The sequence below is a fragment of the Stenotrophomonas sp. PS02300 genome (assembly GCF_029959395.1).
GTDB lineage: Bacteria > Pseudomonadota > Gammaproteobacteria > Xanthomonadales > Xanthomonadaceae > Stenotrophomonas > Stenotrophomonas maltophilia_AD.
This window is the reverse complement of record NZ_JASCOP010000001.1, coordinates 1-115343: the sequence shown is the minus strand read 5'-3', so window position 1 is coordinate 115343 and position 115343 is coordinate 1. Positions and strand designations below refer to the sequence as shown.

Annotated in this window: 95 protein-coding genes, 1 tRNA gene and 2 pseudogenes; 53 read left to right on the top strand and 45 right to left on the bottom strand. The window is 64.3% G+C overall.

The features are described from left to right. Positions 1 to 103: 103 nt before the first annotated feature. Positions 104 to 2029 carry an XVIPCD domain-containing protein gene (locus QMX79_RS00490; protein WP_282243267.1) on the bottom strand — a complete coding sequence of 642 codons (1926 nt, stop codon included), beginning with the start codon at positions 2027 to 2029 and terminating at the stop codon, positions 104 to 106. A 572-nt stretch (positions 2030 to 2601) separates the two neighbouring features. Between QMX79_RS00490 and QMX79_RS00485 the strand changes: the two genes are divergently transcribed. Continuing rightward, complete coding sequence (locus QMX79_RS00485; protein ID WP_282243265.1) at positions 2602 to 3468, top strand: ankyrin repeat domain-containing protein; 867 nt, start codon at positions 2602 to 2604, stop codon at positions 3466 to 3468. 41 nt (positions 3469 to 3509) lie between these two features. Here the strand turns inward: QMX79_RS00485 and yegS are convergent, their stop codons facing one another. From yegS to QMX79_RS00465, 4 genes are all read right to left on the bottom strand, one after another. Next, on the bottom strand, positions 3510 to 4436 hold the full coding sequence (yegS, locus tag QMX79_RS00480) for a lipid kinase YegS (protein WP_282243263.1): 927 nt from the start codon (positions 4434 to 4436) through the stop codon (positions 3510 to 3512). Positions 4437 to 4655: 219 nt separating this feature from the next. Beyond that, positions 4656 to 5147, bottom strand: coding sequence for a GNAT family N-acetyltransferase (locus QMX79_RS00475; protein WP_282243261.1), 492 nt, complete (start codon positions 5145 to 5147; stop codon positions 4656 to 4658). A gap of 2 nt (positions 5148 to 5149) precedes the next feature. Beyond that, on the bottom strand, positions 5150 to 5827 hold the full coding sequence (gene rpe / locus QMX79_RS00470) for a ribulose-phosphate 3-epimerase (RefSeq protein WP_068854293.1): 678 nt from the start codon (positions 5825 to 5827) through the stop codon (positions 5150 to 5152). A 40-nt stretch (positions 5828 to 5867) separates the two neighbouring features. Beyond that, entirely contained in the window at positions 5868 to 6197 is a 330-nt protein-coding gene (locus QMX79_RS00465) for a DnaJ domain-containing protein (protein WP_282243259.1), read from the bottom strand. A gap of 143 nt (positions 6198 to 6340) precedes the next feature. Here QMX79_RS00465 and QMX79_RS00460 point away from each other — a divergent pair, with 143 nt between their 5' ends. The 8 genes from QMX79_RS00460 to QMX79_RS00425 all read left to right on the top strand — a co-directional run bounded on the left by QMX79_RS00460 (position 6341) and on the right by QMX79_RS00425 (position 14140). Continuing rightward, the gene (locus QMX79_RS00460) at positions 6341 to 7267 is read left to right on the top strand and encodes a phosphoribosylaminoimidazolesuccinocarboxamide synthase (protein WP_282243258.1); all 927 of its coding nucleotides are present in this window, start codon (positions 6341 to 6343) and stop codon (positions 7265 to 7267) included. An 83-nt stretch (positions 7268 to 7350) separates the two neighbouring features. Then, positions 7351 to 7836: an Mpo1-like protein gene (locus QMX79_RS00455; protein WP_093532758.1), complete on the top strand. Its 486-nt coding sequence runs from the start codon at positions 7351 to 7353 to the stop codon at positions 7834 to 7836. A gap of 345 nt (positions 7837 to 8181) precedes the next feature. Then, positions 8182 to 11010, top strand: coding sequence for a monovalent cation/H+ antiporter subunit A (locus tag QMX79_RS00450; protein ID WP_282243252.1), 2829 nt, complete (start codon positions 8182 to 8184; stop codon positions 11008 to 11010). Next, the gene (locus QMX79_RS00445) at positions 11010 to 11396 is read left to right on the top strand and encodes a Na+/H+ antiporter subunit C (RefSeq protein WP_282243251.1); all 387 of its coding nucleotides are present in this window, start codon (positions 11010 to 11012) and stop codon (positions 11394 to 11396) included. The genes QMX79_RS00450 and QMX79_RS00445 overlap by 1 nt, the downstream gene beginning before the upstream one ends. Beyond that, on the top strand, positions 11393 to 12928 hold the full coding sequence (locus QMX79_RS00440; protein WP_282243250.1) for a monovalent cation/H+ antiporter subunit D: 1536 nt from the start codon (positions 11393 to 11395) through the stop codon (positions 12926 to 12928). Before QMX79_RS00445 ends, QMX79_RS00440 begins: the two co-directional genes overlap by 4 nt. After that, on the top strand, positions 12925 to 13428 hold the full coding sequence (locus QMX79_RS00435) for a Na+/H+ antiporter subunit E (protein ID WP_282243249.1): 504 nt from the start codon (positions 12925 to 12927) through the stop codon (positions 13426 to 13428). The genes QMX79_RS00440 and QMX79_RS00435 overlap by 4 nt, the downstream gene beginning before the upstream one ends. Then, positions 13425 to 13709, top strand: coding sequence for a K+/H+ antiporter subunit F (locus QMX79_RS00430; protein WP_068854300.1), 285 nt, complete (start codon positions 13425 to 13427; stop codon positions 13707 to 13709). The genes QMX79_RS00435 and QMX79_RS00430 overlap by 4 nt, the downstream gene beginning before the upstream one ends. Then, positions 13706 to 14140: a Na+/H+ antiporter subunit G gene (locus tag QMX79_RS00425; protein ID WP_282243246.1), complete on the top strand. Its 435-nt coding sequence runs from the start codon at positions 13706 to 13708 to the stop codon at positions 14138 to 14140. The genes QMX79_RS00430 and QMX79_RS00425 overlap by 4 nt, the downstream gene beginning before the upstream one ends. A gap of 81 nt (positions 14141 to 14221) precedes the next feature. On the opposite strand, the gene QMX79_RS00420 is transcribed toward QMX79_RS00425, so the two are convergent. Then, the gene (locus tag QMX79_RS00420) at positions 14222 to 15172 is read right to left on the bottom strand and encodes a sodium:calcium antiporter (protein WP_282243244.1); all 951 of its coding nucleotides are present in this window, start codon (positions 15170 to 15172) and stop codon (positions 14222 to 14224) included. Positions 15173 to 15272: 100 nt separating this feature from the next. Further along, positions 15273 to 15875: a hypothetical protein gene (locus QMX79_RS00415; protein WP_282243242.1), complete on the bottom strand. Its 603-nt coding sequence runs from the start codon at positions 15873 to 15875 to the stop codon at positions 15273 to 15275. A gap of 132 nt (positions 15876 to 16007) precedes the next feature. Between QMX79_RS00415 and QMX79_RS00410 the strand changes: the two genes are divergently transcribed. After that, positions 16008 to 16550, top strand: a complete 543-nt coding sequence (locus tag QMX79_RS00410) for a hypothetical protein (protein WP_282243343.1) — start codon at positions 16008 to 16010, stop codon at positions 16548 to 16550. A gap of 20 nt (positions 16551 to 16570) precedes the next feature. Here the strand turns inward: QMX79_RS00410 and hmgA are convergent, their stop codons facing one another. Together hmgA and hppD are read right to left on the bottom strand one after the other, a co-directional pair. Further along, positions 16571 to 17872 (bottom strand): homogentisate 1,2-dioxygenase, encoded by a 1302-nt coding sequence (gene hmgA, locus QMX79_RS00405; RefSeq protein ID WP_282243240.1) that lies wholly within the window; start codon positions 17870 to 17872, stop codon positions 16571 to 16573. Positions 17873 to 17895: 23 nt separating this feature from the next. After that, positions 17896 to 19011 carry a 4-hydroxyphenylpyruvate dioxygenase gene (hppD, locus tag QMX79_RS00400; RefSeq protein ID WP_282243238.1) on the bottom strand — a complete coding sequence of 372 codons (1116 nt, stop codon included), beginning with the start codon at positions 19009 to 19011 and terminating at the stop codon, positions 17896 to 17898. Positions 19012 to 19140: 129 nt separating this feature from the next. Here hppD and QMX79_RS00395 point away from each other — a divergent pair, with 129 nt between their 5' ends. Further along, the gene (locus QMX79_RS00395; RefSeq protein ID WP_282243236.1) at positions 19141 to 19632 is read left to right on the top strand and encodes a MarR family winged helix-turn-helix transcriptional regulator; all 492 of its coding nucleotides are present in this window, start codon (positions 19141 to 19143) and stop codon (positions 19630 to 19632) included. Between the two features lie 65 nt (positions 19633 to 19697). Here the strand turns inward: QMX79_RS00395 and QMX79_RS00390 are convergent, their stop codons facing one another. The 4 genes from QMX79_RS00390 to QMX79_RS00375 all read right to left on the bottom strand — a co-directional run bounded on the left by QMX79_RS00390 (position 19698) and on the right by QMX79_RS00375 (position 24176). Continuing rightward, on the bottom strand, positions 19698 to 20837 hold the full coding sequence (locus tag QMX79_RS00390) for a hypothetical protein (protein ID WP_282243234.1): 1140 nt from the start codon (positions 20835 to 20837) through the stop codon (positions 19698 to 19700). 100 nt (positions 20838 to 20937) lie between these two features. Further along, entirely contained in the window at positions 20938 to 21516 is a 579-nt protein-coding gene (locus tag QMX79_RS00385) for a thioredoxin family protein (RefSeq protein WP_282243341.1), read from the bottom strand. A 35-nt stretch (positions 21517 to 21551) separates the two neighbouring features. Further along, positions 21552 to 23054, bottom strand: coding sequence for an oligopeptide:H+ symporter (locus tag QMX79_RS00380; RefSeq protein ID WP_282243232.1), 1503 nt, complete (start codon positions 23052 to 23054; stop codon positions 21552 to 21554). A 243-nt stretch (positions 23055 to 23297) separates the two neighbouring features. Further along, positions 23298 to 24176, bottom strand: coding sequence for a tryptophan 2,3-dioxygenase family protein (locus QMX79_RS00375; protein ID WP_282243230.1), 879 nt, complete (start codon positions 24174 to 24176; stop codon positions 23298 to 23300). Between the two features lie 337 nt (positions 24177 to 24513). Here QMX79_RS00375 and pdhA point away from each other — a divergent pair, with 337 nt between their 5' ends. From pdhA to QMX79_RS00355, 4 genes are read left to right on the top strand one after another with little or no spacing between them, the layout of a single operon-like run. Continuing rightward, on the top strand, positions 24514 to 25596 hold the full coding sequence (pdhA, locus tag QMX79_RS00370; protein WP_282243228.1) for a pyruvate dehydrogenase (acetyl-transferring) E1 component subunit alpha: 1083 nt from the start codon (positions 24514 to 24516) through the stop codon (positions 25594 to 25596). Beyond that, on the top strand, positions 25589 to 26656 hold the full coding sequence (locus QMX79_RS00365) for an alpha-ketoacid dehydrogenase subunit beta (RefSeq protein WP_068854312.1): 1068 nt from the start codon (positions 25589 to 25591) through the stop codon (positions 26654 to 26656). The genes pdhA and QMX79_RS00365 overlap by 8 nt, the downstream gene beginning before the upstream one ends. Before the next feature lies 1 nt (position 26657). Further along, positions 26658 to 27011, top strand: coding sequence for an SH3 domain-containing protein (locus QMX79_RS00360; protein ID WP_282243224.1), 354 nt, complete (start codon positions 26658 to 26660; stop codon positions 27009 to 27011). After that, a complete protein-coding gene (locus QMX79_RS00355) occupies positions 27008 to 28399 on the top strand; it encodes a dihydrolipoamide acetyltransferase family protein (protein WP_282243222.1) in 1392 nt (463 codons plus the stop codon). Before QMX79_RS00360 ends, QMX79_RS00355 begins: the two co-directional genes overlap by 4 nt. 68 nt (positions 28400 to 28467) lie before the next feature. Here QMX79_RS00355 and QMX79_RS00350 read toward each other — a convergent pair whose 3' ends face one another. Continuing rightward, on the bottom strand, positions 28468 to 29100 hold the full coding sequence (locus tag QMX79_RS00350; protein ID WP_282243221.1) for an NAD-dependent dehydratase: 633 nt from the start codon (positions 29098 to 29100) through the stop codon (positions 28468 to 28470). Positions 29101 to 29203: 103 nt separating this feature from the next. Here QMX79_RS00350 and QMX79_RS00345 point away from each other — a divergent pair, with 103 nt between their 5' ends. After that, positions 29204 to 30751: a GGDEF domain-containing protein gene (locus QMX79_RS00345; RefSeq protein ID WP_282243220.1), complete on the top strand. Its 1548-nt coding sequence runs from the start codon at positions 29204 to 29206 to the stop codon at positions 30749 to 30751. A 2-nt stretch (positions 30752 to 30753) separates the two neighbouring features. Here QMX79_RS00345 and QMX79_RS00340 read toward each other — a convergent pair whose 3' ends face one another. Then, positions 30754 to 31695 carry a DUF808 domain-containing protein gene (locus QMX79_RS00340; RefSeq protein ID WP_282243218.1) on the bottom strand — a complete coding sequence of 314 codons (942 nt, stop codon included), beginning with the start codon at positions 31693 to 31695 and terminating at the stop codon, positions 30754 to 30756. Between the two features lie 179 nt (positions 31696 to 31874). On the opposite strand from QMX79_RS00340, the gene QMX79_RS00335 reads away from it, so the two are divergent. The 4 genes from QMX79_RS00335 to QMX79_RS00320 all read left to right on the top strand — a co-directional run bounded on the left by QMX79_RS00335 (position 31875) and on the right by QMX79_RS00320 (position 41872). After that, positions 31875 to 33515, top strand: coding sequence for an AarF/UbiB family protein (locus QMX79_RS00335; RefSeq protein ID WP_282243339.1), 1641 nt, complete (start codon positions 31875 to 31877; stop codon positions 33513 to 33515). A gap of 219 nt (positions 33516 to 33734) precedes the next feature. After that, on the top strand, positions 33735 to 35837 hold the full coding sequence (locus QMX79_RS00330; protein ID WP_282243216.1) for a phosphoglycerol transferase I: 2103 nt from the start codon (positions 33735 to 33737) through the stop codon (positions 35835 to 35837). A gap of 300 nt (positions 35838 to 36137) precedes the next feature. Next, on the top strand, positions 36138 to 38600 hold the full coding sequence (locus tag QMX79_RS00325; RefSeq protein WP_282243214.1) for a hypothetical protein: 2463 nt from the start codon (positions 36138 to 36140) through the stop codon (positions 38598 to 38600). Further along, a complete protein-coding gene (locus QMX79_RS00320) occupies positions 38597 to 41872 on the top strand; it encodes a hypothetical protein (protein ID WP_282243212.1) in 3276 nt (1091 codons plus the stop codon). Before QMX79_RS00325 ends, QMX79_RS00320 begins: the two co-directional genes overlap by 4 nt. A 16-nt stretch (positions 41873 to 41888) precedes the next feature. Here QMX79_RS00320 and QMX79_RS00315 read toward each other — a convergent pair whose 3' ends face one another. After that, entirely contained in the window at positions 41889 to 44261 is a 2373-nt protein-coding gene (locus tag QMX79_RS00315; protein ID WP_282243337.1) for a DUF3772 domain-containing protein, read from the bottom strand. 140 nt (positions 44262 to 44401) lie between these two features. Next, positions 44402 to 44650, bottom strand: coding sequence for a hypothetical protein (locus QMX79_RS00310; protein WP_282243210.1), 249 nt, complete (start codon positions 44648 to 44650; stop codon positions 44402 to 44404). Positions 44651 to 44808: 158 nt separating this feature from the next. Here QMX79_RS00310 and QMX79_RS00305 point away from each other — a divergent pair, with 158 nt between their 5' ends. The 3 genes from QMX79_RS00305 to QMX79_RS00295 all read left to right on the top strand — a co-directional run bounded on the left by QMX79_RS00305 (position 44809) and on the right by QMX79_RS00295 (position 47149). Then, the gene (locus QMX79_RS00305) at positions 44809 to 45306 is read left to right on the top strand and encodes a lipocalin family protein (RefSeq protein ID WP_282243208.1); all 498 of its coding nucleotides are present in this window, start codon (positions 44809 to 44811) and stop codon (positions 45304 to 45306) included. A gap of 6 nt (positions 45307 to 45312) precedes the next feature. Then, on the top strand, positions 45313 to 46524 hold the full coding sequence (locus QMX79_RS00300) for an FAD-dependent oxidoreductase (RefSeq protein WP_282243206.1): 1212 nt from the start codon (positions 45313 to 45315) through the stop codon (positions 46522 to 46524). A gap of 121 nt (positions 46525 to 46645) precedes the next feature. Continuing rightward, entirely contained in the window at positions 46646 to 47149 is a 504-nt protein-coding gene (locus QMX79_RS00295; protein WP_282243204.1) for a hypothetical protein, read from the top strand. 10 nt (positions 47150 to 47159) lie between these two features. Here QMX79_RS00295 and QMX79_RS00290 read toward each other — a convergent pair whose 3' ends face one another. After that, positions 47160 to 47594, bottom strand: a complete 435-nt coding sequence (locus tag QMX79_RS00290) for a PepSY domain-containing protein (protein ID WP_282243202.1) — start codon at positions 47592 to 47594, stop codon at positions 47160 to 47162. A 177-nt stretch (positions 47595 to 47771) separates the two neighbouring features. Between QMX79_RS00290 and QMX79_RS00285 the strand changes: the two genes are divergently transcribed. The 3 genes from QMX79_RS00285 to QMX79_RS00275 are packed head-to-tail and all read left to right on the top strand — an operon-like array spanning position 47772 to position 49998. Next, positions 47772 to 48014, top strand: coding sequence for a PepSY domain-containing protein (locus QMX79_RS00285; RefSeq protein WP_313955405.1), 243 nt, complete (start codon positions 47772 to 47774; stop codon positions 48012 to 48014). Further along, positions 48014 to 48676, top strand: coding sequence for a response regulator transcription factor (locus QMX79_RS00280; RefSeq protein ID WP_282243195.1), 663 nt, complete (start codon positions 48014 to 48016; stop codon positions 48674 to 48676). The genes QMX79_RS00285 and QMX79_RS00280 overlap by 1 nt, the downstream gene beginning before the upstream one ends. Further along, positions 48673 to 49998, top strand: coding sequence for a HAMP domain-containing sensor histidine kinase (locus QMX79_RS00275; RefSeq protein WP_282243194.1), 1326 nt, complete (start codon positions 48673 to 48675; stop codon positions 49996 to 49998). Before QMX79_RS00280 ends, QMX79_RS00275 begins: the two co-directional genes overlap by 4 nt. 95 nt (positions 49999 to 50093) lie before the next feature. Here the strand turns inward: QMX79_RS00275 and QMX79_RS00270 are convergent, their stop codons facing one another. Beyond that, positions 50094 to 50411: a DUF6122 family protein gene (locus QMX79_RS00270; RefSeq protein ID WP_282243192.1), complete on the bottom strand. Its 318-nt coding sequence runs from the start codon at positions 50409 to 50411 to the stop codon at positions 50094 to 50096. A gap of 40 nt (positions 50412 to 50451) precedes the next feature. Next, positions 50452 to 52341 carry an arginine decarboxylase gene (speA, locus tag QMX79_RS00265; RefSeq protein ID WP_282243189.1) on the bottom strand — a complete coding sequence of 630 codons (1890 nt, stop codon included), beginning with the start codon at positions 52339 to 52341 and terminating at the stop codon, positions 50452 to 50454. A gap of 150 nt (positions 52342 to 52491) precedes the next feature. Between speA and speE the strand changes: the two genes are divergently transcribed. Further along, positions 52492 to 53346 carry a polyamine aminopropyltransferase gene (speE, locus tag QMX79_RS00260; protein ID WP_282243187.1) on the top strand — a complete coding sequence of 285 codons (855 nt, stop codon included), beginning with the start codon at positions 52492 to 52494 and terminating at the stop codon, positions 53344 to 53346. 143 nt (positions 53347 to 53489) lie between these two features. On the opposite strand, the gene QMX79_RS00255 is transcribed toward speE, so the two are convergent. Further along, on the bottom strand, positions 53490 to 54395 hold the full coding sequence (locus tag QMX79_RS00255; protein WP_282243185.1) for an aspartyl/asparaginyl beta-hydroxylase domain-containing protein: 906 nt from the start codon (positions 54393 to 54395) through the stop codon (positions 53490 to 53492). 457 nt (positions 54396 to 54852) lie between these two features. Between QMX79_RS00255 and QMX79_RS00250 the strand changes: the two genes are divergently transcribed. After that, positions 54853 to 55500, top strand: coding sequence for an RIO1 family regulatory kinase/ATPase (locus QMX79_RS00250; protein ID WP_282243183.1), 648 nt, complete (start codon positions 54853 to 54855; stop codon positions 55498 to 55500). On the opposite strand, the gene QMX79_RS00245 is transcribed toward QMX79_RS00250, so the two are convergent. Then, the gene (locus QMX79_RS00245) at positions 55497 to 55835 is read right to left on the bottom strand and encodes a P-II family nitrogen regulator (RefSeq protein WP_068854331.1); all 339 of its coding nucleotides are present in this window, start codon (positions 55833 to 55835) and stop codon (positions 55497 to 55499) included. The genes QMX79_RS00250 and QMX79_RS00245 overlap by 4 nt on opposite strands. A gap of 171 nt (positions 55836 to 56006) precedes the next feature. On the opposite strand from QMX79_RS00245, the gene QMX79_RS00240 reads away from it, so the two are divergent. The 8 genes and pseudogenes from QMX79_RS00240 (at position 56007) to QMX79_RS00205 (ending at position 66524) form a co-directional block, all read left to right on the top strand. After that, a complete protein-coding gene (locus QMX79_RS00240; protein ID WP_068854332.1) occupies positions 56007 to 56276 on the top strand; it encodes an accessory factor UbiK family protein in 270 nt (89 codons plus the stop codon). An 11-nt stretch (positions 56277 to 56287) separates the two neighbouring features. Next, positions 56288 to 57313 (top strand): annotated as a pseudogene (locus QMX79_RS00235) (YifB family Mg chelatase-like AAA ATPase); the annotation flags it as partial. 1970 nt (positions 57314 to 59283) lie between these two features. Further along, the gene (locus tag QMX79_RS00230; RefSeq protein WP_146033471.1) at positions 59284 to 61563 is read left to right on the top strand and encodes a hypothetical protein; all 2280 of its coding nucleotides are present in this window, start codon (positions 59284 to 59286) and stop codon (positions 61561 to 61563) included. Then, positions 61560 to 62195 (top strand): hypothetical protein, encoded by a 636-nt coding sequence (locus tag QMX79_RS00225; RefSeq protein WP_101099260.1) that lies wholly within the window; start codon positions 61560 to 61562, stop codon positions 62193 to 62195. Before QMX79_RS00230 ends, QMX79_RS00225 begins: the two co-directional genes overlap by 4 nt. Positions 62196 to 62498: 303 nt before the next feature. Next, positions 62499 to 64400 (top strand): helix-hairpin-helix domain-containing protein, encoded by a 1902-nt coding sequence (locus tag QMX79_RS00220; protein WP_172448145.1) that lies wholly within the window; start codon positions 62499 to 62501, stop codon positions 64398 to 64400. A gap of 98 nt (positions 64401 to 64498) precedes the next feature. Then, positions 64499 to 65662, top strand: a complete 1164-nt coding sequence (locus QMX79_RS00215) for a tyrosine-type recombinase/integrase (protein ID WP_101116217.1) — start codon at positions 64499 to 64501, stop codon at positions 65660 to 65662. Then, positions 65649 to 65885: a hypothetical protein gene (locus tag QMX79_RS00210; protein WP_146033470.1), complete on the top strand. Its 237-nt coding sequence runs from the start codon at positions 65649 to 65651 to the stop codon at positions 65883 to 65885. The genes QMX79_RS00215 and QMX79_RS00210 overlap by 14 nt, the downstream gene beginning before the upstream one ends. 159 nt (positions 65886 to 66044) lie before the next feature. After that, positions 66045 to 66524: an NIF family HAD-type phosphatase gene (locus QMX79_RS00205; RefSeq protein WP_232767659.1), complete on the top strand. Its 480-nt coding sequence runs from the start codon at positions 66045 to 66047 to the stop codon at positions 66522 to 66524. A gap of 347 nt (positions 66525 to 66871) precedes the next feature. On the opposite strand, the gene QMX79_RS00200 is transcribed toward QMX79_RS00205, so the two are convergent. From QMX79_RS00200 to QMX79_RS00190, 3 genes are all read right to left on the bottom strand, one after another. After that, positions 66872 to 67270 carry a hypothetical protein gene (locus tag QMX79_RS00200; protein WP_101099348.1) on the bottom strand — a complete coding sequence of 133 codons (399 nt, stop codon included), beginning with the start codon at positions 67268 to 67270 and terminating at the stop codon, positions 66872 to 66874. A gap of 728 nt (positions 67271 to 67998) precedes the next feature. Continuing rightward, on the bottom strand, positions 67999 to 68412 hold the full coding sequence (locus QMX79_RS00195; protein WP_101099255.1) for a hypothetical protein: 414 nt from the start codon (positions 68410 to 68412) through the stop codon (positions 67999 to 68001). A gap of 570 nt (positions 68413 to 68982) precedes the next feature. Next, complete coding sequence (locus tag QMX79_RS00190) at positions 68983 to 69531, bottom strand: hypothetical protein (protein WP_282243162.1); 549 nt, start codon at positions 69529 to 69531, stop codon at positions 68983 to 68985. 718 nt (positions 69532 to 70249) lie between these two features. Between QMX79_RS00190 and QMX79_RS00185 the strand changes: the two genes are divergently transcribed. Next, complete coding sequence (locus tag QMX79_RS00185) at positions 70250 to 71269, top strand: hypothetical protein (RefSeq protein ID WP_157825119.1); 1020 nt, start codon at positions 70250 to 70252, stop codon at positions 71267 to 71269. Here QMX79_RS00185 and QMX79_RS00180 read toward each other — a convergent pair. Next, a complete protein-coding gene (locus QMX79_RS00180; RefSeq protein ID WP_101099251.1) occupies positions 71266 to 71826 on the bottom strand; it encodes a sce7726 family protein in 561 nt (186 codons plus the stop codon). The genes QMX79_RS00185 and QMX79_RS00180 overlap by 4 nt on opposite strands. Before the next feature lie 76 nt (positions 71827 to 71902). Here QMX79_RS00180 and QMX79_RS00175 point away from each other — a divergent pair, with 76 nt between their 5' ends. The 4 genes from QMX79_RS00175 to QMX79_RS00160 all read left to right on the top strand — a co-directional run bounded on the left by QMX79_RS00175 (position 71903) and on the right by QMX79_RS00160 (position 75178). Continuing rightward, positions 71903 to 72232: a hypothetical protein gene (locus QMX79_RS00175; RefSeq protein WP_102946302.1), complete on the top strand. Its 330-nt coding sequence runs from the start codon at positions 71903 to 71905 to the stop codon at positions 72230 to 72232. 30 nt (positions 72233 to 72262) lie between these two features. After that, positions 72263 to 73294: an ImmA/IrrE family metallo-endopeptidase gene (locus tag QMX79_RS00170; protein WP_101099249.1), complete on the top strand. Its 1032-nt coding sequence runs from the start codon at positions 72263 to 72265 to the stop codon at positions 73292 to 73294. Beyond that, entirely contained in the window at positions 73294 to 73950 is a 657-nt protein-coding gene (locus tag QMX79_RS00165) for a hypothetical protein (RefSeq protein WP_101099248.1), read from the top strand. The genes QMX79_RS00170 and QMX79_RS00165 overlap by 1 nt, the downstream gene beginning before the upstream one ends. A 451-nt stretch (positions 73951 to 74401) precedes the next feature. Then, a complete protein-coding gene (locus tag QMX79_RS00160; RefSeq protein ID WP_101099247.1) occupies positions 74402 to 75178 on the top strand; it encodes a hypothetical protein in 777 nt (258 codons plus the stop codon). Between the two features lie 161 nt (positions 75179 to 75339). Here QMX79_RS00160 and QMX79_RS00155 read toward each other — a convergent pair whose 3' ends face one another. The 10 genes from QMX79_RS00155 to QMX79_RS00110 form a co-directional block, all read right to left on the bottom strand. Further along, positions 75340 to 76056, bottom strand: a complete 717-nt coding sequence (locus QMX79_RS00155; RefSeq protein WP_101116303.1) for a hypothetical protein — start codon at positions 76054 to 76056, stop codon at positions 75340 to 75342. Between the two features lie 63 nt (positions 76057 to 76119). Next, positions 76120 to 76839 (bottom strand): response regulator transcription factor, encoded by a 720-nt coding sequence (locus QMX79_RS00150; protein ID WP_054663593.1) that lies wholly within the window; start codon positions 76837 to 76839, stop codon positions 76120 to 76122. 1 nt (position 76840) lies between these two features. Then, positions 76841 to 79294 carry a heavy metal translocating P-type ATPase gene (locus QMX79_RS00145; RefSeq protein ID WP_232767661.1) on the bottom strand — a complete coding sequence of 818 codons (2454 nt, stop codon included), beginning with the start codon at positions 79292 to 79294 and terminating at the stop codon, positions 76841 to 76843. An 84-nt stretch (positions 79295 to 79378) separates the two neighbouring features. Continuing rightward, positions 79379 to 82615 (bottom strand): CusA/CzcA family heavy metal efflux RND transporter, encoded by a 3237-nt coding sequence (locus tag QMX79_RS00140; protein ID WP_101099244.1) that lies wholly within the window; start codon positions 82613 to 82615, stop codon positions 79379 to 79381. A 15-nt stretch (positions 82616 to 82630) separates the two neighbouring features. Further along, positions 82631 to 83884, bottom strand: coding sequence for an efflux RND transporter periplasmic adaptor subunit (locus tag QMX79_RS00135; RefSeq protein ID WP_054663599.1), 1254 nt, complete (start codon positions 83882 to 83884; stop codon positions 82631 to 82633). Further along, positions 83881 to 85134, bottom strand: coding sequence for a TolC family protein (locus QMX79_RS00130; RefSeq protein WP_101099243.1), 1254 nt, complete (start codon positions 85132 to 85134; stop codon positions 83881 to 83883). The genes QMX79_RS00135 and QMX79_RS00130 overlap by 4 nt, the downstream gene beginning before the upstream one ends. Positions 85135 to 85652: 518 nt before the next feature. Further along, the gene (locus QMX79_RS00125) at positions 85653 to 86024 is read right to left on the bottom strand and encodes a diacylglycerol kinase (RefSeq protein ID WP_101099241.1); all 372 of its coding nucleotides are present in this window, start codon (positions 86022 to 86024) and stop codon (positions 85653 to 85655) included. 72 nt (positions 86025 to 86096) lie between these two features. Then, entirely contained in the window at positions 86097 to 87812 is a 1716-nt protein-coding gene (locus tag QMX79_RS00120) for a phosphoethanolamine--lipid A transferase (RefSeq protein ID WP_282243132.1), read from the bottom strand. A 1605-nt stretch (positions 87813 to 89417) separates the two neighbouring features. After that, positions 89418 to 90059 (bottom strand): thioredoxin domain-containing protein, encoded by a 642-nt coding sequence (locus QMX79_RS00115; RefSeq protein ID WP_157825118.1) that lies wholly within the window; start codon positions 90057 to 90059, stop codon positions 89418 to 89420. A 77-nt stretch (positions 90060 to 90136) separates the two neighbouring features. Then, the gene (locus QMX79_RS00110; RefSeq protein WP_101099238.1) at positions 90137 to 90769 is read right to left on the bottom strand and encodes a cation transporter; all 633 of its coding nucleotides are present in this window, start codon (positions 90767 to 90769) and stop codon (positions 90137 to 90139) included. 82 nt (positions 90770 to 90851) lie between these two features. On the opposite strand from QMX79_RS00110, the gene QMX79_RS00105 reads away from it, so the two are divergent. The 5 genes and pseudogenes from QMX79_RS00105 to QMX79_RS00085 all read left to right on the top strand — a co-directional run. Continuing rightward, positions 90852 to 91295, top strand: coding sequence for a helix-turn-helix domain-containing protein (locus QMX79_RS00105; RefSeq protein ID WP_101099237.1), 444 nt, complete (start codon positions 90852 to 90854; stop codon positions 91293 to 91295). Between the two features lie 472 nt (positions 91296 to 91767). After that, complete coding sequence (locus QMX79_RS00100; protein WP_101099235.1) at positions 91768 to 92088, top strand: hypothetical protein; 321 nt, start codon at positions 91768 to 91770, stop codon at positions 92086 to 92088. 88 nt (positions 92089 to 92176) lie between these two features. Continuing rightward, positions 92177 to 92740, top strand: coding sequence for a cyclin-dependent kinase inhibitor 3 family protein (locus tag QMX79_RS00095; protein WP_101099234.1), 564 nt, complete (start codon positions 92177 to 92179; stop codon positions 92738 to 92740). Between the two features lie 283 nt (positions 92741 to 93023). Next, a complete protein-coding gene (locus QMX79_RS00090) occupies positions 93024 to 93605 on the top strand; it encodes an HAD family hydrolase (RefSeq protein WP_282243107.1) in 582 nt (193 codons plus the stop codon). A gap of 415 nt (positions 93606 to 94020) precedes the next feature. Further along, positions 94021 to 94503: pseudogene (locus QMX79_RS00085) on the top strand (ATP-binding protein); the annotation flags it as partial. A gap of 104 nt (positions 94504 to 94607) precedes the next feature. On the opposite strand, the gene QMX79_RS00080 reads toward QMX79_RS00085, so the two are convergent. After that, positions 94608 to 96314, bottom strand: a complete 1707-nt coding sequence (locus tag QMX79_RS00080) for an asparagine synthase C-terminal domain-containing protein (protein WP_282243104.1) — start codon at positions 96312 to 96314, stop codon at positions 94608 to 94610. Between the two features lie 419 nt (positions 96315 to 96733). Continuing rightward, positions 96734 to 99481: a TonB-dependent receptor gene (locus QMX79_RS00075; protein ID WP_282243102.1), complete on the bottom strand. Its 2748-nt coding sequence runs from the start codon at positions 99479 to 99481 to the stop codon at positions 96734 to 96736. A gap of 235 nt (positions 99482 to 99716) precedes the next feature. Here QMX79_RS00075 and QMX79_RS00070 point away from each other — a divergent pair, with 235 nt between their 5' ends. Beyond that, positions 99717 to 100427 carry a basic secretory protein-like protein gene (locus QMX79_RS00070; protein ID WP_282243100.1) on the top strand — a complete coding sequence of 237 codons (711 nt, stop codon included), beginning with the start codon at positions 99717 to 99719 and terminating at the stop codon, positions 100425 to 100427. Between the two features lie 125 nt (positions 100428 to 100552). Here the strand turns inward: QMX79_RS00070 and yidA are convergent, their stop codons facing one another. The 4 genes from yidA to QMX79_RS00050 form a co-directional block, all read right to left on the bottom strand. Next, positions 100553 to 101401, bottom strand: a complete 849-nt coding sequence (gene yidA, locus QMX79_RS00065; protein WP_282243098.1) for a sugar-phosphatase — start codon at positions 101399 to 101401, stop codon at positions 100553 to 100555. Positions 101402 to 101549: 148 nt separating this feature from the next. Next, complete coding sequence (locus tag QMX79_RS00060) at positions 101550 to 103283, bottom strand: peptidoglycan-binding protein (RefSeq protein ID WP_282243096.1); 1734 nt, start codon at positions 103281 to 103283, stop codon at positions 101550 to 101552. A 172-nt stretch (positions 103284 to 103455) separates the two neighbouring features. After that, the gene (locus tag QMX79_RS00055; RefSeq protein ID WP_282243094.1) at positions 103456 to 104016 is read right to left on the bottom strand and encodes a hypothetical protein; all 561 of its coding nucleotides are present in this window, start codon (positions 104014 to 104016) and stop codon (positions 103456 to 103458) included. A gap of 15 nt (positions 104017 to 104031) precedes the next feature. Then, positions 104032 to 104556 (bottom strand): hypothetical protein, encoded by a 525-nt coding sequence (locus QMX79_RS00050; protein WP_282243093.1) that lies wholly within the window; start codon positions 104554 to 104556, stop codon positions 104032 to 104034. A 255-nt stretch (positions 104557 to 104811) separates the two neighbouring features. Here QMX79_RS00050 and QMX79_RS00045 point away from each other — a divergent pair, with 255 nt between their 5' ends. Further along, complete coding sequence (locus tag QMX79_RS00045) at positions 104812 to 105489, top strand: VOC family protein (RefSeq protein ID WP_282243092.1); 678 nt, start codon at positions 104812 to 104814, stop codon at positions 105487 to 105489. 117 nt (positions 105490 to 105606) lie between these two features. Continuing rightward, positions 105607 to 106941 carry a flavohemoglobin expression-modulating QEGLA motif protein gene (locus QMX79_RS00040; RefSeq protein ID WP_282243090.1) on the top strand — a complete coding sequence of 445 codons (1335 nt, stop codon included), beginning with the start codon at positions 105607 to 105609 and terminating at the stop codon, positions 106939 to 106941. A 50-nt stretch (positions 106942 to 106991) separates the two neighbouring features. Here QMX79_RS00040 and QMX79_RS00035 read toward each other — a convergent pair whose 3' ends face one another. Then, on the bottom strand, positions 106992 to 107132 hold the full coding sequence (locus QMX79_RS00035; protein ID WP_282243088.1) for a hypothetical protein: 141 nt from the start codon (positions 107130 to 107132) through the stop codon (positions 106992 to 106994). A gap of 385 nt (positions 107133 to 107517) precedes the next feature. On the opposite strand from QMX79_RS00035, the gene QMX79_RS00030 reads away from it, so the two are divergent. From QMX79_RS00030 to QMX79_RS00020, 3 genes are all read left to right on the top strand, one after another. Then, positions 107518 to 108117 carry a restriction endonuclease subunit S gene (locus tag QMX79_RS00030; RefSeq protein ID WP_282243086.1) on the top strand — a complete coding sequence of 200 codons (600 nt, stop codon included), beginning with the start codon at positions 107518 to 107520 and terminating at the stop codon, positions 108115 to 108117. A 2-nt stretch (positions 108118 to 108119) separates the two neighbouring features. Further along, positions 108120 to 109586: an N-6 DNA methylase gene (locus tag QMX79_RS00025; RefSeq protein WP_282243083.1), complete on the top strand. Its 1467-nt coding sequence runs from the start codon at positions 108120 to 108122 to the stop codon at positions 109584 to 109586. Positions 109587 to 109804: 218 nt separating this feature from the next. Beyond that, positions 109805 to 112645, top strand: coding sequence for a type I restriction endonuclease (locus QMX79_RS00020; protein ID WP_282243081.1), 2841 nt, complete (start codon positions 109805 to 109807; stop codon positions 112643 to 112645). Here QMX79_RS00020 and QMX79_RS00015 read toward each other — a convergent pair. After that, a complete protein-coding gene (locus QMX79_RS00015; protein ID WP_282243079.1) occupies positions 112621 to 114051 on the bottom strand; it encodes a TIGR00366 family protein in 1431 nt (476 codons plus the stop codon). The genes QMX79_RS00020 and QMX79_RS00015 overlap by 25 nt on opposite strands. 17 nt (positions 114052 to 114068) lie before the next feature. Beyond that, positions 114069 to 114962 (bottom strand): 4-hydroxybenzoate octaprenyltransferase, encoded by an 894-nt coding sequence (ubiA, locus tag QMX79_RS00010; protein ID WP_282243077.1) that lies wholly within the window; start codon positions 114960 to 114962, stop codon positions 114069 to 114071. A gap of 154 nt (positions 114963 to 115116) precedes the next feature. Between ubiA and QMX79_RS00005 the strand changes: the two genes are divergently transcribed. Continuing rightward, positions 115117 to 115193: transfer RNA gene (locus tag QMX79_RS00005), tRNA-Arg, on the top strand. Positions 115194 to 115343: the final 150 nt, after the last annotated feature.

Genomic DNA, 115343 nt, shown 5'->3' with positions numbered 1-115343 from the left:
CACCCGGGGACTGTACCGCATTGGCGGCACCGGATGGAACCCGCCCGTGCCCGGTCCACACCCGGCCCTGCCGGCGATTCAGCCGCCAACAGGGCCGGAGGCGTCAGCCCATGCGGCGCGCGGCCTGCTGCTCCTGTTCGCGCTGTTCGGCACCCAGGTCGGCCACCAGCGCCGGGGCGGCGGCGGCGCGCTCCTGCTGGCGGTTGACCTCGGCCACCTGCTCGGTGCTCACGCTGAGCGGCTGCTGCCGCCCGGCCACCACGTCCACCTGCGCCAGGTGGCGGTGCACGGAGGTGAGGTCCTGGGTATCGACCGCGAACACGCGGGTGCGGTCCTCGCTCAGTACCACCCGCTCGATGCGCTCCAGGCCTTCCTGCGTGGCCTTGGCTGCCAGCGCACCGGCCAGCTGGTCGCTCTGCAGGTCGGGCACACGGTTGTGGGCGGCATCGATGCCGTGAACGCCGGACTGGGCCCCCTGGAACATGTGGTATTGCCTGTGGCCGGGATCGTTGATGCCAACCACCAGCGTGGAGGGCTCGGCGACGACGGCGGCGTGCTTCTCCGCCGGGTGCTGGATGCGTTCGTGCTGTTCCAGCAGCGCGCGGGCCTGCGCCTCCTGTTTGATGAGCTCGGCGTCCAGGCTGGGAATGACGGTTTCCTTCATCCCGTGGCGCTGCACGGCCTCACCAAACGCCGGGCCGATGTTCTCGACCAAGCGCTTGGTCTCGATGATGTTGCCGATGTTCTGCGGCGTCAGCGCCGTGGGTACGTAGGTGGCGGCGGCGCCGCGAAGACCCGCCACTGCCCCGCCGACCGAGGCAAACACCGCCGGCGCCTGTGCCGTGGTGTTCTTGATGTGGTGCGCCGCAAAGTCATAGCCCTGGTCGACATAAGCGCCGGCCGTGGCATACCCATTCTGCAGCTTACCGGCCACCCATTGGCCGTTACGGTCGATGCTGTCGGCGGTGCGCTGGCCAGCGGCGCGGGCCGCATCGGCGTCCTCCCGGGCATCGCGAGTTGCCGCGGTGGCGCGCGCCTGGCCGGCGGCGTGTACGGAATCGGCGCGGCTGTCGAGATCCTTGGCGACGTTGTCGAACCCCAGCTTGCCCGCGCCCCATGAGGCCACCGACAGAATTCCGGACTGCGCGTGCGATTCCACGCGATGTGCCGTGGACTCGATCATCCCGGTCAATTCGCGGCCCTGGGCATACACGGTGGTGGTGGCCTTGGCGCTCACCTGCAGCGTGGTCGAGCCCATGTCGACCACCTTGCCAACCACCATGCCCTGCACGCGGGCGACCTGCTCCACGGCGTCGCCGGTGCGGTCAAGGACATGGGCTGCCGTTGCCCCGCCCTTCTCCACCACTTCGCCCACTACCCGCCCGTTGTGCATGCCGTGCGCGGCCGCGTGCAGCACCTTGGACAACGGTCCGGCCAGCGCGGCTACCTGGCTGGGGGCGTCCGTACGCGCGCGATCCACCAGCCGCTCCTGCGCATCGCGGGTCTTGGGATCGAGCACCAACTCCATGCGCCCCGCCGCGACCGGAATATCGCGAAGGGCCTCGTAGCCCGGCTTGGTGGCCAGCTGTTCGATAAACTGCGCGGCTGCGGTCTGCGCACCGGGCGGCAGCATCTCGCGCATCTTCTCCGCCACCTTGGCCTGCATCAGCGGTTCGCGCATCAGCATGCTGGCTTCGTTGGCCAGCAGCCCATAGGCGTGTCGCTGCTGTTCGTTGAGGCGCTGCATCCCGTTCTGCACATCGTTGAGCACCTCACCGCTGGTCTGGTAGGTGTGTACGGTCAACTGCGGATTGAAGGTGGGCAGGCCGTTGTCTTTGGCATAGCGCGCCGGCGTAGCCGGGTGAAGGCCGGCGGCGTTGAAGGTAGTGGCACGGGCACCCGTGACGGCGGAGGCGGCGGAGGCCATGCCGCCGCCGAGGGAGTGGCCGGCGATTTCGAAACCGCCGCCTGTTTCCGCTTTCAAACGGGTTGCCAGGAGCATGGCGCGGTCGTAGTAATCACTACGCATCCCGATGCCCTGCTGCCCATTGTTGAGGAAATCTTCGCCGCCCGATTCGCGTCTCCCGTCCGGAGCAAGCGGATCAACGATCGGGCCAGTTGATCCCTTGTAGACAACCACGGGCTTTGCGTCCTCACCAAATACACGCTTGTCAGGAAGATATATTTCTGCCCGGAAACCAGACTGCGGTGGCTGAAGGAGATCCCGCAACTCTTCGTCAGACATGTTGATGCCAGCGGCACGCATGGCTTCAGGATCCGTACTTGCACGCTTCCAACCGACCGGCGGCTCACCGTCGTGATTCGCAGATTGATACACATCCGCAGCAAGACCAGACATCTCGCGCGCGTGATAGGTTTCCTGGAGACGATTCGCTTCGTTGTCATTGCCGCTTTCACGCAGCTGTTGGACAAGAAGGTTCTGTTCCTGGATGGCGCGGACACGCGCCTCGATATCGGGACCACTCATGGCAAGCTCCATTGCACAGTGAAGGAGCGCGATCCCCCCGAGCCGCGCTGCTTATCGAATAACAGAACAGTTTGCTAATGTCACCCCTTCAGGGGCTCAACATCAGGATGATCATGCGCATCAGTCTTCACAACGCGATGACAAAAGCCCTCTTAAGTGCGGCATGGCTCACACTTTTTCTCGTCAACGGGTGTGCGGCATCGTCTTCACATGGCGCCGGTGACTATTTCGACGGAAATGCGTTGCAATTGGCTATCGCGGCGGAGAACGGTGACGCGGCAGCCATTCGCCACTGGATCAAGGATGAAGGTGTCGATCCCGACAAAACCTTTGCCCGTCGCGACGGCATTCCTCTGATTGCATGGCCGCTGCGGGCGCAAAACCTCGATGGGTTGCGCGCGTTGCTGGAGAATGGCGCCGATCCCAATGCGCGGGAGTTCAAGGAGGTTGACGGGCGCAGGCTTGGCTTCAACAACGCCATGGTCTACGCAGCCAAGATGGAGGACCCACGATTTCTCGAGCTTCTGCTCAAACACGGCGGCGATCCCAATACCCGCAGCTCCGCAAGGGAGACATTGATGTATGTGGCGTTCCTGAGCGGAAATCAGTGGAAGAACGTGCAGCTTCTTGTGGAAAACGGCGCGAACGTCAATGAACCGAACCTTGGCTCTGCAGACACCATACTGAGCCTGTACACCAGCCGAGGCGGCTTCAACTACGTCTATTGGCTCTTGGAGCACGGCGCAGACCCGACAATCAAGACCAAAATACTTACCGGCTCGGGCGAGGCACCACCGATGCGGATGGTCGACGATATCTATTGGGAGGTCACCACGCCCGACCTGCTTCCATGGCAGAAAAAGAGCCAGCAGTGGCTGGTCGCACGAAACATCCCGCGTCCGCCGATGCCTGATCACATCCGCAAGAAGCGGGAGGCGTTCGGATTCCCCACGAAGGAAGAGGATATTCCGCTGCTCTGAGCAGCCGGGCAGGGCCCGGCTCTACGGCGGCGCGCCAACGGCTACTGCAGGAGCGCGCTGTCGAGTGGGAGGTGCATGCGCACGCGTGCTGCCACGCAGTCGATGCGGAAGCGGCGCGCGCGTACTGGTTCGCCATCCAGGTTGAGCGTCATCGGCTCGTCGGCTTCGATCTCCACCCACGGCGCGCGGGTGCGTTCGGCGACCTGCTCCAATGCGCCCTGCTTGCCGCCCCGGATCAGCGCCCCGAGCGTCGAGGCGACTTCGCCACTCAGCTCCGGGATCACGGTGATGTCGAGCAGGCCGTCATTGACCAGGGCATCGGGGCACAACACCTGGCCGCCACCGGCTTGTCGGCCATTGCCGATGCCGAGCGCGATGAAGCCCCCTTCCCAGTTGAAGTCCGGCGCGCGCAGTCGGGCCTGGATCGGATCGATCCGCCCCAGCCGGGAAATGCCGGTGACCAGGTAGGCCAACCCGCCCAGCACCTTCTTCAGGCCTTCGTCGGTTTCCACCGTCACTTCGGTACCGAAGCCACCACTGGCCACGTTTGCGCACCACCACAGCTCGCCATCGGCATCGATGCGCAGCAGGTCCACCGGGCGCGCCGCCTGCGCCTGGATCAGCTTCAGCGCCTGCAGCGGCTCGTCCGGAATGCGGGCGGCCGTGGCGAAGTCATTGGCGGTGCCCAGCGGCACCAGTCCCAGGGTAGGCAGCGCGTCGGCGCCCTCATCACGATGGGCCAGGGTTTCCGCCACTTCGCTCAGGGTGCCGTCGCCCCCGGCGGCAATGATGGTATCCACCCCATGCTCGATCGCCTCGGCCACGTAGCGCTCGGCGTCGCCGTCTTCCCAGGTGACGCGCGCTTCCAGGGTGACCCCCTCGTCACGCAGCGCGTGCACGGCCGTGCGCAGGTCGTCGTTGCCGGTGGACTTGCCGTTGAGGATCAGACGCCAGCGGGGACCACGCATGCTGCACTTCCACGGTAGGGGGAGGCGCAGGCTAGCAGTGCGATGTGTCAGGGGCGGTGAACGTCATCAAACGGTCACCGATCGCCCGGAGAATGGAAGGCCATAGCAGGGACGATGGATGGAGGCAGGATCAGCCTCCCGCTATTCCCAGGGCCGCATTCGCAGGAGTGCGGTCTTTTTTATCCCCGCGCAGACGCCGTATCGACCAACGGTCGATACCTACCGGTTTTGGGCGAACGCTTTCAGCGCATCGCCTTCCAACCGGTACACCGTCCACTCGCTCTGCGGCTTGGCGCCGGCGGCTTCGTAGAACTTGATGGCCGGCTCATTCCAGTCCAGCACCGACCACTCGAAGCGGCCGCAGCCTTCGGCCACGGCGATGCGGGCGATGTGCTTGAGCAGCGCCTTGCCGGCGCCGCTGCCGCGCTGGGCGGGGCTGACGTAGAGGTCTTCCAGGTAGATGCCGTTGCGGCCCAGCCAGGTGGAATAGTTGTAGAAGTACACCGCGTACCCGATGGCCTGGCCATCGGCTTCGCATACCAGCGCGCGCGCCTTGGCGTCGGCGCCGAACAGGCTGGCGACAATGCCGGCCTCGTCGGTCTGCACCGACGATTCGGCCTTCTCATAGATCGCCAGTTCGCGGATGAAGCGCAGGATCAGCGCGGCATCGGCAGCCGTGGCGTCGCGGATCTGCAGGCCGGCCGCGCCCATGCTCAGCCCCGCGCCTTGGCCACGTTGTGGCGCATCTGGTCGATCACGTCCTTGTAGCTGATCGGCGCGTTGAAGATCGCCGAACCGGCCACGAAGGCGTCGGCACCGGCGGCGGCAATCGCGCCGATGTTGTCGGCCTTGACCCCGCCGTCGATCTCCAGGCGCACGTCGCGGCCGCTGGCATCGATCTTCTGGCGGACCACGCGCAGCTTGTCCAGCGCCGAGGGAATGAAGGCCTGGCCACCGAAGCCCGGGTTGACCGACATCAGCAGCACCAGGTCCAGGTCATCCAGCACCCAGTCCAGGATGTCCACCGGGGTGCCCGGGTTGAGCACCAGGCCCGGCTTGCAGCCCAGCGAGCGGATCAGCTGGATGGTGCGGTGCACGTGGCGGCTGGCTTCGGGGTGGAAGCTGATATAGGTCGCGCCGGCCTCGGCGAAGTCCGGAATGATGCGGTCCACCGGCTCCACCATCAGGTGCACGTCGATGGGGGCGGTCACGCCGTGCTTGCGCAGGGCCTGGCAGACCATCGGGCCGATGGTCAGGTTGGGCACGTAATGGTTGTCCATCACATCGAAGTGCACCCAGTCGGCGCCGGCGGCGAGCACGTTGTCCACTTCCTCGCCGAGGCGGGCGAAGTTGGCGGACAGGATGGAGGGGGCGATGATGCAGTTGGACATGGCCGGTGCCTTGGGGACGTAGAGAGGGGGCCGCGCGCGCTCAGCGCTTGCGCAGGGTCTTGATGCGGTCGTAGGCGGCGTTGAGCTGGCGCGACTTGCGCTCGGCCTGTTGGCGCAGCTCCGGGGCGGCGCCCACGACCTTGTCGGGGTGGTACTGGGACATCAGCCGGCGGTAGGCCAGGTCGACCTCGGCGTCGGTGGCCTCGGAGGTCAGCCCCAGCTCCCGGTATGGGTTCTCCCTGTTCAGGCGGAACCAGTCGGCGTCGAAGGCATGCCCGAGCAGCAGGCCGATGACGGCCCCGAACAGCGGGTTGGGCCTGAAAAGCAGGGCGCCGGCGATGAATCCAAGCAGTTTTCCGTACCAGCGCATGGTCGTCGGGGCGGCCGGGGCAACGAAGGAACCTCATTTTACGTCACAGCGGGCCCAACCCGCTTTACACTAGGCCGCCCGCTGTCCCTGCGGGCCCTCCGGGTGCCCTGGACAGCTGTCTCGACGAAGCCCCAGGAGTGCCCGTGCCGACCACGTTGTTGCAATCCGATCTCCCCGGCCTGCCCTTGCGCCATCGCGGCAAGGTGCGTGATGTTTTCGACATTCCGCGCGAACGGCTGCCCGCCGGCACTCCGCCGGGGGACTACCTGCTGATGGTCGCTACCGACCGTCTGTCGGCCTTCGACGTGGTGCTTCCCGATCCGATCCCCGGCAAGGGTGAAATGCTCTGCCAGGTCTCGAACTTCTGGTTCGCCAAGACCGCGCACCTGATGCCCAACCACCTCACCGGCATCGACGTGGCCAGCGTGCTGCCCGACGGCGTGGACCCCGCGCTGTACGCCAAGCGCGCCGTGGTGACCCGCAAGCTCAAGCCGGTACCAGTGGAAGCCATCGCCCGCGGCTACCTCATCGGCAGCGGCTGGAAGGATTACCAGCGCACCGGCAAGGTCAGCGGCATTGAACTGCCCGACGGCCTGCGCCAGGCCGAGCAGCTGCCCGAGCCGATCTTCACCCCCTCGACCAAGGCCGCCGTGGGCGACCATGACGAGAACATCGATTTCGATGCGATGGTGAAGGCGGTTGGCGCGGACCTGGCCGAGCGCGTGCGCGATGCCACCCTGCGCATCTACAAGTTCGCCGCCGATTACGCGCGCGAGCACGGCATCATCCTGGCCGACACCAAGTTCGAGTTCGGTACCGATGCCGATGGTCGCCTGTACATCATGGACGAGATGCTGACGCCGGATTCCTCGCGCTACTGGCCAGCCGACGAGTACGAAGTGGGCACCAGCCCGCCAAGCTACGACAAGCAGTTCGTCCGCGATTACCTGGAGACGCTGGACTGGGGCAAGACCGCCCCGGGCCCGACCATCCCGGCGGACATCATCGAGCGCACCCGCGCCAAGTACGCCGAGGCGCTGCAGCGCCTGGCCGGGATCTCGGTGGACTGAAGCACGCGCATCGGAGCCGGCGGATGGCCGGCTCCGTCGCAGCGGGGTTTCCGGGAGTATCCTGTGCCCAATCCGGAGGCTCAATGTCCACGACGACCCAGCTTGTGCGGCCCATCGACCGCTATTTCGCCAGCTATTCCGACGACCACCGCAATACGCTGAACCAGCGCATCCATGTGGTGGCGGTGCCGGCGATCCTGTGGTCGGTCATTGCCCTGCTGTGGTGCCTGCCGCCGCTGATCACCTGGTTCCAGTACGGGGTCTGGGCGGGCCTGGCGATGTTCACTGCGTGGTGCTTCTACAACCGGCTGTCGCGCCGGTTGGGCCTGGGCATGCTCGCCTTCTTCTTTGTGTGCGGCTGCACCTGCCGGTTGCTGGAAGCCGAAATCGGGCTGGCCAACCTGGCCTGGCTGGGGCTGGGCGTGTTCGTGGTGGCCTGGATCGCGCAGTTCATCGGCCACAAGTTCGAGGGGCGCAAGCCCAGCTTCCTGACTGACCTGACCTATCTGTTGATCGGGCCCGCCTGGGTGATGGCCAAGGCGTACCGGAAGTTTGACCTGGCCTATTGACCGGCCCAACCTGAACGAAATGGATGCTCACCCCTGCTCCACGGCAGCGGGTCCAGCATGGCCGTGGGCGAGATCCGGGGAGCGCGTTTCGTTCAGCTGCGAGGTAGCCGACGGGTGGGCGCAGGCCCTGCCGTTGCTGGGCTGAACGGCGGCGAGATCACTCGGATCGCAAAGTGCCGGCAACGTTTCCATACGGCGTTGAACAACCCCGGATGGACGCCGACACTGGCAGAAAAAAGATGAATCACGCACGTTGCATGCAGTTGGTGGCGTAATCGGGTATATCGGCGACAAATCCCTGCCTGTTAGACTGAAAGGCCTGCTCGTGAATCCCGCATTCCCTGCATGAATCCCAGCCTTCTCCTGCTGCTCGCCCTGCCCTTCCTGCTGGCGGTGGCGGTCATTGTGTTCCGCCACAGTTCCCGTGCCACCGCCGCCTGGCTGGCCGCGGCCGCGCCCGTGGGCGGTCTGGCGCTGCTCGCGACGATGACCCCCGCGATCCTCGAGGGTGGGGTCGTGCGCAGTTTCGGGGAGTGGCTGCCGCAGATCGGGCTGGCGTTCTCGGTGCGGCTGGATGGGCTTGCCTGGATGTTCGCCGGCATGGTGCTGGCCATCGGCGCGCTGGTGGTGATGTATGCGCACTACTACCTGAGCGCGAAGGACAACGCCCACCGCTTCTACTGCTACCTGCTGCTGTTCATGGGCGCCATGCTGGGCATGGTGCTGTCGGGCAACCTGTTGCTGCTGATGGTGTTCTGGGAAATGACCAGCATCAGCTCGTTCCTGCTGATCGGCTTCTGGTCGCACCGCCAGGACGCCCGCGAGGGCGCGCGGATGGCGCTGGTGGTCACCGGCGGCGGCGGCCTGGCCCTGCTCGGCGGCGTGCTGCTGATCGGCCGCATCGTCGGCAGCTTCGAGCTGGATGCGGTGCTGGCCGCCGGCGATGTGATCCGTGCCAGCCCGCTGTACCCGTGGGCCCTGTTCCTGGTGCTGGCCGGCATCTTCACCAAGAGCGCGCAGTTCCCGTTCCATTTCTGGCTGCCGCATGCCATGGCCGCGCCGACCCCGGTGTCGGCCTACCTGCATTCGGCCACCATGGTGAAGGCCGGCGTGTTCCTGCTGGCGCGGCTGCACCCGGCGCTGGCCGGTACCGACCTGTTCTTCTATACGGTCAGCGGCATCGGTGCGCTGACCCTGCTGATCGGCGCCTGGAACGCGATCTTCCAGCACGACCTGAAAGGCCTGCTGGCCTATTCGACGATCTCGCACCTGGGCCTGATCACCCTGCTGTTCGGGCTGTCCACACCGATGGCGGTGGTGGCCGGCGTGTTCCACATCCTCAACCACGCCACCTTCAAGGCCTCGTTGTTCATGGCCGCCGGCATCATCGACCATGAAACCGGCACCCGCGACATGCGCAAGCTCGGCGGCCTGCGCCGGTTGATGCCCTTCACCAGCGCGCTGGCGATCATCGCCTCGCTGGCCATGGCCGGCATTCCGCTGCTCAACGGCTTCCTGTCCAAGGAAATGCTGTTCGCCGAGGCGGTCACCGCGCAGGGCCCGGAGCCGATGCGCATCGCCGTGTCGATCGCCGCGCTGCTGGCCGGCGTGCTGGGCGTGGCCTACAGCCTGCGCTTCGTGCACGACACCTTCTTCGGCAAAGGCCCGCACGACCTGGACCGTGTGCCGCATGAGCCGCCGCGCTTCATGAAGGTGCCGGTGGAGATCCTGGTGGTGCTGTGCGTGGCCGTGGGCGTGGCCCCGGCGATCACCGTGGCGCCGGTGCTGCATGCGGCGGCCTCCTCGATCCTGGGTCCGGCCATGCCGGCCTACAGCCTGTCGATCTGGCATGGCGTCAACATGCCGCTGATGATGAGCATCGCCGCCACTATTGGCGGCATCGCGCTGTACTTCGGGCTGCGCAGACTGATCAACCTGCATGCGGTGATCACCCGCAGCACCGGGCGCAACCTGTTCCACAAACAGCTGGACCTGGTGTTCGGCTTCGCCCACCGGCTCACCCAGGGGCTGGCCAACGGCAGCCTGCAGCGCATGCTGATGGCGCTGGTGGTGGTGGCGATCATCGTCGCTGCCGCCCCGTTCGTGGCCAACCCGGTTTCGCCCAACTGGCCTGCGCCGCAGCCCATCCCGCTGCTTGGCTGGGCGTTGTGGGCGGTGATGATGGCCTGCGCGCTGGGCGCGCTGTTCGTATACCGGCAGCGCCTGCTGGCGGTGCTGGTGGCCGGTGGCGTGGGCCTGATGGTATCGCTGACCTTCGTGTTCCTGTCCGCGCCGGACCTGGCATTGACCCAGCTGCTGGTGGAGATGGTGACGCTGGTGCTGATGCTGCTGGGCATGAACTACCTGCCGGCGCAGTCGCCGCCGGAGAAGTCGCGCTGGCGCAAGCGCCGCGACGCGCTGATCGCGGTGATCGGTGGCGGCGGCCTGGCCGCCATGGCCTACAGCGCGATGACCCTACCGCCCAACACCATGGCCGGCGAACTGCTCGCGCGCGCACTGCCCGAAGCCTACGGCGAGAACGTGGTCAACGTGATCCTGGTGGACTTCCGTGGCTTCGATACCTTCGGTGAGATCACCGTGTTCGGCATCGCCGCGCTGGTGGTGCACGCCATGCTGCGGCGTTCGCGGATGGCGCCGGAGCAGATCATGCCGGGCCCGCCGATCAAGCTGCCGGTACCGGCCGACCTGGCCCAGGTGATGTTCCCGCTGACGCTGACCGTCTCGATCTTCCTGTTCCTGCGCGGCCACAACGCACCCGGCGGCGGCTTCATCGCCGGCCTGGTGCTGGCGGTGCCGCTGCTGATCCAGTACGTCATCCAGGGCACCACCTCGGTGGAATCGCGCTTCGGCTTCGATTACATCCGCTGCATCGGCGCGGGCCTGCTCATCGCCATCGTCAGCGGCTGCGCGTCGATGTTGTTCGGCGTGCCCTTCCTCACCAGCGGGCACCTGGACCTGGAGCTGCCGCTGATCGGCACGGTGCCGCTGGCCAGCGCGGTGGGCTTCGATACCGGCGTGTACCTGGTGGTGTTCGGCGGGGCAATGCTGATCCTGTCGATGATGGGCACGGTGAAGCCGTCGCGCACCCGCAACTCGCGCAAGGGCGAGATCGATCCCAACAACCGTTCGGCACGCACCGGGGAGACCCACTGATGGAACTGGCCCTGGCAAGCGCGATCGGCGTACTCAGTGCGATCGGCATCTACCTGCTGCTGCGCGCGCGCAGCTTCGACGTCATCCTCGGCATGACCTTCCTGTCCTACGCAACCAACCTGCTGATCTTCTCCGGCGGCCGCCTGGTCACCGGCAAGGCCCCCGTGCTGAAGGAAGGCGTGGACAGCACGCTGGGCAACTACACCGATCCGCTGCCGCAGGCCCTGGTGCTGACCGCGATCGTCATCGCCTTTGCGATGACCGCCGTGAGCATCGTGCTGGCCATGCGCAGCCGCAGCGACAACCACAGCGACCACGTCGACGCGCACGAGGACGAGGCCGCGGAGCTGGCCGATACCGCGCCCGGCCGGGAGGGTGGCCCGTGAACCATGCGGTGATCCTGCCCATCCTGATTCCGCTGTTCGGTGCGGCCTGTTCGCTGTTCGTCGAGCATCGTCGCTACGGGCCGAAGGTGCAGCGCACCGTCGCCTGGACCACGCTTACCGCGTTGGCGGCGGCGGTGGCCCTGCTGTTCGCACAGACCGCCGATGGGACCATCGCGGTGTACCTGCTGGGCGACTGGCCCTCGCGGCTGGGCATCGCGCTGGTGGCCGACCGCCTGTCCAGCTGGATGCTGCTGACCACGCTGCTGCTGGCCATTCCGTGCCTGCTGCACGCCTGCTCGGGCTGGGACCGGCGCGCGCCGCACTTCCATGCGCTGTTCCAGTTCCAGCTGGTAGGCCTCAACGGCGCCTTCCTCACCGGCGACATCTTCAACCTGTTCGTGTTCTTCGAGGTGATGCTGATCGCCTCCTACGGCCTGCTGCTCAGCGGCGGACGCGGGCTGCGCATGCGCATCGGCCTGCATTACGTGGTGTTCAACGTCACCGCCTCCACGTTGTTCCTGATCGCATTGGGGCTGCTGTACGCCTCGCTGGGCTCGCTCAACATGGCCGAGCTGTCCCAGCGCATCGCCGAGGTGCCGCCCACGCATCTGACCCTGGTGAAGGCCACGCTGGGCCTGCTGCTGCTGGTGTTCTGCAGCAAGGCCGCGCTGATGCCGCTGTACCTGTGGCTGCCGGAAGCCTACGCGCGCGCCCCGGCGGCGGTGGCGGCGCTGTTTGCGATCATGACCAAGGTCGGGCTGTACGCGGTGCTGCGGGTGAGCTCGCTGTGGTTCGGCGAAGATGCCGGCGCCATGGCCGGCTACGGCAGCCAGTGGCTGTTCTGGGCCGGCGTGGCCACCTTGCTGCTGGGCGGCCTGGGCGTGCTCGCCGCCGCGCGCCTGCGCGTGTTGATCTCCTACCTGGTGGTGGTCTCGGCCGCTACGCTGTTCATCGCCTTCTCGATCCGCACCCCGCAGGTGCTGTCGGCGGGCCTGTATTACCTGCCGCACAGTACGTTCGTGGCGGCGGCGTTGTTCCTGATCGCCGACCTGATCCGCCGCCGCCGTGGTGGCGCCAGTGACCGCAAGGAAATCATCGCGCCGATGCCGGGCAAGGAAACGCCTGCGGTGCTGTTCCTGATCGCCGCGGTGTCGGTGGCCGGACTGCCGCCGCTGTCCGGCTTCCTGGCCAAGGCCGCGCTGCTGGCCGGCATGCCGGCGGCGTACACCGGCGTGGTCTGGACGGCGGTGCTGGGCAGCAGCCTGATGGTGATCGTCGGCATCACCCGCGGCGGCATCCGCCTGTTCTGGCGGGTGCCGGTGCTGGAGGAAGGCGTGCCACCGCCGCGCAAGGCGCCTACCCGCACCGTGGAACTGTTCGCCGCCGCGCTGCTGCTCTGCTATGGCATCGGCATGAGCCTGTTCGCCAACCCGTTGATGCAGTACACCGACGCCATGGCCACGCAGCTGCTCACCCCGCAGGACTACGTGGGTGAGCTGCGCGCGACCACGCCGGAGATCCGCCAGCCATGAGCCGCCGCCCGTTCCTTCGCCGCCTGTTCCCCTCGACCTCGCTGAGCGTGATGGTCACCGGGTTCTGGGTGCTGATGTCCGACAGTTTCACCCTCGGCCAGATCCTGCTCGGCATGCTGCTGGGCGTGGTGGTGCCGCTGTTCGCCGCGCGGCTGGACCGCGAGTTCGCGCGCATTGGTTCGCTGCGGCCGCTGCCCAAGCTGATCTGCGTGACGCTGTGGGACATCCTGGTCTCCAACATCCGCGTGGCGGTGCAGGTGCTCGGCCCGGAACGCCGCATCCACCCCGGCTTCATCTGGCTGCCGCTGGATATCGCCAACATCCACGGCATCGCCGCGCTCACCAGCATGATCACCCTGACCCCGGGCACGGTCTCGGCCGCGCTGTCCGACGACCGTCGCCATCTTCTGGTGCACGTGCTGCACCTGGACGATCCGGACGAGCTGATCCGACAGATCAAGAGCCGTTACGAAGCCCCGCTGATGGAGATTTTCCCATGACCGGTTTCACCTTCATCCAGACCACCATGGCGGTGTGCATGCACGTGGTCGGGCTGGCCATGCTGCTGGCCACCTGGCGCCTGCTGCGCGGGCCGACCGTGCCCGACCGGATCCTGGCGCTGGACACGCTGTCGGTGACGGCCATCGCCGAGCTGATGCTGTTCGGCATGTACCTCAATTCGGCGGTGTACTTCGAAGCCGCGCTGGTGATCGCGATGCTGGGCTTCGGCAGCACCGTGGTGCTGAGCAAGTTCGTGCTGCGCCGGGACATCGTCGAATGATCACCTTCATCCAGGTCGCGCTGTCGCTGCTGCTGCTGTTTGGCTGCTTCTTCATCCTGGTCGGCGCGCTGGGGCTGGTGAAGCTGTCCACGTTCTTCAAGCGCCTGCATGCACCGACCAAGGCCAGCACGCTGGGCGTGGGCTGCGTGCTGGCCGGCTCGGTGCTGTACCACATCTTCCTGGGCGAAGACCCGCAGCCGCGCGAGCTGCTGATCACCGTATTCCTGTTCATTACCGCACCGATCAGCGCGCACATGATGGCCAAGGCGGCGCTGTCGCTGATGATGGAGAAGCGGCCGAGCCTGCCGGGGCATGAGACGGCGAAGGAAGAGCAGTTGCCGCCACCGCGCCCCCAGACCGATGAGCGCCATTCCGACGAACGCGTCGCCACGCGCCCGGATCCCACCGCGCCCCCGGAACAAACGCTCTAATAATTGGCGAAACCGCATGTAGAGCCACGCCCTGCGTGGCTTCACGGTGCCAATCGAAGCGCAGCCACGCAGGGCGTGGCTCTACGAGATCAAGGCAAGCTCCAGCGCGATCCACGCCAGGAACGCCACCAGCAGGATCCCGCCCTCACGCCGGCTGATGGTCAGGTCGCCCTTGAGCATCGGGTACAGCACCAGCACGAAGGCGATCGCCGCCGGCAGTTCCAGCTTCACGAACGACTCGGGCAGCGCCAGCGGGCGCAGCGCGGCCATGCCGCCGACCACGACCAGCAGGTTGAACAGGCTCGAACCAATCACGTGGCCCAGCACCATGTCGCCCTGGCCACGGCGCGCCGCCACGATCGCGGCGGCCACTTCCGGCAGCGCCGTACCGATGGCCACCGGCAGCAGGCCCACCAGCAAGGGCGACCAGCCCAGGCTGGCCCCCATCACCGGCGCGGCCCCCACCACCCAGCGCGCGCCGTAGTACAGGCACACGGCGGCGAACACCACCCGCAGCACATTGAGGAACAGCCCGGTGCGGGTCATCGCATAACCGGCAATCGCCTCGCGTACCGGCTCGGATTCGCGTCGCGCCTGGCGCAGCACGAAGGCAAGCAGCGCCACGAAGCCCAGCAGCAGTACGCCGCCTTCCCAGCGCGCGATCACCCCATCAAGGCCGAATACGATCAGGGCCAGGCTGGCCACCGCCAGCAGCACCAGCATGGGCGAGAGCAGGCGTGCCCGCACCAGCAGCGGCGCGGCGAGCGCGGCCAGCGCCAGGGTCAACCCCACATTGACGATGTTGCTGCCCACCGCGTTGCCCAGCGCCAGCTCCTCGGCGCCGACCACGAACGCACGGGCGTTGACCACCAGTTCGGGCAGGGACGTACCGAAGGTCACCAGCAGCAACCCGGCCACGAACGGAGAGGCACCGAAGCGCTGGGCCAGCCCGGAGGCGGCCTTGACGATGGAGTCGCCCCCGAGTGCAAGCAGCAGCAGGCCCAACAGGAACCAGGCAGTGGCAGCGATCATCGGTGGATCCCCAGGTGGCGTGGCCCGATTCTAGGGCCAGTTCAGGCCCGGCGCACAGGCGGTGCGCACGGGGCCGGGTCACCCGGCCCCGTGCCGTGGCTCAGGAACAGCCTTCCACGTAATCGACCTGCGGGGTCTTGCCGACCCGCCAGGCGGTGACGGTACCGTCGCCGTTGATCTCGAAGTTGACGATCGCCGCACCCTCGGCGGCCGGACGCACGCGCAGGTTGTGGCCCTTCTCGTCGTACTTGTGCGGGGTCAGGTCGCCACGATCGGGGTACAGCGTCTGCAGCTGGCCCAGTGACATGCCGACCTTGCCGCCACCCGGCGCCACGATGCGGTCGTTGCGGACGTCGTAACGCACCAGCCGCTTGCCCTCGATCATCAGGATCACGTCATCGGCCTGGCTGCCCTGCGGGCGCAGTGCGTGGCAATAGTCATCGGGGACTTCGCCCTGCAGGGGCTCTTTCCAGGCGGTGCGGACCTCATCGAGGGTCGCGCCCAAGGTCAACGGGCCGTACCCATCCAGGCGTGCAGGACCCTGCGTGGCAGGATCGGCCGCGGGTGCTGCAGGTACCGCCGCGTCCGCAGCCGGTTCCACCACCGCAGCCTCGGCATCGGCCGACGGGGGCTCTGGGTGGCGGTCGCAGCCCGCCAATGCGATTGCGATACCGAATGCCAACACGCTCGCCAGCTGCTTCATATGCACGCCCTCCTGTCAGTGGCTCGCAGGCTAGCGTGGGGGACGTGCAGCGCGTGCATACATAGCGTGCTTGTCATCACAGTTACACCTGTGGCGTTCAGGCTCGGCCTGCACCGCTTCGACCCCACGCCCATGCAACCGCGCAAGACCGACCTCGCCCGTGACGCCCTGCAGGCCCACCGCGCGCCCCTGGACATGCGCCAGCGGCGCCTGCTGATCCTGTGCGATGGCCAGCGCGACCTGTCCCAGCTTGCCGCGATGATCGGCCCGGAAGCGTCGGCCATGGTGATCCAGCTGATCCAGAGCGGCTATCTGGTGTCCACTGCGCCGCCCGAACCGGTGCCAGCGGCCGAGCCCGTTGCGGCAACTGCTGCCGGCCCGGCGCCGGGAAGTGCCGCTCCCGTCACCGAACGCCGGCGTTCGCTGGTGGCCGCACGCATCTACCTGCTCGGCATTCTCGAACTTCAACGGCACCCGCAGGCCGCCGCGCTGCTGTACGCCCTGCAGCAGGCGCGCAGCGACGAGCAGGTGGTGGCCGCGCTGCGCAGTGCCCTGGACGCGCTGCCCGGTCTGACCTCAGCCGGCTACTGCGAGCGCGTCCGCCAGCGCCTCTTCGAAGTGCTGCCGGAGACGCATCTGGCACAGCTGGAGCAGGCCGGCGCGGACGCCGGCTGATGGCCGCGGCCCGTGTGTGATTACGCCTGGAAGTTCTTCTTCAGGCCTTGCCAGCAGTGCTGGTAGCCGCGCTGGCGGTGCGCCGCGTCCATCGCCTGTGCGGTGGGGCGAATCACGCCACGCGTTTCGAACATGAAGGCCATGGTGTCCTTGATCACGTCCGGCCGGCTCAGGTCGGCAGCGGACGCTTTCTCGAACGTGGCAGCATCCGGCCCGTGGCCGCTCATGCTGTTGTGCAGGGACGCGCCACCGGGCACGAAACCTTCGGCCTTGGCGTCATAGGCGCCGTGGATCAGCCCCATGAACTCGCTGGCGATGTTGCGGTGGAACCACGGCGGCCGGAAGGTGTCCTGGGCCACCAGCCAGCGCGGCGGGAAGATTGCGAAATCCATGTTGCTGGTGCCCGGGGTGTCGCTGGGCGAATGCAGCACCAGGAAGATCGACGGATCCGGGTGGTCGTGGCTGATCGAGCCGATGGTGTTGAAGCGGCGCAGGTCATAGCGGTACGGCGCATAGTTGCCGTGCCAGGCCACCACGTCCAGCGGTGAGTGATCGATGTCCGCACGCCACAGCTGGCCCTGGAATTTGGCGATCAACTCGAAGGCGCCGTCGACGTCCTCGTAAGCCGCATGCGGCGTTTCGAAATCGCGCGGGTTGGCCAGGCCGTTGGATCCGATCGGGCCCAGGTCCGGCAATCTGAGCAGCGCACCGAAGTTTTCGCAGATGTAGCCGCGCGCCTGCCCATCGGGCAGTTCAACGCGGAAGCGCACGCCACGCGGGATCACCGCGATCTGCTGCGGTTCGATCTCGATCACGCCCAGCTCGGTCAGCAGGCGCAGCCGGCCCAGCTCCGGCACGATCAGCAGTTCGCCATCGGCGTCGTAGAAGTAACGCCCCTGCATGTCCGCCGTGGCGGCGTACAGGTGGATGCCGACGCCGCCGTGCGCGTCGGGCGAACCATTGCCACCCATGGTGTACAGGCCGTCGACGAAATCGGTCGGCGTGGTGGGCAACGGCAGCGGATCCCAACGCAGCTGGTTGGGCGACACCGCCCCCTGCGCGAAATCGCTGTGCAGGCGCGGCTGCGCATAGGGCTGGAATTCCCCATGCGTCACCGCCGGACGGATACGGTACAGCCAGCTGCGCCGGTTGCTGCCGCGCGGCGCGGTGAACGCCGTGCCCGACAGCTGTTCGGCGTACAGGCCATGCGCCACCCGTTGCGGCGAGTTGCGGCCCACCGGCAGCGCGCCGGGCACGGCTTCACTGGCCAATTCGTTGCCGAAACCGGTCTGGTAGCCGCGCGATTCGAGGGAGGTGGGCATGGTCGGGGGTCCGTTTTTGTGGATTACAGCACGCCGCGCTTGATCTGGTCGCGCTCGATGCTTTCAAACAGCGCGGTGAAGTTGCCTTCGCCAAACCCTTCATTGCCCTTGCGCTGGATGATCTCGAAGAAGATCGGGCCGATGCAGTTGGTGGTGAAGATCTGCAGCAGCTTGCGCTGCTTTGTCTCCGGATCTGCATCGATCAGGATCTTGTTCTTCGCCAGGCGCGCCACGTCTTCACCATGGCCGGGCACGCGCATGTCGATCACGTCGAAGTAGGTGTCCGGTGTATCCAGGAACTCCACGCCCTGCGCACGCATCGCCTCCACGGTGTCGTAGATGTTCTCGGTGAAGCAGGCGATGTGCTGGATGCCCTCGCCCTTGTAGGCGTCCAGGTATTCGTTGATCTGGCTTTTCGGGTCGGACGATTCATTGAGCGGAATGCGCACGATGCCGTCCGGTGCGGTCATCGCCTTGGACACCAGGCCGGTCTTGAGGCCCTTGATGTCGAAGTAGCGGATTTCGCGGAAGTTGAACAGGCGCTCGTAGTAGTCCGACCACTGCTGCATGTTGCCGAAGTACAGGTTGTGGGTCAGGTGGTCGATGAAGGTCAGGCCGAACCCGACCGGGTTCTGGTCCACGCCTTCGATCGGTGCGTAGTCGGTATCGAACATGCTGCCAGCGGCGCCATAACGGTCCACCAGGTACAGCATGCAGTCGCCGATGCCCTTGATGATCGGGGCCGGCACGGCCTTGGTTTCCGGCTTGAAGTCGATCGCTTCGGCACCGTTGCCGAGCGCCATCTGGAACACCTCATCGCCCGGCTTCTGGAAGCGGATGGCGAAACCACACGCACACGGGCCGTGCTTCTCCGCGAAGTCCGACGCGAACGAATCGGGTTCTTCGTTGACCAGGAAGTTCACCCCGCCCTGGCGGTACACGGTGATGGCGCGCTGCTTGTGGCGCAGCACCGCGGTGAAGCCCATCTTGCGGAAATAGTCGTGGAGTTCGGCGCCACGTCCGGCCGGCGCGGCGAATTCAACGAATTCGAACCCGTCGATGCCCATCGGGTTCTCGAAGGTGGTGACCTGCATGCCCGGGTTGGGGGCGTGCGACGCGGTTGCGGGCTGGCTGCTCATGACGTGGCTCCAAAGCGGCCCATCCCCGGAAAAAAACCAGGTGCGGGCGGAAGGCAGACCCGCGAGAATGCGGAGTCCGGAAAGAAGGTTATAGTTTCACATGAAACCACCATCAAGGTGCACCGCAGCATGAGCCCACCCGATCCCAGCAGCCAGACCATCCGCGCCACGCATGCCCTGCTCGACCTGGAGCAGTTCCTGCCGTACCGGCTGAGCGTTTTGTCCAACCGGGTCAGCGGCAACATCGCCAAGCTGTATGGGGACCGTTATGGTCTGGCGATTCCCGAATGGCGGGTGATCACCATCCTGGCGCTGTACCCGGGCTCATCGGCGAGCGAGGTCTCCGACCGCACCGCGATGGACAAGGTGGCGGTCAGCCGGGCCGTGGCCAGACTGCTCGAACGCGGCTTCATCAAGCGTGAAACCCACGGCGATGACCGCCGGCGCTCGGTGCTGGCGCTGTCGGCGGCCGGGTTCGAGGTCTACGAGACCATCGCCCCGCTGGTGATCGAGATCACCCGCAAGCTGATGTCGGTGCTCAGCGAGGAGGAGGAGCAGATGCTGGAGAAGCTGATCCTGCGCCTGGCCGGCGAAGGCCTGCAGCGGATGGACCAGGGCTGATCGGAGCCAGTACCGGCCAACGGCGGGCCAAAAGCCGGTAGGTAACGACCGTTGGTCGTTACGCCTCAGCTGAGGTGTTTCCGCCGCGCATGCACCCAAGGCGCGGCCAACGCGCCGATGGCGCCGGCGGCCAGGCCCAGTGATGCCGCCACCGCGGCCGCTTCCAGCGCACCCGGCAGGGCCAGCGCGGCGATCACCAGCAGCGCGGCCGGCAGCGCGATGAAGGTGGCCAGGAAGTAGCGCCAGCGCGGCGCCCAGGTGCCCACCTGGAGCAGGCTGACCGGCATCCAGGTTTCGCCCGAGGCGTCTTCGGCGATCTTGGCGGCCACCTTGGGCAGGTCCACTTCGACCGGGCCCTTGCCGGTGCGGGCGGTGGCCAGCGCGCGCGCCACCTCGTCGATTGACGGATACGAGGTCGGCCACGTCACGGGCGCAGTGACCCCATAGGCCGTCAGCACCGGCACGCTCAGCCACGGCGCCAGCAGCGGCCGCAGCTTGCGCCGGTCCAGCACGCACCAGACCTGGGCCACGCCGTTGGCCACCACGCTGTACAGCGCCAGCTGGCCCGGCTCCGGGTACGGCAGCACGTGCACCCGCGCGGCCATGCTGGTGTAGCCCATGTCGCGCAGGAAGCCGGGCCGGGTGCGGCCCTCGTGCGCCCAGGCCAGGCCCAGCGGCGCAACCAGGTAGGCCTCCGCCGGGTCCTTCACGCCTGCCGTGGCGCGGTCATCGCTGGCCAGGAAGAACGCCAGCGACTTCGGCTCGGCCACATCGGCCTGGTCCCAACGGCCGCTGTCGCCCAGCACGTGCTTGAGCGGCAGCCGCGCAGGCGCGGTTTCGGCCTTGGTGGCGTTGTGCAGGTAGGGCAGCACCGAGAGCACGAAGCCCTGCAGATCCACCCCGCGCGTGCCGGTGCCCTGCCATTCGCTGGGCAGCAGGCCCACCAGTGCCGGGTTGCGGGCCAGCTGGTCGAGTTGGGCCTTCTGTTCGACCAGCTTCTGCACCGCCGCCTTGAGCAGCACGTTGTCGGGCACCGACACCTGCGGCAGGCGATAGAGCGTGGCCCCGGGTGCCGGGGTGTCCGCTTCGCTCCCTGCGTCGTGCGCCGAATGGTCGTCCAGCAGGACATCCGCGGGGGGCAGGCTCACGCCGACGGCGGCGTCCAGGGAGATATCCGATGTGCTGTCGCTGGCGCCGGGCTGCATGCGTTCAATCCATGAGGTCCTTGGACATAGCGGCAGCGAAACGGGCATCTGTAGGGAGGACAAAAAAATGCCGCGATGATCGCGGCATTTTCTGTTCCGGTCAGGGCGCCTTCGGCGGCGCCCATTCCTTCATGAAGGCAAAGAAGCGTTCGCGGTTGTAGCCTTTGGGCTGGCCCTTGTCGGCCTCCAGCTCGCCGGTGAACTGCGAATGCAGCAGCGTGCCCTGCGCATCCAGCACGAACAGGTGCGGGTAGCCCTTGATCTGCGGGAACTGCGACAGGAAGGCGGCGTTTTCGTTGTCTTCGCTGTAGTTGACCTTCATCCAGACGTAGTTGGCATCGCGGAAGCTGCGGATCTCCGCATCGCCCTCGATGAACGCGTCCAGCAGGTGGCACCACGAGCACCACTCCCCACCCACGTCCAGCACGATCCGCTTGCCACCGCGCTGGGCCTCGACCTTGGCGGTGGCCAGGTCGGCGACCGGGTCGCGGGCCGGATCGAACTGCGCGTTGAGCCCGGCGACCGCGGCGACATCCGCCGCGGCCGGGGTGTTGCCCGAGGCCACCGGTTGGCCGGGATCGGCCACCGGTGGCTTCTGTTCGGTGGTGTCCAGCGGATGCGCAGGTGCGGCAGTGGGCGCCGATGGCGAACAGGCGGCCAGCAGGCCGGCCAGGAGCATCGGGGACCATCGCGTTTTCATGCGCATCGCAGACCTCACTTGACGCCGTGCATCAGCTTGTTGATCAGCGGGGCGATCAGGAACAGCAGCACGCCCGAGCCCATCAACGCCCAGAAGCCGAAGGTGTAACCGGTCAGCGCCGATTCGACGGTCATGCCGCTTTCGCCGCTGACGATGCCGGCGAAGATGCCCGACAGGTTGTTGCCGATGCCGGTGGAAAGGAACCAGCCGCCCATGCCGAAGCCGACCAGGCGCACCGGGGCCAGCTTGGTCACCATCGACAGGCCGATCGGCGACAGGCACAGCTCACCGACGGACTGGATCACGTAGACCATGAACAGCGTCCAGAACGGGATCTTGCCGTCCACCACCATGCTCGACAGCGCCAGCATCAGCAGCGCGAACGCGGCGCCGTTGAACAGCAGGCCCAGGCCGAACTTGCGCGGAATGGACGGGTTGGCACGGCCCAGCTTGATCCAGATCCAGGCAATGATCGGCGCCAGCGCGATGATGGCCACCGAGTTCACCGACTGGAACCACGCGGTCGGGAAGGTCCAGTTGCCCAGCTTGCGGTTGACGATCTCATCGGCCAGGAAGGTGAAGGAGCTGCCGGCCTGTTCGAAGAACATCCAGAACATCACGTTGAAGGTGAAGATGATCAGCATGGCGATCACGCGGTCGCGCTGGACCTTGCCTTCGCGGATGCCTTCGACCAGCAGCAGCACGCCCAGCGCAATGAACATCACGCCCAGGATCCAGGCCAGCGCGGTCGCGCCGGTGGACAGCAGGAAGTAGGCCACCGGAATGGCCACCAGCGAGCCAACGAACACCATCACCACGCGGCCGAGGCCTTCACCACCCACCGGCGGTGCACCGATGCCCTTCAGGCCGGCGCGACCGATGTAGAACCACACCAGGCTCAGCAGCATGCCGACGCCCGAGGCGATGAACACCATCTTGTAGGCCGGCATGGCTTCGGTACCGAAGACCTTTTCGGCCAGGTACTGGGTGAACACCGGGGCGATCATCGCGCCGATGTTGATGCCCATGTAGAAGATGGTGAAGCCCGAATCGCGGCGCTCATCCTTCAGGCCGTACAGCTTGCCGACCATGGTGGAGATGTTCGGCTTGAACAGGCCGTTGCCGATGATGATCGTGGCCAGGCCGAACTCGAACACTTCCTTGTTCGGCATGGCGACCATGAACAGGCCGGCGGCCATGATCACCGCGCCGGTCAGGATCGAGCGCTGGTACCCCAGCACGCGGTCGGCCACGTAGCCACCAAAGATGGCCGCGGCATACACCAGCGCCAGGTAGGCACCGTAGGTGCGGCTGGCCGCAGCCTGCCCGGCCGAGTCGCCGTCGAAGAACTGGGCCACGATGTACAGCACCAGCGCCCAGCGGATCCCGTAGAACGCGAAGCGCTCCCAGAACTCGGTCATGAACAGCATCCACAGCGGGCGCGGGTGGCCCAGCGTGGTCTTGAACTCCGGCAGCGCCGGTTCGGGAACGGATTTCGCGGCGGCGTCTACGCTCATGCGGGATTCCTGGGTTCGGTGGAAGACATGCACGTCCGATGTGCGAAACAACGCGGGAGAATCCCAGAACAACGGCGTTCACGTCAAATACACACCAATCTGTGCAGCTGGCCGCATGGTCGCTGAACTTGCATCTGCAACTACCGCCCCGCAGCCGCCAGCGCAGCAACGGCGGGGCCTGCCGCACCGTAAGGGGGATGCGGCGGGAAAACATGAATGGGCCAGCCGCGCCCCCCCGCCGGCTCAGGCGTCCGGCGGCATCGGGTCGTCGTTGCGGATCGTGGTGCGCACCTGGAACAGTTCCGGGAAGAAGGTCAGCTCCAGCGCCTGGCGCAGGAACCCCACCCCGCTGGAGCCGCCGGTGCCACGCTTGAAGCCGATCACCCGCATCACGGTGCGCATGTGGCGGAAGCGCCAGAGCTGGAAGGCGGTTTCCAGGTCCACCAGGTCCTCGCACAGCGCGTACTCGCGCCAGTAGCGGTCGGTGTTCTGGTAGATCCGCTCGAACACCGGGTGCAGCGCATCGTCGGCCACGTGCGGCTGCCGCCAGTCGCGGTCGATGTAGCCCGCCGGGATGGCATGCCCGAAGCGGGCCAGGTAACGCAGGAATTCCTCGTACAGGCTGGGCGCGTCCAGCACCTGCTGCAGCTGCGCCTGGCCGGCCGGGTCGTGCGAGAACACCTGCAGCATCTGCGCGTTCTTGTTGCCCAGCAGGAATTCGATGTAGCGGTACTGCAGCGACTGGAAACCCGACGACGGGCCGAGCACATCGCGGAAACCCATGTACTCCGAAGGGGTCAGCGTTTCCAGCACCGACCACTGCTCGGTCAGCTGGCGCAGCACCTGCTTGCTGCGCGCCAGCACCTTCTGGCACTGCCAGACCTGGTCGCGCTGCAGGAACCCGATCGCCGCGCGCAGCTCGTGGGCCAGCAGCTTGAGCCACAGCTCCGAGGTCTGGTGCTGGATGATGAAGAGCATCTCGTCGTGGTGCGGCGGGTTGGACAGCGGCTGCTGCGCCGAGAGCAGCTGGTCCAGCCGCAGGTAGCCGCCGTAGGTCAGGCGTCCCTCCAGGTCGGTGTGGATACCGGCTTCAAGGTCGCGTTGGTTCTTGTCGACAGACATGGCGGGGGCCGCTGGAGGGGGCCAAAAGGGTAGCGCACCGCCTGCACCGGCGGGTGGGAGATTCCATGCGCAGGCGTGTGGTGGCCGGCCGGCGACCCGAATCTGCGCGGCGGGCGGGGTTGCCCGCCTTCCGGGCAGGTGCCTGCCACGGTCCGCTCATGCCCCGTTGATACAACTGAATACGTTGACGCCATTGGCGTTGCGGGCCCCTGATGGGGTATACCGGGCCGATGTCCCCCGGGACAGTATGCTGCGCCGCAGGACGCCTTTTTCATACGCCGTCCTTAACATGGCAATTCATATCATTTGTAACTTCCTGTCGAAGGTGCAGTACGCAATGACGGTTGCCGCTGAGTTCAAGATCGAATACCTGCAGTACCTGGACACGGACGGCACGCTCGTCCGCGATGACCTGCCCGAAGCCCTGCGCGACCCGCGCGCGCTGCTGCCGATGTTCAAGCAGATGCTGTTCGTGCGCGTGTTCGACGGCAAGTCGATCGCGTTGCAGCGTACCGGCAAGCTGGGTACCTATGCCGCCTGCCTGGGCCACGAAGCCGCCCATGTCGGCATCGGCGCTTCCATGCAGAAGGACGACGTGTTCGCGCCGTCCTACCGCGAGTACGGCGCGATGTTCATGCGTGGCGTACGCCCGCGCGACGTCCTGATGTACTGGGGCGGCGACGAGCGTGGCAACGACTACGGCGGCAACGCGGCCAAGGACTTCCCGTTCTGCGTGCCGATTTCCACCCAGTGCCTGCACGCCGCCGGCGCTGCGCTGAAGTTCAAGCTCAATCAGGAAAAGCAGATCGCCGTGGCCGTCTGCGGTGATGGTGGCAGCTCCAAGACCGACTTCTACGCTGCGCTGAATTCGGCCGGTGCCTACAAGCTCCCGCTGATCCTGTGCATCGTCAACAACGGCTGGGCCATCTCGGTCCCGCGTTCGGCCCAGACCGGTGCCGAAACGCTGGCGCAGAAGGGCCTGGCCGGTGGCCTGCACTGCCTGCAGGTGGACGGCAACGACCTGATCGCGGTGATGGCCGCCATGCTGCAGGCACGCGAACGCGCGCTGGCCGGCGACGGCGGCACCGTGCTGGAACTGATGACCTACCGCCTGTCCGACCACACCACCGCCGATGACGCGCGCCGCTACCGCGACGATGCCGAGGTCAAGGATGCCTGGCAGCGCGAGCCGATGCTGCGCCTGCGCAAGTACCTGATCGGTGCCGGCGTGTGGAGCGAGGAAGAGGAACAGGCCTGGACCGTGGAATGCGGCAAGCGCGTGGATGAAGAGGTGAACCTGTACCTCAACACCCCGGTGCAGCCGGTCGAGGCGATGTTCGACTTCCTGTATGCCGATCCGCCGCAGGACCTGCTGGTCCAGCGCGCACAGGCGATCGCCCTGGAGCAGCGCCATGGATGAGATCAAGAACGGCGCGCCCGGCGCGCAGACCAACGCCGCCGACAGCGCCGCCATCGCGCGCGGAGAAGAGAGCATGACCACCACCCCCATCACCCTCATCGAAGCCATCACCCAGGCCTTGGCGTGGGAGCTGGAACACGACAAATCGGTGCTGGTGCTGGGCGAGGATGTCGGCGTCAACGGCGGCGTGTTCCGCGCCACCGCCGGGCTGCAGCAGCGCTTCGGCGCCGACCGCATCCTGGACACCCCGCTGGATGAAACCACCATCGCCGGCCTGACCATCGGCCTGGCCGCGCAGGGCATGAAGCCGGTGGCCGAAGCCCAGTTCGATGGCTTCATGTACCCGATGGTGGACCACATCATCTGCCACGCCGCACGCCTGCGTTACCGCACGCGTGGCCGCCTGCACTGCCCGATGGTGCTGCGCGTGCCGTGGGGCGGCGGCATCCGTGCGCCGGAACACCACAGCGAAGCCAACGAGGCGATCTTCACCAACGTGCCGGGCCTTCGCGTGGTGCTGCCGTCCTCGCCGCAGCGTGCCTACGGCCTGCTGCTGGCCGCGATCCGCGAACCGGATCCGGTGATCTACATGGAACCCAAGCGCATCTACCGCCAGTACAAGGAAGTGGTGGTCAACGATGGCGAAGCGCTGCCGCTGGACGTCTGCTTCGTGCTGCGCGACGGCACCGACGTGACCCTGGTGACCTGGGGCGCGCAGGTGAAGGAAGCGCTGGAAGCGGCCGACAAGCTGGCCGGCGAAGGCATCAGTGCCGAAGTGATCGACGTGGCCACGCTGCGCCCGCTGGACTTCGCCACCATCGCCGAATCGGTGGCCAAGACCGGCCGCTGCGTGATCGTGCAGGAAGCCCCGAAGACCGCGGGCTTCGGCGCTGAAATCGCCGCGCGCCTGGCCGAGGAATCGCTGTACGACCTGCTGGCACCGGTCGAACGTGTCACCGGCTACGACACCCACATTCCGCTGTTCCGCCTGGAAATGAAGTACCTGCCCAGCGTGGACCGGATCGTGAGCGCGGCCAAACGCGCGGTGGCGGCGGGCTGACATGCGGGCCAGACTTCTGGGCCCGTACCGCAGCCAGTACCCCAACCCGCTCCGGTTCCGCACCGGCCAGATCGTCGAACTGGGTGTTCGTGACGAGGAATGGCCGGCGTTTGCCTGGGTACGCACCGATGACGGGCGTGCCGGCTGGGCACCGGTGGCGTGGTTGCAGTTGCTGGACGATGGACGCGCAGAGGCCCTGCGCGACTATGACGCCCGCGAACTGGACGTGGACAGCGGTGAAATGGTCAAGCTGCATCATGAACACGGCGGCTGGTGGTGGTCTGAACGCGCGAACGGCGCGACGGGCTGGCTGCCGGCCCGCGATCTCGAACTGCTGGAAGAGAAATGCACATGAGTGAGAACAAGAATTTCCACCTGCCCGACCTCGGCGAAGGCCTGCCCGACGCCACCATCGTCGAGTGGTTCGTCAAGGAAGGCGACGTGATCACGCTGGACGAGCCGCTGGTCTCCATGGAGACCGCCAAGGCCGTGGTTGAAGTGCCCTCGCCGTTCTCCGGCAAGGTGCTGAAGCTGGCCGGCGGTGCCGGCGACATCATTCCCACCGGCAGCGTGCTGGCCCAGTTCGAACTGGACCCGAACCTGCCGCAGCGCGCCGATGGCCAGGACACCGGCCACAGCCACGGCCATGCCGCACCGGCGCCCACGCCGAGCACCGGCCAGGCTGCCCCGGCCCAGCCGGACAAGGTGGTGGCGTCCGATGACGGTGGCGAGATCGCCAAGCCGGGCGCCGAGCGCGATGACGCCGGCACCGTGGTCGGCGCGATGCAGAGCTCCAATGCGGTGCACGCCGAACAGGCGGTGGCGGTCGGCGGGGTCAAGGCCGTGCCGGCCGTGCGTGCCACCGCGCGCAAGCTGGGCGTGGACCTGGCCCGCGTGCGTGCCACCGGCGCCGATGGCGCGGTGACCATGGCCGACGTCAAGCAGGCCGCCGCCGATGGCAGCGCCAAGGTCGGCGCCGCGCCGGCACCGGTGGCTGCTGCCCCGGTCGCCGCTGCCGCACCGGTGGCCCGTGCCGCCGACACCCGCGCGCCGTTGTCCGCCGCGGGCAAGCCGATGCGCACCCAGCCCCCGGGCGTGGTCGCCAAGGGCCAGCCGGAACCGCTCAAGGGCGTGCGCCGCAACATGGCGCGGGTGATGGCCGATGCGCACAGCAAGGTCGTGCCGACCACGCTGAACGACGATGCCGACATCCACGCCTGGGTGCCGGGCAACGACGTCACCGCCCGCCTGGTGCGCGCGATCGTGGTGGGCTGCCAGAAGGTGCCGGCGCTCAATGCCTGGTTCGATGGCGATGCGCTCACCCGCACCCTGCACGCGCACGTGGACGTTGGCATCGCGGTGGACACCGACGATGGCCTGTTCGTGCCCGCCCTGCGCAATGCCGACGTGCTGGATGCACGTGGCATCCGCGAAGGCGTGAACCGCCTGCGCGAGCAGGTCGAAGCGCGGTCGATCGCCGCGTCCGAGCTGAGCGGTTACACCATCTCGCTGTCCAACTTCGGCATGTTCGCCGGCCGTTACGCGACCCCGGTCGTGGTGCCGCCGTGCGTGGCCATCGTCGGTGCCGGCCGTGCCCGCCACCAGATGACCCCGGTGATGGGCGGCGTGGAAGCGCACAAGGTGATCCCGTTGTCGGTCACGTTCGACCACCGCGCCGCCACCGGCGGCGAGGCCGCACGCTTCCTGCGCGCGATGCTGGATGACCTGGCCCTGGCGAACTGATCCACTGCCTGGTTGTTTGATGCGATGACGGCCACCCCAGGGTGGCCGTCATCGTTTGGCGCCCCGGGTCACGCCAGGTCGGCGGATCCCACGATATGCACGCCAGGGCGGGGTTCCAACGCGGCGTCCACCATCGCGGCGGCGATGCGCTCGGCGGGATTGATCCGCCACGCGCGGGGCAGCACGGGGCCCAATGCGCCCAGCACCAGGCTGGCCAGGTGTTCGCCGGTGCGGCGTTCGCTGCGCTCGCCACCGATCAGGCCCGGTCGCACCAGGGTCAGCGACGGGTAGCCGAGACCGCGCAGGTCCTGCTCCAGCCTTCCCTTCACCTGGTTGTAGAAGATCCGCGACCCGGCGTCGGCCGCCATCGCCGAGTTCAGCACGAACGCATGCGCGCCGTGCACCCGGGCCTGCGTGGCCACCTGCAGCGGGTAGTCATGGTCGATCCGGGCGAACACCTCGCGACTGCCGGCCTGCCGGATGGTGCTGCCCAGCGCGCAGATCACCGCGTCCACCGCCCACCAGTCCGCGTCCAACGGCAGCTGCTCGAAGTCCACCACCGGGTTGCGCAGGGCCGGGGAGGATGAGCGCAAGGGCCGGCGCGTGGGCGCCACCACGGCATCGCAGCGGTCATCGTCCAGCAGCTGCTGCAGCACCTGCCCGCCCACCAGCCCGGTGGCCCCAACCAACATCACCTTCATCGCATACTCCCGCCACCGGATTGCCTACCATCGTGGCACAGCCTGTCGTTCAAGCCGGCGACAACGGCGCCGATATCGTTCCAACATTGCCAGGACCCGCCGTATGAAGGACCCGCAGGACGCCCTCCCCAGCCCCGGCACCGCCGTGGGCCGGCTGCTGTCGCGCCGCCAGGCATCGGCCACCGCGGTCGACGCCAGCGTGGACGCCCCGGCGGTCAAGGGCGGAAGCAGCGCCATGCTGCAGCGCCTGTTCGCCGGGGCCGACCAGCCCGAACCGCTGCTGGCCGCGTTCGCCCACGGCATGTCGACCCTGCCCGGCGAGCTGGGCGACATGGGCCTGCGCCTGCAGTCGGCACAACGCAGTGCCGACTGGGTCAGCTATGGCCGCGCCATGCGCCAGCTGATCGACAAGTACATCCGCACCATCGAACAGGACAGCCCCGACGGCCAGCCCGACAGCCTGCGCCTGCGCGAGCTGCTGCGCCTGACCCTGGGCGTGACCGTGGCCAGCCTGCTGCAGAACATGCCCGAGCTGAAGGACGAACCGGTGCAGCTGGCCGCCGACCTGCGCCAGTGGCATCCCGGCCAGCCGCTGCAGCCGCTGGAGCTGCGCCTGCGCGAGCTGACCCACCAGATCGGGGTGCGCAGCGATGGCTGGCAGGAACAGCAGGAACTGCTGCTGAGCCTGTTCGACCTGCTGCTGGACAACATCGGCGAGCTGCTCGACGACAGCAGCTGGCTGCACGGCCAGGTGCACGCGGTGCGTGCGCTGATCAGCGGGCCGCTGGACCGCGACTCGGTCGAGCAGGCGCGTGCCAACCTGCGCGAGGTGATCTACAAGCAGGGCCTGCTCAAGCAGGGCATCGTCGAATCCAAGGCGGCCATGAAGAGCCTGATGGGCGGCTTCATCGAACGCCTGGATGGGATGGCGGTCAGCACCGGCGAGTACCACGACCGGATCAGCAGCTACGCGCTCGCATTGAAGGAGGCGCGTAGCATCGCCGATCTCAACCAGCTGCTGCAGGACGTGCTGCAGGATACCGGGCGGGTGCAGGAGCAGGCACTGCAGGCGCGCGACCATCTGGGCAACGCGCGCCGCGAAGTCGAGCAGGCCGAGGCGCGCATCGCCGAACTCGAACAGGAACTGCGCGATGTGTCCGGGCTGGTGCGCACCGACCCGTTGACCGGGGCACTCAACCGGCGCGGTTTCGATGAGCTGCTCGAACGTGAGCTGGCCCGCGCGGACCGGCACTCACACCCGCTGGCGCTGGCGCTGCTGGACCTGGATGATTTCCACCAGACCAACAGCAGCTACGGCCATCCCGGGGGCGACGCGATCCTGCGCCACCTGGTCACCGTCTGCCAGCTGTTGCTGCGCAGTACCGATACGATTGCGCGCATTGGTGGCGACGAGTTCGTGCTGCTGATGCCGGAAACCCCGGGCGCGGACAGCATGTCCACCGTGCTGCGCCTGCAGCGCTCGCTGGCGCAGCGGCCGGTGGAGCTGGACGGGCACCGGGTGCTGGTGCATTTCAGTGCGGGCCTGAGCCAGTGGCAGCCGGGTGAGAGCGCCGATGCACTGCTCAAGCGCGCCGATGCGGCGCTCTACGCGGCCAAGCGGGTCGGCAAGAACCGCGTGCAGGCGGGATAACCTCAATGCGCGGCGGTTTTGCCGCGCGCCTTCTGGATACCGGTTACTGCCGCCAAGACCACCGCGCCGGCGATCACGCCGACGACGAGATTGGCACCCGCTTCCACCAGCCAGCCCCACGGCGCCACCTTGCCGGCGATACCCAGCACGAGGTGATGCACCGCCGGCACGTTGTGCACCAGGATGCCACCGCCGACCAGGAACATGGCCAGGGTGCCGGCCACCGACAGGAACTTCATCAACCACGGTGCGGACACCAGCAGGCCACGGCCGAACGCGGCCAGCGCGCCGCCCTTCTTCGACAGATACAGGCCCGCGTCGTCCAGCTTCACGATGCCGGCCACCAGCCCGTAGACGAACACCGTCATGCCCAGCGCGATCACCACCAGCGCGGTGACCTGGTTGATGAAGGGTGCGGCCGACACCACGCCCAAAGACAGCACGATGATCTCGGCCGACAGGATGAAGTCGGTGCGGATCGCGCCCTTCACCTTGTCCTTCTCCCACGCCACCATGTCGACCTTTTCGTCGGCCAGCGCCTTGAGCCGCGCCGCCTTCTGCTGCTCGTCTTCCTCCTGCGAATGCAGGAAGCGGTGCGCCAGCTTTTCCACGCCTTCGTAGCAGAGGAACGCGCCGCCGATCATCATCAGCGGCACCACGATCGGGATCGGATAGCCCTTGCCCTTGAGCCAGGCTTCCAGCGCGCTGATCACCAGCGCCGCAGGCACCAGGATCGCCTTGTTCACCAGCGAGCCCTTGGCCACCGCCCACACCACCGGCAGTTCGCGGTTGGCATTGACCCCGGTCACCTGCTGCGCGTTCAGCGCCAGATCGTCGCCCAGCACGCCGGCGGTCTTCTTGGCCGCCACCTTGGTCAATATCGAAACGTCGTCCAGCAGGGCGGCAATATCGTCGAGCAACGCAAACAGGCTGGCACCGGCCATGGCAATCCAGAAATCAGAGGGTGGCGCCGATTCTGACCGATCCGGCCGCGTTCGTGGAAGATCGGGCGGATTCACCGCCCCACCACCGCCCTGCGGCGACACTGCGGATCCGTCCCGCCCCGGAGCCCTGCTTGAATACCACGCCCGCTGTTCCCGGCTCGCCGTCGCTGGTCAAAGGCATGAACCGCCGCAGTCAGATCCTGCGCCTGCTGCTGCGCTACCGCCATTCCGGGGTGTTTTCGGGGATGAACCTGGATTCGCGTGCCGTCCACGACCTGCCGCCGGAGGGCAACCCGGAGCAGTTCGTCACCGACCTGGAGTCACTCGGGCCGACCTTCGTCAAGCTGGGCCAGATGCTCTCCACCCGGCCGGACATGGTGCCCGTGGAGTTCGCCACCGCACTGGAGCGGATGCAGGAGAAGGTCGCGCCGATTCCGGTCGAGCGCATCTACACCATTATTGAACAGGAGCTGGGGGCGCCGGTGTCCAAGCTGTTTTCCAGCTTCGACCCGGTGCCGCTGGGCTGCGCCTCCATCGCGCAGGTGCACCGCGCACAGCTGCATGACGGCCGCGAAGTGGCGGTAAAGGTACAGAAGCCGGAAGTGGCGGCCCAGCTCCGCTCGGACCTGGAAGTACTGCGCAGCTTCGCCTTGGCCGCCGACCACCTCACCCAGGTGGGTCGCCGGGTACGCCTGCGCGACTGGCTGAATGAATTCGCCAAGACGCTCATGCAGGAACTGGACTACCAGGCCGAAGCCGAGAACCTGCAGCGCTTCGGCCAGCACCTGCGGCCGTTCAAGCCGCTGTGGGTGCCGCAGCCCATCTGGGACTACTGCAGCCATCGCGTGCTGACCATGGAGCTGGCGCAGGGCGTGCGCGTGGACATGATTCCCGACGTGCGCCGTACCGAGGAGCCGATGGCGCCGCTGGCGGCCGCGCTGATCCGCGGCTACATCGACCAGATCTTCGTGCATGGTGAGATCCACGCCGATCCGCATCCGGGCAACCTGCGGGTGACGCCCGAAGGACGATTGGCGATCTTCGACCTGGGCATGGTCGCGCACATGCCGCCGCGCCTGCGCGAGCGTCTGTTGAAACTGCTGTTTGCCGCCGTGGACGGGCGCGGCGAAGAAGTGGCCGACGAGATCATCGGCATCAGCACGCGACTGGAAGCCTTCGATGAGGAGCGCTACCTGCGCGAAACCGGCCAGGTCATCGCGCGCTATGCCGCCAGCGGCACGTTCTCGGAAGGCCGGGTGGTGCTGGACCTGGTGCGCATCGCCACCGCCAGCGGACTGCGCACGCCGCCGGAGCTGAGCCTGCTGGGCAAGGCGCTGCTGAACCTGGAAACGGCGTGCCGGCTGCTGTCGCCGGACCTGGATACGCGCCGCATCGTCGAGCGCCAGCTGCAGCACGTGATGCGTGCGCGCTTGAAGAAGTCGCTGTCGGCGGCGAACCTGGCCAGTGAAGCGATGGAGGTACAGCAGCTGCTGCGCGAGGGCCCGCGCAAGATGTCCGACATCCTGGCGCTGCTGGCCGAGAACCGGCTGCAGATGAAAGTGACCGGGCTGGAGGAATCCCGGTTGATGGAGAACCTGCAGAAGATCGCCAACCGGGTGTCTGCAGGCATTGTCACTGCGGCGTTGATTCTTGCTGCCGCAATGATGATGAAGGTCGATACCGGATGGCACCTGTTCGGCTATCCGGCCATCGCATTCACCCTGATGCTGATCGGCGTGTTCCTGGGTCTTGGCATCATTCTCAGTGCGTTGTTGTTTGATCGGCGTGCGCGATCGCGCGAAGAGCGTGGGCATCGGTAAAAGCGTACCCACCAACGGTGGGCACCTACCGAAGGCACGCATCTGCGTGCCTTCTTCACGTGCGTTCTACGCATTGAACGGCCATGCGGTGTAGGCGTCAAGCGCACGCTTCCAACAAACATTTCAGTCAGGTTCGTGCAGGCATGATCGGGTCATCGGCCTGTCATGTGGGTGTGTTTAGGCAGCCGGTCGCACCTGTCTCCGCTGCCGATGATGCCCATGCTCTGGATCCTGCTGCTGTCGCTGTTGCTGCTCACCTGGTTGTTGCTTGCGTCTGGTCGCTGGGCCTGGTGGAAGGCGGGCCTGATGTCGCTGCTGCTGTTGACGCTCAGTGCGTGGTGGCTGATCAACAAGCTCTCCGGTGACGGCCTGAATGCGGCAACGCTGTACCACCTGGGCGCCGACATGGAAGGCGCAGGTGTCTCGGACTTCAAGGGCTATATCGCCGGCTTCATCGTCCTGGCGCTGCTCTCGCTGCTGCCGCTGCTCACCCCCCGCATCAAACGCTGGCACCGTACCGCACACGGTCGCGGCGTGTTCGCCGGGTTCCTGGCCGTGTGGGTGCTGGCGATCGGCGTCAGCCCGCTGTACCGCGATGGCCAGCGCCTCTACCAGCAGATGCGCCCGGTCGACTACAGCATGGTCGCCCCCGAATACCGCGTGCCGCAGCAGCCGCTGCGCAAGCCACGCAATATCGTGTGGATCTACGGCGAGAGCCTCGAGCGTACCTATCTGGATGAGGCCACCTTCCCCGGCCTGATGCCCAACCTCAACCGCCTTGCCGGCCAATCGCTGGATGTGCGCGGGCTGGTTTCGGCCGAAGGCGGTGGCTGGACCATCGCCGGCCTGGTGTCGTCGATGTGCGGCGTGCCGCTGACCACCGCGCAGGGCGATGAGAACAGCATGGACCGCATGGGCAGCTTCCTTCCGGAAGCGGTGTGCCTGGGCGATTACCTCAAGCAGCAGGGCTACACCAACCACTACATGGGCGGTGCCAACGGGCTGTTCGCCGGCAAGGGCCAGTTCCTGGCCACGCACGGCTTCGACGCGGTGGATGACCTGGCCTGGTTCAAGCAGCAGAAGATCGCCCGTTCGCACTTCTCCACCTGGGGCGTGCATGACGATGTTCTGCTGGACAAGGCATATGACCGCTTCATGCAGCTGTCCAAGGCCGGCCAGCCGTTCATGCTGACCACCCTGACCATGGACACCCACCACCCCGCCGGGCACCTGCCGGTGGCATGCAAGCGCACCCGTTACAAGAGCGACTACGGCGATATCGGCCTGCTCAACGCGCTCAAGTGCACCGATGGGCTGATTTCCAAGCTGGTCGACCGCATCCAGGCCAGCCCATCCGGCGAAGACACCCTGATCGTGATCGCGTCCGACCACCTGGCCATGCCCAACGACCTGAGCCATATCCTGGCCAAGCAGAAGCGCGAGAACATGCTGCTGTTCCTGGGCAAGGACATCGCCCCGCGCCAGCTGGACGCGCAGCATGGCTCCACGCTGGATTCGGGCGCGACGCTGCTCAGCCTGATCGAGCCGGAGATCGGCGAGATCGGGTTTGGCCGCTCGCTGCTGCAGCCCGAGCGCCCGGCCAGCGCCAGCGCGGCGGTGTTCCGCGATGACGGCAGGGATTTCCCACGTTACCTGGCCTTCTCGCGCTCGCTGTGGCTGGGCGACAAGACCCGCCAGCTGCGCATCGACGAAGAGAACCAGGTGGTGATCGGCCTGCAGCATGTGCAGCCGCCGGTGCTGCTGGAGTACGACAAGCAGTGGGACCTGAAGTCGGTCTATCTGGAGAACACGTCCAAGCAGTTCGACCTGGCCGATCCGGACAACACGCTGGCCTACGTGGACCGCTGCACCGCGTTCGAAGACGGCTCGGCGGATGGCGACTGGTGCGCCATGCTGGTCAACCGCGACAAGGGCATCAAGCTCTACCGCGACGACCAGCTGCGCGAGGGGTTCGCGGTCGACGCGCCGCTGGATCCGTTCAACGGCCCGCGCCCGAGCATCCGCCAGGCGCACATGATCACGCAGAAGGGCCGACGCACCCGTGCCGGACAGTACATGCTGCAGTTCGTGGCCAAGCAGTCGCCTGATCGTGGCTTCTGGATCGAAGCGGTGTCGTCCAAGCGCAAGGTCGTGGTCGCCCAGCAGTGGGTGCAGCCCGATGCCGAGGGCCGGATCAGCGTGCCGTTCGGCCTGGACCATGAAGTGGATGATCTTGAGATCCGCGCCTGGCTGAATCATGCCGAGAAGCTGGCGGTGGACAACTTCGCGCTGATCCCGTCACGGCGCGGCAACCGCGGCTGACGGATCTGCGAACCCACGCACATCCTGATCCGCCCCTGATCGGCACAATCGTGCGCCTGCCGCTGCCGATCAGGGCCGCCTATCCTTCCGGTCACACTGCCGTCCGCCGACAGCCCACTGCCCGCGTGCAGCGCCGCTGACGCCGGTGCTCCAGCACCGTCGCGGATCGCACCTTTCCGTATCCACAACGCGCCATGGACGCTTCAGGACGTCGCTCCGCCCGCGGATGACACAGCGCTGTCACCACCGCTGATCGAACTGCTGCGTCGCTGCCCGTTGCTGCCGTCGGAGCTGGTGCGGTTGCAGTCACACCTGCAGCTGCTGTTGCACCAGGCAGCGCCGCACGAACTGGGCGCACATCTCGCCGACGCCTTGCGGGGCACATGCCCCGCAGCGCGGCCTGACGCGTTGGCGCTGGCGCTGCGTGCCTGGCCTTGTCCGGCCACGCCCGCGGCCGAGGGATGGCAACATGAATGCGGGCGGGTCGTTGCGGCGCTGGCGTCCGGTTTCGGCCAGCTGCAGTGCCGCCGCGCGGCTGGGGTGGCGCTGTATGGGATGGCGAACCTGGCGCTCGGCGTGCGCGGCGCGCAGCTGCTTTCGTGGTCACAGCAGGCCGCTGCGCTTCCCCGCCTGTTGCAGGAGGGAAGCGTAGCGCCCTGGCTGCGCTGGCTGTGCCAGCTTCCGCTGCCGTCGCTGCGCGGGCACGCGTGGGTGGAGGCGATGATCGCCGTGCTTCCCGAGTGGGCAGTCTGGCTGGTGCAACGCGCCGATGAGATGCGTGCAGGCCTCCACCTGAACATGCAACCTCCCGCCTCGCCGTTGCGCCTGGTCCTGCTCGGCGCTGTCTGGGTGCTGTGGTTCCGCCGACAACCGCAGGCATTGCCCACCACTACGCTGGGGCGCCAGGTCGCGCGGCTGCCCGTCGCCCTGGAGCACCTTGACGTGGCCGGTACGGCCGCCCGCAGCATGTTTGCCGCCACGGAACCCGCAGCCGCTGCTGCATCTCCGGCCGCGGCGCCCCCCTCTGTGACTGCCGCCACGGCTGCGGCGGAGCAGCAGCGCCTGCTGCACCCCGCGCTGCCGCTCGTGTTCGCCACCGCAGCGGCGCTGCACATGGCACCCAACCGCCAGCACCGCCGCGCGCTCGCGGCTATCGCCGGCCTTGGCGCTGCTGCGTTCGGCGGCAGTCTGGTCGTGCGCACCCTGCATGAAGCGGGTACGCCGCCCGTTGCCGAGGCAGGCGGGACGATCGATGCGGAAGCATGGGCGATGCGCAGGGCGCCACGGTCCCTGGCCTCGGCGCTGCCCGATGACGCGGCCACCCAGGACCAGGTGGGCCTGATCGATGCGCTGTGGGCGCTGCGCGATGCCGCCTCCGCCGCAGGCACTGCATCGCTTCCACGTGACGCGTTCGCCGTCGCTGACGGGTCGCCCCTGGCAACCGCGCTGCAGCGCGTGCGCCAGCAGTTGGCATGGTTGTATCGACAGGACGATTTCCTTGAAGCTCTGTATGCAGAACGCACGCCCCCCGCATCGCTGGGCGTGGCCAACGGCAGCGTCACTGCCACGCGTGCCACGTCCGGCACGGTGATCGTGCTGCACCCGCAGGGGGGTGCGCCGGAAGGCGTGGCGTGGTCGGCGACCACCGAAGCGTTGTTGACCGACCTGCAGCGTGCGGTCAGCCGGGCCGGTGGCTGCTTCGACAACCGGGTCCCGGCCCGTCTCGACTGTGCGCTGGGCTTCTATCTCGGACACGCGGCGTCGGCGGCACCGTACACGGCAGGCAGCGTTGACCCGCTCATCCACCACCTGGAGCAGGCGCTGCAGCAGCGATCGAATGGCGGCGTTACCCCCACCAACGAGACCGCCACGCTGCTGCGGCTGCATGACCAGGTAGTGCAGCTGAAACACCTGCCCATCCGTGGCCTGGAGCCCCCATGGGCCAGCTGGCGGCCGGACCCGCGCTCACACCTGGGCCACAACATGGCGCTGGCGCGCAGCCTGCTGCTGCAGGTGTCGCGGAATGCCGAGGTGATCGCGCTGTGCTGGCACCACCATGCGGATCCTGCGCAGTTGGCCTATCCCGCGCAGGGCGCGGTCACCGCACGTGCGTTGCAGGGCACCCGCAGCGTGGAACTGTTCGACGCCGGACGTGCACCCGCAGGGTTGGCCCCCATCGATACCATGCTGCGCGGCCTCGCCACCCTGCTGCATGCCCCGGTGCGCTCGGATGGCCGCCTGCACATCCGCGAGATGCTGGCCTACTACATGGCACCGCTGCTGGCCGTGCCCATGGACGACGCGCAGTTCGACGCCTGCCTGGCGGCGCTGCAGCGGCAGCTCACCCCAGCGCTCCCCAGCGTGGATGAGCCGGTACGCCTGGAGGTGGCGTGGGATGCGCGCAGCGACTCACCGGCGCAACAGGACCATCAGCGGTTGCTGGATCTGCTGTGGCAGCGGTTTGATGCGATGCCGGCGACACTGGACGAAGCATTGGCGCTGCAGGGGCTGGCACCTGCGGGCACCACCCCGCTGCACGCCGCGTGGGAAAAGGGGCAGCAACAGCTGCAACAGGCCTTCGAGCACCCCGAGCTGTGGCTGGAGATGCGCCGGCTCAATGCCTCGTTCCATTCCCTGCGGGTGGGCGCCGACGGCATCACCGCCCGGTTGCGTGGCTCAGGCCGGAGCGTGGTGGTCACCGATGGGCTGTCCAGCGCGCCGTCAGGGCCGCTGGGTGCGCAGCTGGAGCGTTGTACCGGATGACCGACCGCCTCGGCCGCTTCTCGCCCGGAAGCGCGGTTCCGCTCGTCAATGCGCTGCAGTTCCATGGCGCGCTCCCGCCCCCCGCGCAGCCGCCTTGCCCGATACCGGTGCTGTGTACGCAGGCCCGGTTGCTGGACGCGATTGCGCGGGTGCACGAACGCTGGCAGCGCCACGCCCCGCCGCTGTCACGCTGGCGGCAGGCCAGCAACGAGCTGCAGGACCTGGGGGCGCTGCTGTCGTTGCGGCCCGGCGCGGCAACGGGTGTCCATCGGCCTGCGCTCGACACGCCCTCTTCGTCGGCGCTGCAACCAGCACTACGCGCATTCGCGCAGCTGTTCGCCGACACGCAGGTCCAGGCCGTGATCCAGCGTGAGCGCCTGGTGCCGCGGTGGCTGACGGTGGACGCCACCGGCGCCGTACAGGTGCACAACGTGTCCGGTGCGGTGTTTGTGCTCAACAGTACGTACGCCCTGCCCGTGACAGCGCTGCCCGATGTGGCAACGAGGTTCGGCGGCCAGGTGCGGTCAGATGGCCAGGCCGACATCTCCGACATGCTGGCCGCCCACGGTGGCTGCGGGCCGCACGAGGCTGCGCATGCCGACGGCGCGGCGCGCTGCGTTGAACGCCTGCTCGCCGAACTGCGGCTGGGCATGCGTGCCGACCTGCTGCATGCGGGTGACGCCCTCTACACCGATGACCTGGAGCAGGTACGGCAGACCACGTCCGGGTTCCTGGCCCAGCGCGCGCCCGGTGAACAGACCCTGCTCGACTACCTGGCCCGGCCACTGGTGCAGCGCGGTGAGATGGCGTGGGACGAACTGCACCGCGCCAGCCATTTCCTGGTCGGCATGGCGCGCACGCCGCGCGCCGTGGCGTTGCAGACCGCCCTGCTGCGCGATCTTGGCTGGTACATGGGCAGCGTTGGCGCGCCTGTTTCGCCGACGCTGCTGGCCAGCCTGACCCGCGTGGCGATCGTGCTCGACCTGGGCCCGCCGTCGGACCGCGATGCGCGCGTCGTGCTTGGCTACCGGCTGCACAAGTACGCCAACTGGGGGCGCACCTTCGCGCAGATCCGCCTGGATTTCCACGACTACCTGCACAGCATGGGGCGCGTGCCCGCCTCCGTGCTCGGCATGGCCGCCACGCTGGTGCTGCAGGATCATGCGCCCGAACTGCTGCCCTCCGATGTCCCGGCCAACCTGGTCTATGCCAACACCATCGCTTCGATCAACTATGTCAGCGGGGTGCACCTGGCCGAGCGGCTGCGCCGTGGGCTGTCACAGCAGATGCGGTTCTCCGAGCTGATCACCCTGTCGGCGGACCTCGCCGAAGACCGTGACGTCCCGGACCTGGTCAAGCGGCTTACGGTCGAAGCACGGCCCCTGCCAACGCTGGACTGGTATGTGTTCCGGCAGCTGGAGCGCCAGGCATCGCTGCCGGTGCCCGCCGCCCATCGCATCGAAGTGGCGATGCGCGCCTTCGACCAGCGTGTCGCCGAGATCGAACGGGCCGTTGCCGATGTACTGGCCCCAATGCCCTATCGCATGCCATTGCTGGAAGCCGAGATCCGCCGGGTGTTTCCGCGCTTCCCCGGCGTGCTGGCCGACGAGGCATGGAACTCCACGGACTTCCGGCTCTGCAACGACAACAACCACTTTGGCATCAGCTTCCCGTTCCACGAAGTCGTCGCCGCCGGCGTGCTGCGCAACGGCTCGGCGCACTGGCGTCCCTGTCGCACGTTCGTTCCCAGCTCCGCGCTGGGCTACGCCCAGGGCAATCCCCGGTACGAGGCCGCGCTGCAGAATGCGTTCACCCAGATGCGGCCTGGCCTGGAACGGCTGGCCGACATCAACGCGCGCTACCAGCGGCGGTTCGACGCCTACTTCCGCAAGGCGCAACGCGGTTATGGCGTGCTGATCGAAGAGGCGCTGTACCAGCGCCCGGAAGAGGAACGGGCAGCGTTGAGGCGCGGTGAGGTCGAGGTGTTCACCTTGCGCACGCACGAACCGGACCTGGAAGCGCGGCAGGAAACCCGCAACGACACCGACCCGTTCCGCGGTCGCTTTGGGGTGCTCTACACGCTCACCCTCTCGGGCGAGCCGCACCATTTCCAGCTGTTCCCCCTACAGAGCAGGATCCTCCCCCTGCCGGTGCAGGGACCGTTGCCGATCGGGGGCCGCCTGGAGAGCCGCAAGGTCCGGCTGCGCAGCGGCAACATGGCGACCATCAGTGTGCGCAGGGAGCTGCCACTGGAGGTGGACTGGGAGGCCTTCGCGTCCGACAAGGCACCGGCCGATGGGCGCTGCTCGGATGTGATCATCGAGCCGCTGCCGATGCCACCGCCCGATGGCGATGCGATGCTGCGCTCGCCCTTCCATGCGCTGGTCGATCCGGTCCAGCGCGGCTTCTTCTGGCTGGACCCGGCCGCGTTCCGCCGCGAAGGCTTCGCGCCCACCGGCTATGAGCTGCACCTGTCCGATGACCCGCTGTGGTTGAAGACCGTGGACTTCATCGTGCCCTTCGTGGAGAACCTGCGCCGGATTTCGTCGAAGAACCGCAATGAATTCGCGATGGCCGCGTTCGGGCTGTACCTCGAATCGATCATCGTGGTCGGGCCGGTGGTCGGCGGCATGGTGAAGGTGCTGGCACGCCCGGGACTGAAGCTGACCATGCCGCGTTTCGCCGAGTTGTCCTCCGTGCTGGGTCGGGGCGCACTGGATGCGCTCAATCCCGCCGCCGGCAGCCTGGCGCTGCTGCGGGTGGGCGCCAGCGTGGTACAGCGCACCGCGCGCGGCAACCTGCGTTTCCTGTGGTCGTTCCTGGATCCCAAGCAACCGGCTGCACGTGCCGCCGGCATGCGCTGGGTGATGCGCGAAGGCATGGCGCTGGCCAAGGAAGGCGGCTCGCTGGCCTCGCCGCTGTATGAGATCCGGATACGCACCGTGGATGGCATTCCCGGTGCGATGGTCTCGCCGCCGCCGATGGCCAGCGGCAGCCGCACCCTGCACCTGGTCGACCCCGCCACGCTGACCCTGTACGGCCCGCAGCTGCAGGAACGGCTGGGCGAAGGCGGCGGCGCCGCCGGCATGCTGATCAAGGTGGGTGGCGGCCCGCGCACGCCGCACGTCTCGCCGGGCAAGGCGCTCAAGCCGATCAAGCAGGGGCCGAAAGCCTCCGATGAAGAAGCAGACGACGGGCAGCCGCCGCTGCAGCCGCCCGTGGTCAACCTGCCCGACCATCGCGGGCGCGATGCGTTCGGGCCCCGTTCGTAAGCGCGCCCGTCCCTCGTCAGGGATCGCGTTGCGGCGCGGGTTCGTGCACCAGGTGGATGTCGGTCGGCGACGACAGCGCGATGCCGGCGGCGGCGAACTTCTGCAGCATCGTGAAATACAGGTCGCTGCGTACCCCATACACCGCGCGCGGGCCCGAGGTATAGGCGAAGCTGTTGATCGCCACCTGGCCGTTGGCGATGGAATCGATGAACACCGAGGGCGCCGGGTCGGCCAGCACGCCCACATGGTCGGTGTAGGCATCCAGCAGGGTCTGCCGCACCATCGCCACGTCGGTACTGAGCGGCACGGTGAACTGGATCTGGATCCGGCCCTGCGCATTGCCCATCGTCATGTTGCGGATGGTCTTGGTGATCAGCTCGGAGTTGGGCACGATCAGGGTGGATTTGTCGCCCACCTGGATCTCGGTGGAGCGCACGTTGATGCGCTTGATGTCGCCCTCCTGGTCACCCAGCTTCACCCAGTCGCCGATCTTCACCGGCCGCTCGGCCAGCAGGATCAGGCCGGAGACGAAGTTCTGGGTGATCGCTTGCAGGCCGAAACCAATACCCACCGACAGCGCGCTGACCACCAGCGCCAGCTTCTCGAAGCCGATGCCGAGCGCGGTCAGGCTCCACAGCACCGCCGCGATGATGCCCAGGTAGCGGGTCACGGTGCTGATCGAATTGCGCGCGCCCGCGTCCAGCTCGGTCTTGGGCAGGTAGGTGTCGGTGAGCCAGCGCTGGAACGCCTGCATCACCGCCCACACCAGCAGGAACGCCAGCACGGCGTACAGCACGCTGCTGGGCTTGAGCACCAGGTTGTCGCCCAGGTTGATGCCCTTGGACAGCGTGTCCAGTCCGCCATACAACGCACTGAGGTTGCCCAGCGGCGCGGTCAACGCCATCACCGCGAGCAGGATCACGCAGATGCGCAGCCCGGCCGACAGCAGGACACCGGCCTGCACCACCCGCGATTCGCTCAGCCCGGTGGTCAGCAGCACGGTGCGGCCCACGCTGCTGGTCGGGCACAGCAGCCACGTGGCCAGGTCGTCGGCGAACTTCATCAGCAGCGAGGCCGCCAGCAGCACCACCGCGCCCCAGACCAGCTGCTGGGCCACGAACAGCGCCAGGTTCAGGTAGCCCAGCAGGGTGGCGATCACTGCGGCGGCCACCACCACATGCCCGGCCAGCCGTGCAATCACGATCCAGCCACTGCGGCGCGGCGGGCCCTTGCCCTTGCCGTCCGATTGCGCCTGCGCTTCCAGCTTGGCCGCCGCCTCGTCGGTCTGGCGGCGGTGCAGGCGCGCCAGCGAGACCAGGATGGCGATGATCAACGCCATGTAGGTGATGGCGATCAGGCCATCGACTGCCACGGTGGTGACCGCACTGGTACGCGCGGCGCGGTTCAGCGCCATCAGCACGATGCTGATCCAGGTCAGCGCGGCGGCGCCCCAGGCGTACTTGCGCAGGCGCCACGCGGCGGTGTCATCCAGGTTGAGCAGGCGCCACGACGGGCGCTTGGGCACCAGCAGCGCCGCACTCAGGGCGGTGATGAACGCCGCGATGTAGGTGGCCACCTGGATGCTGAACACCACTTTTTCCAGGCGCGGCGGAATCGCGCCGATGGCATCCAGCGCGCCGAAGAACACCACGCAGGCCAGGCCCGGCAGCATCGTGCCGACCACCAGCAGCCACACCGCCAGGCCGGAGCGGCGCAGGCGCCCGTCCGGCGCGCGTTCGGACTGGGCATACCGCCGCCCGGCCGCACGCAGCCACAGGCGCAGCGGGAAGAACAGCAGCAGCGCCACCGCCAGCCCGGTCAGCGGCGCGGTCCAGCCATGCTGCGCGATCGCCTTGCGGGCCGTGGTTTCGGCCTGCCGGTAAATCTGCCCCAGTTCCTGCAGGTCGGTGGGCACGTCACGGGCGAACTTGCGCCACAGCGACGGCGACAGCGGCGAATTGACCTTGCGGGCCAGGTCCTCGCTGAGCTGGGTGACGCGCATCTTCTCGATGTCCGCGCCCAGCTGTTTGGCATCCACCGCCAGCAGCTTGGCCCGCGCAACGGCGGCGGCGATATCGGCACGCTGCTGGGTCAGCGACTTGCGCTGCTGGGCCACCTCGCGCGCTTCCACGGTGCCTTCGGGCACCGTGCCCAGCTGGGTCAGGCGGGTATCGAGCTGGTCCAGCTCCGGCTGCAGGGCGGCCTGTGCGTCGTCGGCATCGCGCTGCACGGCCATGGCCCGTTCGAACAACGGCGTGAGCGTTTCGCGGGTCTCCGCGTCCGGCAGGGCCGTGCGGATCGCCTTGAGCTCCTTGTCGGCCTGGTTGAGCTGGGTCTTGGCCTCGGCCGCAGGATCGTCAGGCGCCTGCGCCCAGGCCGCGGAGGCCATGCACAGCCAGGTGAACAACAACAGACCGGCCAGCGGCCGCAGCAGGGGGAAACGATGACGGAAGGACAAACCAGCACCCAGGATTCACGCGGACTTGCCGGGGACTATAAACCGAGCCTCGTTCACACCGGGTATGCACCTCAGTACTTCAGGCGCAGTTCCTCGACCTGCGGCTGCAGGGCCGCGTACCAGTCCTGGAATTCCTCCTCGCTGATCTCCTCCGGCGCATACACCGCGATTTCGTTCCACGCATGGTCGGTCGGCAGCGGCTGGCGCGGTCCGGCCCGCAACGAGTAGCTCACGCCCTCGTGGTCCACCACATCGTCGACCGTTTCCCACTGTGCGCGGGCGAAGCCGCTGTCGCTCTTGAGCAGGATCACCTGGTACATCCGCGCCTCCATTGAACGGGTCCGGGCCAGCATAGCGCCACGTCGGCGCGCCCGACATGACGGCGCCACAACGTACCGTTCCAGCCCGCGCCGCGGCTTCACTCCGCCATGGCGGCGGCCCGGGCATGTTGGCCTCCACTTCTCCGACGATGCCTGCGATGACCACCCACCCCGATCTGAAGACCGTTCCCGACCTCAAGCTGCCGCGCTACCTGGGCACCTGGTATGAAATCGCCCGGCTGCCCATGAGCCACGAGCCGGTCGACTGCACCGATGTCACCGCGAACTACAGCCTCAACGACAACGGCCACGTCCGCGTGGTCAACCGCTGCCGCGTGGAGGGCGAGGTTGAAGAGGCCGAAGGCGAGGCCTGCCCGGTCGACGAGAACGACCCGGCGCGGCTGGAGGTGAGCTTCCTGCCCAAGGGCCTGCGCTGGCTTCCGTTCACCAAGGGCGACTACTGGGTCATCCAGGTGGCACCGGACTACAGCGTGGCGCTGGTCGGCAGCCCGGACCGCAAGTACCTGTGGCTGCTGGCCCGCGAGCCGCATCTGGACGCCACCACCCAGGAGCACTACCTGGCGCAGGCGCGCCAGCAGGGCTTCGACCTGACGCCGCTGATCCACACCCCGCAGACCGGCCACCCGACTGCCTGATCCCGCATGGACCTCAAGAGCGGGTATCCCTTCTGGGCGGTCAGCAACGGGCTGATGCACGCCTTCCCGCCGCTGCGCGAGGACCGCAGCTGCGATGTGCTGGTGGTGGGCGGCGGCATCAGTGGCGCGCTGATCGCCAACGAGCTGTGCGCGCATGGCCATGACGTGGTGCTGATCGAGCAGCGCGACATCGGCTGGGGCAGCACCGCCGCCAGCACCGCGCTGCTGCAGTACGAGATCGACACGCACCTGGTCGACCTTGCCAAGCGCTACGGCGAGCGCGATGCGGTGCTGGCCTACCGCGCCTGCGCCGAGGCGATCCCGGCGCTGCGCGAGGTGGCGGCCGGTTTCCGCGGCGTGGACTGCCACCCGATGCAGAGCCTGTACTACGCCAGCAAGCGGCGCCACCGGTCGTCGCTGCAGGACGAGTACGCGCTGCGGCACACGCATGGTTTCGACGTGCGCTGGCTGGACGCCGACGCCGTCCGTGCGGAGTACGGCATTTCCGCGCCCGGCGCGATCCTCAGCGCGCTGGCCGCGCGCGTGGACCCTTACCAGCTCACCTACCGGCTGCTGATGCGGCTGGCCAAGGCCGGCTGCGCCGTGCACGACCGCACCGTGCTGCACACGCTGCAGCCCACCGCACGCGGGGTGACCGCCACCACGCCGGAAGGCGTGCAGATCCGCGCACGGCACGTGGTGCTGGCCACCGGCTATGCCGGCCAGCGTTGGCTGAAGCAGAAGGTCGCACGCAACCGCAGCAGCTACGCCTTCATCACCGACCCGATCGATGCGGCGGCCCTGGGCCCGCTGCTGGACACCATGGTCTGGGAGTCCGCGCGTCCCTACCTGTACATGCGCAGCACCGGCGACCACCGGCTGCTGGTCGGCGGTGAGGACGACGCGGTGGACATCCCCGCCCGGCGTGACAGCCGGGTGGCCAGCAAGACCGGCACCCTGCTCAAGCAGGTGGCCAGGCTGTTCCCGCACCTGCCGCTGCAGCCGGCATTCTCCTGGGGCGGCACGTTTGCCGAAACCGAAGACGGCCTGCCGTTCTTCGGCCCGCACCCGCAATGGGGGCCGCGGGTCCTGTTCGCGATGGCCTACGGCGGCAACGGCATCACCTACTCGATGATCGGCGCGGGCCTGCTGCGGGCCCGGATCGAGCGCCGGAAGCACCCGCTGGCGGGCCTGTTCGGGTTCGGACGGCTGGATTGAACGGAGCGACCCACCGTCCCGACATTGGTTCCCCTTGCATGCAGGGCCACGACAGGCATCATTCAAGCAACGGCTGCTAGCGTCAGCGCTGTCGGCCGCCTTGCCTGCCCCGGAGCTTCCCATGATCCGCCCGCTTTCCCTGCTGCTGTGCCTGTTGGCCCCCGGAGTCGTGCTGGCGCAGTCCGCTGCCGGTGCCACCGGCCCGCAGTCGGCGACCGATCTGGACCTGTCGGTGCCGCAGCAACCGTTGCAGTACCTCAACGATCCCACCCTGCGCGGTGATCCGCCCGGCACCTTCTATGGCGACAAGAGCGGCCGCCGCGCGGCCCCGCGTGGGAGTGCCGCCAACGGCATCGCCGACGTCACCGATGACAAGCTGCGGGTCAACGGCAGCATCACCACCGGTATCGGCTACGCCAAGGGCTTCGGCAACACGCATTACAACGCGGCCGAGTTGAACCTCAACAAGAATTACACCAACGACGACGGCAAGACCCGCAACATGAACCTCAACATCCAGATCAGCGAGGGCAAGGGCCCTGGCTTCTATGGACCGTATGGGGGTGGTTACGGGTATGGCCGCGGCTACTGGGATGCCGCCGGGCCCGGCCCGGTCGGCTGGTAAGCGCCAGGGCTCAGTCCCACCAGCCGTCGCGACGGCTCGACAGCACGCGGCCATCGTGGCCGCTCATGCGCACATCCACGCGCTGGTTGCGGGCGTTGCGCGCTTCCAGCGTCCAGGTGGCACCCTCACGCTCGACCGATTCGATGTGGGTCAGCCCGGCCTTGCCGGCCAGGGTGAGGATCTGCCCGGCATCGAGCAGGGCGCGGCCGCTGCGCGGATCGAAGATCTCGCCCGTGGCCGGGTCGATGATCACCTCGTCCACGCTGCCATCGGCGCGGGTCACATCGGCTTCCCACACGCCGTCGTCGCGTTCCAGCTCGTGCACCTGGGTGTAGCCGGCGGCGCGCAGCTTGGCCTGCACGTCGGCAGCGGACAGATCGGCGGCGAAGGCCGGGGCGGTGGTGAAGGCCATCGCCAGGGCGGCGGCAAGGATCAGCTTGTTCATGGGGGTATTCCTGAAAGGGGCACCGGACCATCCCGGCGCCGCCAGTCTGGCAAGCGCGCTTAAGCGGACCATGAGCCCCGCTGTCAGGAACTGTTTAAAGGCGCCGCGTATACCGTATGCATGACCGCCCTGTCGCTGCTCCTGCCCCTGCTGTTGACCGCCGCCGCGCAGGACCCCATGCGGGTCCTGGATGGCGGCGCGCGCCAGCAGCAGGCGGTGCGCCAGGCCGTGCAGCAGGGCCGCTACGTACCGCTGGAGACGGTGGTGCGCGACGCCCTGCGGCGCTACCCGGGCCAGCTGCTGGAGGTGGAGCTGGATGACGGCAAATACGAAATCGAGATCCTCGGCCCCAACGGCGTGGTGATGGAGCTGGACTATGATGCGACCAGCGGCCGCCTGCTCAAGATGGAAGAGGACTGATGCGACTCCTGCTTGCCGAGGACGACGCCCTGCTCGCCAGCCAGCTGCAGTTGCTGCTGGAGGACGCCGGCTACGTGGTGATCCACAGCAGCGAGGGCCGCGACGCCGAGTACCAGGGCCAGGTGGAGGACATCGCTGCGGCGATCGTCGATCTGGGCCTGCCGGGCCTGGACGGCCTGAGCGTGATCGAGCGCTGGCGCGAGGCCGGGCGTGATTTCCCGGTACTGGTGCTGACCGCGCGCACGCGCTGGCACGACAAGCTGGCCGGCTTCGACGCGGGCGCCGATGACTTCCTGACCAAACCGTTCCAGCCCGAAGAACTGCTGCTGCGGCTGCGTGCGTTGATCCGCCGCAGCGCCGGCCACGCCAGCCCGCGCCTGCAATGCGGACCGCTGCGGCTGGACGTCAACGCCGGCCGCTTCGAACTCGATGGCGTGCTGCTGCCGCTGAGCCCGCAGGAACACCGCATCCTGAGCTACTTCATGCACCACCCCGATGTGGTGATCAGCCGTTCGCGGCTGGGCGAGCACGTGTACGACGCCGGCTTCGACCCGGACTCCAACACGCTCGATGTACTGATCGGGCGGATTCGCCGCAAGCTCGGCAGCACGCTCATCCACACCCATCGCGGCCAGGGCTTCCGGCTGTCGGCGCAGCCATGAAGACCCGCTCGCTGCGCAGCCGCCTGCTGCTGGCCGGTGGCCTGGGCATGGTGCTGGTCTCGGCACTGGCCACCTGGTGGCTGGGCGCGATGTACGAGCGCTCGGCGCGCACCTCGCTGGACCAGCAGCTGGGCAACGATCTCATCGCGGTGTTGGCGCTGGTGGAGATCGATGCGCAGGGTGCGGTGCAGGTCCGCGGCGAACTGGGCGACGAACAGTATCGGCGGGTGTTCTCCGGTGCGTACTGGCAGCTGCAGGACGCGCAGGGCCAGGCGCTGGGGCAATCGCGCTCGCTGTGGGATGAAACGCTCGCGGTGCCGGCCACGCTGCACACCGGGCCGGCCCAGGCGTTCGACACCACCGGCCCGCTGCAGCAACCGCTGCGTGCGCTGGCCCAGCAGGTCACCCTGCCCCGCGCAGGCACCCCGTTGCAGGTGGTGGTGGCGACCGACCGCAGCCAGCTCGACGCGCAGGTGACGGCCTTCCGCCAGCGCACCGCGCTGGCGCTCATCGTCCTGATCGCGCTGTGGTTCGCGGTGCTGGTCACCCAGGTGCATTACGGGCTGCGCCCGCTGGCCCGGCTGGGCCGCATTGCCGAGCAGGTGCGCAATGGCGAGGACGTACGCTTTCCGCAGCAGGGGCTGGTGAAGGAAGTGGCGCCGTTGGCCGGCGAGCTCAACGCGTTGCTGGACCACCACGGGCGCATGGTGCTGCGCGCGCGGCGCAGCGCTGAAGACCTCGCGCATGCATTGAAGACCCCGCTCACCGTGTTGACCACCGAAGCGGCCGGCGACGGCCGGGACTGGCGCAGCACGCTGCGCAGCGAAACCGCGCGCATGCAGGCCAGCATCGACCGTTACCTGGCGGTGGGCGTGGCTGCCGACCACCAGCAGCGCACGCCGGTGGCACCGGTGGTGGCTGCGCTGTGCGGGTTGATGCAGCGCGTGCATGGCGAGCGCGGCGTGACGTTCGCCTGCGATGCGGAGGCGGCCGGCGTGTTTGCCGGTGCGCGCGAGGACCTGGAAGAGATGCTGGGCAACCTGCTCGACAACGCCGGCAAGTGGGCTGCGCGGCGGGTGGAGGTGAAGGTTTCGCGGGCCGGGAACCGCATCCAGATCGAGGTCAATGACGACGGCAGCGGGTTGCCGGAAGACGATCTTGAACGCGTGCTGGGTCGTGGCGTACGGTTGGACCAGCGCGCGCCTGGCAGCGGTCTGGGCCTGGCGATCGTGGCCGATATCGCCGAAAGCTACGGCGGCAGCCTGGTGCTGCGCAATGGCACACCAGGTTTGCAGGCGACGTTGACGTTGCCGGCAGGATAGAGCCGCGCGTCGCCGTTATCAGAGCTTGTGTTACGGGTAGCGGTGCGACGTGGGCGCGTGGCGACGCGTTCTTCCCTGCGGCGTCCATCGGTCTGTCATGCGCGCATCCACCAGCAGTCAATCGCATCCAGCACGATGTGGATGATCAACCCGATCCCGAACAACCGCGTCTTCGTCGGTACGCACAAGCCCGCATAGACCGCGATGGCCGGTGCGGTGTGCAACGGATGGAAACCGATGCTGCAGCGGTTCGGCGCATAGATCGGATCGGCCAGCAGGTGGTCCAGGTCGATGATCCAGCCCAGCAGCAGCAACGCCCAGGCCGACAGGAACCGCTTGCGCCAGAACATCCAGGCCAGCAGGGCCGGCACCGCGGCGTGCAGGAACAGATGGAAGATGGCGCGGCTGCTCATCGAACAGCCGCGCCAAGCGCCTTGAAGGGGCGCGCGCCGATCAGAGCAGCGGCTCGTCGGACAGGTAGGTGTAACCGGTCAGGCCCGCTTCCAGCGCCTCGGACAGCTCCTGCGCGCGTTCCGGCGACAGCTTGGCCGCCGCCACCCGCTCGGCGTAGCTGGCGCGCAGGTCAGCCAGGCTGTAGCCCACGTAATCCAGCATCACATCGGTGGTGTCGCCGCGGCGCTGCTGGGTGATCGCGTAGCCATCGGCCTCGGCCCGCACTTCCACCGCGTCGGTATCGCCGAACAGGTTGTGGATGTCGCCCAGGATTTCCTGGTAGGCACCGACCATGAAGAACCCGATGCGGTAGCTTTCGCCCGCGCGCACCGCATGCAGCGGCAGCGAGGTATCCAGGCTCTCGTTCTCGACATAGGTCTTGACCATGCCATCCGAATCGCAGGTCATGTCGGCGATGATGCCGCGGCGCTGCGGCGCCTCGTCCAGGCGCTCGATCGGCACGATCGGGAACACCTGGTCGATCGCCCAGGCGTCGGGAATCGACTCGAACACGCTGAAGTTGACGAAGTACTTGTCCACCAGGCGCTCGTTCAACTCATCCAGCGCCGGGCGGTGGCTCTTCTCGTCATAGCTCAGGCGTGCACGCACGGCGTGGGCGATGGCGTAGAACAGGTCGTCGATGCGCGCCCGCTGCGGCAGGTCGATCTGGCCCAGCGCATAGCTGGACAGGCCTTCGGCGTGGAAGTGCTGCGCTTCCTGGAACAGCTCCACCGCCGGGCGCTGGTCCAGCTCGTCATGGATCTCGCGCAGGTGGCGGATCGCGGCCGGCTCGTCGTCGTGCTGGTCCGGCACGCGACCTTCCTGCGCTTCTTCGACTTCGGACACGTTGGCGATCAGCACCGCGTGGTGCGCGGTCATCGCGCGGCCGCACTCGGTGACGATTCGCGGCGGAGTCAGGCCGTGTTCTTCGCAGGCATTGGCCAGCGGCTGCACGATGTTGCTGGCGTACGAATCCAGCCCGTAGTTGATCGAGCAGAAGCTGCGCGAACGGGTGCCTTCGTAGTCCACGCCCAGCCCGCCGCCCACGTCCACGTGGGTGATCTTCGCGCCCAGGCGCGACAGTTCCACGAAGTAGCGGGTGGCTTCGCGCATGCCGTTGGCGATGTCGCGCACGTTGGAGATCTGCGAACCCATGTGGAAGTGCAGCAGGCTCAGGCAGTCGGCGTACTCGGTGTCGCGCAGCGATTTCCACAGGTCCAGCAACTGGCGCGGGGACAGGCCGAATTTGGCCTTGTCGCCGCCGCTGTTCTGCCACTTGCCCGCGCCCAGCGAGGCCAAGCGCATGCGCACGCCCAGGCCCGGCTTCACGTCCAGGGCCTTGGCTTCCTCCAGCACCAGCTTCAGCTCGGAGGGCTTTTCAATGACGATGAAGGTCTGCAGGCCCAGCTTGCGGCCGATCAGGGCCAGGCGGATGTACTCGCGGTCCTTGTAGCCGTTGCAGACGATCAGGCCGCCCGGGCGCGACAGTGCCAGCACCGCCATCAGCTCCGGCTTGCTGCCTGCTTCCAGGCCAAAGCCTTCGCCGTGGTGGCTGGCCAGGGTGCCGGCCACGCCACGGTGCTGGTTGACCTTGATCGGGTACACCGCCGTATAGCCGCCGGCGTAATCCCAGTCGGCCTGGGCCTGCCCGAAGGCGGCCTGCAGCTTGCCCAGGCGCTGCCCCAGGATGTCCGGGAAGCGCACCAGCAGCGGCAGCTTGGCCCCAGCCGCGCGCGCGGCGTCCACCACCTTGGGCAGGGACACCACCGGGCCGTCCTGGCCAGTCGGTCTCACCACCATGTGTCCTGCCTGATCCACGTCGAAGTAGCCATCCGCCCAATGCGGAATCGAGTAGGTCTTGCGGGCTTGGTCGAGGGACCAATCGGTCATTGCAGTCGGCCTGGTTGGTAAAAAAGGGGGTGCATGATAACGCCTATATGGCGACAGCTCCGTTATCATGCGCGCCCGCGCCCGTGCCCAGGCTGGAACCTGAACAGGCTTGCCCGGCTCCATCCCCCCTCCGAACAGGACCGTTATCCCATGACTGACAACAACAACTGGTACATCGAGCATTTCGAGCGCACCGGCTCGGCCATCGGCTACCGCCTGACGGGCAAGCTGGACGAAGTGCAGTCCCCGTTCCAGAAGATCGAGATCTTCGCCACCACCGACTGGGGCAACCTGATGACCATCGATGGCGCCATCATGTTGACCAGCAAGGACAACTTCTTCTATCACGAGATGATCAGCCACCCGGTGCTGTTCACCCACGCCGCCCCCAAGCGCGTGGTGATCATCGGCGGCGGCGACTGCGGCACCCTGCGCGAGGTGCTCAAGCACCAGGGCGTGGAGAGCGTGACCCAGTGCGACATCGACGAGCAGGTCACCCGCATGGCCGAGAAGCACTTCCCGGAACTGTGCGATTCCAACCATGACCCGCGCGCCGAGCTGATGTTCGACGACGGCGTGGCCTACATGGCCAACTGCCCGGCCGGCAGCGTGGACGTGGTGATCGTCGATTCCACCGACCCGGTCGGCCCGGGTGAGGGCCTGTTCAACAAGGCCTTCTACGAGAGCTGCTTCAAGGCGCTGAAGGAAGACGGCATCCTGGTGCAGCAGTCCGAATCGCCGCTGATGCAGCTGGACCTGATCAACGAAATGCGCACCGAGATGGGCAAGGCCGGCTTCCAGTCGTTCAAGACCCTGCCGTTCCCGCAGCCGTGCTACCCCACCGGCTGGTGGAGCGTGACCCTGGCGCGCAAGGGCCAGAGCAGCTTCGACTTCCGCCAGGCCGATTCGGCTTCCAAGAACTTCGACACGCTGTACTACACCGCCGCGCTGCACACCGGCGTGCTCGTCACCCCGCCGTTCGTGGCGGCCGCCCTCAAGGGTTGATTGAACCGCGTACCGACCAACGGTCGGTACCTACCGGGTGTATGACGACCGTTGGTCGTCACACGCACCAAAAAAGAAACCCGCGCTGGCGACAGCGCGGGTTTTTCATTCCGGTAGGTATCGACCGTTGGTCGATACGGGCCTCAAAGGGCCCAGATCCCCGCGATCACCAGCAGCACCAGCCCCCACTTGATCGCGTGGTAGGCGAACGCGCTGCGCGCGCGCAGCGCCTTGGCCTTCAGGCGCACCTTGTACAGGCCGCCGAACGCCTTGTTCACCCCACCGGTCGGGTCACCCGGCAGGTTCGGCGAAGCGCCACCGGCCAGCAGCGTGGCCGCCACCGCACGGTTGAACAGGCCCGGCAGGCCGAAGCGCAGTGGGCGCGCGATATCGCAGAACAGGATCACCCGGTCCGCATCGGTCTCGTTGTGCGCGTGGTGGATGTAGGTTTCGTCGAACATCATCCACTCGCCATCGCGCCAGCTTTTGCGGATGCCGTCCACCTCGATGTAGCAGCGGTCATCGTTCGGGGTGGCCAGGCCCAGGTGCAGGCGCAGCGAACCGGCGAACGGGTCGCGGTGCGGGCGCAGCTCGCTGCCCGGCGGCAGCTGGGCGAACATGGCCGCACGCACGTCCGGAATCGACTCCAGCAGCGCGGTGGTCTTAGGGCACAGCGACTTCGCCGAGGGATGCGACGGCCCATACCACTTCAGATAGAAGCGCTTCCAGCCGCGGCGGAAGAACGAATTGAAGCCGGCGTCGTTGTACGAGCTGGACGGGGCAATCTTCTCCGCATCGCGCAGCGCCAGTGCCTCGTCACGGATCATCGTCCAGTTGGCGCGCAACGGTTCCAGCTGGGGGAAGTCCTTGCCCGGGTCCAGGAACGGCGTGGTCGGCACCTTGGAGAACAGGTACATGATCACGTTGATCGGTGCCATGAAGCTGGAATGGTCGAGCAGCTGGCGCGACCAGCGCGCGCGCACCTTGCCGCGGTAATGCACGTACAGCACGCATGCCACGAACAGGGCCACCACAATAATCTTGATCATCAAGCATCCACCGGCCGCTGCCGGACGCCCATGCGGGCCAAAAAGAGGGGGAGAGCCGGGCGCGACGGAGACGTGCCGTCAGGTGCGGTGCTGCCGCGCAGGCCGTGTTCAACACCGCTATGGTCCGCACCCACCCGCTCCCGGTCAAGTTGGCCGCGCGGGACATTCATGTCCACGTGTGGGAGCCCGGGCGGGCGCCAAGCAGCCCACCGCAGCCACCAGTTCGGCCGCACAGGCCGTCCAAACAACTGATTTTGTTGATGATCTGCGGGATATTTGCGTTTCACGCCGCGCTGACGCGACAAACTGTTCCACGTCCGATTACGACATTTCTCTGACAAATGCTGGTTTCGTGTACTCCCGAGTACTAAAATTAACGAAATCTTAGCCCTCCCCCATTCAGCAGCACCGGTACGCCTGACGCTTTGCGCCGACCGCCGGGTCGCCCCAGAACGTCATGAATACAATCGTTGCTTCGTGTGTCGACGACACCGCCCCCGCCGAGCTGCTCAAGCGCGGCGAACGCCTGCTTGAACCCGATGTCTACCGCACCTGCCTGAATGGGCAGCCGGCCGTGGTCAAGGACTACACCCGCTACCGCGGCACCCCGCTGTCGCCCATCGCGCGCCTGCTGGTCCGCCGCGAGGCCCGCATCCTGCAGCGCCTGGCTGGCTGGAAGCACGCCCCGGCCCTGCTGGGCACCATCGGCGGCCTGGCGCTGGGCATGGAGTTCATTCCCGGCCAGACCCTGAGCGCGGCCCAGTCGGTGGGCATCGAGGTGTTCGAACAGCTGCAGTACGCGCTCGAGCGCCTGCATGCGGCCGGCATCACCCACAACGACCTGCATGGCACCAACGTGATGGTCAACGGCAACGTGCCGGTGCTGGTGGACTTCACCTCGGCCTGGCGCAGCCCGCGCTGGCTGCCGGTGCACCCGGTGTCGCGCCAGCTGCGCCGCAGCGACCGCAAGAACCTGCTCAAGATGCGCCAGCGCCTGACCGGTACCCGCCCCAGCGCCGCCGAAGCGGCCCAGGTGGCCGACCCGCGCTGGGTGGCCGGCGTGCGGGTGGCCTGGAAGCGGTTCTACCGGTGGTTCAAGGGTTAAAGCGCGTCGGCGTCCAGTTCGCCGGTGCGGATCCGCACCACGCTGCCCAGGTCGTAGACGAACACCTTGCCGTCGCCGATCTTGCCGGTGCCGGCGGCCTTGACGATGGCTTCCACCACCTCGTCGACCTGGCCGTCGGTGACCGCCACTTCAATCTTCACCTTCGGCAGGAAATCCACCACGTACTCGGCGCCCCGGTACAGCTCGGTGTGCCCCTTCTGCCGCCCGAAGCCCTTGACCTCGGTCACCGTGATCCCGGTGACCCCGCGTTCGGCCAGCGCTTCGCGCACATCATCGAGCTTGAACGGCTTGAGCACCGCCATGACCATCTTCATTCGTCTGCTCCTGTCTTCGCGGCAGAGGATAACGCCTGTCCCCCGGTGAACGCGATGCACCCTGATCGCGCCGGTTCCTGCGGTGCGGATTATCCTTACCCGTGAAGCCCGGCCCGCCTGATGGTGGTTGCGGCTCGCCACGCCGAGAATTTCCCCACCCGCGGAGACCCCATGATTGACCTCAACCAACTCGATGATCTGGCGCGCCGCCTGAGCGACATGGTCCCACCGGGGCTGCGCCAGTCGCGCGAAGAACTGCAGGCCACCTTCAAGAGCGCGCTCCAGGCCGGCCTGGGCAAGCTGGACCTGGTGACCCGCGAGGAATTCGATGTGCAGCGCGCCGTGCTGCTGCGCACCCGCGAGAAGCTGGAAGCGCTGGAGAAGACCGTGGCCGCGCTGGAAGCGGCCGCCCAACCGCCGGCCGAGCGCCCGGCCCCGTAAAAGGAAACCCGATGAGCCTGGCGCTGGTGCACAGCCGTGCCCGCGCCGGCGTTCACGCGCCCGCGGTCCGGATCGAAGTCCTCCTCTCCGGTGGTTTGCCGCATACCCAGATCGTCGGCCTGCCCGAAGCGGCGGTGCGCGAATCGCGTGACCGGGTACGCGCCGCATTGGTCTGCGCCCAGTTCGAGTACCCGCAGCGACGCATCCTGATCAACCTGGCCCCGGCCGACCTGCCCAAGGAAGGCGGTCGCTTCGACCTTGCCATTGCGCTGGGCATTCTTGCCGCCAGCGACCAGATCGATCGGCAGCTGCTGGCCAACTACGAATTCCTGGGCGAACTCGCCCTGACCGGGGAGCTGCGGGGCGTGGACGGTGCGCTGCCTGCGGCCATCGCCGCGGCGGAACTGGGCCGGACCCTGATTGTCGCCAGCGCCAACGGCGCCGAAGCCGCCCTGGCCCAGCACGCGGATGTCCGCGTCGCCCGCACCCTGCTGGAGGTGTGCGCCGCGCTGGAAAGCCGCTCGCTGCCACGTGCCGTACCGGCGCCGGTGGTCCCGCTGGCGGTGCCGGACCTGCGCGATGTGCGCGGCCAGCAGCAGGCGCGACGCGCACTGGAAGTGGCCGCCGCTGGCGGGCACCACCTGCTCCTTCTTGGCACGCCGGGTTGCGGCAAGACCCTGCTGGCCTCGCGCCTGCCGGGCATCCTGCCCGACGCCAGCGAAGCCGAAGCGCTCGAAACGGCCACCATCGCCTCGTGCAGTGGGGCTGGCATCGACACGGCCCGCTGGCGTCACCGCCCCTACCGCGCGCCCCACCACACCGCCAGCGCCGTGTCGCTGGTCGGTGGCGGCTCGTATCCCCGGCCCGGCGAGATTTCGCTGGCGCACAACGGCGTGCTGTTCCTTGACGAGCTTCCCGAGTGGAGCCGGCACACCCTCGAAGTACTACGCGAGCCGCTGGAATCGGGCACGGTCATGGTCGCCCGCGCCGCACGCACCCACGCGTTCCCTTCGCGCTTCCAGCTGGTGGCAGTCATCGAGTGTATTCTAGGAAATGTGTACCTACCGACCACGCGGCTTAAGCTATTGGAACCGAACACTTTTTTTTTATCCACTGCTGAGGGATCACTAGGATCGCGTATAGCAGGGAGCGAGAAGCGAGATCTTGCCATTTCAGTGGAGCGTCAACGCGGAGGCAGGCGCAGCATCGGCACCAGCTTGCTGGATCTGTCAGATTGGCCAGCGGATTCAGCGCTTTACCAAGCGGTAGTCGCCTTCCAGCAAAAAGCCCTCTTGACACCTATGCCTTGCGGCCCGGTGTCCTCCTTCAGACGGGCACTCAAGTGCCTACAGATCGGTTCCATCGCTTTGTTGCGAAAGCGTGTAGACCAAATCACCGCAGGAGAGGTAGTTGCGTTACTGCATGCTATCGAGGGCGACCTTCAGAGCACGCAGGGCCTCTCCATTAATACTAGGACCAAGTACTCAGCGGCGCTTCGTCAGGTCATCACATCCGGGCCTGACGTTCTCAAGGACGGAAATAGTTTGCAGCACACGATCCAAGAACACTTTCCCCGACTACGTCGCCCGCCGAAGCTCCGCCGAAATGATCTTCCGGCAAGTATTGCCGTCCAATCTCACGAAGACTGGGACGATCTACGCCAGAAGACTCACGCGCTCCTGCAGAGTCGCAATAATGCGATTGAATCCGCGATCGCCAATGAGTTTGCGGCGTACGAGCGTCTCTGCACGTGGCAGGAGGAACTGCTAATCGTCCAAGTTCCAGAAGGCACGCGCGACCTGGTCCTTCGCTGGATGAACGCATCGAACCCTGTCGGGGGGCGTGTCAGATTACAAGATGCTCCGATCAGCGACATCGTCGCAGTGCTTCTGCAGGAGCAAACCGGCCCGCGCACGGCATACGCAGCGAACGGTTGGCCCATCGGACGTTATCCCGTGCAAGAGGAGTTCGCAGCGCTTGAAGGTTTCGGCGCATACCTATTTCGCGCGGTATCTTCACCATGGTTCCACGCACGCGATCGACTGCCCAACGCGGTGTTGACCGCCATCTTTCTTGCCCTAATGCTACACACGGGCTGGAACACCGGCTCGGTGGGCTCGCTCACCCTTAATGGCATTCAGCCACTTGTCCAAGGAGGGTATCGACTTCAAGGATACAAAGGCAAAACCGACGACGACACTCCAGTCGTAGACATCCCACCTTCCGCGAGAATGGTGTGCAAGGCGGTTTCCTTACTTCTATGGAACCGTAGCCAACTGGAGAAGGCCGGACTGATAGACGCTTCCGAACGTCGTGTCTGGTTTGGCTGGCAACGCGACAACTTCTCCAACATCACAGCCTTCACCTCGGACAAGCGAATCCACGCCTTCTGCGAGAGAAATGGCCTAGAACGCTTCAGACCTTCGGAGATACGAACGCTGAAGGCTGGGCTCACTTACCTCCCGCAGCGTGATCTCGAGGCGGTACGCGTCCTACTTGGACATAACGACTTGACCGTCACTGATTCGTACCTCCGTGACACGCTCTTCTTCCGCATGAACGAAGCAAACATGCTTCAGTTTCAGCGCCGCATCGAGACCACGATTACTTTCGCTCAAGGCGGCGAGACCCTCGTAGATAAGCGCCAACTACGATTGCTCGATGTCGATGCCGCGCTCATGCTACCCACCGGTGACGGGGGCTTGTGCACGAACCCTTTCTCCGGACCACCAGGCCACTCAATGGAAACCGACGAACCATGTGCGGGCTTGCATTGCCAGACAGGGGTGGGCTGTCCTCACTATCGGCTTCACGCCGACGAGCACACGCTAGAGATGGCACTACGAACCCAGAGTTACTATCGCGCACGTTGGTTCGAGCTCTCACGCTCCAATCCTGAGGCATTCTCCCGCATTCACCTTCCTCGCCTGCTGTATATGCACGTGCTATTGAAGATCGTGCAGGACCGTCGCCCAGACCTTCTCCGAAACGCGCAAAGGGCACTGACATGATGCTGCCTAAAGCACGACTTGGTTCCGAATCCGCTTCCACTGCATCCGATCCCTATCTGGTTCAGTCCAACCGCTTGACTCTGGAAGGGACTTACCTGAGCTATCGAGCAGACGACAGCACTCACCAATTTGATCTGTCCGAACTATTTCTCCCTCCGACCAGCTCGCACCAAGCCGTATCACGGCTGCCCGACGAGCCGGCGTACTTGGCCACCGCACTGGCCATCGCCGATCGCCGACTGCTTAGCGCAAAAACGGGCATGCCTGCGCCGCGCATGCTTAGTCGCCAGCTCTACCTGTTCCGCCATACTCTCGACTGGCTACGTGCACACGGTGTGTATCGCCTATCTGACGCTACTTCAGAACACACCAGCACCTTGATCAAAGAGTTTGTTACCCGTGGCTGGCCCGGAGCATTGGACCTGACCGCCCGATGGCACCGCGCTCTTGATGTGATCACACCTGACGAGCTCGCCCGCGGTTTCCACTACCGCATTCAAGGTGGCTCTATCGCGCACATCGAAACGCTTCTGCAGCCTTTCTGGCGAGCACGACTAGGCTGGGGCGGGATTCTGGGACTTCCAGAGATCATCAAGGCGCGCATCGAGAGCATGGTGGATGCACCACTCTCGCAGGGATGGACAGACCGGTCCGTCATCTCAGACGGTGCTCCAGGAGAAGGAGTAGTTCATAACACACTGGGCTGGCTTAACGACTGGTGCAATCTACCCGCTACTGTTGATCGCCTTCGGCACCGCGTTGCTAACCGACCCTCGCATGTCGCAGCGCGTATGTCACTTAAGGCAGCAGGGCGCACCGACAACCTCAGCCTGCCAACGGCGATTGATCTTCTGAAGGCTTCCTTGCGCCTTCTGTATGACGTCGCGCCACGCGTTGTTGAACTCTGCCAGTACGCAAAGGCTGTCCAGTGCGCCGTTACACCCGCCCCAATCCTATCGGCCGAATGGCTGCAGTCACAGCCTATTACCAAAGAACTTGGCACGCTGACAGGAAAGCCCGTGGCCCGCTGGGTTAATAGCGGCCATTACGGCAAGCAGGATGATGTGTATACGGTGGAACAGTTGATTGGTGCAGTCCAGGGAGCGTGCGGCGTGCTATTGGCCGCGATGAACGCCCGCCGACAGCGAGAGATCTGCGATCCTCATATTGGCGTGCGCGTGGGCGACCTAGAAGTTCTCGATGACGATCTTGGGATCTATCAGACAAGCTTCTACATCCAGAAGACGTACTTCGATCGCCATACCTTCTACATCAATCGCACCTCTGCCGATTCCCTGCGCTGCCTAGAGATGCTTAAAATTGCCTGCGCTCCGTTCGATACCGCGATCACTGCTGGTGATAGCTTATTCGCTTGCGGGCGACGCACCCAAGTTGGAGTGAAGCCAGAAGCCCACTATGCATTCACCTTCGATAAGGGGCGCACGCGATCTTTATCGAGCTTCTTGCAGGTAGCGTTTGGCGACGCGGAACGTTCTCCCTTCTCCACTCATATGTTCCGACGCTTCTATGCAATTCTTTACTACCATCAGTACGACCACGCCGAGTTGCGCGCGCTCAAGCAACATTTGCGACATCTTGACGTAGCGATGACGCGAGTATACGTCACCGATCCCGCATCACGCCCATTAGCTGAGCAGATCCGCGCTACCCTGGGACGCGACCGGTTCATGGTCGCTAATGAGAAGGTGCGCACTGCACTCGATGAACAGCAAGGTGACCTGGACGCTGCATTGGCTGAGGTTGAGCGAGAGAAATTGGAGCAGGCGATCGAACAGGTTCTGGAAGGTAGACCCACCGCAGGAGGCTTTAGTCGTGTTGTGCGGAAGCTGTATCGACAGATGTCTTCGCAGATCACGATAGGCGCTGATCAGATACCCGAGATTGCCGATAAGCTCGCCGGGCGCGGCTACCGAGTGCGGCCAATGAGCCATGGCCAATGCCACGCGCCAGACAGCAATCGTCACCTGAAGGCGCGATGTGAGCGCGCAGGCGAGCTTGCACGCGAGCATGCTGGTGCGCGCCAATGTCACGCCTGCCCCTATCATTTCAACAATGAGGCTTACTTGGAGAACCTGCAAGAGGACTTGCGGCAACTGGAGCAGGAAGCGCACGACATTCTGCTACCCCCGATGCAGCAGGCACGCGCTCGCTTTGATCACTCCAATCTTGACCGCTTGATCAGTCTCACACGGGAGAACATGGACTCCAATGCCGAGCACATGCGCGCCTTGCGGGCTCAGCGGGCCAAGTCATGAAGACCTCAGCTCACCAGTCGCAAGTTGCCAAGCAGGCCGCGCAGGCGGCAATCGACCGAAAATTGGCTGTGCTGCGCGACTGGGCAAGCAACGGCATCCCCTATCGGCACGACGCGAGTGGACACACCTTGCTGGATACGCATGACAGAAAGCTACTGGAATATTTTCCGTCGAGCTTGCGTCAATTCAAGCAATGGGATGGTTCGCAGAACTCACCTGAACTGAGGACCGCCTTGCCCAGGCTGAGTGTTACAGGCAACGATACACTTGCGAAACGACCAACCAGTACAGAGCAGGCGGTAAGACTGATCGCCACCTTGCGAGATCGCGCAAGGAGCCAAATGGAAGAAGGGCGAGCGTCGACCCTGCGCCGCCTTGAGGTGGAGCTACGATTGACGCGCCAGGCCGTAGACCTGCGTATTGGGGAAATCCGAGAGCAACAGCGTCAAATTCGGGACTTGCGTCGTGATTACTCAAACCTGCAGGCCAAGCATCAAGGCGAAACTGAAGAGTTCAAACGCGTGTTCGACCGCTTGAGCAGTGCTCTGAACGAGGAGCGCGGGCGCAACGCAGAGTTAGCCGCTCTGATGGCAAAAATTACTCCGCTGAGGAAGAGCGGCCATGGCACCTAAGGCAAATGATCCAGGCATCTCTTTGGTGGAACGACTGGAGGGCTGGCTCACCGAGGGCCATAGGGTTCCGCGAATTCGTGGTCGGGTAAACCGTGCTGCTCTGTGTCGCTTGGTTGGCCTTAGCCGGTCTTCGGCCAACAGTAACGTCGACCTGCGCGCACTGATAGATTCACTGGATGGTGGCGACGACTCCCTGTCTTATCCTTCAAACACCAGATGCCCCACTCAGGCGGTAATCGAGCACGAACTCGCCAGACTGCGCGAAGAGAACGCGCAACTCAAGCGTCAACTGAAGTCCGTCTCATGGCTACTGTCATCCGGTCGGATCATTCGATCATGAAGGGCACATTAGCGAACGAGGATCCGGTGTGGCACATCGGCATGATTGAAAGCGTACTGGAGATTGATGAAGCTGGCCTGTTTGTACGCTGGCAAACCGAGAATGGAGCTTGGCGCATCCATGTTCCCACTGGCGTACTGCCCGCTGGACCCAAGACAGGGCAGGTATGGAGATTCTTGGGGAGGGCGATGCATCACCCTATGGGTGGAGAGCTATGGCAAGTTCAGCGCGGAGAGCGCGCCCTGCCCCCAGGTGCTCTGATTTCACGCTTTCTGAGCTACCACATTCCAGGCTTGGTGGAATACCGGGCGGCGCGCTGGCAGAAGCGTTGGCCCGGATCACTTGGTGATGCTCTTACTAGAGCCCGATACACAGAACTCGCGGAAGTGCTCGCCCCCCACCCGTTAGCGGACTGCTGGGCCACGCAAGCTGTGGAGTACTGGCAGCGCCAGACCCACCATTTGGCATTGGTGCGAGAGATGAACGAGCACGAAGCAAGCGACGAGTTGGCCGCACATATGCTGGACCATTATGGCGAAGCTGCCGCTGCGATGCTAAACGATGACCCTTATAGAATGCTCGCCTTTGCGTCCTTTGCTACGGTGGACGCCATTGCGGGCAATCTCGGCGTTCAATCTCACGACCTTCGTCGGCTGCGTGGCGCCGTGGATGACCTGATGCATCAGGCGCTCGATGTTGGACGGGATGCATTGCCGGATTCCGACTTGCGAGAGGCGCTGGTGAGCGTCTTAGGTGATCGCGTAGGTGCAACGCTAGCTATCTCTGCTTCGTGTCAATCTGGCCGCATTGTCAACGCCCCACGGGATGCGTGGATCAGTGATGCAACAAGCCATGTGATCACATTCGTTGCAACGCGGCTCCATATGATGTGTAGCGGCGATGCAGGCGGCGCTTGGGAACCTGCGGATCGTCCAGAAGTAGACGCGCAACCCTCGGAGCCGAGAAGAATTCACTGGGTGCGAGGGTGGACGGATACCAACCAAATCGCACAGCTACATAGCCGCCTTGAAACCGCGCCACAGGGTGGCATCACAGTTGTCGTGACTGATAGCGCGGTCGTCACCAACTGTCTACGGACTCGATTGCCTGGCGCCACTATCGTGGAACAGCAGAAAATCGGCATGCCCTGCGCCTTGCTGGAAAGCGCGACCCGGGTGATATGGGTCACCGCCAGAGCCAGGGTTCGTGTCTTAGCCCGCATTCTGGCCAACGTGCGGCACGTATGCTGCCTGACCGTCGTCGATGATGGATCAGCACGATCTGGGGACGATGTCGTGGCGACGATGTTGAAGCGCTGCGAATCGGAGGAGACGCGGCTAGCGCAATTAGTCACCGATGATGGACGTATCCCCGCGATTGACTCAGATGGTGTCTTACAGCTGCCTTCGTACGACTCTCGACGGGCTGACCGCAAAGGTGATTTGGTGCTTCAGATAGCGCAACAGCAGCTCGAGGCTGCACTACTGGGGGTATGCTATCAAGCTGCTTTAGAGGGTTCGGTGTGTGTGGTGGGGCTGAGCGATTCCCAGCGCGATGCCCTTCTGCGGCAATGGCATCACAAACACATGCGATGCACCAACATCGTCGAGATGCACACTGGAACGGCTCCCCATAGCTGGTTCGAGGGGAGTGAATTCGAAACCTTGATCATCGTCTGGCCGACGGCACAGTCGCCAACTATCGGCTGGTGGGAGGAAGTTCACTGCCTTGCCAACCAGCGCACGGTCGTGGTTGCCACCCAGATGCTGAAGATCGATTCCAGCTCTGACCAGTTGATATCTTTAGCCGTGCCCAAGATCACCGACCCCGTATCACTCAACGACCGAGTGGAGGTGGTAATTTGATTTGCGTCGACAGAGTCGTCCTACGTAAGGACCGCGCCCATGACGGACGGATATTCTGGCATCTAACGGGATCTGATGGCCATACTGACTGGCCATTCTTGGATTACATCATTGACTGCATTGATACGCAGCAGTTGGCTAACAAGACGGTTGAAAACCGCGCCTACACACTGGTGAAGTGGTATCGATACTTAGCCGAACGGAGACTTGAACTGTGGCAAGCCTCGGATAACTTGATCAAACAGTTCCGCGATGGGCTGATGGCACGTGATGCGATCAATAGCAGTGGCGACCAGCAGGCCCGGCGGCGCACAGTCAACCTTGACTTGCGCAACGTTTACTTGTTCTACGCTTGGTTACAGCGGGATTACGTGTATGGCAACGGCCGTCGTCTACTCGGTCGCACAGCTTGCCAGATTACAAGCACGTTGGTGGATGAAAGATCCGAAAAGATAGCTTCACCACGTAAGCGCTATCCGTTGACCTTCCGCAATGCCGGAGAACGTAGCAAGCACAGGATGGGCTTTGTACCAGGTGAAGCCGATCGCGCCGCGCTCACCGAGTACTTCTACGATACCTGCCCGCCAGATCAGGCGCGTCGGAACTGCCTTCTTTTTGGGCTGGCGTGGGCCGTCGGATGGCGACGGGGATCGATCCTCAGCCTGACCACAGGTGACTTCGATCCCGCACGCAATCGGCCTGACACGGACCTACAGATAGCACCATCGGCACAGAAATTTGGCTACAGCAATAGTTTCAGTGTGCCCGCTGGCGCTGCATTGCAGGTGCTTGATTACATCGACAACGAAAGACGCGCGATCATCCAACGTACGGATAGTGTGAGTCGCGCTGTATTTCTCAACGAGAGGACCGGGAATCCACTCACCGCTGGCGCTGTATCCACGATGTTTAGCAAGGCCCGCATTGCGCTTGCTTGGCCCAGGGGAGCTGGGCTTCACGCTTGGCGACGCGGATTCACCAACGCCTATCTGGAGCGCGAGTTGGACGCCCGCATTGAACTGGGCTTAGACACAGGAGGCGATGCAATCGCGATGTCAATCGCAAGTGCACTTGGCCAAGAAAGCCTTGGCAGCCAAGCTGCTTACGTACGAGATGTACAGCGACGTATACGCGGAACTGCGACCTTTAGGGACAAGGAGGAACACGTCCGCCTATCCGATGAGAATGCTCACCTCCGCGGCCAGATCGCTTCTCTACGTGAGGCCCTAGCGAAGCGAGGTGTTGGCAATGACCGTGCATGAGATGTTTGCGGATTTCTTTTTCGCAAGCCGATCCTTGCTTGTGCACCGCGACGTGGCTGTCCGCCGGAAGAGCATCGAAGCATGGGGGGTCTACGTTCAGTTGTCATTTCCATTGATTGCCGAGGTCGGACGTTCATTGTTGAGAATGAATGCAGGCGGACGCCAAGACCCCAATCACAACTTATTGATTCGTCTGGGAGTCGCTGCAGTTGAGTCAGAGTGATCGTTCACGCCTAACGAACCTTCTGCCGCCTCGGTGTCACTTGCAAGCTACTGGAACAGGTAACCCAGTCCAACCGGCCCCACTGCGAACTACGGGCTCAAGCATTCGCCTAACCAGTAGGCGCGCGAGATAGACAGAGACACGCCAAAGGAGCAATGTGTGCGCAAGCATCTTTCGCAGAGACAGGGGATGAAGCCGACAATCTTGGCGCTGGACCTTGAAGGAACGCTCATCTCCAATGCAATCAGTCAGATTCCCAGGCCCGGACTCTGCCGGTTCCTGGAGGACGTCCGAACGCGATTTGATCGATTGATGATCTTCACCACTGTTCCCGAAGAGCGATTTCGGACCATCGCCACACTTCTGGCTCGAGATGGCAGTGCCCCTGACTGGTTTGCATCACTCCAGTACATCAACTGGTCGGGGAAGACAAAGGACCTACGACTCATTTCGCCACATCTAGGTCAAGCGCTGTTACTCGATGATTACGGCCCCTATGTGCATCCTGGCCAAGAGCATCTATGGGTGAAAATTCCTTTGTTTGGATCTCCCTATCCAGCAGAAGACGACGGCCTCAGCCTCGCAATGGAACGCCTGCTTGGATGCCTCAATGATGGCGACGAACTCTCTATCACCTAGTAGCTGGCGAGTAAGGAGCCAACTAGCTGCGAGTTTTTTATGAACCCTGAGCCTGATCCATGCCGCTAAAGCAATCGCATTAAGCCGATATCTAAGAGTGTCACGAGTCACGATCAACGCGACTAGCTCATGCCGTTACAGCAACCCTTGGGGTACTTTCCGGCGACACATAGCTCTGATCCAGTCGACTGGCCACAGTGCCGCGCACCATCTTCCATGCGCGGCCGAACTGCACAGTGGCGTCGGGACCAGCCACACTTTTCGGAAGTGAATAGGCCAACCTAGGCAGGCTCAGATCAGCGATCTTTGGCAGCTTGCAGTGTCTCGATTCGTTTAAACAGCTGCTGTTACGCGACCTTCATGCCTTCGTCCTCCAGCGGATAAGGAGATCCGAACAGCGGTATCTCCACCCAGAACTTCTCCTGCCCGGGGTGGACGTAGGGGCCATGGTCATCCAGTAATAGCGCCTCGCCAAGGCGAGCAGACACAAAGCTAAGATCCTTGGTCTTGCCGGACCATTTCACATATCGAAGCTGCGCGAACCAGGCCGGAGCACTGCCCTCGCTGACCAGCAGGGCGGCGATGCTGCGCATCCGGTCCTCAGGAACGGTGGTAAACATCACCAGCTCCCCAAATCGCGATCGCGCATCCTCAAGAAATCCATAGAGGCCAGCCCGTGGGATCTGGCTGATGGCGTTAAAGATGAGTGTTCCTTCCAGGTCCAATGCCAGGATAGAGGGCTTCATGTCTGGCCCCTCAAAGGTCGCGTCCACTTACATTGCCCCTCCCCAAGGGCTTGTCGATCACTTAAGCCTTCTGACAAGGATCAGCCCGCCGTGCTTCGGTGTCGTACGCTGGCTCGGACCTGGTAGGGACAGCACCTGAATTACCCCAATTGAAGTTCAAGATAGTCCCGGACCGCCTGCAAGCTACCAGCAGCCCCGCTGCACAATGGCCTGACGGCCGGGTCACCACCGAACAATGGCGCAGAGTTGGCGCGATGGATCCAGGTATCGGCTTGAGCCGCATCAGGGAACAGGGTGTGCAAGGCCCTGTAGATCGAAAGGATGTACCCGATCCGCAAAAGGACCGAATCATCAACCATTCCTTCCACGGACTCATCTAACCGAGGCAGGTCGGGCACCCCAAGGATCTGGCGTTGCTCATTGTCAGACAGCCGCCACGCCTGCGAGATCCGTATGAAAGTCCGAACCGCGGCACCTTTCACGTCTTCGATTTGGCCAACCGATGGTTGAGGCATGGTCCAAAAACCTCCTTGTGGTCTGGTCCGAGAATACTCTCAAAATCCGACCTTATCCGGCACAGGTCCCGGCCAGGCCATGACAGGCCATTTGGTCACGATGGCATCCCAAAGCAGAGGCGCAGGACTCCACCCAAAAGAAGAAGGCGTGCCGGGTACGGCACGCCCTTCCGTTACATCTGTCGAGTTATTAGGGACTCGGGCGGTGCGTCCTTAGGACTCACCGGAGTTGGTGCCCGGCGTGCGCGCGGACCACATGCTGGCGGCGGCATTTACCGGTTCCTGGTATTCCAGAACAGCCTGCGCCAGTTCGTCAGGAGATTGGGCGGACAAGATCCGTTCCTCCAAGCCCTGCATGCCAGACTGAAGATCATCGATCTCGCTGTCAATTGGACCGCGCAAGGGATGAGCATCGTTCATCGCACCCTGCAGAGCCTTCAGGTTCGTCCACGCGTGGCTCTTTGTGACTTCCAGTTGGTCCGGGATGTCAGAGCACTGTGCCCAGCTCATGAACGCGTGCTTACGATCAACGCTGAGCCCGGATGCTGCACTGAAGGTCGTCACACCAAAATTGGTGATGAGATCTAACGTGCTGGGCGTGTCGGTATTTGCTTCATTCCTTTCCATTTCTCTAATCACTGGTGAAAGTACTCGCGACAGTCCCCTTGGACGGCAGGTCGAGGCTGGCAGTGCCGGCAACTCAGTTTTAGCACGATCACCTGTCACTGCAAGCTACGAGCTAATTTTTTACCGGCGAGAATCAAGAACTTAGATTTGCTGCGACTGAAACAGCTTAAATGGTGGGTCGGAAGTCGCACATTCGTTCATACTTCCGACCCCGTTCTGGCCCCCCCCCATAGAACCGTCAGTCGCCCCTCCCATCACGACGACCTAGCCGGCTCGTCACCTGGCCAGGTCGACGGCGGCGTCGAAGCACCTCAGCGCCATCCTCGCTCGCTTCTCAGGTCTTCATAGTCCACCTACTCGAAGAGTAGGCGCTTCGCAGCTGTTCCTCGGTTCTCTTGATGCCTACTTCTTTCAGCACCATGAGCATGGGCTGTCGGTGAGGTCGATTCGGCACCCCGGTGTCGCCGGCGAGATTGACCGCGCGATGCTGGCCAATGTCGTACGGTTCATCCTGACCGCGTAACTGCTGCTCTCCAATCGTCGGCAAGATGCCCCTTCGGCCGCTCGCGTCTAGAGCGGGGTCCACCCGAGCTGTTGCTCGATGTCCCGCCTGTAGGGTGTCGCGATCTGCAAAGGCGTGCGGCGGATGTACTCCTCTGCCCGCTCCCGCACCTCACCGTTGAGATCACTGAGGTAGGTCAGCACCTCGTCCGCACTGGCAATCAGGTTATCTTCGCCATTGAACTTGGGCGGCAAGGCCGTCCATAGAACTACGTCGATCTCACGGGCCGCAGCCCATTGCTGCAACCCAGGGATGCCGGCCGGATCGGCTGATCCGGAAAGCCAGACGCCAACATGGCGATCAAGGTTGCGAGGCAGAATTTTCTCATGAGCACGCAGGCTGTCTTTGGCCTGCAGGACATCCTCTCCACCGTCGTAGACGGTCCAGAACGATGGGAGCGCAGATGTGTTCGGGCTTAGAACCAGGGTAAGGCGTCCGTTGCCTGACTGCCGCAGGTACTCCACCTGCACGGGCGGCCCATCTTCCCGCCAGCCCCCGACCATCGATAGATCACGAGGCTGCCACACCAGAGAACCCCATCCCAGGTACACGATCATGCCCAGCTCCCCTCTCAGTCGGTGTTACGCAGGCCCCTCGCGAGGCGGATCAGCCATTAGGTCCTGGACATCCGCATCGAGTTCCGTCGACCTCCCATCCTGACGAAGGAGGTGTCGCCACAGAGCCAATGATGGTTGGCGCTCAGGCGCTGGATACACCAGCGCCTGGCGACCTGTGAGTACCACAACCTGGCTCAAGACGGATTGGCCTCCAAGCACGCTGCTTGCGGTGGATGGTTGCCGATGCCTGTCCTGACCCAAAACGTTTAGGGATCAGGAGCTACTTATCACAGAACTGCGCCCTCAGTACTTGACGCGATAATTTGAGGCCGGCTCCCGTTTCCCAGGCATGATCCGTCCCCGCAGACGTTCGTCACCTCCCCGCCGGAGCAACCAACGGCGTACCACTGCTGCGGCTTACGGCTTCCAGCCTAAAATTTTTGGGCGGTGGCGTACCGCTGCGGACATCACACACTCCGTGTCAATTGCATTGGGCACCGGTGCGGGGTTACGGGCTTGCCAGCTGAAGAGCATGGAGAGAAGCCGGCATTTGCCTAAATGAAATGGCGCTCGGTCTTTGGGTCGGGTGATTTGACTCTTTCTCAAAACCCTAAGAGTATCTGGGCTACTCCATGGAGGGAGTTTCCTTCAGGAGTGATATTGCTGGCGATGTCCACCAATGGCTCGCCAGGACATATTAACTGCCAAGGAGGGGGCCATGGCGGCTCGATTCGACACGCATCCGCAATATGTTCCGATCATCAAGTGGCAGAAATTCGAGCAGCGCGCATTGTCCGAGCTGGTTGCTCCAGTGGTGGGGCGAACCCTGCCGTGCATCGAGGTTCGCTTGCCTGGGCAGCACGCATCCATGCTCGAATCCTATGCTGATGTATGGAAGCAGCCAGCGCTGATTGATTACTCCAATCCGGATGGCGACCTCAATGCCAGCCGCATCAAGGAACTCAACGAGTTCTTAAAGGTGGTAGGCGGCTCAGGCAAGCTGGTCACGCCGGTCCTCAACCCCGCCACCGCGGCAAAGGACTTCCCGGCCATTGGGCCATCCCTGGGCAACAGGAAGATAGCCCTTCGTCTGCGCCTCCCTGAGCCAGGCGATGCGCCAGGCGCAATCCTGATTGTTAAGGCCGCCCTTGAAGTCCCCGGACTACGACAACGGGTGGAGCGACTCATCGTCGACTTGGGCCAGACGCCGGCGATCTCTGCTGCAAACCGACCGGTGCTAGCGGCTTCCCTGCAGGCGCTGAAGGGCCAGGGCTTCAAGCACGTGCACCTTGCGTCGGGTTCCTTCCCTGCATCGCTGGCTCACATCAATGGTGCTGGCGAGGTAAAGCGCAAGGACTGGGAGCTATGGACGCAGATCAATGCGTTGGCACCGGACACGCTCATTGGCTTCGCCGACTATGGACCGCTCAACCCCAACTGGTCCGAAGAGACGCTCAAGCGGCGAGGCAATCGGGTCATCATTCGCTACGCCCTGAATGACAAGTGGCGCATCATACGCGGTCAGAACGCCACCAAGGCCGAGTCGATCGCCATCTCCAAGGTCATGACCACGGTGTATGCCAACGAATTCTTGGGAGCCCCGTTCTCATTCGGCGATCGCCTGATTGCAGATCGGGTCGATCCAGCCGTTCCGCTGAAGAACAAAGCCGGCGGCCATCTGCACATCTCTGAGTTCTGGACACATCACATCAGCTATGTGCTGAAAAAACAGTATTAGTGGAGCGCCACTGCGCTGTTCGCCCGCACGAGCAGCGCAGTGCGAATGTGTGCCTTGATCTCCTCCAGACTCAGCGTCTCGGTGATGTGCTGCTGGATCAGGTACAGGCTCTTGCTCTTCCAGCCTCTCAATTGCCCTTCCAAGCGCAGTACCTCCAATGCCTCCTCCTTGTTCAGGATGGAAGCGAGGGATGCGGCCTTGTGCCGGACATTCAAGCCCGCCTCGCGCAAGCACTGGAAGGTACCCGTCTCAGCGTCGACCACCATTGCACCCCACCAAGGCGGCAACAGGTCCATAGCCTTGGCCACGTGGCAGGGGGCCATGACCAAGGTGACCCGATCGAAGACCCAGCCGTAACGAGAGCCTTGATTGATCAGCCGGGACAGGCTATCGGCCTCGCTCTTGATCTCAAAGCAATGCATATCCTCAACCAGCACCAGATCGGCCCGCACCTCCCCACCGTGCAGCCGCAGCTCTTCCAGCAGCGAGATCGCTTGGACAGCAGATTGCCTCGCCAGATGGCCGGCCAAAGCCTGTTTGATCTGTAGCTCTCTCATGGGAACCAAGGCGGAGGGGTGTACAGCGGGAGGATATCATAGTTATGCTTATATGCACTTCACAATATCTATTTGCATGAAACGTCTGAAGCAGCCGCACCGCCTGGCTCTGGAGTTGCGTGGAAGGTTTGAGGCAGACGGGCTCACCACCAGTTCTGCGATTGCCCGCGCTGCGAGCATTGGCCAGCCTCAGGTCTACCGGAATTTGTTCGGTGGGCCCAAGCGCGTTACTCGGACATTGAAGCATCTATGCAAATATGCAGGCATTGATGCATACGAGGGCACCAGTGATCCCGGGGAGTCCAAGGTGTTGATGGATGCTCTGTCGGCTGTATGGGATGGAACCGACGGGCACGCTCATCGCCTGGCGAAGCTTCTTTTTGCCCACCAGCGGGCCCACATGTAAGAATTGGCCTAGGCCCAACGGAGGCCAAGGATGAACAAGAACACGCCAACGGTGACGGTCAAGAGCGCATATCACGCGCTCGGCGCGGCCGGCTACCCTAAGAGTTTTGTATCTCGCCTTTTACCGGACTGGTGGGACAACGCACTTTTCAAGACAAGCAGCGGGGCTATCGAGTTTGCCTCGATACTCAAGCAACGGCTTGGCTTGGATGTCCGATTTGGTGACAGCGGTGAGCTTGAAGTGCTCGCCTCAAATCGCCCTGCCCGTTACAAAAAGAGATCTGCCACGCTGGTGAGCGAGCTGCAGGTCTGCTCGAGCCTGGGCATGGCCCTGGGCAAGCTTGCGCTGTATTGCACTGATGGCACCGCCGACCCGCTCCCGGCAGACCCCAAGGAGCTGTCCAAGAGGGTGCGCACCTCGACCGGGGCTGCGGCAATAGGATTCGGGTCGTTGCTGGATTTCTGCTGGCAGCACGGTATCCCCGTGCTGTTCTTGAAGGAGCTCCCCCGCGGCAGCAAACGCATTACCGGTATGGCCATGCGGATTGAAGACAGGCCGGTGATCGTCCTAGGCTTCCAGTCTGGCCAGAATGCAAAGCAGCTGTTCGTGCTAGCCCACGAACTGGCCCATATCTGCCTTGGCCACGTCGCCGGTACCGGCGTGCTGATCGATGAGGGAATGGACGCCATCACGGAGGCTATCGAGCGTGAGGCGGATCAGCATGGCGACGCAGAGGAGCGCCAGGCCGATCAGTTTGCACTGGCCATGCTACGCAACGGGCGACTTACCCTTCCCCTCGATAACCACGGCACGATGTCGGCTGCCCAGCTGGTAAACATGGCCATGAGTCTCGGCGACAGCCTCAGTGTCGACCCAGGACACATCATCTTGAGCTACGCACGCGATCATGATGACTGGCTGTTGGCTAATCAGGCCCTTGGCTACTTCCCAGACCAGGCCAACGCAAAGGAACTGCTCAAGGATCGCTTCCTGGCCAACTGCGATGTTGACAGGCTCACGGACGACAATCGCGCCTACCTGCTCAGCATGCAAGGATTCTGATGAGCGCCAAGCACTACCTCTTGGACAGTGACGCCGCCAAAGCGCTTTGTCAGTACGGCCTCCTTCAGGACATGGCCACCGCCCTGCGGGTCGAGCTTCGGGACTTTTCGATCCTGGCCCAGCTGCGGTTCCAGCTGCACGCAGCCAATCCCGCCAAGGCGCTTGCCAAACTGGGGAGCGCGCTGGCGGTTGAGCAGCTCAACCTACTCGTAGCGCAGGCGAGCGAGGTCGTGGTTCTGGTTGAATCGGCGAACTACGCCCTGCTGGATGGCACACCGGACATAGATGGCGGAGAGCTGGCCCTGTTTGCCGCGCTCTGTGAGGACAGTAGCGCCGGCCTGATCACCGGCGACAAGCGATCGCTCGTTGCGCTGTGCAAGGTCGGCGGGACGGTGGAAGGAAGTTTCAGCTGGGCTCAGATCCTCTGCCTGGAGGACGCCATCGCAATCATCATCGGCCACTTCGGGTTGGCCTATGTATCGGCCAAGGTAAGATCCCGTCCGGACGTCAACAGCGCCCTGTCCAGCATCTTCGGAAGGTCCGTGGCGGCTGACGAACAAGCCATCTCTGATGGGCTATTAAGCTACCTAAATGACCTGCATCACAGGACCGCAGGAAAGTATCAATCTCCTTACGTGGCCGCGGTTTCCCGGTAGCAACCCGTCTTCCTGCATTCTGCGAAGGCGCTTAGGGATGTAGTGACCTTCCCTACAGCAGCAGCAGTGCATTGTCGCTTTTTATAAATTCTGTACGTCATGTCCTATGGCCGCGTCAGCCGATGCGCTGCTACGATTCGCGTAGGGCTGGACTGCCGAGGGCAACACCTCGGCCTGGAACAGCGTTGTCTTCGGCAAAGTGTGCACAGGGGGTGCCATGGCTTTGGTGAACTGCCGCGAATGTGGCAAGCAAATCAGTGATCAGGCTTCGGCTTGTCCGAATTGTGGATTCCCGATGTCCGCAGGAGTCAACCCGACTCCTGGCATCCCAACTCCACCACCGCTGGGCCCGTCTTCAGATCTGAACCGAGCCGCGCCAGCAGCGCCTGTTGCGACCTCCATTCCGGCACCGCGCCCAGCACCGAAGAAGTCGGGCTGTGGAACATTCGTTATGCTTGGACTCGTCGGCCTTCTCGTCCTGTTGGTCTTGGGCTACGGCATGGGGCCCGAGACGAAAGTAGCCACTCCATCGGCAAGCCGCGGCACTGCCAGCCAGAGCGGGGCAGCCTCCGGTCACGCATCGGACCAGAGCGCTGCGAAGGCAACAACGGTCGAGGTGTCTGCGCCCGAACTTCTGGCTGCCGCAAAGGACCAGGCCCGGCCAACTTCCGAACGCTTGGCGAACCTCACGCTGATCCTCAAGAATCATGCCGGCTCGGCCCAAGCCAAGGAGGCTGATGCAATGCGGCCGAAGCTGGAGGCTCAACTCCACGCCGAGCTTAACCCGATAGGCCTGCAGTGGTCCTATTCCACCCAGCAGGATGACATGTCGGGAAAACCCGTCCGCACGGCACGGGTAACCAGCACCAACAGCTTCAACTTTGACTTCCCCTACTCAGGCCGGCAGAAGGCAGAGCTCACGATCAGGCGTCACCCTCGATGGGGCAACGATGTAATGGTCAGCATCGAGAAGGGGCAGATCCTGTGCCATAGCTTCAGCTCCTGCCCCGTGCGTATCCGATTCGACGATGAGTCCGCCAAAACCTTCACCGGAACTGAGCCATCCGACAACAGCAGCGAGATGGTCTTCATCCCGGGATACAAGACCCTCACGAGTAAGCTGGGTAAAGCCAAGCGCCTCCGAGTGGAGTTCAATGTGTATCAGCAAGGCTCGGTCATGGCCGAATTTGACGTCAGCGGATTTGACGCAAAACGCATGACTCAGTAGCAGACTCTAACGGGAAACGAGGTGGTGGGTACATCGCGGTACGTAGCCTAGCCGGAGCCAGTACCGCTCCAGCGAGGATTCAAATCCGGCCATCTCACCGCCGCCCAAAGTTTGGAATATGTGCTTACCTCGTCCGCTCAGAGGAGAGCTAGAGCTAATTTTCAAGCCGATTTCGACCGATTCTGTGGAAGTTTCCGCTTCTTCGTACGTTGCTTCAGCCTCCATTGACTCCATTCCGTTGTCGACCCCTCAGCTATGAAGGTTACCAGGAGCCGCTTGAGTAAGGGCGAGAACTTCACCTCAGAATCGCGCAGAAGATTTGTCCAATACCGGCCCACAAGGAACGAAAGCAGACCCATGGATGCAACAGATGTCGCAAACCAAGATCGGCTAGTAACGCTGACGTTTGTTAGCACGCCCTTCCGGTACATGTATGCTGCAAACACGAGGGCGCTGCACTCAACAAAAACTACTAGCGCTGTGGGCATTGCCCGAGCTCTGTAGTACGCGGCAGACGTTAGCGTCTCCCCAAATGACAATCCAATCAAAAGAAGAACAGAGCTCAGCAATATTGGATCGAACGCTGCGGCTCCGGAAAGAGTGAGACCGATCGGGAACAGTACGAAAGGGACCAACTCAGAGCAAAGACTGGGGTAGGCCTTACTGAAGCCTCTCCATCTCTTCAGTCCGAACAAGAACATGTCTTGCAGGATTGCGGCAACCGATGCTATCGCCGCGCTCGTAAGTGCTAAGGACACCGGTATCCAGAACATATCTTCGTCCGGCCCTGGTGCGAACGGCACCATGGCTGCAGCGCCCCAAATTGCTGCGCCCATGAACGCAGCAAGCGGAAGAGCCGAGAGCTTCAACATGCTCATGAGCCGCTCAGCGCCCACAGCCAAGAAGTTGGCCGCACCACGTTTGCACTGACCTTTCCGAGATCATGGCTGCTCCTCACCATTAGCAGGGGGCGAGTGCACAGGTGCCGATACTGATATCAGCCGATAACCAAAGCGCGGCAACGTTTGGATCATTTTCTCATCAAACGGGCCGTCAAGAGCTCGGCGAAGGCTGGACATCTGTGAACGCAGAAGGTCGTCGTCAGGAGGGTTATCGCCCCAAAGCCGGCTCTCCAGTTGCTGCCTGGTGACAGCGGCAGGACTTGCCCGCATCAGCGCCTCAAGGAGCTTCCGGCAAGCTGGATAAAGATGCAGTCGCCTTCCAGCCCTTGTAGCTTCCAATGTCCTAAGATCTAACGTCAGATCTCCAACCACCAGTTGTCTCCTTGTCACCCGCCCTTCTGTGCGAGTGACCAAGGCCTCCAGTCGAACCTCAAGCTCGGTGAGATCAAAAGGTTTGGTTACATAGTCGTCGACACCAGAGCGGAACGCGGTGATCTTGTCCGAAAGGTCGTCCTTCGCGGTCAGCATCAAAACCGGCACTGGAACACCGTGGTCAAGCCGCATCCTTTTAAGAACCTCCAGTCCTTCCATGCGAGGAAGCAACCAGTCAAGCACGACTGCGTCGTATAGATTGGTAGCCGCCAGATGTAGGCCCGCCAGACCATCGGCCACTACATCAAGCTGATGACCACGGGACTCGAAGTAGTCCAGAATTTGCGCTGCGTCCTTGAGGTCGCGCTCAATCAATAGAATGCGCATGTCAGGATTGGCGGTAGCCGAGGAGTCTCAGCGCATTGAACACGACCAACAGAGTCGATCCCTCATGCACTGCTACAGCAGGACCAATCCCAAGACCCATGACTGTCGCAGGCACCAACACCGCCACTACGCCCAGGCTCACGTAAACGTTCTGGCGGATCACACTTCGGGTGCGTCGACTAAGCGCCACTGAGAACGCTACCTGCCTCAAGTCTTCGGACATGAGTGCTACGTCGGCCGTCTCCAGAGCAACGTCCGAGGACGCGGCGCCCATCGCGATGCCGACGCTCGCACTCGCCATCGCAGGCGCGTCGTTCACACCATCACCAACCATCGCCACTCGCTCCGTATCCTTGAGCTGGCGGATGGCCTTCACCTTGTCATCGGGCATTAGATTGCCCCAAGCATCGTCTAGGCCCACGTCCGTTGCCACGGCCTGTGCCACTGTCTGATGGTCGCCGGAAATCATGATCATCCGCTGGATGCCCAAGCTTCGCAGCTTGTCCAATGCTTCTCGTGCTTCTGGGCGCGGCGTATCCATAAGGCCAATGACACCGATATCACGGTCACCTAGGCGAACTGCCATCGTGGTTCGTCCAACGTTGCGAAGCTCGTCGATGGCCGACTGCGCCTCCGCAGTCAGGGTGCTGATGCCGCCGGTGCCGAACATCTCTGCCTTTCCGATCCAGACGTTTAGGCCATTCACCCTCGCCTGAACCCCGCTTCCAGTGAAGTTAGCGAGATCCGTGGCTACTGGCACGGGAACCTCTCCCAAGCGAGCGTTGCCATCTCGAACAATGGCTGCCGCCAGTGGGTGATCACTCAAGGCCTCTACGGCGACCGCAACCTGCAGCAGTTCCTGCTCTGTAGAGCCTTGCATCACCTTAATGTCGGTGATTCGCGGCTTTCCCTCGGTGAGGGTTCCAGTCTTGTCAAACGCGATGGCGCGAACCATTCCCAGTTCTTCTAGCGGGGCGCCACCCTTGATGAGCACTCCGCCCCGGGCCGCTCTAGCAATACCGGCCAGAACGGCACTTGGTGTGGCAATAGCCAGTGCGCACGGGCTTGCCGCGACCAGTACTGCCATCGCTCGATAGAAGCTATCTCGGAATGGCTCGTCGATCACTACCCACGAGAAAAGCAACAGCACTGCCAGAATCAGAACTGCCGGAACGAATACTCTTTCGAATTTGTCGGTGAAGCGTTGAGTTGGCGACTTTCTGGTCTCGGCCTCACTCACCATCTTGACGACGCGGGCCAAGGCCGACTCCCCTGATCGGCGGGTCACCTCAACTTCCATTGCGCCGGAGCCGTTAATGGTGCCGGCGAAGACGCGGGACTGCATCTCAACGGAGTCCGGACGCACCCGCGCCAGCGCACGATCACCTACCGGCAGCTTATCTACCGGGATGCTCTCACCGGTTACAGGCGCTTGATCAACGCTGCTGGTTCCTTTAACAACGAATCCGTCCGCCGGCATCCGATCATTGGGACGAACAACCACCACGTCTCCAGGTATCAGCGACTCAACCTGGACTTCAGTGACCTTCCCGTCTTTGACAACCCTGGCTGTCTCCGGGGCCAACTTGGCAAGCGCCTCAATCGCTCTCTTTGCGCGGCCCATCGCATAGTGTTCGAGCGCGTGGCCGAGGCTGAAGAGGAACAGAAGCAGTGCGCCCTCTGCCCATGCGCCCAGCGCAGCAGCACCTGCCGCCGCAACAAGCATCAACGTGTCGATCTCAAAGCGCTTTAGCTTGATGTTCTCAATAGCTTCGCGGAGCGTGAACCAACCTCCGAACAGGTAGGCAGCCACGTAAAGAGAAGTAGGGACCCAGTCGTTTGCGAGCAAGCCGAGCTTTTCAAGTGCAAAGCCAATCAGGAGGAGCAGGCCACATGCGAGTGAGAACAGTAGCTCACTGTTGGCACCAAGGATTCCACCATGGGAATGAGCATGGTCCTGCCCATCCTTATGATTGTGACCTTCGTGCTGACCTTGCGCGCCTTGGTCGGGGGCGGGGCCGCTCCTTCCCACTCCAAAATCCTCGAGCTTCGCCCTCAGATCAGCTTCTCCTGTCTGGGTCCGGTCGTACTCGATGTTCACCCTTCCAGCAGGGCTGGTGGTCGCTTCAACGACACCGGGTATAGCTTGTAGCTGCCCCGCGATCGTCCTTGCCTTGCGGGCATGCACGGACGAGTCCATCTCCAAGGACAGATGGCCGTATCGCTCACCCAGGCCAATCCCCATAGACGACGCTAGTTCGCGCACGCGCTGAAGTGAGATCAGCTCGGGGTCATAGTGAATGCATAGGGCCTCCGGAGCTCCTGCGCTTACCCCGCGCAGATGCACGCGTGATATACCGGCCATTTCCTCCAGCTCATCGGCCAGTCTCTGTACGCAGTGGTCCTCTTGAGGTACGCCGGGGAGTACGACCGGCAGTTCGACTTCTGTGGTCATGTTCACGTATTGCCTCCAACGTCAAGAGATTGGATCGGGAGGCCCGGCAGGCAGATGCGCTGCCGGGCCCAAACACTCATTCAATCAGTGGGCGGTCTCCGGCTCCACCTTAGGATCTGACTTGGCCAGTCGCCCCGCGAAGGTCGGCAAGACAAGCAGCGTCAAGACCGTTGCAGTCAACAAGCCACCAATGACCACCGTAGCCAGAGGCTTCTGCACTTCGGCACCCGAACCACTCGCAATAGCCATCGGAATGAAGCCGACGATGGCGACCAACGCGGTGGTCACCACGGCCCGAATTCGGCTGCCGGCGCCATTCATCGCAGCAATCAGAGGGCTATCGCCGGCGTCCAGGCGCTCTCGAATAGCCTGCATGAGCACCAGACCATTCAGCGTTGCCACGCCAGAAACCGCAATGAATCCGACTGCAGCAGACACCGAGAACGGCATGCCACGAACGAGCAAAGCGAGAATGCCGCCGACCAGTGCTAGCGGAACGCAGCTGAACACGAGGCCCGCTTCCTTTGCACTGCCCAGTGCCATGAACAACAGGCTACCGATCAGCAGGAACACGATCGGCACGACGGTCAAGAGTCGCTTTTCCGCCCGCTGGAGGTTCTCGAACTGCCCGCCCCAAGTCATGTGTGCACCCGGGGGCAACTGAACATCCTTCACTGCAGCTTGGGCTTCACCTACGAACCCGCCCAAGTCACGGCCGCGTACATTGGCCTGAACCACTACACGCCGGCTACCGTTGTTCCGGCTGATCTGATTAGGTCCCTCGCTGATGTCGATGCGTGCAACAGATGAGAGGGGCACAATCCCGCCGGTGGGAGTTGCAATTGGCAGTGATGCAAGCTGATCGGGATCATTGCGGGCATCGTCTCCGAGGCGAACGACGACATCGAAACGACGATCCCCCTCAAAGATCTTGCCGGCCGCCGCGCCGCCGATGCCCGTTGCAAGGGCGTCGCTAACATCTGCAGCCGTCAGACCGTACTGTGCTGCTGCAAGGTGGTCGATCGCTACATTGAGCGTGGGCAGACCAGAGATCTGTTCCACACGAACATCCGCAGCGCCCTCCACGTTCCTCAGCTTCAGCGCAACCTGATCGGCAACAGCCTGAAGCTGCTCGAAGTTGTCGCCGTAGATCATGACAGCCAAATCCGTACGCACACCCGAGATCAACTCGTTGAAGCGCAGTTCGATGGGCTGACTGAACTCGAAGCTGTTACCTATCTGCGAGGCTGCGATCTTCTCAAACCTGGCGATTAGATCCTCCTTGCTCAAGGAAGAGTCAGGCCAATCCTTGCGCGGTTTGAGCACGATCACGCTGTCAGAGATGTTGGTTGGCATTGGATCGATAGCAGCTTCGGCAGTACCTGTTCTTGAGAAGACGGTCACTACCTCAGGCTCAGCCGCGATGGACCTCTCCAGCGCCAGTTGCATAGCCAGCGATTGCTCCAAGGACGTCGAGGGAACGCGAAGCGCCTGCATGGCAAGGTTTCCCTCATCAAGCGTTGGCATGAACTCCCGACCCAGCATCGTGAAGCCGACCACGCCCATCACAAGCATCATCAGAGCGCCAGCAAGCACAGCCTTGGGCCTACGAATGGCACCTTGGATTGCTGGCTCAATGCGCCTTCTCAGGACGCGGATGATTGCAGTCTCGTGCTCTTCATTGTCGTGAGAATCCTTGCCGTCCTTGTTCGCATGAGGCTTTGGATCTCTCACAAGGAGCGCAGCCATTGCAGGCACGAAGGTAAAGGAGAAGATAAATGCGCCAATCAGGGCGAGCATGAAAGTAGCTGCCATCGGTTGGAACGTCTTACCTTCAACGCCCTCCAAGGTGAGGATCGGTGCGAACACCAGCAGAATAATCATCTGCCCGAACGCCGCAGGACGCGCCATCTTCTTGGCTGAATCTGCCGCCACGCGGAGCCGTTCCATGGCATTCAGAGGCCGGCCAAGTTCTGCTCGGCGTTTGCCCAGCATCAGCAGGGTGGACTCGATCACGATCACCGCACCATCTACAAGAATGCCGAAATCCAGGGCGCCCAAGCTCATCAGGTTGCCGCTGATACCAAACTTGTTCATGCCGATAACGGCAAACAGGAACGAGAGCGGAATCACCAGCGCGGTAATGGCTGCTGCACGGAAGTTTCCCAGTAGCAGGAAGAGAACCACAACTACCAGCAGAGCACCTTCAGTCAGGTTCTTGGCGACCGTCTTGACGGTCGAGTTGACCAGCACGCTTCGGTCAAGCACCGGTTCTGCAAAGATATCGGCCGGCAGAGATTCGTTGACCTGCGCCAGACGCTCAGCGGCCGCCTGTGCCACGGTGCGGCTATTACCTCCGGCGATCATCAGAGCAGTGCCAAGCACGGCCTCATGTCCGTTACGGCTAGCCGCGCCCAGCCGCGGGGCACGACCCAGACCGACCTCTGCTACATCGGCTACGCGAATAACCACGCCGTCCTTGGTCGCTACCGGGGATTGGGCCAAGTCGTCGGTCGTCAACGCAAGGCCGTCGGCCCGTACTACCAGGCCCTCACCTGCACGTTGAACGAAGCCCGCACCTGCTTGAACGTTGGAACGCTCCAATGCCTGTACGAGATCGGCCAAGCCAAGTCGGTATGCCGCCAGCCGTGCGCTGTCGGGGTAGATACCGTATTCCTTGACGTAGCCACCTACCGTATCAACCCCCGCCAAGCCCGGGCTTGAGCGCATCTGGGGCGCGATAATCCAATCTTGGACGGTACGCAGATACGTTGCGCGCTCCTGCGCGGTAGCAAGGCGATCGCCTTCCGGGGTCAGGTAGACCTCGCCCTCGTGCCAACCGGCTTGGCCAGGTTTGGCCAGCTTCTTGGGGTCGAATGGCCTGAAGTCCACTGTCCACATCAGTACCTCACCCAAACCCGTAGTAACGGGCGAAAGCATGGGTGAGACATTGTCAGGCAGGTCCCCGGCCGCTTCCCGCATGCGCTCAGCGACCTGCTGGCGTGCGAAGTAGATGTCAGTCTTGTCGGTGAAGATTGCAGTGACCTGGGAGAAGCCATTGCGCGATAGCGAACGGGTGGTGTTCAGCCCCGGGATGCCAGCCAAGGCCGTCTCCAAGGGGTACGTAACCTGACGCTCGATTTGCTCAGGGGTCAGGGCTGGGGCGATGGTATTGATCTGGACCTGGCGGTTGGTGATATCTGGTACGGCATCGACTGGTAGCTTGCTTAGTTGGAACAAGCCAAAGCAGGCAATCAATGCGGCCAGAAACACCATGAGCCAGCGGAACCTGACCGCTGCTTCGATGATGATGTTGAACATGGTGAATGAGTTCCCTTAGTGGCCGTGTTCGGCTTCGCCCTTGGCCAGTTCGGCTTTGAGCAGGAAGGCGTTGGCGCCTACGACGCGCTCACTGCCCGTCAGACCGTTAAGGATCTCGATTCGATTGCCTGCACGGCGCCCGGCGAGTACCGGCGTTGCTTTGAAGCCGCCCTCGACGGCCACGAAGACAACGCTTCTGCCGTCAACGGTTTGGACCGCGTCAGCAGGCACGCTCATACCTTCGGCGGCACCACCGGCAATGATCAGTGCCGAAACGGGGGAGCCGGCCGGTGGAAGTTTCTCGGAGATTGGCTTGGCACGAATCGTGGCGGTGCCACCCTGCTGCATCACATTCGCAGCCGCAGCAATTACTTCAGCCTCGAAGCTACCTCGGGGGCCCGTGACCTCCAACTTCATCCCTGGCATGGCGACGGTGGCCAGCGCGGGGGGCGCGGTAAACACGAGTTCATTCATGTCGGGATTGGAAACCTCCGCCACCAAGGTTCCAGCCGAGACGACACCACCTGGTGTTACCTGGACGTTGCCTACCAACCCAGCGACCGGACTGGTGATGGTCACCCGGCCGGAACTGTCCGGAGAGCCGCTGGCAGCGACTTGAGCACGGGCAGCACTGGCCGCAGCATCGGCCGCCAAAGAGCGGGCCCGCGAGGCCTCCAGCTCCTGACGCGCCACCACACCTTGGTCCACCAGAGATTTATCGCGGCTGTAGGCCAAGCGAGTAGCTTCTGCCTCTGCCGCCGCCGCAGTAGCTGCGGCCTTGAACGTCGCAGCTTCGCCGCTAACCACAACTACTAGAGGTTGATTGCTTTTGACCGCTGTTCCTGGCGCAACGAGTACGCGCTCAACCCGGCCAGTGACCGTCGAGGCGATCGCTGCGCGCCCCCCGATGGCGGGCTCGACGCGACCTGCAAGCCTAGTTGAAGCGCCACCGCCCCGCCCTACTGCAACCACGCCGATGCCAGATGCCTTGATCTGATCGGACGTCAGCTTGACTAGCCCCTCCTCAGCCTCCTCCTCGCCGTGTTCACCGTCGCCGTCGCCATCATTGTGGGCTTCTGCACCATCAGGCGTGGCCTCATCTGCGTGACCACCCTTCCCTTCTTCTTTGCTGCCCTTACTCTTGGCCTCGGTGCCGGCGGCTTTTTCCGTTTCCTCCGCACCGCCACTGCATGCGGTAAGCCCCCCGGTGAGCAGGAAGGCAGCCACCAGCGTCGCTCCGATGAGCGTCTTGTTTCCGTACTTATTCATTTTGCCTCCACAAACGGTGCGCGCCCTTCAAGGCGAGCGAGGTCGATTTCTGCTGTCACCCGGCTAAGGCGGGCATCTACAGCGCTGCCACGCGCAGCAATCAAAGTTGATCGGGTGCTACGCAGCTCCAATTGCGATATACGACCTGCCTCGAATCCGATGCGGGCCAACCGATAGGCTTCGTCTGCGGCTTGTACGCTCTCATCCGCAGCTCGCGCGCGGCTGTTGGACGCTTTGAGACTCGCTACCGCTCCCAACCGAGCCGCCTCGCTGTCACGCTTCTGACCCTCTAGAACCGCCTCAGCTGCACGTTGCTCGGCATATGCAGCCCGAATCGCCCCGCGGTTGCGGTCAAACAGGGGAATGGAAAGGCTGATGCCAACGTTGTAGGCCTCGTCGCCTGCTTGGCGGAAGCGCGTTTGAGCCACAGATGCGCTCAGTTGTGGCAAAGCGCGCTTACGCTCGACATCGATGAGCCGACCTGACGCCTCCGCTTCGGCTTGGGCGATTCGAACAGCGAGCGGGGCGGCCTCGTTTGCGACCGGGTGAGATGGCACGCGATCCAGAAGGCTTTCACCGATCTCGGTAAGCCGGCCATCCAACAAAGACACCCCGGCTAGCCGCGCTAGAGCCGCGTCCCGGAAGGCCTCGGCCTCATCCAGGCTGGCCTTCGCGTTAGCAACCTCGCTACGCGCCTGGACGCCGCGCAAGTTGGGTTCCCGACCTTCGCTAACCATCGCACCTACGGCTTTCGCGTCTTGTTCAATCAACGCCAAAGCTTCGCTAGCCAACTCATAGCGGCGCAGAGCAGCCTCTGCCTCCGCATACGTGGCTGCCAGACGACCAGCCGCATCGCTGCGCATCAGATCGCCCCGCAGGCCCGCTGCGCCTGCCTCTGCACGCGCAGCGCGCACTCGCGCGCCCCGCTGACCCCAAATTTCGAGCGGCTGGGAAAGCGTCACAATGGTGTCAGCGTTGGAGAAACCCCGATAGGCACCAGTACCGTACGCGTTCTCTGCGTCGATGGAGACCGTCGGATTGGGTACAGCCCGGGCCTGTTGCACCCGAGCCTCTGCGGCCTCGGCCAGCGCGGCACCTTGGACGGACGCAGGCATCTGGTCCAAACGAGAAAGCAACGATTCGTAAGACGGTGCAGTTTGAGCACCTACATCCCCGCCAGGCACCAATGCCAGCAGAACAGCAACAGCCAACCCGGTCGCTGATAGCGACCGACCTGTCAAAATCGACATAAAAACTCCCGTAAATTATCTGAGCGAACTACCCGCTAGCGCGGGGCAGAGCGAGATCAGATACGGGGGGGGCGCATGGGCCCGTCGAGTCGAAGTGCGTAGACATCCCCGTGCTCGGTATTGCGCAGCAAGGTTCGACCATTGGCGAGCAGATCGTCGTGGCCGGCGGCGGGGAGACTAGCGGTTGAGTGGTGGCAATGCCCGTGACCGCAGGAGTCGGCGCCGGATGATTGCTTACTCTTGTCCTTGCCCGATTCCAGGTCTGAGTCACTGCTCAGGGCGTGAACATCTCCCTGGCTAGCCGGTGCTTCCTGCGCACACGCCAACGACTCGGCCACAGGCACGACCACAAATACCGCCAAAAGCAGCAGCATTAGGTACATACGAATGGCAGGAAGGGACCGGCGCATGGTGGGAAGGCTATCAACCTGATTGAGACGGATACAATTACATAGAAGGGTGGAAGCGACCGCTTTTGGCACGATTTAGGCTTCCGTTCAGGTTTGGAGCTAAGGTGGTCAGTCTAGGAGGAGGAATGCCCAGGTCAGTCCGACATTGCAAAGTGCTACGAACACAGCGGCTGAGCCCATGTCTTTGGCACGACCAGCGAGCTCATGGATCTCCGGCCCGTATCGTTCAATAACTGCTTCGATGGCCGAGTTCAGTAGTTCCAACGCAAGCACCAACAGCACACTCCCTACCAAGAGGGCTCGCTCTACCCCTGAGTCGCCTAACCAGACTGCGGCGGGTAGAGCCGCCAGGGCCATGACGACCTCTAGCCTAAAAGAAGACTCATGCAGCCAGGCCGATCGCAGCCCCTGAAGAGACCAGCGCAGCGCTTTCAACACACGGGCGATGCTCCGTGGACGATGACCATACATGTCTGCCATTGTGATGTTTCCTTCTTCTGCCGTTAGGAGGCGCTGCCGGGATCTCCCGGCAGCGCTGCTCCCGAGAAATGGTTATGGGGCGGCGACACTGCCAACGGAGCAGCCGGAGAACAGATTTAGGCTCTGGTCCAACGCTTTTGTCCGCACCTGCATGAGACCGAGCACAGAATGGAAGAGGTTGTCGTGAGTGGCTGGCAGCCTTGAACGTCCCTGGACGCATTCAATATCCAGCTTGTTGCTGCTCTTCATGCCCTCTGACATCCACATCACCATCGGCACTTTGATCTGAGTCTCCGGGGCAATGGCGTAGGGAAGACCATGCAGATAGACGTTCGCCTCGCCCAATGACTCCCCGTGGTCGGATACATAGATCAAGCCTGTATCGTGGCTCTTGTCCTGTTCGAGCATACGGATTGTCTTTGCCAGAAAGTCATCCGTCGCTAAGACTGCGTTGTCATAGGCATTGACTATCTCGGCGCGAGTACACTTGCCAAGGTCGGCGTTGCGGCAGTCAGGAGTAAACTTCCTCAGGCTCTCGGGGTATCGCTTGTAGTAGCTAGGTCCGTGGTTACCAAGCTGATGCAGAACCACGACGACGTCGCCGGGATTGTCGTCAATGGAGTCATGCAATCCCTGCAGCATGATTTCGTCGCGACAAGCCTGATCGTCACATAGACTATCTTTGGCGGGAACGCGGTAAGACTCAAATGCAAGATCAGAGCACACCCCCTTGCATCCCGTCTGGTTGTCGCGCCACAGGGTCTTGATTCCGGCGCGCTCCAATACGTGCAGAAGCGACTCGGATCTTTTGATCTTGTCTCGGTCGTAGTCTCGCCTTCCATACATAGAAAACATGCAAGGAACGGACACCTCGGTATTGGAACCACAGGCCGTCACGTCGGTGAAGTTCACGACGTCCAGGGCTTCAAGTTGCGGTGTCGTGTTCCTAGCGTATCCGTTCAGCCCCCAGTTCTGGGCGCGAACCGTCTCGCCTACAACAATGACAAGAAAGTGTGGCTTCGCGCCTGGTGGATGAGGATCCATCGTGGCGTCGGGACCGACTACTTTGATCGGTCCACGCTCTGCGCGCGTCTCCTCTTTGATGACCTTCCCTATCGAGGCAAGGTAGTTCCCGGGCGTCGCAAGGTATCTGACTGACTTGTGGTTGCGCATAAGCGAGGATAGGTTGTCGAATGAGGCCAGTGCCGCACCAACAACTACCACTATAGCCATGCCCAGCAAGAGAGCTCTGGAAAGTAGTCCGCGCGCCATGGTGCAGTGAGGTCGAATTCGTACCGCACATACCGCAACGGCGGGAAGCAGACCTTTGACCAGCACCGACAGGAACAATCCCCAGGTCAGCAGCTCTCCGGCCTCCGCGCTGTCAGTCTTCAGCACGTTTCGAATCATGCTCGAATCGAAGTACACGCCGTAATTGTCGGAGTTGTATGCCGCCGCTGCTGACACAATGAGGAGCAAAGCAACAATCGGTTTCAACGTCCATCGGACGCACAGAAGCCCAAGAATAAGTACGTTCATAGCCGTAAGAAGCGCGGCCGTAGACGAGACAAGCAGCGCTCGCGCCACACCCTCCACACCACTCTTTTCAACTACCTCTGCAAAGAAGGCGTTGTTGAGGAACAACGTGAAGTAGAGTGCGACGATCACGATTAGTGTGTTGATCCCGGCCTGAGGCCCACGAAGAGGCCGGCCGAGCCGTCCTAGTGGATTTGAGCCATTCCCACCAAGCTTCCAACTGTGGTTCAGGTATTTTTTCATGTAACGCATAGCTGCTTCCTTTTGATCGACCGCCAAATGCGCTCATGGCGCATGCGGAGGCACTTCGCAGACCGCGCCAACTCGTCGAAGGGCGTTCCTGCTCGCGGGTCTAATTCCAACGGGCGCTTAGAGATGCGATGCAGGTCTGGGAGAAGGTGCGTCTGCACTCGCAAGAGGCGATGCATAAGGCCGCTGTATTGAGTCCGCGCAAGCAGACGCATCGCCGCCAAGAGGCAGAGTCCTGAAGTAGCGATTGGTTGGGGTAGAGAGCTTGCGAGGTTTCGGATCTTCACCGGGACAGTCGCCGAGCGCTGATCCCTCGATAAGTAGTCGACGCCTGCGCAGTCGGTGGCGGTTACAGTTCATCACCAGTGCAGGCTGCCGCTGACTGGCTTGCGCGAATCCATAACCGGTCGCGACTGACTGCGTCGAAGCCGAATGCTCCCCGAGCCACTTGTAGCGTCTATGCGCTGCGGAGGGCCGGGTACGTCTGGCTACTCGCGCGGAAGTCCCTGGAAATAGCTTTGAAGCGCTGTGCCATTTGGAACTCGCAAGCGCCTGGACGACTCCTACGGCGCTCATGCCCGGGGAAGGCCTCTTCAACGCACCGCGTGAGACTGAAAGCACTGAGACACTACGTATCCACGCATACGCAGAGACTGATACCCGGGAGGCACCCAAGAAGGAAGTCCGCAAGGTTTCGGTTAGTTGCGCCAGCGTGGCTTGAATCCCGGTCAGTAGCGGAGGTCTGCCTACGACCAGGCCGCCCCTGTGCCACGGCAACCAGGTAGCGGTATCCACGAATTCAGGGGAGAAGACCGAGGCCAAACGTGCCTCACCGGCTGGAGATAGAGCACCGTCTCCAGGGCGTGCGGGAATGATCAGCACAGAAGCTGTCGTCAGCACGGCAGATTGACCGTACGAAACTCGGTTAGAGGTGGGAATCGGAAGAGGCATTTAGTCCACCTTTTTGAAGGCGGCACGATGCCGTTCGGCGGCTGCACCAGCAGCCACGCGTCGGCCGGGCGCGCCAAGCGCCCAGCAACAAAGTTTGATCATGGAGAGACCTGTTAAAGGTGATCGCAGAAGTACGAGCAGACGCGCTGCGCCTGTGTCGCGATCAAGCCCTGGGAGGTCTAATCAGCCTTTCGGGCGTGTGGGAAGTCACAGGCTGTTCGTAGAACGTATGCCCGTCTTCATTTAGTGCAGCGTCGGCACTGGTGAATCCGTTGGACGCGACGAAGGTGCTGCTGTGGTGGCAGTGCCCATGACCACACGCAGGGTGTGACTTGTCGGAATGGCCGTCACCTGCCCCTGCTACGTCCTGATGGGCCTGCTCTTCAGAAGAGCAAATCGACGCATCCACGAAAGGCACGACCACCAGCACTGCAAGTAGCAGTGCCAGAGCGTAGCGCTTAGCGTGGATGACGAAGGAAGTCACGTGCGGCTCTGACCAATACGGTTGAGGTCGAGAAGATACCGTGGACGGCGCTCATCAGCAAGCCGGCACTTGTTCATCAACCGCGCGGTCGTGTATGAGTCGCATCCTGCGGCTTGCTCGGAAGAATGAACGGGTTGAGGACTAACCACATGCGATGCGGGCGGGACGACAAATTAACGCTTTGCCTTGACTTCTGTACGGACTAACTGGCTGAGCAGTGCGGGATCGAGTCGCGGGAGCGGAGTTCCGTTCACAAAAAAGGACGGAGTTCCGCCAATCTTTGCAGCCTTCGCGTCGGCGAGATCGACCGCAATCACTTTTTCCACTACGCCCGTAGCGATGTATGCGCGGGCTTTAGCCACGTCCAAGCCAGCTTTTCGCGCAAATTCCCAAGCAATCGCTGAGTCTTCCCGCCCGTGTGAAGCCCAGGCGGGCTGGGCATCCATTAGCGCTTCGAGAACGGCCGCAAACCGGTTCTGCTGGCGCGCAGCCTCAAGAATGTTTATGCCGAGGACAGATGTCTTCCCGTGGAAGGGCGTATAGCGAAGCACCAGCCGAGCATCCGCATTTTCTCTCAGGATCCTTTTGACCTCTGGATGCATGGCCCGGCAGGCCTCACAAGCTGGATCGAAGAACTCGATGATGGTGACGGGCGCATTGACCGGGCCTATGACAGGCGAATGAGGCCGTACTACCACACCGGCTTGAGGCGATTGGTCATTGGCCGGGCCCTCGGCACTCCGAGCGAATGAAGTGGGGGAAAATGCGGCGAGAGATAGTATCAACACCGCTATGATCGTGCGTGCTGCTTTCATTGAAATAGCTCCAGTGTGCCTTGTGGTGTTTGAAAGGACCGATGCGGCTCGGGTAGCTTGGTGTGACGCAGTACCAACTAACGCTGCTCGGCTCCCAAGCGCCATGCGGGCCACGCCTCAACGATCACGCTTACAGCAGATCGAAGAAAGAGCAGGGCGATGATTGATCCTGCGGCGATGTCCGGCCACCCGCTGCCGATGAGGGCCACCCCGCCCGCGGCTACGAGAACGCCCACGTTGGCAGCCACGTCATTACGTGAGCATTCGAACGTGCTCTTCATGTTGATGTTTAGGGCGCGGAATCGCCAAAGGAAAGCCAAGCAGGATAGGTTCGCCACAAGTGCAATTGATCCGAAGATGAGCATGATGCCGCTGGCCGGTGGAACCGCGGTGATCATCTTGTTCACGACCTCGACGACAATGAAAACGAAGAATCCAAGGATCAAGAAGCCCTTTACCAAGGCCGCGCCTGCCTCCCACCGACTACCACGCCCCACGGCCCAGAGACTGAGCGCGTACACGGCTGCATCGCCAAGCATGTCCACCGCATCGGCTTGGAGCGCACTTGAGTTGGCGACTATGCCGGCGCCAAACTCGACGAAAAACATCACCAAGTTGATAGCCATCACCCATAGCAGCACGCGGCGCTGAGCGCCCTGTTGTGCCATCCGCTCGAGTTCTTGGCGCTTGTTACCGCAGCAGTGGTCCATCGTGAGTCCTATAAAAGGCTTCTGGGGTTGAAATCAGCTCATCCTGCCTTTATCAACCCTGTAGCAACTAGAGGGTCAAGCTATGTCCACCGTCTTCACGATCGGCCAACTCTCACTCCGTACCGGAACCAAGGCTGAGACGATTCGCTACTACGAGAAAATTGGCCTCCTTGCGTCTCCGGCCCGTTCACAAGCCAACTACCGCCACTACACTGAAGTTGATCGGCGCAGGCTTGCCTTCGTTCGCCGTGCCAGAGAGCTTGGACTCCCCATCGCCCAGATCCGGGATCTCATTGAATTAGAGACCCATGGCGACCAGGAGTGCGGGGCTGTGGATGAGTTGGTCCGGAGTCAGATTCGCAGTATTGAGGAGAAGGTAAGAGACCTCCAGGCACTGAACAAAGAGCTAACTCGCATACTCTCCCACTGTCCAGGTGGTCTGGTTTCCGAGTGTCGAGTCCTCGGCGCTTTGCAGGCGCCAGTCGGGCCGGCTAAACATGGCGGGATTCAGCCCCCGAAACGGTGAAGGTCCCTGAGAGCGCTGACCTTTGCCGAGCACGTAGAGATCTTCCTGCTACCGGCAAGGATAGTCAAAGACGCTTCAAGAAACCCGGAACCAACACCGGGTCTGCACTCAAAACTAACCGCTAGAGGTCCGCAGTATGGAGCAGGCCTGACGCCGATAGACCAAGCGCATCGGCGAGCCTAATAACGGTAGAGAGCCTGCAGTCCTTCTTTCCCTGCTCAATATGCCCAAGTTGCGTACGGTGCATACCTAGTCGGGCTGCGAAATCTTCCTGAGAGACGCCCAGCGCCGTCCGTCTCGCCTTCACGGCGGCGCCAAGGGCCAACTGGTGCTTGGAAGTTTTCACCCCCTAAGCTTTGGTTTCGTAGTACTTTTGGTCTACAGTACTTACGGTAGCATATTTGACAATGGCCGCCCCCTCCCCACCTCCCATTCGGGGGCCTGCGCCGCTTACGGACCTTGGCAGGTAGGTATGAGCTTCTTCTTGGTAGATGCTGAATCAGAGTTCACCTTAGAACTGTCATTGAGCCAACAGTCGGAGCAGGATCTGCGGCGCCAACTCGCAAAGCTTCAGGAGGGCGGAGACGCCGGAACCCTCTCCAGACGCCTTGCCGCCGAGCTATCTAGACTGGTCCCAGAGATGCTTGACTGGGATGTCAAAAGGCCCACAAAAGCGCAGATCGCCTATGCCCGTTCAATCTGCTACCAACGAAAGATTGAACTTCCTGAGCAGGCTATGGAGTCCCGTCAGGCCATGCATCTCTTCATAGCCTCGCGCGGCCGGTGGCCTTGAATCCATTGCCGCACCTCTCTCTGCACCCGCCTTCTGGTTGGCCGAAGCGACGCGCAAGAGCGCAGAATGTCGATGGCACATTACTACTATGACAAGTCGAACTAGTCTCACCCATCCACTGGCTATTGCCGAGTTACCGGTGGGAACGAAGGATGGGGCAATTGGCGTGACATTTGCTCCCGGAAAGCATCAAGAGAGCGCAATGACTGGCGCTTGGGCTAGGGATTTAGACATGGACTTGGAGGCGATTCGTGCTTGGGGCGCAAGATTTTTGATCACGCTTATCGAGCCGTGGGAGTTCGAGGACCTCAGGATCTCCTCCCTACCTGATCATGCTGCTAAGCATGGCTTGGCTTGGCATGGACTGCCTATCACGGATGGTAGCGCGCCAGACGACCGCTTCCTGGCACGTTGGAAGGAGCTCGGACCATATCTGAGTCGCGCCCTGCTCGACGGAGGAAGAGTAGTCGTGCATTGCAAGGGAGGGTTGGGTCGTGCAGGACTAGTTGCCTCGCTGCTTCTATTGAGCACTAAGACGAACAGTGATGCTGAAAGCGCGATCCTCGCGGTACGAAGGGTTCGTCCCGGAGCTGTAGAGACACTCGAGCAAGAATGCTTCATCCACAAGTGGGCTGAAGAGCACAGAGTATAGCCGGCGCGAAATGGCTCGGACTCCGCCATTGACTCTCTGACTGATCGAAAGACGTCCTTTCGAGATTATCGGATAGGAAAGAACCGGCGGAGGACCATCGCCGATTGATGAGCCTTGCCAGACCACCCCGTAGCACTTTCGGGCGGCGAGTGTATTTGGTCCTCCTCAGATCCCGGAGCTCGATCAAGGAATTCTTGATTCCGCATGCGTACCAGCAGGGTCACGGTGCAGAACGAATCTCGACATCCGCCAAACAGCGACATCAGAATAAGGAGAAACGCCCATGAGTCTCCGAGAAAGGAAGCTTCTGGTACTAGACCTTGATGAAACGCTCGTCTTCTCAACTGAGCGCCCCTTGGATCGTCCAGCGGATCTGAGTGTCGTCGGGTATCACGTCTACAAGCGGCCCCATCTCGACACATTTCTGGACTTCGCCTTCTCAAGGTTTAGGGTCGGCGTTTGGACATCGTCTGGACGTCTCTACGCTGAGCCTCTTGTCGCACAGTTGATGCCAAAGCGTCCCCTAGAATTTGTATGGTCATCCGAGAGGTGCAGCTTAGTTAGGGATTGGGAGGAAGGCGGCTACTCAACACAGAAGCGGATAGCGAAGCTGAAGAAGCATGGGTTCACACTGGACCAGATCATCGGAATAGATGACACCGCTAGCAAGTACGCTCGGAACTATGGGAATTTAGTTCTGGCACGGGAATTCCTCGGCGACGTGTCAGATGATGAGTTGCTGCATCTGATCCATTATCTAAAAGAGCTTGAGGAGGTGCCGAATATCCGTGCAGTCGATAAACGAGGATGGCGCGATCTGCTATCGCAGCGAGGAAACGAGCATCCCGGCTTTTTGAAAGCGTAGAGTGAGAAACTATCAGTGTCAGCTAAGCGTGCTTTCATTGAGCCAAATCACCGTGTCAGTTCTTGAATGGCCACGACGGCTCGATTCCCAGTTGGTGCTATTCACTCAAACCGGATGGCGGGAGGGTGGATAAGGGCTGGCCGCCGTGAGTCCTAGCTTCGTCCTAGGGTGCGGATGGTATGGGCCACAGTAGGCGTCGTACCTGATTCTTTTCCTAGACTTTGACGCGCCAACCGAGTGTCTGCGGTCAACGAATTCGACCAGACTCTCGTCGCCCGGCCAGACAAGCGCAAAGCGGGTTGAGGGACACCAATGGGCGGTCAAACGCCACGACTGAAGAACCGGACGGTTGCAGGGTCCGGCATGGAAGGTGCTACTGGGATCATTTTTGCAGATAACGGGGTTGATAACCCTAGCGATGAATCCCTGCCCGTGTGGCTGGGCCGGCGACCGCAGCGGTCGCTGCCGCTGCAGCGGCGACGCCATCCAGCGCTATCGCGGCCGCATTTCCGGCCCGCTGCTGGACCGTATCGACCTGCATGTGGTGGTGCCGAGGCTGGAACCAAGCGAACTGCGCAGCGATGCACCGTGCGGCGAAGACAGCGCCACGGTACGCGGCCGCGTGGTCACGGCACGCAGCGTTCAGCTTGAGCGAAGCGGAAAGGCCAACGCACAACTGCTGCCTTCCGAGCTGGATGCGCACTGCCGACTGGACACCGCCGATCAGCAGTTGCTGGAAGCGGCCGTGGAACAGCTGCAGCTCTCGGCGCGCTCGATGCACCGCATCCTGCGCGTCGCCCGCACAGTGGCGGACTTGGCCAGTTGCGACCAGATCAGTACCGCGCACCTGGCCGAGGCCATCGGGTACCGGCAGGTGGACCGTGGAGGGGTGGGCTGAGCCGGTGCTCCGGTATCAGTCCTTGATGACGAATCCTTCGTTGAGACCCGGCACTCTCCTGAAGCGCCTGCGCAACCACCGACACAGACCTGCCACGGACATGCTCATGAAGCATTTTTCCCGTTCCACTCACGGTCCCATGCCTGGAACATCAGCACCGGCCAGAGGTGGGTGTGGTACTTCCGGTTGCCGTCGACGAACGATTTCCAGAGTGCCGATACAACGTGTTCGTCGAGAATGCCGCGGTTGCGTATCGCAATCGGGTCCAGCAGGTCCTCGGCCCAGTCCCGTAGCGGCCCATTGAGCCATTGCGCAACCGGGGCGCCAAAGCCCTTCTTCGGGCGTCGGGTGTGGTGCTCGGGAAGGAAGCGCTCAAGCGCGCGCTTGAGCACCACCTTGGTCTCGCCGTTGTGCAGCTTGTGCTCGAACGGGGTGTTCCACGCCAGGGAAAGCACCTCAGGGGCCAGGAAGGGGCTCCTTGCCTGCACCCCGAATGCGCCAAACGCCCGGTCGGACTTGGTCATCAGCCCTTCGCTCAGTTCGTTGCTCTGATCGAGGTAGAGCAGCAGCTCACCCGGGTGGCCGCCGGCGGGATGCAGGGCCGCGTCCAGGAAGGGATGCGCGGGTTCATTCGCCGCCTTCAGCGCACGCGACGGATCACGCCAGCGCGAGACGCGCGCCAGGTAGGTTTCGGCAAGGGAACCCGACCTGGCTTCGGCGATCAGCGCCGCAATACCCCCCAGTCGTGCCCGTTCCGGCGATCGCGAGGCATACGCCCCGCACGCCCGGCGCAGTGGCGCGGGCAGACGCCGGACCAGGCCATGGTTGCGCAGCGCCTTCACATACGACGCGTGGCCAAAGAAGAGCTCATCGCCGCCATCACCGGTGAGGATCGTGCTGCACGATGTACCGGCCGCCTCTGCCGCAAGCAGTGTTGGAATCGCGGACGAGTCGGCATAGGGCTCGCAGAAGACGCGCGGCATGGTCTCAACCAGGCGGAGCGCATTCGCGTCCTCCATGAGCAGGCGTGTGTTGCGGGTGCCGAGCAGCATGGCCACCTCGGCGGCCCACTCCGATTCATCGTGCCCAGGCACATCGAAACCGACCGAGATCGTGTCGACTGCGTGTTCGCTGTGCCGCTGCAGCAACGCTGCGATCAGGCTCGAATCGACGCCGCCGGACAGCAGGGTGGCAGTGGCGCCGCCGCGTGACGCGCAGACGGCACGTTCCAGGCTGGCGACCACCTTGTCCACCGAACCGCCCAGCGTCGCCTGCGTGCGCGAGGCCATCTGTGCCTCTGCTTCCTGCCGGAGGTTCCAGTACGGGTGGAACGGCCCTGCTGCCTCGCCGGCAGAGCCCCGTTCCGGTAGCTCCGGAAGACGAAACACCCGCAGGGTACCGGCGGGAAGTTTGTAGATGCCACGATAGGCCGTCAGCGGTGCCGGGATGTACCCGTAGCGGAACAGTTGGGATATCGCGTGCGGATCCACCTCCGGGGACCCGCCGTCCTCCTGCCTGAGCGTCTTCAGCTCGGAGGAGAAGGCCAGGCCGAAAGGGCTGCGCCTGAAATAGATATCGGATTGACCCATGCGATCCCGGGCCAGGGTCAGGGTTCGCGCGCGCTCGTCCCAGACGGCCACGCTCAGCGGGTCCTGCATGCGGCGCAGGGCCTCGATGACGCCCACTTCCGGAAGCAGGTAGGCAATGGATTGCGCCGCCGACGCGGCACCGGCTGCCACGTCGGATCCGCCGGTGGCCACGAGATATCGGCCATCCGGGCTGGAGGCCAGGCACCTTGCTTCATCCAGCACCGAGACCGTAGCCAGCGCAAGGCCCGAGCCAGATCGCTCCACCACCTCCGAATGCCGGCCACGGTGTGCGAGGGAATGGGCCAGCCGCCTTGCTGTCTTACTCAACTCGTTGCCGCACACCTCCCTGTGGGCTATCCAACTTCCTGCCATTACCGACACGTACTGCTCCACCCGATCAAAGCTTCTATAGCCGCATCAGGGTGTGGCTTGCGTCGATGCTGAGCCATGCAAGTACTTTCAAAGCACCTTTTGCGATGGTGTGGGTGTTCAGCTGGAGGGGCTTTGCTCCGTTGCCGGTCATGCGTTACCGGGCGTTGCGACGTTAGCGGCGGTTGTTTGGGAACCAACCCTACCGGCGGTGGCCACGTGTTACGTGTGCCACCGCGATGCCTTGGCGGTAGGGTTGGATCCGGTTCTACTTACTGGAAGTCGAGCGACAGCTCTACGAACATCGAACGACCGAAGGCGTTGTACACGCCCTGGTCGTAGTACGGCCAGTTGCCGTTGGTGCTGTCCACCGGCGGGCGTTCGTTGGTGAGGTTGTTGGCGGTCAGCAGCACACTGGCCAGCTTGTTGATGCGGTAGTTGAGCGTGGCGTTCCAGGTGGTCCAGGGGCCGATGTTGCGTTCCTCGCCGGTGGCATTCCAGGTTCGCGCGTTGCGCACGCCGTACACGTTGGTGCTGAACGCGCCGATGTTCCAGTTCACGCCCAGCGTGGCGCGGTACTGCAGCTCATTGGAATAGCCACAGCAGAGCATGTCGTAGACCGGGTCGCCTTCCTGCTGCTGCAGTTCGTGCTTCAGCGGCCGGTAGTAGCCTGCGGTCACCCCGAAATCGCCTGCGCGCCCGGCGTTCCAGCGGTAGTCGCCCGATGCCTGGATGCCGGTCTGGCGCTGCTTGGCCAGGTTGATCGGATAGGAGAAGACCTTGGAGACGCCGTTGGGATTGAGCGGATCGGTAGCCGGCAGGCGCTGCACCTGGGCCAGGACCTGGCGACAGGTTGGCGAGTTGATGTCGAATGCGACGTCGCCGTTCTCGGACGTCCCCAAGCGGCAGTTGGCCTCGGTGGCGAGGATGCTGTCGGTGCCCAGGATGGAGACTTCGTTCTCGATCTTCACCGAGTTGTAGTCGAGGGACAGGTTCAGGGCATTGTCCAGCGCCGACCAGACCACGCCATAAGTGAAGGTCTCGGCCGTGATGTCCTTGAGGTCGCGGTTGCCGGTGCTGGAGGACAGCACCGACAGCGACGCCTGCGGGCACTCATCGAAGTTCTCCGAGGTGTAGCCCGCACTGCGGCACAGGAAGGTGTCCACGTTGGTGGTGTAGCCGCTGCTTTCGCGTGAATACAGGTAGAACATGTCCGGCGAGCGGAACGCGGTGGCATAGCTGCCGCGCAGCAGCAGCGAGTCGATCGGGCGGTATTCCAGGCCGAGCTTCCAGGTCGCCTTGCCGTTGCCACCACCACCCTGCAGGGAGTACTTGTCATAGCGCCCCGACAGGTTGGCGCTGAAGGTGTCGAAGATCGGCACCTGCAGTTCCGCGCCGACTGCGTACAGGTCACGCTGGCCCTCGGCCGAGGTGCCGGCCGTCTGGCCGCGGAACAGCACCGCGGCATTGGGATCGGCCGACTGGTTGAAGAACTTCTCGCGGGTGCCCTGCACGATCATCGCAAAGCCGACATCGCCGGCGGGCAGGCCAAACAACGAGGTGTTGGTCACCAGCGCGGTGACCCCGGTGCGCGATGCGGAGGACGCGGCGCGGTTGGTGCCGCTGAACTGGTCGTACTGCTCGCGGGTGAGCGGCTGGTACAGCACGCCCAGGTTCGGCGCATAGGCTTCGTAGCCGTTGACCATGCCCAGCTTCGGGCCAAGGTAGTAGTCGTCAACACCGCCCGTGGCCAGGAAGTCGGTGGACTTGCGGGTGACGTCGGTGCTCGATCGGTTCACGTACACGTCGTAGTCGAAGCCGGTGTCGCCCAGCCCGCCGCGTGCACCGGCGGTGATGTTCCATGAGCGCGTATAGACCCGCTGGTCCTTCGCGTCCATGCCCACTTCTTCGGGTGCATAGATACGCTGCCACTGCTCGTAGTTGCCGGTGGTCTGGTTGTAGAAGGTCTTGTTCCAGAACGGGCTGCCACCGGAGTAGGTGGGCCGGCCGAAGCTGAAGAGGATGTCCGAGTACAGCTCGGTCGTTTCGCTGAGGTGGTAGCGCAGGAATGTGGTGGCGTTGACGTCCTCGCTCTTGTTGTAGAGCGTGGCGGTGCCGACGTTGTCCGGACTGCCGCAGTAGTAGCCGGTGCCTGCCGCGTTGCGGTGCGCGTAGGTGGTGCTGCCACCGAACAGATACGACAGCGGCGCGCACGTGGCCTGGCCGGGGTCGATGTAGCCGTTGGGGGACATCTGCATGCGCAGGAAGGTGCGCGAGGGGTCCTGCGGCCCGGTCGGGCTGTCGTTGACACTGTCGATGTAACTGCGGTCGGAGGCGAAGATCGGCTTCTGTTTGGTGTACTCCAGGCCGTAGCTGAGGTCGAGGTTGCCGAAGGAATGGCCGCTGCTGAAGATGAAGCGCTGGCTGGAGCCGCCGCCGTCGCTGTAGCCGCCGGCACGGTAGCGGAAGTGGGTGCCTTCCACCTTGTCCTTCAGCACGATGTTGATCACACCCGCCACCGCCGACGAGCCGTACACCGACGACTGCCCGCCGGTGAGCACGTCGATGCGTTCCACCATGCCCAGCGGAATATTGGCGATGTCCACGATGCTGGTATTGCCGTTGTAGGCAAGCGGATAGCTGTTGAGCGGTCGCCCGTTGAGCAGGGTGAGCGTGTAGCTCGGGTCCAGCCCGAACAGGCTGACCGTCTTCGCGCCCGGTGTGTAGAACCCCGTGCCCTGCGAGTCCTGCACCGAGCCGTTGGCCATCGGCAGCGAGCGCAACGCATCGAACACCGTGGTGAAGCCCTGTGCCTCAATTTCTTCGGCGGTGATGGTGGTCACCGGCGAAGGCCCTTCGATCTGCGCGCGCGGAATCAGCGAGCCGGTGACGTTCACCGTATCCAGCTGGCGGGTGGCCGGCGTGGCGCCTTCTTCGTCGGAGGGGGACGCCTGTGCCTGTGCGGCCAGGGGGTGGAGCAGTACGGATGACACCAGCAACGACAGCAACGTGCGCTTCATCTTGCAGATCTCCAGTACAAGGTCTCCCGGCGCCGCGTCGGCGCAGGAGAGTTGGGGTGCAGGGGGTTCCGTGGGGCGTGGGGTGCAGCTTTTCTAGATCGATCTAAATGAATTGTCAATAATTTGAAATGAAACCATTTCCAAGCGCTTAGATCGAACGAAATGGCACTTGCGGCAGGCCGGCGCCGTGTTGCAGGATCAGCGCGGTTGCCCATCACGTCCTGGAGTGCCGCGTATGCGTTTGCGCCGTTGCCTGATCGTCCCTGTGGTTGCTGCAACCCTCGCCTTTCCCGCTGCGCACGCGGCGGAGATCCAACAGACACGCGATGGCGTCACCCTGACCTACCAGGACCAGAGCGGTTCAACGGTTGCTGCCGTGCGCGACCGCATCATCGCCACCTTCTTCGCCACGTATCCGCGCGAACGCCGCGACTACCATCCTGCGGCGCCGTCCAGCGTGCGCATCGTCATGGACCCGTCGTACGACGGGGTTGCGTATGTAGGTGAGAAGGAGAAGTCGGCCACCATCACCATCAACCCGCGCTGGCTGGAGAAGCACCCCAACGACACCGACCTGGTGACCCACGAGGCCATGCACATCGTGCAGGGTTACCCGGGCTACGCCAGCGAGCAGGCGCCTTCGTGGCTGGTGGAGGGCATCGCGGACTTTGCGCGCGATCATTACGGCGTGGACAACGCGGCCGGCGGCTGGGCGCTGCCTTCGCAGGTCAAGCCGGAGCACAAGGTGGACACCGGCTACCGTGTCACCGGTGCGTTCCTGAAGTGGGGCGAAGCCGGGCATCCAGGCCTGGTGAAGGCGCTGGATGCGGCGCTGCGCAAGGGCAGCTATACGCCGGCGTTGTGGAAGGCGCACACCGGGGAGGACTTGGCGACGCTTTGGGAGGCTTATGTCGCTCAGCAGGGTGGCGGCGTTAGACGCGTCTGATTGCTGCAGGGCGGCGTGTAGAAGCGTCGCTCCGTTCCGGGGCCATGCGTCAATGCATTGACTGGTGTTGAGGGCGGTCGTTTGGGAACCGACCCTACCCTCGGCAGCTCCGCACGTGCGGACGGTTAGCAGTGGGTTGGGTCACGTAGTACGTACTTTTCGATGGCCAGCGCGACGCCGTCTTCGGAATTCGTGGTTGTCTGATGCAGGGCGGTGGCTTTGACAACGTCCACCGCGTTGCCCATGGCCACGCTGGTGCCGGCGTACTGCAGCATGGTCAGGTCGTTTTCCTGGTCGCCGATGGCCATCACCTGGGTGCGGTCGATGCCCAGGTGTTCGGCCAGCTTCTGCAGGCTTGGGCCCTTGCCGGCGCGGTGGTCGAACACTTCGAGGAAGAACGCCGCGCTCTTGAGCACGGCGAAGCGCTCGGTCAGCGCCGATGGCAGGCGCGGAATGACCGCATCCAGGATCTGTGGCTCGTCCACCATCATCAGTTTGATGAAGGACATCGACGGGTCCATCTCGTCCACGCTGCGATACGACAGCGGCACGCGCGACAGGTGGGAATCGGCCACGGTGTAGATGCTGATGTCGCGGTTGGGCGTGTACAGGCGTTCGCCATCCAGCGCCTGGAAGTGCACGCCCACCTCGCGCGCCACCTGCTCGCAGAACAGGAAGTCATCGAAGCTGAGCGGGTACTCCACCACCACGTCACCGGTGGCCACGCGGGTGACCAGACCGCCGTTGCAGGCGATGCAGTAGTCCTCCGCGCCGTTGATGTCCAGCTCCTCCAGGAACGGGGCCAGCCCGGACACCGGTCGCCCGCTGGTCAATACGATCCGCACGCCCATTGCCCGTGCACGGGCAATGGCCTGCTTCACGCGCGGGGTGAGCTTGTGCGCGGGGTCCAGCAGCGTGCCATCCATATCGATGGCCACCAGTTCAATGGCCGGCTGGCGGCGTCCCATCTCCATCTCGATCAACCTCGTTCACTGCCAGAAACGCTGCAACGCAGCCGCAGCGTAGTTTAAGCCAGTGGCGCCCCGGCAAAGGAAAGGCCAGCCGGGTTGCCCCGGCTGGCCTCCATACCACACACGCGGTTGCGCAGATCTAGGGTGGGGCTCAGCGCCCCATCGCCACCTTCTGCTGCTCGTCCTGCACCTGCTGCTGGCTGGCGTTGTTGCTTTGCAGCTGGGCGTTGGTGTGCTCCAGCGACGGCGCCTCGCTCAGGTCCACGGCGGCGCGGTAGCCCGGGGTGGTGCCCATCACGAACGCCTTGCCATCCTGCACGGTCACGCTCTGCAGCTTCTCCGGCGAATCAATGCCGGCCTGCTTGGCCTGCAGGGTGACGTTGGCCGCCGCTTCGTTGGAGATGGCGGCCGGCAGCTGGCCACGGATCGCGTTGTGCAGCGGCGTGTCCGCATGGCCTTTCTCGCCCAGCTGCGGACCGGTGGCGGTGCGGGTTTCCGCGCCCTGCGCCTGGGTGGCCGCCAGCTTGCCGAAGGTCTCCCGGCCCACGATGCCGTCGTCCTTCAGGCCCTGCTGCTTCTGGAAGGCCTGCACCGCTTCGCGGGTGTTGTCGCCGAACTTGCCGTCTTCGGACAGGCGGTTGCCGTTGGCATCGCGCACGCCCAGGCGGTTCAGTTCTTCCTGCAGCTTGGTCACTTCATCGCTGCGGTCACCCTTGCGCAGGGTGCCGGCCGGCGCGTGGTCATGGTCGTGCGCATGCCCGTGCTTGCCCGCTTCCTGCTGGATGCCCTTGTTCCAGTAGGTCTCCGGGTTGATCAGCTTCCCGGCCGGATCCTTCATCTGGTAGTGCACGTGCTGGGCGTACTGGTTGGCGCCCTGCGGGCCGCGGCCGCCCATGGTGCCGATGGCATCGCCCGGCTCCACGTGCTGGCCGACCTTCACCTTGGTGTCCTGCATGTGCAGGATCTGGTGCGAGTTGCCCTGCGCGTCCTGGATCATCACGGTGCCGTACTTGCCGCCCACCGAGGTCACGGTGCCGGCGATCGGCGCGTGGATGGTCGGGTGCTGCAGGTTGCGGCCGGTCTGGCCGCCGACGTAGTTGAAGTCGCTGCCGCCATGGCTCTTCTCGCCACGGTGCTCACCGAAGTGGCCAGTGATGTGCGGCTTGACGCCGTTCTGCGGCGGCAGCATCACCTGCATGGTGTGCTCGTAGGAGCGTGCCTGGGTGGCAGCGGCGCCAATGGCAGCAGCGCCAGCCACGGCCGCGGCGGCGCCCGTAACGGCATGCGGCTGGGCCGGTGCCTGTGCCTGCGCCTGGGTCTGGCTCAGGCGCTGGTTGACGAACTGTTCGTACTCATCCAGGTGCGGCGCGACCTTGCGCTGCGCCAGGCCGAGGCCGCCGTAGTCCTTGGTCGGGCCATCGTGGTGGTACTTGTAGATGTAGTCTTCGCCCTGGCCACGGTCACGTGCCAGGTTGCGGTTGTCGACGAAGTGCGCCACCAGCGCGTCGGACTGTGCGTCGACGTCGAAGCGGTTGGCGTTGTTCAGGCCGTAATGCTTGCCGGTGCGGTCGATGAACTGGCCCAGGCCGGAGGCCGAGGTGGTGCCGGCGGCGGCATCCGGGTTGAAGCCGGATTCGACGCGGGCGATGGCCAGCACGTACGCGGTTTCGCGCAGGGTGAGGCCGGCATCGCGCGAGGACTCGATCAGCGAGTCGATCACACGCGACTGTACTTCGGGGGAGGCATCGCCCCAGCGGCGCGATTGGCCGTGCAGCGGGCGGCTTTCGTCGATCGGCTCGCGGTAGTGGCTCCACGATTCGATCTGGTTGCTGCGGTACGCCGCGCCAGGCGGCTGCACCATGTTCGTGTAGATGTCGTTTGGCATGTCTGTGCTATCCATTCTATGAGAAAGAGGCTTTCCTTAAGGGGTGCTGCTCCTTTGAAGCGTATCGACCAACGGTCGATACCTACCGCTGCGTTGTGTATCGGCGCGCGGCCGTTACGTACCAGAATTCATGTTCCGGGCAACGCGCATCGACGTCATGTCGATGTCCAGCTCAGTCTTCGATGTAGTCCACCTCCGGGTGGGTGATGCCCAGCTTGGCGATCAGCTGCGAGTACTCGTCGTTGTTGGGCGACTGTGCATCGGCTTCGCCGCGCAGGGGCGGGGTGTTGTGGGTCAGCTGCTTGCCATCGGCGTCGTACAGGGTGAACCATTCGCAGAACGCGCAGCCGAACGGCAGTTCGCCGTACTGCACCACGAAGTATGAAGCGCCCTGCTTGTCTTCAGCGCAGGCCAGGCCAACAGCGGTGTAGTCACCCAGCTCTGCCGGGGTCTCGATGGCACGGCGCTGGCCGTCCTTCTCGATCTCCAGGCGGGTGCGGGTGGTGTCACCGTCCTTGGCCGGCAACGCGGTCAGGTGCAACGTGGCACCTGGGCATTCCTTGTGCATGCCTTTCTCTTCTTGCGGTGTGGGTGAAGGGGTAGTCGCCGCTGCGACCGCGGGCGCAGCAGCGGTTTCTGGAGTGGCGGCGGTGCCGCCGGCCCCGGTGGGTGCATTGCACGCAGCCAGCAACAATGCCAGTGCGGCAGTGGGAACGAAACGCAGTGTGGACATCACCAGCTCCCGGGATCAGATCGACTCATCGGCCATGCGCACCAGCTGCCAGCACGGGCGCTGGGCGAAGTAGTACGACTGCTGGTTGCTGGTATCGGGCGTGCGGATCAGCACCTTCATGCTGCCGTCGGCCTCTTTGGTGACCTGCATCTCGCGGCCCACGGCCTTAAGGCCCGAGGGATTGGGCATGACCGGCCAGGTGACTTCGCTTAGCGGCACCTTCTCGCTGACCAGGGTGGGCTCGCCCTGCCCTTCGGTGTCGTAGCGTTCGCTCAGCAGCGGGTCGGCTACCGACTTCTCCTGCAGGGCGATCTTCCTGCCGAACTCGGGCAGGAACGCATCGAAGTCGGCCAGTTCGCAGGTGGCGGAAGCATCGGCGGCAGTGGCCGGTGCGGTGGGCTCAGCAGTGGCGGGTGCGGCTGCCGGGGCGGCAGCGGGTGCTGCGGCGACGGGTGCGGCGGCATCTGCCGGAGCGGTCGGGGCGGCGTCGGGCTTGCACGCGGCCAGCAGGATGCTCAGCGACAGGGCGAGCAGCGTCATGGGACGATGATGGGACAACGGATCCTCCTGATTCGTGTCGTGGCGCGCATCACACTACGCCGGGGGGCGTAGCATAGCGGCGCGCCAATGCCATGGCGTTCACATCCCGCCCACGGACCGGGGTGGTGACGACATGCGTGATGAAACGCACGTAGTTAACGTGAAGCTCATCACATTGTAAGGGCCAAGAGTCCATTCTCCCTACGGGCGATGTCAGGCTTTTGACATCACCTCCTGCTTCCGGTGCCTGGTTCCATGCGCATCCATACGCTCCAGCTTCCCGTTTCCGATGTTGCACAGGTGGGCGCTTACTTCGCAGAAGTGCTGCAGTTGCCGGTGCAGGACGGCGTGGTGCGGATCGGCTGGACGGACGTGCAACTGCGCCCAGCGGGCAGCGACCCGGTCGGCGGCGTGCACCTGGCCTTCAACGTGCCGGCGGATCGTTTCGAGGCAGCCACCACGTGGCTGCTGGCGCGCACACCGCTGCAGCGCAACGCCAAGGGCGAGGCGCACTTCACCTTTGGCGGGCGCTGGGAGTCGGAATCCATCTACTTCGATGGCCCTGACGGGCTGATCCTGGAACTGATCGGGCGGCGCCGGCTGCCTGCGTCCGGACGGGTCGGCGAGTTCCACGGCAGCGAGCTGACCTGCGTCAGCGAGGTCGGGCTGCCCACGGCCGACGTGGCCGCGCTGGGCGCACGCGCCGAAGCCGCGTTCGGGCTGGGCTACCTCAGCCCGCCGGTGCCGCACTTCGCCGCGCTGGGCGACGACGAGGGCCTGCTGATCGTGGTGGACGCCACCCGTCGCTGGTTCCCGGAGCAGAAGGTGCTGCCCAACGCGCGCGGGATCGTGGTGACGCTGGGCGCTGTGACGGCGGGTGCGCTGGAAGACCCCGCGCAGGGCTGGCACCTGCGCGCGCCTGCGGCGGCCTGATCGCCCCCGCATTCACCTGCGCCCAGTACATTTGCTGCCTTCCGGCAGGTAGAAGCGCGGTTGCCGGGGACGCCGGCTGCCAACACAGTGGGATGGTGCTCAAGCCAGGGTACCGCCGTGGAAAAGGTCACGTCCCCCTCCTGCCCCGACCCTACCCAGGCGGACCCTGCGCTTGCGCCTTTACTGGAGGTCGATGCGCGGCTGGCCAAGCTCGGCAACAGAATCCGCGTGCTGTCCGGGCTGGCGTGGCCGATAGAGATGGAAACCCGCTTCCTGGCCTCCTGGCGGAGTGGATCGCCGGAGATGCCCGCCCCGCCGACCCAGCCGGTTGACCACACCGACACCATTGCGGCACTGGACGACATCCTGCAGCACCTGGACCGCGGCCATCCCGTGGGCGACTGGCTGTACCGCACCGCGTGGAGCTACCGGGTGGCCGCCAGCATGCTGGCCAATATCGGCAACCCCCGCTTCACCGCCTGCTCCACGCTGTTGTACGGCCAGCCCAGTACCCAGTACCGCTCGCAGACCACCACCACGGCGCAGTCGGCCGCGCAGATGCTGGCCATCGCCGACCAGCTGATCGGCTCGCAGTACGTGCCCCGCATCCAGTACGACATTCCCGCGCCGGATTTCTCCGTGCTGCTGCGCCAGCGCATCGAACCGTTCTTCACCGACGACGAGGTGAAAGTGGTGCTGGATACCGAACTGGCCTCCAAGGCCGCCGCCGGCAGCAAAGTGATCCGCCTGCGCGCCGATGCGCTGTTTTCGCAGCTGGATCTGGACCAGCTGGTCGAGCATGAGGCCTTCATCCACTCGGCCACCCTGCTCAATGGCAAGCACCAGCCGTGGTTGCGCTGCCTCGGCGCGGGTGCGCCGCGTACCACGCGCACGCAGGAAGGGCTGGCCACGTTCTCGGAGATCATCACCGGGGCGATGGACATCAACCGCCTGCGCCGGTTGGCATTGCGGGTGGTGCGGTTGCAGGAAGCCCTGGAGGGCGCGGATTTCATCGAGGTGTTCCGCGCGTTCCTCGCCGCCGGGCAGTCGGAGGTGGACAGCTACCGCAGTGCGGCCCGCATCTTCCGGGGCGGCGATGTGCGCGGGCGGGTGTGCTTCACCAAGGATGGCGCCTACCTGGAAGGGCTCCTGCTGGTGACCGCCTTCATCAAGCGCGCCCTGCATGAGAACCGGGGCGATACGCTTCGGCTGCTGTTCTGCGGGCGTGTGGACCTGGGCGACCTGGTCACGCTGGCGCCCTACCGGGAGACTGGGCTGATTGCAGCGCCACGTTATGTACCACCGTGGGCGCAGCACCCCGAGCGGGTGCTGGCAACGCTGGCGTTCTCCACGGCCGCGCAGGCGATGCGGCTGGATACCTTCGACCTGCAGCGCTTCTCGGCGGTGGAGGATGAACTGATGGCCGCTGCCGAACTGGGTGCCCTGCACTAGAAAGGCCCCGCCGGAGCGGGGCCTTCATCGGTCGGCGCTACAGCCAGCCGTCACTCTTCTTCGTCCTTCCAGCCCTGCTGCTGATTCTGGTTGCGGTGCTGTTCCTGCTGCTGTTGCTGCTGGTCGCGTCCGCGCTCCTGATCCTCACCACGCCGGTTCTGGGAGCTCTGATTACGCTGCTGCTGGGCCATGTCGGGTCTCCGGGTGCCGCGTGCGGTATGCCGCGGTCGAGTCAATCGTGTGGATGGGCTCGTTAAAACGACGTGGCAATTTGAATACAAATTCGTCAATTCCTGGCGGCCGCCCACGCCATCGCTTATGCGTAGACGGAATCCATATATGGGGCTAAGCGCAGTCAGCTGGATGAATGTGGGGCGTTGCGACGACCTCCGTCGCCATGGTTTGCGCAATGCATTTTTGCCGATTGATCCCGCCTACCCAAATCCGTCGAATTGAACGCTGCGCCTCTCGAACTTTGCGGTGCAGGTATCACTTTCCGGGGGTCCCGCTGCACCATACCGAATGGTGCAGAACGCTCATTTGACGTGCGAATTCGTGCCACGCATGGTTCGCCCCATGAACAATCCACGTCGCAGTGCGAAGCTCGCGGACATCGCCAGCATCCGTCAGGGACATCCCTTCCGGGGTGCAATCACCGCCTTCTCCGATGGGCCGGTCCGGGTGATCCAGTTGAAGAACCTCAGCGCAGCCGGCGTGCACGATCCGGACGATCTTCTGCGTACGCGGTTGCACCCACGCAAGGCGCCGGATTGGGTACAGGAGGGCGATGTGCTGCTTGCCGCACGCGGCGCCCACCCGCTTGCCGTGCTGCTGTGCAATCCGCCCTTGGACACCGTCTGCAGCCCTCACCTGTATGTCATCCGGGTGAGCGATCACGAGCGGGTCATGCCGGCCTTCCTCGCGTGGCAGCTGAATCAGGAAACGGCACAGGAGCAGCTGCGCCGGCAATCCGCAGGATCGCGCCAGCAGAGTCTTCGCAAGGTGGCTATCGAGGAGCTGCGCGTGCAGTTGCCTCCCCTGCTCCTGCAGCAGCGCATAGTTGCCATCGCCAGGGCCGCGCAGCTTGAGAAGTGCCACTGCGAGCGCATGATCGCCGCGCGTCACCAGGAGGTTGCCCGTTATGCGGCGCACCTCCTGGGCGAGCAGGCAGGTTGATGGTGTGTAATGTTCCCGCCACGCTCACAGCTCTCGTCCACGCCCGCGATGCGCTCGAAAAGGGCAAGAGGCCGGACGCCGATACCTGCCTGATCCTGGCGTTGCTGCTGCTGAAAGTAGCCAGCGACGCCACGTACTACGGCAACCCGGCCATTCCGTACTCACCGGGCGAGCCGCCGCGCTGCGTGCCCTACTCCGTTCCGCTCCAGGCACGCTTCGACACCCTGTTCCGGCAGCGTCATGCGGAAGGCAACGGCCTGAGGGTGATGAACGCCCTGCGGGTGTTTGCCCTGGCCAATCCGCGCAAGCTGGGTGGGCTGTTCCCGACGTTGAAGCTGGAGGATGCGCTGCCCGACGACCCGGTCGTGCGCGATGCCGCGCTGTTGCAGGTGCTGGAGCGCCTTTCGCTGCCTGCGTTGGACTTCCGCCAGCAGCGCGGCCAGCCCCGCGCGGACGTCGGCGATGCGGTGGATGCCCTGCTTCCCGCGCAGGTGCCCGCCGGGTTGAGCTGGCTGATGGCTGCGCTCACCCACCCCTGTGCCGATGAGGCGGTCTACGATCCCAGCTGCCGGCAGGGGGCCGTGCTGCGGGCAGCCGCCGCCTGGATGCGTGACGCGCAGAGTGCGCTTGCTCCGGCAGGCCCGGCCCGCTACCCGCTGTATGGGCAGGACCCGGATGCCATGCAATGCGCCATGGCCCGGCTGCGCCTGCTGCTGCAGGGCACCGACACCCCGCGCCTGTACACCCGCGACCCACTGGAGGAACCGCTGCTGCAGGAAGGCGAACTGCAGCGTTTCCATGTGGCGCTTTCGTGCCCGCCGCTTTCGCTGAAGTGGGCGCCGGCGCAGGCCAGCCACGATCCCTATTTCCGCTTCCTGCAGGGGGTCCCGTCCCGGCAGTGGGCGCATACCGCGCTGATCCAGCACATGCTGGCCACGCTGGAGCCGCTGCGTGGGCGCATGGCCATCGTGGTGCCGCACGGGGTGCTGTTCCGCGATGGCGAAGAGGCGCGCATCCGGCAGTGCTGGCTGGACGACAACCTGGTGGACATGGTGATCGGCCTGCCCGACCGGCTGTTTTCCGGTGCGTCGGTGGCCACCGCGCTGCTGGTGATGCGCAAGGTGCGCCGGCATGACGACGTGCTGTTTGTCGATGCACGCGGGATGGCGACGCATGGAAAGCGCGGTCCGCGCCTGGGTGACCAGGCCGCGCGCACGCTCCACCGCCTCTGCAGCGAGCGCAGAACGGTGCCCGGCGTGGCGTATCTGGCCAGTTCTGAGGAGCTTGCCCGCAATAGCGGCGCCCTGAGCGTTGCGCGTTACGTGCAGCCGGCGGCCCGCTGCCCCACCGCCGATCTTGCGACGTTGCGCGCGCAGCGTGCGGAGCTGTCCGCGCGCTTTATGGCCCTCCAGGCGGAGTTGAATGCCGAGCTGGATGCGCTGGAGCGGGAACTGTCGGATCTGACCTGAAGCCGCCGCTCCAATCGCTCAGCAATTGACCGAAACTATCTCGATTGGAAAATGCATCGAGAATGCGTTGCGCGCTGCGCTCGGCGAACGCATGAAACGGAATGATGCACACAGCAACGGCAGCATTCGTTCGTCCAGACTGGTGCCATGAACATCATTCGCCAGAAATTCGACGCCCTCTGCGTGCTTGTCTTCGGTTCACACCATGGAGGGCGCGCATGAACACCCCCCACAGCAGGTTCGGTGTGCGTGATTCCGTACTGGGGTGGCTGCGGCGATTGGGCTGGAATCCCCTTGATGAGCGCGCAGTGGCAGCGTTACGCGGCGAACATCACAGCGCATTGCTGGAGAAGCGGCTGCTGCCATGGTTGCGCCGTTATCGGTACGAGTGGGAAGGCGAGCGCGTGGCGCTTTCGCCCACTTCCTTCGACCTGATCATTGCCGAGGCCGAAATGTGCTGCCACAGCCTGGATTGGGTGGCCTCCAGCAGCGCTGTGCACCGTCTGCTGGTCAGCGGCGTCCATACGGAACTGGAGCTGCCCAATGGTCGCCGCCTCTCGGTTCCGGTTCCGTTGATCGATTGGGACCATGTGCAGCGCAACCATTGGGATGTGGCCGATGCCCCGGCCATGACGGATGCGCACGACCGCAACGTCCGCGAGCTGGTCGGTTACGTCAACGGGATTCCCTTGGTGGTGCTGGCCTGCGTGGAGCGCGATGCGTACAGCCGATGGGGAACCGTGGACGATGGCATCCGGCACCTGTTGCGCGGCCTGGGCAGCATGCCGATCAACCCACCGGTGCAGCACGCGCAGCTGCTGCTCAGCCTGGATCGCCGAGGCGGCCGCCATGCCGCTGTCGGCACGCCTGCACATGCGTGGGTGAAATGGCGCGAGCATGGCTGGAGCCGGGCCGCGCAGATCCGGCTGCGCGATACGGCACTGCCCTTCTCCGATGTCCCGCTGGACCCGCCGTGGTCCACGCATGCCGAACTGCTGCATGGCGTGCTGTCGCCGCCGCGGTTCCTGCAGCTGATACGGCATTTCCTGCGAGAGGGCCGAAGCGGCCGGCGCTGTCTGATCCGGTCCAACCAGTTCTTTGCGGTGCAGTGTGCGCTGCAGGCATTGGGCTCCCGCGATGCCAGCGGCCGCCGTAACGGCGGACAGCTGTGCCTGGCAACCGGCAGTGGGCTGCAGCGGACGCGGCAGTGGCTGCTGCAGGCCCTGCGCGCCGATGCGACGTTCAGGCCGATTCGCGTGCTGCAGCCGCTGATCCGGCTGACACCGCCGCCCGAGGACCGGCGCCAACGCCCGGGGCCGCTGCCTGCCGACCAGCTCACCGAGTTCCTGGCCGGCAGGCTGCCCTCGCCGCATGAGGTTCCACTGCGCATCCTGCGCGGTTGGGCGCGCAGGGCCAGGCTGCCCACCGCCGATGACGAGGTGGCCGACATCGACGACGATATCGTCCTGCTGGTGGATGCCGATTTCTGGGACAGCGATCCCGTCCTGCTGCGGCGCCTGCGTCGCTGCCTGCCGCAGGCGACCTGGCTGACGCTGGTGGCCGCACCGGTTGCCGCACCGTTGCCCGATCTGGATCCTGGCCGAAGGCTGTACGAATACCCGCCCGAGCATGCGGTCGCCGATGGCGTGGTGGTGCAGGCATGGCGCGACGTCGGCCCCGGCCCCGACGGGGATTCCCCCTCCCGGCGCGTGGCCCAGGTTGCAACCGCGATCAGCCAGCATTTCCATGAGCTGGTGCGGCTGGCCGAACGCGGGCTTCGCGCCGCGCTGCTGGTGAGAACGGTCCATCAGGCGCTGGACTACCAACGCGCGCTCTCGGTGGATGGGCGCTTGAAGACCCACGTGGCGGGTTTCGACAACCGGGGCCTGCCAATGGACCGCGGCTCGGAGCGCATCCCGCCGGAGGTGGAGCTGGTGATCGTGCATGGCGAACTGCCGGCAAGCCAGGATGCGCGATGGGCCGTGCTGTATGTGGATCGCGCGCTTACTGCACCGGAGCGGCTGCGCACGGTAGGCATGATCAACGCGCCGCATCCGGACAAACGTACGGCCATGCTGGTGGATTTCCACACCGGCGACAGCCCTGCGGCGGCACCGCCCGAGTGGCTGCCGTTACCGGTGCAGGACAACCATCCGGCGCTGGGCATACAGCGCCAACGCCTGCACAGCCTGCTGCCGGCCGATGCCGCCGAGGACTTCCACGCCTGTCGTGACTACCTTGTGCCCGACTGGGACATCGGCCCGCAGGGTGATGACATCGACCTGCACCGACACCGGCGCGACCTGCTGCACGGCCGGGTCACTGCCTTCGGGCAGCGGCTGCAGCTGGCCATCTCGGCCGAGACCGCACTGACCGGCAAGCCATCGCTGCTGGGCGACCAGTACCGCGCCCTGCTGCACCGGTTTTCACTACTGCGCGATGCGGTAAGCCGGCTGGCACTGGAGAGCCATCGCTTCAACGCCGAAGACCGAAGGGTGCGGCACTGGGCGCGCGAGCAGGCCGCGCAGGTGTGCGAGCAGCCGATGGATTACCAGCTGCTGGGTCCGCTCGAGCCGGTCGAACCGTCGGCGGCGCAGAGCGCCAACCAGCTGTATACCCGCCAGCGCCAGCACCTGCAGGACACCGGCCCGGACCCTGATGCCGTGGAACGTGGGCGGACCGCGTTGCGCCAGGTGCTGGTGGAGTTCCGCACCGCACAGGCGCGGCTTGCGGCGTTGCAGGCACTGGAGCCAGCGCTGGAGAAACCACCCCAGGCCGGTGACACGGGCACGCCATCCTCCCGAGGCGAGCAGGTTCTGGCCAGTCTGTTCGACACCACGCTGGACAAGGAAATGTACGAGCAGCTCGGCCGCCGGATCGACGCGTTGGTCGCCAAAGGGCAACTCCAACCGCCGCACCAGTTCGATATGTACGTGCGGGACCGGCTGGAGCAGATGCTGCGGGGCCACCTGCAGGAGCCGCAGCTGGCGGCCGTGGTGCATGCCGTGGTGCTATGCGGGCCCCACTGGCCGCGTTACGGCATCACCGGCGGCACGTAGGTCAGGGTCATGCCCAGCAGCCACAGCAGGCCCAGCACCAGCGGGATATGCACCAGCAGCTGGATGAAGGTGAAGCCGACAATGTCGCGCGCCTTCAGCCCGAGTACGCCCAGCAGCGGCAGCATCCAGAACGGGTTGATCAGGTTGGGCAGCGCCTCGGCGGCGTTGTACACCTGCACCGCCCAGCCCAGGTGGGCGTGCAGTTCGTTGGCGGCCTGCATGACGTAGGGCGCTTCGATGATCCACTTGCCGCCGCCGGAGGGCACGAAGAAGCCCAGCACCGCCGAGTAGATGCCCATCACCAGCGCGAAGGTGTCGGTGGTGGCGATGTGCACGAACACGGTGGAGAGCCGATGCGCCAGCGTTTCCCCGCCACTGCCCACCGCATGGGTGAGGATCATGGCGATGCCGCCGTACAGCGGGAACTGGATCAGCACACCGGTGGTGCTGGGCACGGCCTTGGCCACCGCGTTGAGGAAGCTGCGCGGCCGCCAGTGCAACAGCAGCCCCAGCGAAATGAACAGGAAGTTGTAGGTGTTGAGGTTGGCGATCGCGGTCACTACCGGCTTGCTGGCGAACTCGCTGAACAACCAGCCGAAGGCCAGCAGCGACAGCAGCACGGTGAGCAACGGGCTGTACTCCAGCCATTCGCCGGCGCGCGTGCGCGGCTGCAGCGGCTCCGGTTCGGCCTGCGCGGCCCCGGCGAAATCGCTGGCGGTGCGTGCGGTGGCCGGACCGGGGGCGGTCAGCCAGGCAATCAGCAGCGAGACCAGGATCAGCGCGGCGGTGAGCGCGATGGACTGCCACAGGAAGATGGTTTCAGTGAAGGGCAGCACGCCGGTGATTTCCACCAGGCCGGGCGGCATGCTGGCCGGGTTGGCCTGCAGCTGGGCGGCCGAGGAACTCAGGCCCATCGCCCACACCGCGCCCAGGCCCAGGTAGGCCGAGGCCCCGGCGGCGCGGTAATCCATCTGCAGTTCCTGGCGGCGGGCCAGCGCGCGTACCAGCAGCCCGCCGAACACCAGCGAAAAGCCCCAGCTGAGCAGCGAGGCCAGCATGCTGATCAGGCCCACGTACACCACCGCGCCACGGCCGGTGCGCGGCACCCGGGCCAGCAGTTCGATGAAGCGCGCCACCACGGGGGCCGTGGCGACCGCGTAGCCGCCGATGACCACGAAGGCCATCTGCATGGTGAAGGGAATCAGGCTCCAGAAGCCGTCGCCGAAGGCTTTGGCGGTGGCCTGCGGGGTGGCACCAAAGCTCATGGCGGCTACGGCCACGATCACCACGCCCAGCACCGCGAAGACGTAGGCGTCGGGGAACCACTTCTCGGCCCAGGCCGCTGAGCGCAGCGCCGCGCGTGCCATCCAGCCGTCCCGTGGTGCCGCCGCTGCGTTGCTCGCCATGCCCTACCCTCCCATTTTTATTGGGCAGCCAACGCCGCAGCAATACCGGCGAACAACGCCGCGCCTACCCAGTTGTTGTGCAGGAACGCCTTGAAGCACGGGTCGCGCTCGCGCTTGCGGGCGATCCAGAATTCGTAGGCGATCAGCCCGGCGGCCAGCAACACGCCCAGCCAGTAGTAGAGCCCCAGTCCGCCACGCACCCCGACCAGCGCCATGGTGCCCAGGAACAGCGCATACAGAATGCCCTGGATGACCAGATCCAGGTCGCCGAACAGGATGGCGGTGGAGTGCGAGCCCATCTTCAGGTCATCGTCGCGATCGACCATGGCGTACCAGGTGTCGTACGCGGTGGACCACAGGATGTTGGCGCCATACAGCAGCCAGCCGATCACCGGCACTTCGCCCTGGATGGCGGCGAACGCCATCGGGATGCCCCAGCCGAACGCCATGCCCAGGTACACCTGCGGCAGGTGGGTGTAACGCTTCAGGTAGGGGTAGCTGGCGGCCAGGAAGATGCCGATGAAGCTCATGCCGATGGTCAGCGCGTTCAGGGTCAACACCAGCGCGAACGCCACCAGCATCAAGCCGGCGAACAGCACCAGCGCCTCGCGGCCGCTCACGCGCCCGCTGGCCAGCGGGCGGTCCTTGGTGCGCTTGACGTGCGGGTCCAGCCAGCGATCGGCGTAGTCGTTGATCACGCAGCCGGCCGAACGCGTCAGCCACACCCCGGCGGTGAACACGAACAGCATCCACAGCGGCGGCAACCCGCCGGCGGCCAGCCACAGCGCCCACCAGGTGGGCCACAGCAGCAACAGGGTGCCGATCGGGCGATCGGCGCGCATCAGTTTCCAGTACTGGCCCCAACGCGACGGCGGGGCACCGGCGGGGGCGTCAAAACGTTCGTAAGCCATGCGTAAAGGATACCGCCAAGGCCCGCGTCCGGCGCGATTCACCCAAGGGGGCAGACCTGCGCCGCGTTTACGGATAGAATGCCCGTCCCGCACCGCCTCATGGCGCTGCGATGCCCACCCCGGCCCGCCGGTGGTGCGGCCAGCTCTTCAAGATGCGCCCGTAGCTCAGCCGGATAGAGTAGTGGCTTCCGAAGCCATTGGTCGGGGGTTCGAATCCCTCCGGGCGCACCATCTTCCTTGCATTCCCGTTCTGCCGGTTTTTGCCGAGCAGCCACGCAGGGCGTGGCTCTACGCGGGTGTTCTGGATTTGCGTGCAGCCACGCAGGGCGTGGCTCTACCGGGGGCATTCTGGCCGATGGACGTAGAGCCACGCCCTGCGTG

Bases quoted from the DNA above. Each gene is read 5' to 3' on its own strand.
- QMX79_RS00445 (WP_282243251.1), top strand. From the start codon at position 11,010: ATGGAACTGGCCCTGGCAAGCGCGATCGGCGTACTCAGTGCGATCGGC.
- QMX79_RS00100 (WP_101099235.1), top strand. From the start codon at position 91,768: ATGAGCTTCTTCTTGGTAGATGCTGAATCAGAGTTCACCTTAGAACTG.
- QMX79_RS00135 (WP_054663599.1), bottom strand. From the start codon at position 83,884: ATGAATAAGTACGGAAACAAGACGCTCATCGGAGCGACGCTGGTGGCT.
- QMX79_RS00230 (WP_146033471.1), top strand. From the start codon at position 59,284: ATGATGCTGCCTAAAGCACGACTTGGTTCCGAATCCGCTTCCACTGCA.
- QMX79_RS00110 (WP_101099238.1), bottom strand. From the start codon at position 90,769: ATGGACCACTGCTGCGGTAACAAGCGCCAAGAACTCGAGCGGATGGCA.
- QMX79_RS00020 (WP_282243081.1), top strand. From the start codon at position 109,805: ATGAACACCCCCCACAGCAGGTTCGGTGTGCGTGATTCCGTACTGGGG.
- QMX79_RS00030 (WP_282243086.1), top strand. From the start codon at position 107,518: ATGAACAATCCACGTCGCAGTGCGAAGCTCGCGGACATCGCCAGCATC.
- QMX79_RS00120 (WP_282243132.1), bottom strand. From the start codon at position 87,812: ATGCGTTACATGAAAAAATACCTGAACCACAGTTGGAAGCTTGGTGGG.
- QMX79_RS00365 (WP_068854312.1), top strand. From the start codon at position 25,589: ATGGATGAGATCAAGAACGGCGCGCCCGGCGCGCAGACCAACGCCGCC.
- QMX79_RS00150 (WP_054663593.1), bottom strand. From the start codon at position 76,839: ATGCGCATTCTATTGATTGAGCGCGACCTCAAGGACGCAGCGCAAATT.
- QMX79_RS00145 (WP_232767661.1), bottom strand. From the start codon at position 79,294: ATGACCACAGAAGTCGAACTGCCGGTCGTACTCCCCGGCGTACCTCAA.
- ubiA (WP_282243077.1), bottom strand. From the start codon at position 114,962: ATGGCTTACGAACGTTTTGACGCCCCCGCCGGTGCCCCGCCGTCGCGT.
- QMX79_RS00060 (WP_282243096.1), bottom strand. From the start codon at position 103,283: ATGCCAAACGACATCTACACGAACATGGTGCAGCCGCCTGGCGCGGCG.
- QMX79_RS00455 (WP_093532758.1), top strand. From the start codon at position 7,351: ATGTCCACGACGACCCAGCTTGTGCGGCCCATCGACCGCTATTTCGCC.
- QMX79_RS00200 (WP_101099348.1), bottom strand. From the start codon at position 67,270: ATGAAGCCCTCTATCCTGGCATTGGACCTGGAAGGAACACTCATCTTT.
- QMX79_RS00345 (WP_282243220.1), top strand. From the start codon at position 29,204: ATGAAGGACCCGCAGGACGCCCTCCCCAGCCCCGGCACCGCCGTGGGC.
- rpe (WP_068854293.1), bottom strand. From the start codon at position 5,827: ATGTCCAACTGCATCATCGCCCCCTCCATCCTGTCCGCCAACTTCGCC.
- QMX79_RS00170 (WP_101099249.1), top strand. From the start codon at position 72,263: ATGAACAAGAACACGCCAACGGTGACGGTCAAGAGCGCATATCACGCG.
- QMX79_RS00175 (WP_102946302.1), top strand. From the start codon at position 71,903: ATGAAACGTCTGAAGCAGCCGCACCGCCTGGCTCTGGAGTTGCGTGGA.
- QMX79_RS00285 (WP_313955405.1), top strand. From the start codon at position 47,772: ATGCGGGTCCTGGATGGCGGCGCGCGCCAGCAGCAGGCGGTGCGCCAG.
- QMX79_RS00415 (WP_282243242.1), bottom strand. From the start codon at position 15,875: ATGAAGCAGCTGGCGAGCGTGTTGGCATTCGGTATCGCAATCGCATTG.
- QMX79_RS00125 (WP_101099241.1), bottom strand. From the start codon at position 86,024: ATGGCAGACATGTATGGTCATCGTCCACGGAGCATCGCCCGTGTGTTG.
- QMX79_RS00435 (WP_282243249.1), top strand. From the start codon at position 12,925: ATGAGCCGCCGCCCGTTCCTTCGCCGCCTGTTCCCCTCGACCTCGCTG.
- hmgA (WP_282243240.1), bottom strand. From the start codon at position 17,872: ATGCCCACCTCCCTCGAATCGCGCGGCTACCAGACCGGTTTCGGCAAC.
- QMX79_RS00390 (WP_282243234.1), bottom strand. From the start codon at position 20,837: ATGCAGCCCGGCGCCAGCGACAGCACATCGGATATCTCCCTGGACGCC.
- QMX79_RS00130 (WP_101099243.1), bottom strand. From the start codon at position 85,134: ATGTCGATTTTGACAGGTCGGTCGCTATCAGCGACCGGGTTGGCTGTT.
- QMX79_RS00450 (WP_282243252.1), top strand. From the start codon at position 8,182: ATGAATCCCAGCCTTCTCCTGCTGCTCGCCCTGCCCTTCCTGCTGGCG.
- QMX79_RS00095 (WP_101099234.1), top strand. From the start codon at position 92,177: ATGACAAGTCGAACTAGTCTCACCCATCCACTGGCTATTGCCGAGTTA.
- QMX79_RS00210 (WP_146033470.1), top strand. From the start codon at position 65,649: ATGACCGTGCATGAGATGTTTGCGGATTTCTTTTTCGCAAGCCGATCC.
- QMX79_RS00255 (WP_282243185.1), bottom strand. From the start codon at position 54,395: ATGATCAAGATTATTGTGGTGGCCCTGTTCGTGGCATGCGTGCTGTAC.
- QMX79_RS00320 (WP_282243212.1), top strand. From the start codon at position 38,597: ATGACCGACCGCCTCGGCCGCTTCTCGCCCGGAAGCGCGGTTCCGCTC.
- QMX79_RS00475 (WP_282243261.1), bottom strand. From the start codon at position 5,147: ATGGGCGCGGCCGGCCTGCAGATCCGCGACGCCACGGCTGCCGATGCC.
- QMX79_RS00375 (WP_282243230.1), bottom strand. From the start codon at position 24,176: ATGTCTGTCGACAAGAACCAACGCGACCTTGAAGCCGGTATCCACACC.
- QMX79_RS00430 (WP_068854300.1), top strand. From the start codon at position 13,425: ATGACCGGTTTCACCTTCATCCAGACCACCATGGCGGTGTGCATGCAC.
- QMX79_RS00050 (WP_282243093.1), bottom strand. From the start codon at position 104,556: ATGACGCTGCTCGCCCTGTCGCTGAGCATCCTGCTGGCCGCGTGCAAG.
- QMX79_RS00425 (WP_282243246.1), top strand. From the start codon at position 13,706: ATGATCACCTTCATCCAGGTCGCGCTGTCGCTGCTGCTGCTGTTTGGC.
- QMX79_RS00340 (WP_282243218.1), bottom strand. From the start codon at position 31,695: ATGGCCGGTGCCAGCCTGTTTGCGTTGCTCGACGATATTGCCGCCCTG.
- QMX79_RS00290 (WP_282243202.1), bottom strand. From the start codon at position 47,594: ATGAACAAGCTGATCCTTGCCGCCGCCCTGGCGATGGCCTTCACCACC.
- QMX79_RS00185 (WP_157825119.1), top strand. From the start codon at position 70,250: ATGGCGGCTCGATTCGACACGCATCCGCAATATGTTCCGATCATCAAG.
- QMX79_RS00350 (WP_282243221.1), bottom strand. From the start codon at position 29,100: ATGAAGGTGATGTTGGTTGGGGCCACCGGGCTGGTGGGCGGGCAGGTG.
- QMX79_RS00165 (WP_101099248.1), top strand. From the start codon at position 73,294: ATGAGCGCCAAGCACTACCTCTTGGACAGTGACGCCGCCAAAGCGCTT.
- QMX79_RS00180 (WP_101099251.1), bottom strand. From the start codon at position 71,826: ATGAGAGAGCTACAGATCAAACAGGCTTTGGCCGGCCATCTGGCGAGG.
- QMX79_RS00055 (WP_282243094.1), bottom strand. From the start codon at position 104,016: ATGTCCACACTGCGTTTCGTTCCCACTGCCGCACTGGCATTGTTGCTG.
- QMX79_RS00075 (WP_282243102.1), bottom strand. From the start codon at position 99,481: ATGAAGCGCACGTTGCTGTCGTTGCTGGTGTCATCCGTACTGCTCCAC.
- QMX79_RS00190 (WP_282243162.1), bottom strand. From the start codon at position 69,531: ATGATCGTGTACCTGGGATGGGGTTCTCTGGTGTGGCAGCCTCGTGAT.
- QMX79_RS00355 (WP_282243222.1), top strand. From the start codon at position 27,008: ATGAGTGAGAACAAGAATTTCCACCTGCCCGACCTCGGCGAAGGCCTG.
- QMX79_RS00385 (WP_282243341.1), bottom strand. From the start codon at position 21,516: ATGCTCCTGGCCGGCCTGCTGGCCGCCTGTTCGCCATCGGCGCCCACT.
- QMX79_RS00035 (WP_282243088.1), bottom strand. From the start codon at position 107,132: ATGGCCCAGCAGCAGCGTAATCAGAGCTCCCAGAACCGGCGTGGTGAG.
- QMX79_RS00310 (WP_282243210.1), bottom strand. From the start codon at position 44,650: ATGTACCAGGTGATCCTGCTCAAGAGCGACAGCGGCTTCGCCCGCGCA.
- hppD (WP_282243238.1), bottom strand. From the start codon at position 19,011: ATGAGCAGCCAGCCCGCAACCGCGTCGCACGCCCCCAACCCGGGCATG.
- QMX79_RS00330 (WP_282243216.1), top strand. From the start codon at position 33,735: ATGCTCTGGATCCTGCTGCTGTCGCTGTTGCTGCTCACCTGGTTGTTG.
- QMX79_RS00195 (WP_101099255.1), bottom strand. From the start codon at position 68,412: ATGGAAAGGAATGAAGCAAATACCGACACGCCCAGCACGTTAGATCTC.
- QMX79_RS00090 (WP_282243107.1), top strand. From the start codon at position 93,024: ATGAGTCTCCGAGAAAGGAAGCTTCTGGTACTAGACCTTGATGAAACG.
- QMX79_RS00155 (WP_101116303.1), bottom strand. From the start codon at position 76,056: ATGAGCATGTTGAAGCTCTCGGCTCTTCCGCTTGCTGCGTTCATGGGC.
- QMX79_RS00225 (WP_101099260.1), top strand. From the start codon at position 61,560: ATGAAGACCTCAGCTCACCAGTCGCAAGTTGCCAAGCAGGCCGCGCAG.
- speA (WP_282243189.1), bottom strand. From the start codon at position 52,341: ATGACCGATTGGTCCCTCGACCAAGCCCGCAAGACCTACTCGATTCCG.
- yidA (WP_282243098.1), bottom strand. From the start codon at position 101,401: ATGGAGATGGGACGCCGCCAGCCGGCCATTGAACTGGTGGCCATCGAT.
- speE (WP_282243187.1), top strand. From the start codon at position 52,492: ATGACTGACAACAACAACTGGTACATCGAGCATTTCGAGCGCACCGGC.
- QMX79_RS00220 (WP_172448145.1), top strand. From the start codon at position 62,499: ATGGCTACTGTCATCCGGTCGGATCATTCGATCATGAAGGGCACATTA.
- QMX79_RS00140 (WP_101099244.1), bottom strand. From the start codon at position 82,615: ATGTTCAACATCATCATCGAAGCAGCGGTCAGGTTCCGCTGGCTCATG.
- QMX79_RS00305 (WP_282243208.1), top strand. From the start codon at position 44,809: ATGACCACCCACCCCGATCTGAAGACCGTTCCCGACCTCAAGCTGCCG.
- QMX79_RS00245 (WP_068854331.1), bottom strand. From the start codon at position 55,835: ATGAAGATGGTCATGGCGGTGCTCAAGCCGTTCAAGCTCGATGATGTG.
- QMX79_RS00240 (WP_068854332.1), top strand. From the start codon at position 56,007: ATGATTGACCTCAACCAACTCGATGATCTGGCGCGCCGCCTGAGCGAC.
- QMX79_RS00380 (WP_282243232.1), bottom strand. From the start codon at position 23,054: ATGAGCGTAGACGCCGCCGCGAAATCCGTTCCCGAACCGGCGCTGCCG.
- QMX79_RS00300 (WP_282243206.1), top strand. From the start codon at position 45,313: ATGGACCTCAAGAGCGGGTATCCCTTCTGGGCGGTCAGCAACGGGCTG.
- QMX79_RS00115 (WP_157825118.1), bottom strand. From the start codon at position 90,059: ATGAAAGCAGCACGCACGATCATAGCGGTGTTGATACTATCTCTCGCC.
- QMX79_RS00395 (WP_282243236.1), top strand. From the start codon at position 19,141: ATGAGCCCACCCGATCCCAGCAGCCAGACCATCCGCGCCACGCATGCC.
- QMX79_RS00485 (WP_282243265.1), top strand. From the start codon at position 2,602: ATGCGCATCAGTCTTCACAACGCGATGACAAAAGCCCTCTTAAGTGCG.
- QMX79_RS00160 (WP_101099247.1), top strand. From the start codon at position 74,402: ATGCTTGGACTCGTCGGCCTTCTCGTCCTGTTGGTCTTGGGCTACGGC.
- QMX79_RS00270 (WP_282243192.1), bottom strand. From the start codon at position 50,411: ATGAGCAGCCGCGCCATCTTCCATCTGTTCCTGCACGCCGCGGTGCCG.
- pdhA (WP_282243228.1), top strand. From the start codon at position 24,514: ATGACGGTTGCCGCTGAGTTCAAGATCGAATACCTGCAGTACCTGGAC.
- QMX79_RS00490 (WP_282243267.1), bottom strand. From the start codon at position 2,029: ATGCGTAGTGATTACTACGACCGCGCCATGCTCCTGGCAACCCGTTTG.
- yegS (WP_282243263.1), bottom strand. From the start codon at position 4,436: ATGCGTGGTCCCCGCTGGCGTCTGATCCTCAACGGCAAGTCCACCGGC.
- QMX79_RS00015 (WP_282243079.1), bottom strand. From the start codon at position 114,051: ATGGCGAGCAACGCAGCGGCGGCACCACGGGACGGCTGGATGGCACGC.
- QMX79_RS00360 (WP_282243224.1), top strand. From the start codon at position 26,658: ATGCGGGCCAGACTTCTGGGCCCGTACCGCAGCCAGTACCCCAACCCG.
- QMX79_RS00295 (WP_282243204.1), top strand. From the start codon at position 46,646: ATGATCCGCCCGCTTTCCCTGCTGCTGTGCCTGTTGGCCCCCGGAGTC.
- QMX79_RS00105 (WP_101099237.1), top strand. From the start codon at position 90,852: ATGTCCACCGTCTTCACGATCGGCCAACTCTCACTCCGTACCGGAACC.
- QMX79_RS00465 (WP_282243259.1), bottom strand. From the start codon at position 6,197: ATGCGCTGGTACGGAAAACTGCTTGGATTCATCGCCGGCGCCCTGCTT.
- QMX79_RS00410 (WP_282243343.1), top strand. From the start codon at position 16,008: ATGCAACCGCGCAAGACCGACCTCGCCCGTGACGCCCTGCAGGCCCAC.
- QMX79_RS00275 (WP_282243194.1), top strand. From the start codon at position 48,673: ATGAAGACCCGCTCGCTGCGCAGCCGCCTGCTGCTGGCCGGTGGCCTG.
- QMX79_RS00280 (WP_282243195.1), top strand. From the start codon at position 48,014: ATGCGACTCCTGCTTGCCGAGGACGACGCCCTGCTCGCCAGCCAGCTG.
- QMX79_RS00070 (WP_282243100.1), top strand. From the start codon at position 99,717: ATGCGTTTGCGCCGTTGCCTGATCGTCCCTGTGGTTGCTGCAACCCTC.
- QMX79_RS00315 (WP_282243337.1), bottom strand. From the start codon at position 44,261: ATGGCCTCCGCGGCCTGGGCGCAGGCGCCTGACGATCCTGCGGCCGAG.
- QMX79_RS00420 (WP_282243244.1), bottom strand. From the start codon at position 15,172: ATGATCGCTGCCACTGCCTGGTTCCTGTTGGGCCTGCTGCTGCTTGCA.
- QMX79_RS00335 (WP_282243339.1), top strand. From the start codon at position 31,875: ATGAACCGCCGCAGTCAGATCCTGCGCCTGCTGCTGCGCTACCGCCAT.
- QMX79_RS00045 (WP_282243092.1), top strand. From the start codon at position 104,812: ATGCGCATCCATACGCTCCAGCTTCCCGTTTCCGATGTTGCACAGGTG.
- QMX79_RS00250 (WP_282243183.1), top strand. From the start codon at position 54,853: ATGAATACAATCGTTGCTTCGTGTGTCGACGACACCGCCCCCGCCGAG.